Below are 115,343 nucleotides of genomic sequence, written 5' to 3'. Positions count from 1 at the left end.
GAAGTACGTCTGGCCGTTGGCCTTGCGGTCGTCCATGATCTTCGCCGCAGCCGCGCGGGCCTCCTCAGGTGTGCGGTCGCTCTTCTGGGTGAGCCCCGCCGCGACCAGCTCGATCACGTGCTGCCGGTAGTTGGCGCCCGCCTGCAGAACCTGCCGCGGCTCGACAGGCGCGGTGAGGGTGACATCTGCCAGCGGCATCCAGCCTTCGCTCTCTGAAGCGAGCTCCGCCAGCCGCTCCCAGGCCGGCGCGGCAAGGAAGGCATTGAGATCGGGGGCGGCGAGGTCGGTGGCCGAGAGGGGGCGAATGCGCTCGCCCGCAACAAGGCCGAGCTGCACCGCCTCTCCGGTGCGATACCGGGCCAGGGCAAAGGGGGCGGTCAGAGCGTGCGAGGGCAAAGTCATGCCATTGGTCATCGTGTTTCTCAGCGATCTTCGGGGTCTAAAGCGGCTGCGAGAGCAGTTCGGAGACAGTGGTCATCAGCTCGGCCGACTCGCGGTCTTTGCCGGGGGTGCGCCGCCACTCTGCGATCTGGAGTGAGCTCTCCACGACCGCTGTCGCGCGCGGCAGCCGTCGTGCGTAGAACTCGTCCCACATCCCGTCATCGATCACGGAGCGCGACGTGAGCAGCTCGGCCAGCACGACGGCGTCCTCGAGCCCCTGCGCTGCGCCCTGCGCGAGGGTCGGCGGACAGGTGTGCGCGGCATCACCCAGGAGCGCAATCCTGCCGCGGTGCCACTGTCCCGGCAGGGTGAAGAAGCTCATGCGCGTGTAGTTCACGCGCGAGGCGTCGGTGAGGTGTCCGAGAATCTCGTCCCACGGCCCGTGATACTGGGCGGCGAGTTCACGCATCTTCTCGAGCATCTGGTCTGCGGACAGCTCGGAGCGGTCCTCGTAGTCGTCGACGATGTACGCGTACATCGTGTCCGGACCCGTGGGCGAATAGCCGGAGTAGTACGCCGCGCCGCCGTAGATCAGCTCGGTGCAGGTGACTCCGGAGATCAGCGGAACGAATGCCCGCCACACGCCAAAATCGAGCATCTCCGGCTCCGCCTCGATCCCGAGCAGCGACCGCACGGTCGAGCGCAGGCCGTCAGCCCCGATGAGGAAGTCCGCCTCGAAGAGCGTGCCGGATGCGGTCGTGACGATGACGTCGTCCTCGCCCTGCTCCACGGAGACGACCTTCTGACCCTCGTGGACGTGGACGCCGAGCTCATCGGCACGCTCGCGCAGGATGCGTGCCAGGTCCGGGCGGTACATCCCGGCGGCGGCGGGGTATTCGACCCCTCCCGCCCGGTGGGTGTCTACGCGGAACAGCTCGGTGCCCGCATCATCCGGTGCCCGCAGCACAAGCCCGTCGAAGACAGAAGCAGCGCTTCGCACCTGGTCCCAGACCCCGACCCTGTCGAGCATGCGAAGAGCATTTCCCTGAAGACTGATCCCGGACCCGACCGCGTCGGATGTCCGACGCGCTTCGAGGACATCCACGGCGACACCGGCCTCGGCGAGGAGGCACGCGGCGGCGAGGCCGGTGATCCCCCCGCCCGCGACGATGACGTTGTTGACCGCGTTCATCGGCCTTTTCCTTCCCTGCGACGACGCAGATACGTCGAGACGAACACAGCGAGCACGAGCGCCACACCGTTGAAGACGGAGTCGACCCAGGACTGGGACCCGGCCAGCGTGAGCCCACTGACGCTCACTGCGACGAACAGCACACCGAGAACGGTGCCGACGACGTTGAACCGGCCGGGGCGAATGGAGGTCGCACCGAGGAACACCGCCGCAAGCGCGGGGAAGAGGAACTCCGTGCCGGCGCCGGGGTTGGCCCCGCCCGTCCGGGCCGAGAGCAGGATTCCCGCCACTCCGGCCAGGCCACCCGCGATCACGAAGCTCACGAACGTGAGACGGCTGCTGTGGATGCCGACGAGGTCCGCCGCACGCCGATTCGATCCGAGAGCGTAGAGGCGACGGCCGAAGGGGGTCCAGGTGAGGAGATACCACGCGACGACCGCGACGACCACGACGACGTAGACCACGAGGGGAAGCCCGAGGAAGGTTCCGGAGCCGAAGGTGATCATCGAGGCGTCGATGCCGTAGATCGGAAGTCCGCCCGAGTACCACTGCACCAGACCGGCGATCGCAGTGGCGACACCGAGCGTGGTGATGAAGGCATCGAGGTGGAGGCGGGAGACGAGCCAGCCGTTGAGAAGGCCGATGAGCGCGCCGGTTGCGATGGCCGCGCCGATCGCGACGATGACGGGGGCGCCGACATTCGCCTGGAGCGCTGCGCACACCATCGCCGAGGCGACGGTGTTCGCGCCGATCGAGAAGTCGAAGTTGCCGGTGATCAGCGGGAACATCACCGCGATCGCGCAGATCATCACCACGGACTGGTTGGCAAGGACAACAGACAGGTTCGCCGTCGTGAAGAATGCGCCCGAGCTCGCCGGCAGGAGGGAGAAGAACGCGATCATCGCGAGCAGGAGGATCAGCAGTCCGTATCGCTCGCCCAGTGCGCTGAAGTTGCTGCGCTGCACCGGGATGGTTCGTGTTGCGGTTGTGGATGTCATGCGTCGACTGACTCCTCTGCCAACATCGCGTTGGTGATCTCGTCGCGAGTTGCACTCGCAGTGGGTAGAACGGCCGCGACACGTCCGCCGCGGAAGATGGCGATGCGATGAGTGATCGCAAGAAGCTCGTCGACGTCGGACGAGGCAACAAGCACGGTCGCACCGGCTCGTGCGGCGGCGGCGATGCTGGTGTAGATGTCGTGGCGCGCAACGACATCCACCCCCTGCGTCGGCTCGACGAGCAGAAGAAGGCGCGGCGAGCGCTGCAGCCAGCGGCCGAGGATCACCTTCTGCTGATTCCCCCCGGACAGCACTCCAAGGGGTGCCTCCGCGCTCGCCGCGCGGATGGAGAAGCGATCGATCGTGTCCGCGGCAGCCTCGTGCTCCCGACTCCCCGACAGGGCGAAGCCGTTCCAGATCCGGTCGAGGATCGTGACGGACAGATTCTGGGTGATCGAGAGGTTCGCGAATGCGGCATCCGAGTGACGGTCCTGGGGAATGAATGCTGCCCCCTGCGCCATCGCCTGTTCGGGCGAGCGTGGGCGGAAGTCCGCTCCTTCGAGGGTGACCGCGCGGGCGCGTGAGGAGAGTGCGCCGAACAGTCCCGCCAGGGCGTCGCTGTGTCCCGAGCCGTCGAGCCCGGCAAATCCCAGCACTTCGCCCGTGCCGACGTCGAACGACGCGTCGCGGCACGTGCCGACATCCAGCCCGTCGACGGCAAGGGAGATGGGACCGGGGCTGTGCACGAGGTAGGAGGCGGGCATCTCGCGCGCCTCATCGCCGGTCATGAGACTCACGACCTGCGAGAGCGGCATGTCGGCGATCGGACCGCTGCCGGCGTTCCGGCCGTCGCGGAAGACGGTGACGTCGTCGGCGACGGCGGAGATCTCATTGAACCGGTGGCTGACCAGCACGATGGTCTGCCCTTCGTCCGCCCGGCGCCGGATCGCGTGCATGAGATCCTGCGCGTCGTGCTCTCCGAGAGCAGCGGTCGGTTCATCGAGCAGCAGGATGCTGTCGGATGACTCCGCGTCATCGAGGGCTCGAGCGATGGCGAGCATGGCGCGCTGACTCGGCCTGAGGTCCGCAACCCGGGTCGTCGGACGCGCGTCGATCTCGAAGGTGTCGATGAGACGCTGGGCGTGCTGCTGCAGCGCCTTCTCCCGAACAGCGGTCCACCGTGTGGGATAGCCGAGTCCGAGAGCGACGTTCTCGGCGATCGAGAGCTGGGGGAACAGCCCCAGATCCTGGTGCACGAATCGCAGACCGAGCGCATGCGCTGTGTCGGGGCTGACGGCGGCGAGATCGAGGGTCTCGCCCTTGATGGAAAGCTCGCCGGCGTCGGCCCCGTACACGCCGGCGAGGCACTTGATGAACGTGGACTTGCCGGAACCGTTGCCACCGAGCAGCGCGTGAACGGTTCCCCGACGAACCGTCAGGTGTGCACCGACGAGAGCTCGGAAATGTCCGAACGTCTTCGATACGCCGCGCGCGCTGAAGGCGAACTCGCGGGGATCCGTCCCGCGCCGCTCGGTGGTCATCGCTTACTGCTCCCAGACGGCCTGGTAGTCGGCCTGGTAGTCGATCGCCGGTGTGTAGACGAAGGGCTGACCGGGGTCGGGCAGGTTCGTCTCGGCGTCGACAACCTGGAGACCGATGCCGGCGGGAAGCAGCTCCTGCCCTGCAAGGACGCGCAGGGCGGCGTCGATTCCCGCCCAGCCGTTCCACTCGGCGGCACTGGCGACCGTGGCGTCCTGGCCGCCGTTGGAGCGGATGATCTCCCAGTTCGGAATCGATCCGAAGTTGCCGATCACACTGACCTCGTCGCTTCGGCCGGACGCGTTGATCGCCTGGGCGAGGCCCGCGAGGAACCACCCATCGATGGGAATGGCGACCGCGTTCGCGTCGGGGTGCTGGAGCAGAGCCGTCGAGAACTTCTGCGAGAGCGCGCCAGTGGCAAGGTCAGCGTTCGAGAGCTGCACGGACCCGACGATCTCGCAGTCGGCGCAGTCGGCAAGGCGAGCGTTCAGACCCGCGGTGATCAGCGGTCCCCACTGGGTGTCGTTGAACTCGATCGCGAGGAGCTTGACGGCACCGTCCGTCTGGCCGATCAGCCAGTCTGCCTGAAGCTCTCCCACCTTCATCCAGTAGTCGTCATAGGTGTAGCCGTCGAGCATCTGCACATTGCCGGAGAACAGCGGGTCCTCACAGTCGAGGCCACCGACATTGATCGTCGTGATGCCGGCGGTCGCGGCTTCCTGCAGTGCGCCGCTCTCGGCCGCGCAGTCCTGACCGATCGTGATGATCACATCGGCCGCAGCGGCGATACCCTGCCGGATGCACGCCGACCAGCCGTCGGGGTTCAGCTCACCATCGCACACGGACGCTTCCCACCCGATTGCGCTTGCTGCTTCAACGGCGCCGGCCGCGGGAGCGGCACACGTCGTCGAGATCTCACCACACGAGACGACCCAGGCCGTCTGGTCGGCGGCGACGGGCACAGCTTCGGTCGGAGGTGCGCCGACGACTCCGTCATATGCGGCCTGGAGCGCTGCGGCCGCGTCGATGCCGGGAGCGTCAGTGGTGGGGCTCTGATCAGGCGCTGCAGAGGAAGAACAGGCGCTGATAACCAGTGCGAGAGCTGCTGCTCCCGCGGCGAGCAGGAGCGCTCGCGACTTTTTGCGGATCGTGCGATTCACGGAATCTCCTTTGATTTCGATCTACTGCGGTGCGGATCCCCGTCAATCTATGAACGGGGTTGTGGGGGATGGAAACAGTGGTGAGCGATACCGGGCATGTGTGCGCCCGATGGCCTGGACGTCAGCTTGTGAAGCGCGCAGCGATCCAATCGGCCGTAAATTGCGAGACGAGCGGGAAGTTGTCGAGCCCGATGTGTTCGACGCCACCCTCTTCGGGCGTGAAGATCCGAAGCTCGCGGTCGGGGCTGTTGACGGCCTCCGCGTACGAGCGGTGTGCGTCCGCCACGGGAATCTGCCGGTCGGCGATCCCGTGGGTGATCAGGTACGGGACGGCGATCTCCTCGAGCACCCCGTCCAGACTCACGCGCTTCGAGAGGGAGAAGAACTCGTCGAGGTCCTTGGCCCCCCAGACCCACTGGACGTGGTCCCAGTAATGAGGGACGGGATGCTCGCCCTCTCGGCGGCGGCGCCGCTGCTGAGTCTCACCCCAGTCGTAGTTGGCGCCCCACGAGACGACGAGCTTGATGCGCTTCTCATATGCGGCGGCCCGAGGCGCGTAATACCCGCCGAGCGACCATCCGACAAGACCGATCCGCTCCGGATCGAATTCCCCCAGCGCGGTGAGGTAGTCGACGCAGGCCGCGGCCCACACCTCCGTGTCGAACCGGGACCGGAGTCCGCGCAGCCGCAGCGCTTCGCCCGACCCGGGGGTATCGACCATCAGGGTGGAGATGCCCCGCCGGGCCAGCTCCTGCGGGAACCCGGAGTAGTACATCATCTCCTTGGTGCTGTCGAGACCGTTCCACTCGATGATGATCGGGCCGGGCTCGCCGTCCGCGGACGGTGCCCGATACAGATATCCGGGAAGAGAGCCCCCTCCGTACGGCACCTCGACGAGCGCAACCGGCGCACCGGAAAGCTCCATGTGCCGCAGGAGGAGATCGATGGACTTCTGATAGGCGGCATTTCGACCGGACCATCCCGGAGACTGCAGTCTCTCGGCTTGCGAGGTGTACAGGCTGCCGAGGTAGTACCCCTCGCCCGCACCGATGATCTTCCCCTCGACTGCATCCGCTTCCGCGGCCGCGACGACGCGGTCGGCGACGGCCGCCCATGCTTCGTAGAGGCTCTGCGTACCCGCGTCAGCTCCCTGACGTGCCGCTTCGAGAACCGGTCGGCACGCCCGATCGACGTCGTCGATGCGTCCACCGTTGTTCAAGGTCGCAACGACTGCGAGATTCCACACGTAGTTGCCGGGAAAGTACTCGAACACAGGCGCCCTCTCGTCATTGAGCTCGCAGCTCGGGGGCATCCGAGCCGGTCTCCTCGATTAGAGGTGACGGGCCGTATCGAGAGGAAATGGTTGTCCGCGATACGCGGTATCAGCAAGCGACTACCCGCGCAGCTCCGACGTGACGTCCGCGAGCAGGCCACGGAGCCAGGCGAGACCGGCGTCACGGGCGCGTGATGGGTGCCAGAACGCATGTTCCGTGAAGCGCTCGCTGGGGAAGGGCGTCTCTTTCACGATGAACTCGTCGGTGGCGCACGTGACGGCGGCGAGCGAACGGGGCATGAGTGCCCAATAGCGGCTCCCCCGGATCAGGTGGCTCATTCCGAGGTAGGAACTCACGGACACGTACGGGTCGGTGTCGCCGAGGCTGCGATGCGCGTCGAGGCCGGCCAGCGGGCGCAGTTGGTTGCGCGGACCGAGCGCGGCAAGAAGCTGCGGAGACCGCTTCAGATCAGCCACAGTCAGCTCGGCACGCGTCGCGAAGGGGCTGTGCGTAGACATGACAACCACGAAGTCGTCATCGAAGAGCGGCATCGACGAACTCGCGTACGCAGGAAGGTACTCGACGGGCAGGACCATCACGTCGTATTGCATGAGGGCGCCGTCCGGATCGCGCGTGAACGTCGTCGGCAAGCTCTCGAACGCTACCCGCGCTCTCGGTGCGTCTGCTTCGAGCCGCCGCACGAGCGCTGCCCCGACGCGGGTCAGCGTGTAATCCGACAACGCGATGCTGAAGACCCGCTCAGACGTCTGCGGGTCGAACTCGACCCCCGCGGCAAAGAGGACGCCCGCCGCGTCGTACGCGGCCCGGGCGGCTGGCACGAGACTCTCGGCGAACGGGGTGAGCTGAAGTTCGTTTCCGACTCGGACGAGCAGCTCGTCGCCGAAGTACCCCCGCAGGCGACGCAGCACACCACTCATCGCGGACTGCCCGATATGCAGGCGCGCCCCCGCGTTCGTCACGTGACGCTCTTCGAGCAGCGCGTTGAGCGCAACGAGCAGATTGAGATCGATCGACTCCAGCCGGGCAACCACGATGTCCTCCTTGGGGTCCCGGGGAGCGTAACAGTTTGGTGATGGCGACTATCGCCGAGAACCATTTCCACGATAGGCCTCGGGTTCCTAACGTGAAATGACATGCCGCGCCCGACCGCGCGGCAGCGCATCGCGTCGACGGAGACTCCGCTTGCCGTCGCGCGCACAACGGCAGGAGAACATCATGACGCGAATCCATAGCCTCGGATACGTGGGAATCCAGACACCGCGAGTCGACGAGTGGCCCGCGTTCGCAACCGACGTGTTCGGCCTCGAGTGCACACGCGAAGAGTCTGGATCCGTGCGCATTCGGTGGGATGACCGGATGTATCGCATGGAAATCGCGCCGGGGGAGGACGACCGCATCCTCTACCTGGGATGGGAAACAAGCAACCGCACCGACTACGAGGCCGTGATCTCTGAGCTGCGCGAAAAGGGCGTGGAAGTCGTCGAGGAGCCGGCCGAGCTCGCGGATACCAGGTGCGTGACGGAGCTCGCATCGTTCGTGGATCCGTTCGGCATCCGCCAAGAGCTGTTCTACGGGCCCGGGCACCTCGATCGCACGTTCCGCGGTCAGCGCGCGACGTCTTCGTTCATCACCGGCGACCAGGGCCTCGGGCATGCCGTGCTCATCGTCCCCGACATGGCCGTCGCGAGCCACTTCTACGAAGACATCCTCGGATTCAAGTGCAGCGACGTCGTCGATGTCGGAATCGGGCCGATGGCATTCCTGCGGTGCAACCCCCGCCACCACAGCCTCGCCATCTGGGCGATCCCGGGGTCGCTCGGTCTGAATCACATCATGGTCGAGAGCACCGATATCGACGACGTCGGTCGCGCCTACGACCTCGCGCTGGCCAGCGACTACGAAATCAGTGCGACCCTCGGACGGCACGCCGGCGACGAGCAGCTCTCGTTCTATACGCGCACGCCGAGCGGCTTCGATCTGGAGTTCGGCGCAGATTCGCTCGTCATCCACGACGACGACGCGTGGACGATGCGGCGCATTGACCGCAAGTGGGGCAACCGCAGCGAGATCTGGGGACACAAGTTCCGGCCGCTCCCCCCGCAGAGCGCTGTTCACGCCTACCCGGAGGTCTCCGCATGATCGACGTCCACGCGCATCTGTTCTTCGACGAGCTCCTCGGTAAGGCGGCGGACGCGGGGCCGGAGATCCGCAAGGTCGCAGAAGGTCTGCACGAGATCGTCGCCGGAGGCTTCCACTGGCCGATCGGACCCAAGTCGAGCCTCGCCGAGACCCCCGACTACCGAGTCGACTCACTCGATGTCGACGGCATCGATCTGCAAGTGGCGTCCCTCTCTCCGCTGTGGCTGTTCACGCACACACCGGCTGAGGTGGCAGGGCCGTTCCTGCGCTCGGCGAACACACTCATGTCGGAGTGGAGCGCGGGGCGACCGGACCGGCTCCGCGGCTTCGCGGCGCTTCCCACAGTCGATATGAGCGTGGCCATCGCCGAGCTCGAGTACTCGGTTCGTGAGCTCGGCCTCGTCGGGGGATACATCGGCACCGACGCGCGTGCGGCACTCGACCACCCCGACATGGACGACCTCTACCAGACATGCGTCGACTTGGACGTGCCCCTCTTCGTCCACTCGACAGTCCCGGGCGTGGACGGACCCGCCGGAGACCCCCGACTCGACCGCAACGACTGGCACGTCACACTCGGCTACCCGCACGAGGAGACGCTCGCGGTCGCCTCTCTCATCTTCGGGAAGGTGCTGCTGCGCCATCCCGACCTGGATGTCTACGTCAGCCACGGCGGCGGCAGCATCGCCTTCCAGCACGGGCGACTGCGCAAGTTCGCGAGCCTCCCCCGTTCGCCGATCACCGTCGAGGAGTTCGACGAGCAATTCCAGCGGCTGTGGTTCGACACCCACGTGAATTCGCCGACCGCTCTCGATCTCCTGCGATCTGTTGCGAACCCCGAGCGGCTCGTGTTCGGCACGAACTATCGCGGGTGGGACTCGGGCACCACCGAAGAGGTGCAGCCGATCGCCGCCGATGTCGTCCGCAACGCTGAGCGGCTCCTGCGCGTCCCAGCACACCTGAGCACAGCGAAGTAGGAGGAAGCCTCATGCGCATCGCACGATGGCAGCGCCTGGACGGCGTTGTTGAAGCCGGTTTCGTCTATGACGAGCACGTGATCCCGCTTCCGGGCGGAGAGCCGGTGGACGTCCTGATCTATTCCGGGCTCCCCATGACGCTCGCGATGGGACGAGAGCTGATCGAGCGTGACGAGCGCGATAGCTGGCGCCCGCTCGGATCGGTCCGCCTCCTTCCCCCGGTCGTCCCCGGCAGCGTCCGCGACTTCGTGACCTTCGAAGAGCACGTCGAGGGCATGGTGAAGCGTGCGGACCCCGAGGCGCGGGTGTCGGATGCCTGGTACGAGGCCCCGACGTTCTACTTCACGAACCCGCACACCCTGATCGGACCGACTGAAACGCTCGTCCCACCCCACACCGGCGAGCTGGACTTCGAACTGGAGGTCGCCGCCGTCATCGGTGCCGTCCGGGAGAGCGACGGTCGGCACATGTCCGTCGAACGGGCAGCCCAGCAGATCTTCGGCTACACGATCTTCAACGACTGGAGCGCCCGCGATCTCCAAGCTCGTGAGATGCGGGTCTCCCTCGGACCCTGCAAGGGGAAGGACTTCGGGTCGACCCTCGGACCGTGGATCGTGACAGCCGACGAGTTCGCCGACCGGACGACCGAGGACGGGTTCCTGGACCTCAACGTGCGTGTCGACGTGAACGGCGACCTCTACGGACAGGACAACCTTACGCACATGGGCTGGACCTTCCCGGAGATGATCGCCTACGCCTCGCGCGACTCTCGCGTCGCTCCGGGCGACATCCTTGCTTCGGGCACCACCGGCAAGGGATGCCTCGCAGAGATGTGGGGGCGCACAGGAACACTGTCACCCCGGCCGCTGCAGACCGGAGACACCGTACGCATCGAGGTCGAGGGGATCGGCGAAATCGTCAATACCATCGGCGCTCCCCGTGAGACCGAGCCGCCCGTCCCCGCCGCGCGGCGACACCGGAGTCGGGCCGCCGCGTAAAGACACCACCCGATCAATCGCTGATTCGGGTTGCGGGACCCTGAGCGCTGCTCCGGGTCCCGCGACGTACGGTGGGGCACTTGCCCACACGAACCACCCCGCGCAGGTGCGCCACATGCTCCACCCGGTCGGCCCGAACATCCCGATCACCCCGTGATGCCGGGGTTCTCGCGGATCGACCATTCTGCAATGCACTTACACACAGCGGGGGTTGATCGCCACCCTCGCCCCCGAAACCGTGGGCAGGATGTGGGCAGCCAGCGTCCCATCAATGGAAAAACCCCTGATCAACAGGGGTTTTTCTGGCGGTGACGGTGGGATTTGAACCCACGGTAGGGGGTTACCCTACACAACTTTTCGAGAGTTGCACCTTCGGCCGCTCGGACACGTCACCGCCCGCCAGTCTACGACACCTCTGATCTGTGGAGAAATCGGCCCGGATGTGCGGACTTCTCGCGTCCGACCCCAGAGATGGGTACCCTCGACGGGTGGGAGGCGAGGTCTACCGGTTCGGGGAATACACACTCGACTGCGCTCGCCACCAACTGCGTCGCGGCGCAGAGCCCGTCCATCTGGAGCCACGGGTCTACGACCTGCTCTGCTATCTGGTCGCGCGCCACGATCGACTGGTCCCGAAGGAAGAACTGATCGACGCGATCTGGCGCAGCCAGTTCGTCAGCGAGGCCTCCCTCACGACGGCGATGCGCGCGGCTCGTGCAGCGATCGGTGACGACGGCTCTCAGCAGCGCGCCATCCGCACGGTCCACGGCCGTGGATACCAGTTCATCGCCGAGCTCTCCCCGACGCCGCCATCAGCACCGCAGATCCCGTCCCCCGAGGCGCAGAACATCCGCTTTTGTCGGGCGGCCGACGGCGCACGCATCGCGTATGCGACCGTCGGATCGGGACCGGTGCTGATGAAGGCGGCGAACTGGATCAGCCATCTGGATGCCGAATGGCAGACCGCCATCTGGTCGCATTGGATCCTCGGACTGGCCTCCGAGCGCCAGCTCGTCCGCTACGACGAGCGAGGCTGCGGCCTCTCTGACTGGGAGGTCGAGAGCTTCACCTTCGAGGATTGGGTACGCGACCTCGAAACCGTCGTCGACACCCTCGGGCTTGAACGATTCCCCCTCCTCGGCGTCTCACAGGGAGGTGCGGTGGCCATCGCCTACGCCGTGCGCCACCCGGAGCGCGTCAGCGCGCTGGTGCTCGCCGGCGCCTATTCGCAGGGTCGGCTCGTGCGTGCGGCGACAGAGGCGGAGCGCGCGGCCGCGGCGATCGACCTCGAGCTGGCTCGGGTGGGGTGGGCGCAGCAGGACCCCAGTTTCCTGAGGGTGTTCGCGTCGCAGTTCCTCCCCGATGGCACGCCGGACGAGTGGTCGGAGTTCATCGAGTTCCAGCGGCAGACGACCTCCCCCGAGAACGGCGTGCGCTTCCTTGAGGCGTTCGCGACGATCGACGTCGCCGACATCGCCACACGCGTGCAGTGCCCCACCCTGATCCTGCACTCGCGCGGCGATGTCCGCGTTCCGCTGTCGCAGGCGGCCGAACTGGCGACATCCATTCCCGACAGCCGCCTGGTCGTGCTCGACAGCCCGAACCACCTGTTACGAGCGGACGAGCCCGCCTGGCCGAGCTTCCTCGCTCACATCGATGATTTCCTCGCCGATGTCTCGAGCTGACCGGCGCCGGCGCCACTCAGCCCACAGGTGATACCCATTGATGGCGACGAGCACGGCGTTGAGCGCGACCATCGACGGAATGCCGAGCATCGCGTTGAAGACGGTCAAGACGATGCACGCAATCAGGTTCAGCTGTCGTAGCCGGACGACGTTCCGCTGGGTCAACGAGAGGACGATCACGGCGGAGCCGATCCACCCGAGAATCTCGACCATCACTGCACCGCCCGACTCACCGCGCCGTAGGAGAGCATGTCGGCCCGTCCCGCCAGCAGCTCGTCGAACACCGACATCCCCTCGCCGGCACGCCAGGCGGCATCGGCGTGCACCCTCGACGCCCACAGCAGACGCAGCAGTGTGAGCGGCCGCAGCAAGGCTCCGGGGCCCGCGAGCATGTGCTGCACACGGGTCAGCTCGTGGGCCACGACGGCATCGCGCGTCGCCGCTCGGACGGCACGCACCAAGAACCTGGATGCGAGTCCCGTTCCGCGAGGACGCACCCCCGTCGTGCGCGGGTCGGCGAAGTCGCCTGCGGCGGCCAGCCGCCACGGCACGTCGACGATACGCGCGGCCGCGCGATAAAACCGACGCGGCAGTTTCGGGGCGACCACCGATGACCGCTCCAACAGCTCGCTGAGCAGGTGCGCCTCGCGCGCGGCGACCGTCATCCCCTGTCCGTACACCGGATTGAAGCTGCACAGCGCATCGCCCATGGCGATGAAACCCGAGGGAAGTGCGCGCTGGCGCTCCGGCCGCCGCCTGCGGCTGCTGCGCAGCGCGAATCGCGCAACATCGCCCTGCGGCTCGGCTGCGGCGAGGGTCTGCGCGATCTCGTCACTCGGTAGCGTCTGCGCCCACACCGAGAACGCGTCCTCCGACTCGGGGACAGGGTCGCCATGAAAGGACGCCGCCGTCAGCATCCACTGCCCGTGCTCGATCGGCACCATCACGCCGAGACCGGTGCGATGCGACGGCGGTGCGATCGAGACGACGCACCCCTCATCGAACATCGAGGGGTGGCGCCGCATGACCCGCGTGCGGTAGGCGACGTCGATGCGCACCGCGTCGGTGTCGGGCGCGGCAAAACCGGCCTGATCAAGCATCGCCCAGGCCCGCGTCGTCCGGCCCGAGCAGTCGATGACGAGGTCGGCCGGGTAGCGGGTGTCGCCGGCGCGAACGCCCCGCACAGCGCCGCGGTCGCACAGCAGGCCGTCCACGGACGTGGCGTCGACGATCTCGACGTTCTGGAGATCCTCACGCACACGAGAGCGGAGGGCGTCTTCGAGCACCGGGCGCGAGACCGAGAGCACCGGCAGGTCCACCGCACTGGGCAGTCGATACCCACCGCCCTGATGCCAGACGAGCTCGCGCGCCTCAACGGGCACGGCTCCGCGGAGTGTGAGCTCCCCGGTGATTCCGGGGAACCACTTCTCGATGCGCGCCTGTCCGTCGGCGAGCAGGATGTGTGCGTGTACGCCCTGCGGCACACCCCGGCGGGGCATCGCGTCGCTGGGGAGGCTGTCCCGCTCAAGGATCAGCACCTGTTCGGCATGGCGGCTGGCGGCGCGGGCGGCCAAGAGTCCGGCGATCGACGCGCCGATGACGACGACCGTTCCTGTAGGGGTGTTCATGGGTGTTAAAACCTCCGTTGGGGCGCGCCCTTGTGGAGCGCCCCAACGATGGTTCCCGACCAGCGTCGTCGCGTCGTGACGAGCGTCTGAGGAGTCTCTGAGGAAGACTCTCCCGCTGCCACCGGCGAACCTGATGCGGCTTCTCGCGAATGCCATGACCTGACACACTGAGTCCATGCTGATCGTTACGACCAATGATGTTCCCGGGCACACCATCACCGCCGTGCACGGCGAGGTCTTCGGCCTCACCGTGCGCTCCCGTCACATCGGCTCCAATATCGGGGCCTCCTTCAAGGCTCTCGCCGGCGGCGAGCTGAAGGGCATCACCGAGCTCTTGCACGAGACCCGCGTCGAGGCACTGTCACGCCTCCAGAAGGAGGCGGAGGCCAAGGGCGCGAACGCGGTGGTCGCCTTCCGCTTCGAGACCAACGACTACGGCGACAGCGGTGGTGTCGAGGTCTGCGCATACGGCACGGCGGTCACCTACTCCTGACCGTCTCACGACGAGAGCGTCCTACGGTGATGTCGCCCATCGTTCACGCGCACCCGCCATACTGACCTCATGAGCGTGATCGAGAACTCGAAAGTCACCGTCGTCGGCGCGGGCAGCGTCGGCTCGAGCGTCGCGTACGCGGCGCTCATCCGCGGCTCTGCGCGCCACATCGCCCTCTACGACATCAACACGGCCAAGGTTGAGGCCGAGGTGCTCGACCTTGCTCACGGCACGCAGTTCACCGGCACGAGCGACATCATCGGCGGCAGCGACATTTCGGTCGCCGCCGGCTCCCACGTCGTCGTCATCACCGCGGGCGCGAAGCAGAACCCCGGGCAGAGCCGCATCGAACTGGCCGGGGTCAACGCCGGCATCATGCGCAAGATGATGCCGCAGCTGCTCGAAGTGGCCCCGAACGCCGTCTACGTGATCGTGACCAACCCGTGCGACGTGCTCACCGTGCTCTCGACGGAAGAGACTGGACTTCCCCCCGAACGCCTCTTCGCCTCGGGCACCGTGCTCGACACTTCGCGTCTGCGGTGGAAGCTCGGTCAGCGCGCCGGCGTCGCAGCATCCAGCGTGCACGCCTACATCATCGGCGAGCACGGCGACACCGAGTTCCCCCTCTGGTCGCAGACGACGATCGGCACCGTGCCGATCCTCGATTGGGAGACGGAGGGACACCCGAAGATGACCGCCGACGAGCTCGACTCGATCAGCGTCGATGTGCGGGATGCCGCGTACAAGGTCATCCAGGGCAAGGGCGCAACCAACTACGCGATCGGCTTGTCCTCCGCTCGCATCATCGAAGCGATCCTGAACGACGAGAACGCCGTGCTGCCGGTGAGCACGGTGCTGAAGGACTTCCACGGCATCGACGGCGTCGCCCTCTCGGTCCCGTCGATCGTGAACGCGAGCGGCGCCTTCCCCATCCGCGGCACGCAGTTCTCCCCCGGGGAACTGGGGCTCCTGCGGCGCTCCGCAGATGCCCTTCGTGAGGTCGCCGCGTCACTACGCTGAGTCGCGGCGGCGGTGTCGGATGCCGCGACTAGCCTGAACCCATGGCCCGACGCCCCGCATCCGCCGCCGCGTTCACGTGCACCGAGTGCGGGTGGTCCACCGTCAAGTGGGTCGGCCGCTGCGGCGAGTGCCAACAGTGGGGAACCGTCGTTGAGACAGCCACTCAGACCGGAATCGTGCGGTTCGTCGAGTCCGCCGCCCCCACAAGCGAGCGCGCCGCGCAACCGATCACGCGCGCCTCGGCTGCCGAAGCGCCCCGCCGGACGACCGGCATCGGTGAGTTCGACCGTGTTCTGGGCGGGGGTCTCGTCCCCGGAGCAGCGATCCTGCTCTCCGGTGAGCCCGGCGTCGGCAAGTCCACCCTCTTGTTGGATGTCGCGGTCAACTCCGCGCGCGCCGGTCACCGCGTCCTCTACGCCAGCGCCGAGGAGTCGGTGGCGCAGGTGCGTCTGCGCGCCGAACGCACCGGGGCGCTGCACGACGAGCTCTACCTCGCGAGCGAAACCGACCTCGCCACGATCCTCGGCAACGTCGACACCGTCCAACCCGACCTTCTCATCGTCGACTCGGTGCAGACCGTCACCTCGGCCCTCCACGACGGTGCAGCCGGCCAGCCCACACAGGTACGCGAGGTCGCCTCGACGCTCATCCGGGTCGCGAAGGAACGCGGGCTGCCGGTGATCATCGTCGGCCACGTCACCAAAGACGGCTCCATCGCCGGGCCCCGACTCCTCGAGCACCTCGTCGACGTGGTGTGCCATTTCGAAGGCGACCGCCAGACGTCTCTGCGTTTCGTCCGGACACTCAAGAACCGCTTCGGCCCCACCGACGAGGTCGGCTGCTTCGACATGGCCGGGGACGGCATCCGCGAGGTGAGCGATCCCAGCAGCCTGTTCCTCGGCACCGGCGCTCCGGTTGCGGGCACGTGCGTCACGATCGCGATGGAGGGACGACGCGCACTTCCGGTCGAAGTCCAGGCCCTGACGATCAAGACCTCGGCGCCGAACCCGCGTCGGGTCGTGAACGGTGTGGACGCATCGCGAGTCGCGATGGTGCTCGCGGTGCTCGAACGCCGAGCCGGGATCAGTGTCAGCGACCACGACGTGTATGTCTCCACCGTGGGCGGCGTGCGGCTCGCCGAACCGGCGGCTGACCTTGCCATCGCCGTCGCGGTGGCCAACTCCCTGCGCGATCATGCCCTCGCGCCCGGGACGGCGGCGATCGGCGAACTGAGCCTGGCGGGCGAGATCCGCCCCGTCACCCAGGTCGCCCACCGGCGCTCCGAGGCGCAGCGCCTGGGCTATCGTGCGATCGTGGACGACACCGCGCGTACGTTGCGCGCCGCGCTGAACCGCCTCACGCTGGCCGCAGCACCGTCCCACACATCCGGGGAACCTGAGGAAATCCGGACGAATCCGGCATTCTAGGCAGACCTCTCGGCCTGTAAGTTGACTTCGACAGGGCGCACAGCATGCCCTCGAAGGGCCTCCCGTGACCACCTACCTTCCTCTTCCTCGCCCCGCGGGGGACCCCGAGGCGATGCGCGTGTTGCACGGGCTCCTGCGCTTCGTGCGAGAAGCCGCGCTCGCCCACACCCCGCTTCCGGGCGAGCTTGACCTGACCGCACGCCTGTCCTGCACGAGGCAGCAGCTACGCAACGCGATGTCCGAACTCGAGGCGCAGGGCATCGTCCGTCGCCGCCAGGGCTCTGTCACCACCGTGGACCCGATCGCGCTGCGGCTGAGTGTGCGCCTCGAGGAGCAATTCGAGCACGTCGATCTGCTGAACCGCCTGGGCTACCGCGCCGAGGTCGAGGAGCTCAGCTCCGAGACGACGACTCTCGGTCCGACCGTGGCCGCGGTCATGGAGATGCCCGAGAATGCTCCCGCCATCCAGGTCCGGAAGCTCTGGCGCGCCGACGGCGCCGTGTCCCTGGTGGCCACCGACATCGTTCCCCTCCCGGGACCTGCCTCACCCGTGAAGAACGAATCCGTGTTTGCGCTGGCGGCACGCCTGTGGGGCGAGCCGGTCGTGTGGGAGGTCACCACGCCCGGGGTCGCTGTGCTCGACGACGCGTTGGCGGAGTTGTTCGAGCGCCCTGTCGGAACCCCCGTGATGACGCTGGAACTCATCGGGATCGGGGCCAGTGGCCGGCGTCTGCTGCACAGCCTCGAGTACCACGACCCCGATATCGTCACGTACTCACTTGTCCGGACGGTGCGTCCCCCGTGGCACGGAGCCGGCTGAGTCACGCAGCCCACGAGTGCCAGAAGCCCTCGTGGGCGCGAGCGGCCCCGGCAACCCGCATGGCCTCGCGCAGAAACCTCTCGTCGGGTTCCGTCAGATCCACATGAGCCCTCCCCTTGTAGACAAGTCGACGATCCCGCAGTGAGCGCAGCGTGCTCCCATGCCAAAAAGTCAGGCCTCTGTTACCGCGAGGTAACGGGAACCCGCGAGCTTGTCCACAACTTGTCGATAAGTATGGGGGGAGGATTATCGTGAGAAGAGTCATCCCTGGAGGCCCACCGTGAGCATCGCGCCCGCACGCATCGATGAGCAGACGATCCGCGCGCTCCCGAAGGCAGAAGTGCACGTCCATCTCGAGGGCACCTTCTCGCTCATCGACCTGCTCACCCTCGCCAAGGAGAACGGCGTCGCCCTGCCGGGACCGGCCGCAACCCTCTTCGACATCTCCACCCACACGGACTTCGAGACTCCCGAGGTCACCACCGGCGGCGGCACGGGAACCGGCTCGGCGGGACTGTCGGGTTTCCTTCGCTTCCTCGACTGGCAGTGCGGCCTCGTCCGCACGCCGGAGCAGGCTGCCCGCGTGGCCTACGCCTTCGCCGCCCGCCAGAGTGCGTCCGGCGTGCGGTACTCGGATGTCATCGTCAACCCCACCCACTGGAACGCCTGGCGGGGCCGCGACCTCGCGCTGATGGATGCGCTGTCCGCCGGGTTCGACGAAGCCGAACAGGACGGCCTCTGCCGTGTCGGCATCGCATATTCGCTGCTCCGCGGCCAGACAGCGGCCGATGCCGAAGACGCCGTCGCGCGCCTGGCCGACGCATCCCTGCGCCGGGTCGTCGCACTCTCGGTGGACGGCGATGAGAAGACCACCGGCCGCACGGGCGAGAAGTTCCAGAACGCCTTCGCGATCGCGGCGAGCGCGGGACTTCATCGCACGGTCCATGCCGGGGAGTCGAGCGGCCCGGAGGGCGTGTGGGATGCGATCGACCTGCTGCAGGCCGAGCGCATCGACCACGGCGTGCGGGCGATCGAGGACGACGCCCTCATCGCGCGCCTGATCGCGGACGGCGTCAGCCTGGGCGTGTGTCCCCGATCCAACATCACCCTCGGCATCTACGACGGCTGGGCATCGCATCCGCTCCCGCGCCTGCTGGCGGCCGGCGTACGGGTCACGCTCAACACCGACGACCCTGCCCCGATGGGCACCTCGCTCGAGGCCGACTGGGCAGTGGCCGCCGACCAGTTCGGCTTCTCCCACGACGACATGGTGGGGTTCGCCCGTCGTTCTCTCGAGGCCTCCTTCGCCGACGACGACCTGAAGCGTGACCTGCTGACCGAGCTGGAGGCTGTCGTCACAGCATCCACCGCAGCAGAGGTGACCGCATGACGATGCTGACCGACCTCACCCCCACGACCGCGGAGCTCATGCACATCCGCGCCGTCGCCGCCGGGCACACAATGCCCGATGTCATCATCCGCGGCGGTCTTGCGCAGTCCCCCGGCACCGAGGAGTGGCTTGAGCGCGACATCCTGGTCGCCGGACGCCACATCGCGACCCTCACCCCCTGGGGCCACGTCACCGAGGCCGGGGAGGAGATCGACGCCACCGGCTCGTATGTCGTCCCGGGTTTCATCGACGCCCACCTGCACATCGAGTACACGAACCTCACCCCCGGTGCGCTCGCGCGCCTGTCGGTGCCGCGCGGCACCACGACGGTCCTCACCGACCCGAACGGCGCGGCGAACGTCTGGGGTGCGCGCGGTATGGACTTCCTGCTGTCCACCGACACCCCGCTGCACATCTTCCAGCAGGTCTCCCCCACCACCCCGGCCTCCGACATCCTCGAACGTGGTGGCGCCGTGATCCCCGAGGAGACGGTGCGCGCACGCCTGTGGGATGACAACACCGTGACCCTGGGCGAGGGTAACCCGTTCGACTACGGCGAGCGCTCGACCGGCCGATTCCGGGAGGCGCTGGCAGCCGGAAAGCGCGTCACCGGGCACACCGCAGCGCAGACCCACGAGTCGCTCTGGGGGTATCTGGCCGCAGGCGTCGGTGACGACCACAACGCCGCCACGATCGACGAGGTTCTCGAGCGCACGCGCCTGGGCGCGATGGTCACGATCATGGGGTCCTCGCTCGTCGACAACACCGTGCCGCTGTTCGCCGATCTGGATGCCATCGCCCCGGCCCTTCGCAGCCTCAGCTTCTGCGCCGACGACAAGCACGCGTGGGACCTGTCAACGCAGGGCCACATCGACCACCACGTACGCCAGGCGATCCGCTTCGGCGTCGACCCGCAGCTGGCCTACCGGATGGCTACGATCCACCCGGCGCACCATTACCGCCTCGACCAGGTGGTCGGGCTTCTCGCGCCGTCGCGACTCGCCGACATCCAGATCATCCCCGATCTCGCAGACGCACGGCCGAGCACCGTGCTCGTTGCCGGCTCGGTCGTCGCGCGCGACGGCGCCGCGCTGTTCGAGAACACGGACCCGCTGCCGGACTGGGTGCGGGGCACCGTCCACGTCGGCGACATCACCCCTGACATGTTCACCGTTGCCGCGCCCGCAGGCGCCACGCAGGCGTGTGTGCGGGCGATGGAGATGTACAACGGCTACTTCAAGCGCGAGTTCGAGGCGACTCTCGCTGTCGATGGCGGCCTCGTCCAGCCGGATGCCGACACCGATGTCTTGAAGATCGCCGTGGTCGATCGCCACCACGCCTCCGGCGAGGTCGGGATCGGCTTCGTGCGCGGCTTCGGGCTGCGGCAGGGCGCCATCGCCATCACGATGAACTGCCCGAACATGAACATCGCCGTCGTCGGCGCGGACGACGCATCCATGGCCCTCGCGGTGCAGGAGCTGGCGCGCACCGGCGGCGGGTTCGTCACCGTGGCCGACGGCGAGGTCATCGCACGGGTGGATCTCCCTGTCGGCGGGATGATGAGCGCCGCGCCGTGGGAAGAGACCGCCAAAGATCTGGATGCGGCGCACCGCGCGACCCACGCGCTCGGCTGCGCCATCCCCTCGCCGTACATCATCCTGTCGTTCGTGGGTCTGTACGTCGTGCCCGACCTGGGCGTGACCGAGCGGGGCCTGATCGACACCACGACCCAGTCGTTCGTCGATGTGCTGCTGCCGGGACATGCCGGTGTGTGCGGACACGCGCACCGCGCCGGCGACGCCACCCCCGACGCCTGATCCTCGACCGAAAGAGATCCGCAATGTTCACTCGCCCGACACCGTTCACCGTCCCTGCCGCCGAACAGCAATGGGTGGATGCGGTCGCGGGCCTCGCGCCGCAGTTCGCCGCGACCGTCGCCGATGACGATGCCGGCGCGCGACTGCCGATCGAACATCTCCAGGCGCTGCACGCGACCGGACTCGACGCGGCGTTCCTCCCGGTCGAGCACGGTGGAGACGGGCTCTCGTACGTGACGCTGGTCAACATCGTGCGGACGCTCGCGACCGTCCACCCGGCCCTCGCCACGGTCTGGCTCATGCACATCGGTGCGGCCCACGCCCTGGTGACGCTGTCGTCCCCCGAAGAGGGTGCGTTCTTCGCCGCCGAGCTGCGGGCGGGCAAGCGCTTCGCCAACGCCCTGTCGGAGCCCGCGGGAGGAAACCTCTTCCTCGCCTCTCAGCAGGATGCGTCCCCCACCGCCGCCGGCTGGGCGCTCACGGGCCGCAAGCTCTTCATCTCGGGGTCCGAGATTGCCGACTACTTCTTCCTGAACTCGCGCGTCGACGGCAACCCGGCCTTCTTCGGCGTCACCGTCGATGACACCGTCTCCTTCCCGCCGATCCAGGAGACGATGGGGATGCGCGCCACACGCAGCCGCACCGTGGAGTTCGCCGAGACGCCGCTGCTGGCCTCCCGCCTGTGCGGCATCCCGCCGATTGACTACGCCAACCTCATCACGGTGGCCTTCGCGTTCCTCTCACTCGGCATCGCCGAATCGGCGCTCGACCTGCTCACGGCATCCGCGCACACGAAGAAGGGACCCGCGCCCGCTCTCGCCGACGCCCAGTGGGTGAAGATGGAAACGGGCCTGCTCTGGACCGAGACCCAGGCGGTCCTGCTGCTGGCCGAACGGGTCGCGTGGCTGGCAGATCAGCGTTCGACCGAGGCGATGGCGGCGGCGACCGAGTCGAAGATGCTCGCCAACGAGCTCGCCAAGAAGGCGGCCGCAGAAGCCGTTCGGGTCGGCGGCGGCGGCTCGTACCTGGTGACCTCGCCGATCCAACGCGTGTTCCGCGACGCGCAGGCGGGCGCTCTGATGGCGTACTCCGTGCCGTTCTCGCAGGAGGTCATCGGTAACGCGGTGCTGGAGGCATCCGCACCCGCCTGACCGGATTCAGGCGTCGAGCGCGGCGATGAGGTCGGCGGGCGTCGCCTGCATGGGGTGGGGGCCTGCGATATCGAAGAACACCGTGGTGATCTCCTCACCGTGCGTCCCGAGGAACTGCCGCAGGCTCGCGGACGGCATGAGCGCGACCGCCGGCGGCAGCGTCGCCGGCTTGTGCGCGGCATCGCTGAACAGCAGTAGCGCGACCTGTCCGGTGTTCGGGTCGCGGAAGGTCCACACCTCACCGACATCCAACGGATTGTCCCGCTGGCCGGGCTTCATGAGCGGCACGACGGTCGGCCCGTGGCGGAGGGCGAAGGCGACGGCGGCCATGTCCTGGGTCTGCAGCGCATCCCCGAGGGAGGTGTTGCGGAACTCAAGGGGCTTCTTGTCGCGCCTGGCCATCCCCCAAGCGTAGTTCGGGGCGGGACTCGTGCTGCAACTCGGCGAGAGGAGGTGCAACTCGGCGAGGCGAAGTGCAACTCGGCGAGGGGCGGGGCTCAGTAGAGCAGGAACTGCGTGGTGGTGCCCGAGGGCACACCGCCGATCTCGACCGACAGGTGGTACGACGCACCGCCCCCTGACGCAACCGGGCGGCTGTCACTGTCGCAGGTGTCCACGGAAGACCGGGTGCGGTCCCACTCGAGTGGGGTCGCGCTCGTCACCGACTGGCCGGCGGCGAGCGTGACGATCATGTCGCTCGGCTCACTCTGACAGTCGGTGCTGCGCCACCAGGTGTCGTCGCCACTGGTGATCGTGAACACCTGCGTGGTCGTTCCGACGTTGATCGTGCAGTCCGCGTCGCTCGTGTTGGTGAGACGGATCGACAGCTGTGGGTTCTGCCCCGACGCGTAGGTGTCCTGATCGGTGAGCGGTTCGACGACCACATCGCTGCGTGTGCACCCGGGCGCGGCGCTGTCGGTGGCGGTGGGCTCGGCCGCTGCCTCATCCCCCTCGGGTTGGGCGGCGACATCCATCGTGACAGCAGGCGTCGCCGACGACGTCGGAGACGCGGATGCCGAGGCGCTGGGGGCGGGAACGCTCGTCAGGCTCGCGGAACTCGCCCAGGGCTGCGCGATCACAAGCCACACGATGCCGACAATCAGCAAGACGAGACCGAGCAGCACCAGCAGCCGCCGTCGCCGATACACCGCCTTGGAGTGGCGGCGGCGCGGCGACGGTGAGCTCATACCCCCAGCCTATGTCGGCTGGCCTGGATCAGGTGCCGGCTCCACAAGAACCGGTGCGACCAACTCGTCCACCGTGATCCCGCGGCGCGCGGCCGCAGCGGTGAGCTGGGCGGCGAGCGCGGGCGGAAGACCCGCACTCTCTCGCGGGGTGTCCGGCATGAGCAGGGCGAGCACCGGCACGACCACGACTCCAAGGGCCGCGAGGATGCCGAACACCCCGAGGATCCGCGGATAGTCCTCCCACCCGGACAGATCGTCCCACCACACTCCCAGCACGGCGATGAGGGTCATCACAGCGATGACCGCAAGCGTCGCGACCAATCCCCATCGCACGGCGGGACGCTGCCGCGTGACGAGCAGCAGCAGGAGGGATGCCAGCGCCCAGGCCGCCGAGAGAAGGATGCCCGTGACGAGGAGGCGCGACACCGTCTCACCGGCATCGCGGTCCAGCCAGACCAGCGTGATCGCGAGCGCCGCCGACGCAACCGTGACGGCAACCCCGATCGCGCCGAACAGCTGCGCGGCACGTCCCCACAGCGCGACGCAGGCGAGCGTTGCCACGCTGAACGCACCGACGATCGCTGTCGTCGAAAGGATCTTCCAGACGAACTCGCCCTCTGAGCCACCCAGCAACACCAGGATGCCTGCCACGGCGGCAATGGAGTACGACACCACGATGACCACCACCAGCGCGGTCCGCACCCGCGAATAGATGGTCTTCATCGACGCCTCTCAGTCCAGGATCTTGAGCATCCTCGTGTTGCCGAGCGTATTCGGTTTCACATGCGCGAGGTCGAGGAACTCGGCGATGCCTTCGTCAGGCGAGCGGATCAGCTGGGTATAGACGTCCGGATCCACAACCTGCTCGCCGATCGGGGTGAACCCGCGAGCGGTGAAGAAGTCGACCTCGAAGGTGAGACAGAACAGGCGCGTCAGACCGAGTTCGCGAGCGTTGCGCTCCAGCTGCTCGACGATCGCGCGACCGACGCCGCGGTGCAGCCAGCCCTCGGCGACGATCAGCGTGCGCACCTCGCCCAGGTCCTCCCACATGATGTGCAGGGCACCGCATCCGACGAGTTCACCGTCGGCGTTCTCCGCCACGACGAACTGCTGCACCGATTCGAAGAGGACGACAAGGTCCTTGCCGAGCAGGATCCGGCGCTGCACCCACGGCTCGAGCATCGCCTGGATGCCACGCACATCCGCCGTGCGCGCGCCGCGCACCGTGAACTCAGTCATCCCCCCAGCCTAGAACCACCGGTGCCGACAGCAGAGGGGGCGGATGCCGAAGCATCCGCCCCCTCTGGGAACCGCGTGATCAGTCCGAGGTGATCGTGAGGTCGGGGGTTGCGGTGATCTCGCCGCCCGTGACCACGCCCACCGCGACCTTCTCGCCGCGCGGACCGTGCTCGAACAGGAACTCACCGTCGACGGCATCCACCTTCACGTGGTCGCCCGGGTTGAGCTCGCCGTGCAGGATCTTCTCACTGAGGTGATCCTCGATCTCGTGCTGCATCGCGCGACGCAGGGGGCGAGCCCCGAGTGCCGGGTCGAACCCGACCTCGATGAGGCGATCCTTGGCGGCCAGCGACAGCTCGATCGTCATGTCACGGTCGAGCAGACGCTCTCCCAGGCGCTTGGTGAACAGGTCCACGATCTGGCGGAGCTCATCCTTGTCGAGCTGCGGGAACACGATGATGTCGTCGACGCGGTTGAGGAACTCGGGCTTGAAGTGGCGCTTGAGCTCTTCGTTGACCTTGCCCTTCATCCGGTCGTACGTCGTGGAGGTGTCGCCCTCGACCTGGAACCCGACCGGGCCGCCGGCGATGGCCTGCGAACCGAGGTTCGTGGTCATGATGATGACGGTGTTCTTGAAGTCGACGATGCGCCCCTGACCGTCGGTCAGACGGCCCTCTTCAAGAATCTGCAGCAGCGAGTTGAAGATGTCGGGGTGCGCCTTCTCGATCTCATCGAACAGGACCACCGAGAACGGCTTGCGGCGGACCTTCTCGGTGAGCTGGCCGCCCTCTTCGAACCCGACGAAGCCGGGAGGGGCACCGAACAGACGCGAGACGGTGTGCTTCTCGCCGAACTCGCTCATGTCGAGCGAGATCAGCGCACCCTCGTCGTCGAAGAGGAACTCGGCGAGCGCCTTGGCCAGCTCGGTCTTTCCGACACCGGTGGGGCCGGCGAAGATGAACGAGCCCGAGGGGCGCTTCGGGTCCTTGAGGCCCGCACGCTGGCGACGGATCGTCTTGGAGAGGGCGGCGATCGCCTCTTCCTGGCCGATGACGCGCTGGTGCAGCGCCTTCTCCATGAAGACGAGGCGGCTGGACTCTTCCTCGGTGAGCTTGAACACCGGGATGCCGGTCGCCTGAGCGAGGACCTCGGCGATCAGCCCCTCATCCACGACCGCGGGCGAGGAGACCTCGCCGGCACGCCACTGCTTCTCGAGGCGCAGGCGCTCCGCGAGCAGGCTCTTCTCCTCGTCGCGCAGGGCAGCGGCCTTCTCGAAGTCCTGCTCTTCGGACGCGGCTTCCTTCTGCTCGCGCACCTTGGCGATCTTCTCGTCGAACTCGCGCAGCTGTGGCGGGCTCGACAGGATCGACAGGCGCAGGCGGGCGCCGGCCTCGTCGATCAGGTCGATGGCCTTGTCCGGCAAGAACCGGTCGCTGATGTAGCGGTCGGCAAGGTTCGCGGCGGCCACGATCGCGCCATCCGTGATCTGCACCTTGTGGTGCGCCTCGTAGCGGTCGCGCAGCCCCTTCAGGATGTTGATCGCGTGGGGCAGGCTCGGCTCTGCGACCTGAATCGGCTGGAAGCGGCGCTCGAGCGCGGCATCCTTCTCGAAGTGCTTGCGGTACTCATCGAGCGTCGTCGCACCGATCGTCTGCAGCTCACCGCGCGCCAGCAGGGGCTTCAGGATGGATGCGGCGTCGATCGCGCCCTCCGCGGCACCCGCACCGACGAGCGTGTGGATCTCGTCGATGAAGACGATGATGTCACCGCGGGTGCGGATCTCCTTGGTGACCTTCTTCAGACGCTCTTCGAAGTCACCGCGGTAGCGGGAGCCGGCGATCAGCGAGCCGAGGTCGAGCGAGTAGAGCTGCTTGTCCTTCAGCGTCTCGGGCACATCGCCCTTCACGATCGCCTGCGCAAGACCCTCGACGACCGCGGTCTTGCCTACGCCGGGCTCACCGATCAGCACGGGGTTGTTCTTGGAGCGACGCGAGAGGATCTGCATGACCCGCTCGATCTCCTTCTCACGACCGATGACCGGGTCGAGCTTGTTGTCGCGCGCGGCCTGGGTGAGGTTGCGGCCGAACTGATCCAGCACCTGCGAACCGCCCTGGGCGGTGCCCTGGGTTTGCTCGCCCGAACCGCTCGCGACGCCCGCGGGCTCCTTGCCCTGGTAGCCCGAGAGCAACTGGATGACCTGCTGGCGCACCTTGTTGAGGTCGGCGCCGAGCTTGACGAGCACCTGAGCGGCAACGCCCTCGCCCTCGCGGATGAGGCCGAGCAGGATGTGCTCGGTGCCGATGTAGTTGTGGCCGAGCTGCAGCGCCTCGCGCAACGACAGCTCGAGGACCTTCTTCGCGCGCGGCGTGAAGGGAATGTGCCCGGTGGGCTGCTGCTGACCCTGACCGATGATGTCCTGGACCTGCTCGCGGACGGCATCCAGCGAGATGCCGAGCGACTCGAGAGCCTTGGCTGCAACGCCCTCACCCTCGTGGATCAGACCCAGCAGGATGTGCTCGGTGCCGATGTAGTTGTGGTTGAGCATCTTCGCCTCTTCTTGGGCGAGCACAACCACGCGACGGGCACGGTCGGTGAATCTCTCGAACATCGTCTACTCCTTCGGCCGGCGCGGGTCCTCCCGGAGGAGCACGAAACGCATGACGGGCGCTGTACATCGAGAGTAACGACGGCGCGAGAGCCGTATGCCCGTGTTCGCCAGGGGCATACGGCAGGGCAGACATCCGACCTCGCGGATGTCGCGGCGCGGCATCCACGCCGCTCTTCACGCGATGCCACCTCCGCAACTCCTCTCGCGAAGGGAGGAGAAATCGCCGCGGTAGGACAACACGCCCACCATCCATCCTGTTGTGGCGATATCTCCTACGCCCGCGAGATTCCCGCCCAACGGGACCCGGGCGAGATGGATGCTACGAGCTGGCGCCGTTGATGGTGATGGTGGTGTCGAACGAGTCGCCGGTGAGGATCAGCTGCACGCCCGTTTCGCCGGACAGGCCGTCGGCGAAGGCGGTCGTGGTACGCGGGGCCATGTCCATCGTGCAGGCCTGGTCGGCGGGCGGGTCGACGAACGTGACCGTCACCTCGCCGGGCGCGGTCACCTCCGCGGTGTCGACCGTGGGCGGGCATCCCGATGAACCCCAGGTGAGGATGCCGAACTGCCCCTGCTGCTGGAACCAGCCCGCACTCGGCTGGTAGTCGGTCTCCGTCCCGGGTCCTGCCAAACCGTCGACACCCGCAAGCAGGACGTTGCCGTAGTAGCCGTCGTTCGTGACCCAGATCTCCAGGTCCTGTGACGGGTCGACGCCGTCGGGCACTGTGACCAGCGTGATACGGGTGACGAGGTCGGCGGTGCAGGGGGTCGACTCGTCCGGCTCCACGAAGGTGACGGCGAGATCCCCGGCGTCGTTGATCTCGGCGCTGTCTGCGGTGGGGATGCAGGTGCTACTGCCCGAGGTGGCGACCCCGATCAGGCGCCCGTCATCGAGCCAGGTCGCTTCGATGTCGATCTGTTGGCCGGACGGCGCATCCGAACCGCTGATGCAGCCGGTCAGGCCGAGGGCGAGCACGCCGGCGGCAGCGAGAGAGGTAAGGATTCGGCGAGACATGGGCGGCTCCTTTGCGGCGTGGCTGTGCCGGATGCGACTACTGCAGTGCGGATGTCAGACGGGCGAGGTTGTCGAGGACGGTTGAGCGCAGCGGCTGCTTCTCCCACTCCTCGAGCGTGAGCTGGCGGCTGAGGCTGCGGTACTGAGCCTCGACGGCGCGCATGTCGTCGACGAATTCCTCACCGCGCACCATCATCGAGACCTCGAGGTTCAGGCCGAAGGATCGCATGTCCATGTTGCTCGAGCCGATCACGGCGACGTCATCGTCGATCGTCAGACTCTTGGAGTGCAGGATGAACGGCTTCTTGTACATCCAGATCGTCACGCCCGCCCGCAGCAGCGCCTCGTAGTAGCTGCGCTGCGCGTGATAGACCATCGCCTGGTCGCCCTCCTCGGAGACGAACAGCTCGACGTGGACGCCCCGTTGGCAGGCCGTGGTCAGCGCGACAAGCAGCGACTCCTCGGGAACAAAGTAGGGACTGACGATGATGATCTTCTCCTGCGCCGCGAACAGGAGGCTCATGAACAGCTTGAGATTGTTCTGGTACTCGAACCCGGGCCCGGATGGGACGATCTGGCAGTCGAGATTCCCGTCCAGGGACGCGACGTTCTCAAGATCCACCTGATCGGCGAGGATCTCGCCGGTCTCGCTGTACCAATCCGAGATGAAGACCAGGTCCACCGACGACACCACAGGCCCCTCGACCCGCGCCATCAGATCGACCCAATGCAGGCCGCGCTTGATGTTCTTTTTGAGGTTGTACGTCGAGTCGGTGACGTTCTGGGAGCCCACGAACGCGACGTTGCCGTCCACAACCAGCAGCTTGCGGTGATTGCGCAGATCGGGTCGCTGCCACTTGCCCTTGAGCGGCAGCACAGGGAGCATGAGCCGCCACTGCGCGCCCATCGCGTCCAGTCTGTGCAGGGTCTTCTTGTAGAAGGGCTTCCCCCGGTTGGCCCAGTGATCCAGCAGCACACGCACGGTCACTCCCCGCGCCGCGACTTCCTCGAGTGCGCGGAAGAAGTTGTCGGTGGACGCATCCGTCTGCAGGATGTAGAACTCGACGTGCACGTAGTTCTTGGCCTCGCGGATCGCGTCGGCCATGGCATCCAAGCTCTGCTGGTACTCCGAGATCAGTGTCGCCTGGTTGTCCCCGGTCAGCGGCATCGCGCCGAGGTTGGTGTTCAGCGCCACCAGACCGTCGAACCAGCTGGGAGCATCCGGCCGCAGCGTCCCGACCGACACGGTCGCACCGTTCTCACGCAACGCCTGGTTGATCTGCTCCTGATGATCGCGGCGCTTTTTGGGGAGGCGCGGTGTTCCGATGAGCCAGAACAGCAATACACCCACCAGAGGGATGAAGTAGATCGCGAGCAGCCACGCCATCGCTGCTGTGGGACGACGGTTGCGCGGCACGATGATGACCGCCGCGACACGCACCGTGATGTCGAAGACGAAGACCGCCAGCAGCCACCAGCCGGCTGCATCCGGGAAATCGACGTTGACATCCACCGCGCCCGACGTCGACAACGAAACCAGATCCATCGACTCCCCCGCCCACTACGTCTGAAGCCAGCGTAGTGGGAACCACGAGCTCTACTCGGACGCGGCGGTGGCCGGAGGCATCCCGCGCTTCGCGCGCTCTTCGGCCTCGATCTTGGCGTAGGCGCGGCGCTCGTTGCGGTCCGCGCGGACAGCACTGCGCAGCACGTAGAAGAAGAGGCCGAGAACGACGATGGTCGGCAGAATCGCCCACAGCGCCGAGACCCACCATTCGTCCATGCCTCCAGGATACGCGGCGATTCCTTCCTCCCGAAGTCGACCGCGAGCGCGGTTGTCCCGGCGCGGAGGATCGGCTCGCGATCGGATACCGCGCGCTGCCGAACCTCGATGCATGACCACCGTCGTGAAAGCACAGTCAAGCGCCGACTTCCTCTCGCTCGTTCCACGGATGCTCGGGTTCGTCCCGCGCGAGAGCATCGTGCTGGTCCCGTTCCGCCGCGGCCGCAGTCGTGGCGCCCTGCGGCTCGACCTTCCCCGGGACGATGCTCCGATCGATGAGATCGCGGCGACGATGTTGGGGCTCGTGTGTCGCATCCCCGAGGCGGACGGGTGCGCGATCGTGATCTACGCGGAGTCGGATCTTCCCTCTCCGACGCTCATCGAGAGGATCGAGCAGCGTGCGGACGCCTGCGGCGTGCGCGTCGTCGTCACGCTCTGGGTGCACGGCGACCGGTGGGGGTCGTATGCGCAGCCCGGCGCCGTGCGCGCGGTCGCATCGACCGACGACCTGCCCGGCGTTCCCGCGCTTGCGGCGGGGGACCAGGCGTCGGGCGCGGATCTCCCGCCGGCATCGGCGGAGCTGCGCACCACTGTCGCTCAGGCCATCGAGGCGCTGCGCGAAGCCATCGACCTCCTGCGCGCGAAGACGCCGTCGATCGCCGGTGCCGAACGCATCGACCCCCGCGCACTCGCCGCCGCGTGCTTCCTCCAGGACGTGCCGTCGTTCTTCGACCGTCTGCTCAGCGCCGAACCGGACACGCTGGACCCGTTCGAGATCGCGACCGCCGCATGGGCACTCGGCCGCCCGTCGCTGCGGGATATCGCGCTCATCTGCTGGCTGGACGGGCTCGACGCGGGAGACGTCGCCGCCGAGGCGCAGCTCGCGTGGGAGGGCGGCGACGACTATCCGGCCGAAATCGCGATGCGGATGTGGGGCGAGGGGCCGCAGCCGGCACCGGACCGGTTGGCCCGCGCGCTCGCGCTGGTCCGCACCATCGCCTCCCTCGCTCCCGACGAATCCCGCCCCGGTCCGATGGCGGTCTGCGGATGGCTCTCGTGGGCCCTGGGCAGTTCCACGCACGCCGGGATCTACGCGACGAAGGCGATCGAGATCGAACCCGAGCACGGTCTCTCGGAGATCGTGCTCAGCTTTGTGCAGGCCGGGCACCTTCCCGACTGGGCGTTCCAGGTGGGCAATGCTACAGAAGGGGTCGAGACCGGTCGCACCGACACCGACGACGACCCCGCGGCCGCGTGACTATTTGACGAGCGGGAAGAGGATCGTCTCGCGGATGCCGAGCCCGGTGATCGCCATGAGCAGGCGGTCGATCCCCATGCCCATGCCGCCCGTGGGGGGCATGCCGTGCTCGAGCGCCCGCAGGAACTCCTCGTCGATGCGCATCGCTTCGTCATCGCCGCGCGCGGCGAGCTTGGCCTGCTCGACGAAGCGCTCACGCTGGATGACGGGGTCGACGAGCTCGGAGTAGCCGGTGGCCAGCTCGAACCCGCGCACATACAGGTCCCACTTCTCGACGACGCCGGGAATTGTGCGGTGCTCGCGCACGAGCGGGCTCGTGTCCACCGGAAAGTCCATGACGAAGGTGGGACGGTCCAGGCCCGGCTTGACGTAGTGCTCCCACAGCTCCTCCACGAGCTTGCCGTGGGTGGCGACCTTGTTCGGCACATCGACCCCGACTTCGGCGGCGTGCGCCAGGAGCTCGTCCAGCGACGTCTCCGGCGTGATGGTGCGCCCGGATGCCGCCGACAGCGAGACGTACATCGACAGCCGCTCCCACTGGCCGCCGAGCTCGTAGACCGTACCGTCGGCCCAGGTGACGGTCGTGGAGCCGGCGACCGCGATCGCCGCGTTCTGGATGAGCTCCTGGGTCAGGTCGGCGATGCCGTGGTAGTCCGAGTACGCCTGGTAGGCCTCGAGCATCGCGAACTCGGGGCTGTGGGTGGAGTCGGCGCCCTCGTTGCGGAAGTTGCGGTTGATCTCGAACAGCCGGTCGATGCCACCGACGACGGCACGCTTGAGGAAGAGCTCGGGCGCGATGCGCAGGTACAGCTCGGTGTCGAAGGCGTTCGAGTGCGTGACGAAGGGCCGCGCGGATGCCCCACCGTGCTGCACCTGCAGCATCGGGGTCTCCACCTCGATGAAGTCGTGGGCCGCGAAGGTGTCGCGCAGACTCCGGTTGACGGTGGCGCGGGCGACGACCGTCTCGCGTGCCTGGTCGCGGACGATGAGGTCGAGGTAGCGGCTGCGCACGCGACTCTCCTCCGAGAGCTCGGCATACATGTTCGGCAGCGGCAGCAGGGCCTTGGCTGCGATCTGCCAGTCCGAGACCATGATCGAGAGTTCACCGCGGCGGCTGGAGATGACCGTACCGCTCACAAAGACGTGGTCGCCGAGGTCGACGAGATCCTTCCAGCGCTGCAGCGAGTCCTCGCCGACCGCGGCGAGGGACACCATCGCCTGGATGCGGCTGCCATCGCCTGCCTGCAGCGAAGCGAAGCAGAGCTTGCCGGTGTTGCGGCTGAACACCACGCGACCGGCGACAGCGGCCACATCCTCGGTTTCCTCGCCCGACTCGAGGTGCGCATAGCGCTCTCGCAGCGCACCGATGGTGTCGGTGACCGGGACACTGACCGGATAGGCGCCGCCGGCGGCATCCGTCCGCTCGGCCAACAGCCGCTCGCGCTTGCCCAGGCGCACCGCCTTCTGCTCGAAGATGTCTTCTTCGGCGGTGTCGGCGGGGGCTCCCTGCGGCGCGGGGGTCTCAGTCATGTGTGGGGCTCCTAAAAATCGTCGCCCAGTCTATCGGCGGGCGCCTGCGAGCCCGCCGGGCCTCACCCGGCCGGCGGCGTCTCTCCACCCGCGGCGAGCGCCTGGTCGACGGTCGTGTGCACGAGCGCCTCGAGGTAGCGCCCCGGCTCGGCGACACCGGCGGCACGCAGCAGCTCGGTGGACTGCTCGATGATCGAGCGCGAGAACTCGGTGGCGGTCGAGATCGCCTCGGCGTAGCGCGGGCGCTCGGCCTCTGCCACGATGACAGGCTCACACCCGATCTCGACCGCGAGCGCCTGCGCGATGGGCATGACCGGGACGGGTGCGGTCACCGCCGCGAAGGCTCCGGCGAGCGCCCGCAGGTCGATGGAGGCGCCCGTGAAGGTGATCGCCGGGTGGATGGCGAGGGGGATCGCGCCCTTCATCAACGCCGGCGTGAGCACCTCCACGCCGAACGCGGGATCGGTGTGCAGGACGAGCTGCCCCGGCATCCACGCCCCGACTTCGGCCAGTCCCGAAACGAGCCCCTCGAGCTGGTCGTGCGGCACGGCGATGACGATGAGCTGGCTGCGTGCGACGACGTCGGTCGCCTCGCACACCTCGACGCCCGGCAGGATCGCCTCGAGTCTGTCGTCGTCGGAGCCACGTGTGATGCCGACGACCTCGTGGCCGGCACCGGCGAGAGCGGCGCCGAGAACCGGCCCCACCCGGCCCGCGCCGATGATCCCGACCTTCAGGCGATCACTCATGCGTCGCCCGCCCAGCGGTGACTGTGGTCGGATGCCGCGGCCACCAATGCAGCCGCCTCGGTCTTCGCGAAGAGATCCAGCGCGCCATCCCGGTCCAGAGCCCGGAGCGACCCGGACACACGACCGACGACGGTGTGCGCGCGGATGTTCGCCAGTCGCAGCGAGCGGGCCAGCGGCCCCTGCGAGATGCCGATGCTCTGCAGACGCGCAAGGGGCAGGATCGCCAGCGACCGCCAGATGCGCCCGCGGCGCAGCAGCAGCGCGCCCTCACCCAGCACGTACCCGTTGCGCTGCCACGACAGCGGTCGCAGCAGCCGCGCGCGGCGCGGGGTGTTCGTGTAGGGGTCATCGGATGTCGGCCCCAGCGCCCCCTGGTCGAAGATGAGCTCCCCCTCGGCGTCGGCGATGCCCGGCAACACCAGGCCGAGGACCCGCGCGACGTCCGCGCGGTCCCCCACGGGCAGGACGGTGCCGAACTGATCGTTCGAGCCGTCGGAGGAGCTGCGACCCGACATCCGGTTGATGCGGATCGACCACCACCCGAACGGGCGCCACATCAGCGGCTGGCGCACCTCGACCGCGTGGATGCGACCGGGCGGGATGATCTCGGTGACGGTCGTGAGCAGCCCGTAGGTGATGCGCACGCCACTGGGCGTCGGGGCGATGGAGTAGCGAAGCGACCGGGTGACGGTGCGCACCCAGAACGCGCCGAAACCGATGATGGTCGGCAAGATGACGAACAGCAGCCAGCCGGTCGTCGTGACCGCGCCCGTGATGATCGCGGCGATCGCCACGAGCAGCACGATCGTCGTGCCGCTGAGCGCGTTGGATGCCACGAGCCGACCGACCGGGATGTGGACGACCGACTCCGGCTCATCCACCGGAGCCTCGGGCCCGGCGATGAGTCCCGTGATGCCGGCACTCACCGCGGCGGTGCGGGTCTCCGGCGCGGCGGCCTGCTTCTGCGCAAGACGCCTGCCCGAGGCCAGGCGCAGAATGTCCGCACGTACCTCTTCGGCGCGGGCGGTGGCGAGGTACTCGAGCTTGACGTTGCCGTCGTTGCCCGCACCGACCACCTCGAGTTTGGCAAGGCCGACCAGCCGCGCGATGAACGGGCGGGTGAGGTTCACCCCCTGCACGCGGTCCAGCGGCGCGCGCCGGTGCGTGCGGAACACGACGCCGCTGCGCACCTCGACGTCCTCCCCCGTGATGCGGAAGGTGTGGAAGCGCCAGCTGAGGGAGAACACCACCACAAGTAGGGCCAGCACGCCGATCACCACCAGGAGGGCGATGGCGACCAGATTGTGGGAGAGCACATAGTCGATCGGATCTTCAGGGGCAGGGCCCGACCAGTCCGGCGAGAGCCACGGGACGAGGACCTCGACGAGTCGTTCCCGCAGGTTGGCGATCAGGATGCCGCCCACGATGACGAGCACCAGCCCTCCGCGCAGGAGCGGGGTGAGCGGGTGCAGGCGGTGCCACTCCCCGTCACTCAGCGACGCCACCGCCCGTGGCGGGGATGCCGCGGCGCTCGAGGACGTGTCGTCGGTCACAGCCCGGTCCGGCGGGATTCGGCGACGGCGATGAGCGTGTCGCGCAGCGTCTCGGCCGCGGCCTGTGGGAGGCCGGGGATGACCACCCCGGTCGCCGCGGCGGCGGTGACGAGCTTGAGCTGGGCGATGCCGAATCCGCGATCCAGCGGTCCGTGGGTGATGTCGACCAGCTGCATGCGGCCGTAGGGGACGGCGACGACCCGCTGCCACAGGATGCCCTTGCGGAAGACGAGGTCGTCCTCACGCAGCTGGTAGCCGTAGGCGCGCGCCTGGCGCGGAGTGATCGCCATGGTGATCCCGATCAGCACGATGACGATGCCGGCAGGAATCCACGACAGCGCGAACCCGGCGAAGACGGCGAGCACGACCGCCGCGACCGCAACCAGCACGATCAGGACGCCGGACGAGATCAGCTGCACCCAGACATACTGGCGTGCCAGCTGATGCCACGTGTCGTCTCCGAGCGGGAGGCGGTTGGGTGAACGCGGCTCGAGAACGCGGCTGAACGTCGGGTCGGTGCGCTCAGTGTCCTCGGGCGCCGAGTCCGGAATCGGCGTCTCCGGGGGGAGTGTCATCATCGTCCTTCCGGATGGTGCAGAGGTACTCGGCGACAAGGCCCGCCGCCACCAGGATGAGACCTGCGACAAGGGTGGTCACCTGCGTTGCCATCGAGCCTAGTGAGGGGATGACCGGGCGGGTCAGCAAGAAGACAACCAGTCCCAGCGAGAAGCCGGTCGCCCCCGCGCCGAGCATGCTCGAGGCCTTGGCCAGCATCGCGATCTGCACGGCACGGAACGGATTGACGCGCGCGCCGTGCACGCCCCGGGCGGCGCGGCGGATCGGGATGGCGAGGACGATGACGATGGCACCGAGGGCCACCAACAGCACGGGGAGCGTGATCAGCGGTGTGAAGGACGGATACCCCGTCACGACCAAGAGCTGATCGGTGAAGAATCCGATGATCGCCGCCAGCAACGCGATCGTCAGCAAGATGCCGGCGCTCGTGCGTTTCACGATGCCGCCCGGATTTCGGCCAGCAAGTCCGCGACGGCACCTCGCCCGGGCAATACGGCCGCGGGATCCACCTCGAGCCACGGCGCAAGGACGAAGTCCCGCTCGGCCGCCCGGGGGTGCGGCAGGGTCAGCTCGGGTGCATCGCTTGTGACATCTGCGTACGAGATGAGGTCCAGATCGAGGGTGCGGTCCCCCCACCGCTCTCGGCGGACCCTGCCGTGGCGCTCCTCGATGTCGTGCAAGAACGAAAGGAGCACGCTCGGCGCCAGACGCGTGTGGACGATCGCGACGGCGTTGAGGTAGGCGGGAGCAGCCGGGTCGGGCCCGCTGGGCTTCACCGCGACCGAGTCGATCGGGGTCGACATCCGCACCTCGGACACCAGCGGCAGTCGGCGCAGGTCGGCGACCGCAGCCGCCATCGTCTCGGCACGGTCGCCCAGGTTGGCACCCAGTGCCACCACTGCAGCGATGTCGTCGGCGCGCACGCGCGCACCGGCGTCAGGGAAGCCGTCGGCCAGTCGTCTACTCATCGGGCGCTGCGGTGGACCGTGACGGACACGTCCTTGAAGCTCTGGGCGATCGGGGCGTGCGGCTTGTGGACGGTCACGCTGACGGCGCGCACGCCATCGAAAGCGAGCACGACGTCGGCGATGCGGTGCGCGAGCGCCTCGATGAGGTTGACCGGCTCGCCGGCGACGACGACGGCGACCGAGTCGGCCACCTCGCCGTAGTGGATGGTGTCCTCGAGCGCGTCCGTGCGGCCGGCGCGACGGGTGTTGGTCGACATCGCCAGGTCGATCACGAACTCCTGGCCGGTCAGACGCTCGTGCTCCATCGCGCCGTGGTACCCGTACACCCGCAGTCCGGTGAGGCGGATCTCATCACTCAGCGGCATCCTGCCCGCCCTTCTTCCAGAGTTCGGCGACGCGCAGCGCGTCCCGGGTGGTCGCGACATCGTGCACGCGCACCCCCCACACGCCGGCCTGCGCGGCGAGCGCGCTGGTGACGGCGGTGGCGAGGTCCCGACGGGACTCGGTCACCTCGCCCGCGCCTTCGAGGGCAGCGGCGAGGAACTTCTTTCGGCTGGTGCCGAGCAGCACCGGGACACCCTGCTGCACGAGCACGGGCAGGGAGGCCAGGACCGCCCAGTTCTGCGCGGGGACCTTGCCGAACCCGATGCCGGGATCCACGACGATCCGCTCCCGCGGGATGCCCGCAGCGGCGGCCGCACTCACGCGCGCGGCGAGCTCGTCGACGACCTCGGCCCCGACATCCGTGTATTCGGCGCGCGCGTACATGTCGGACGAGGGCCCGCGCCAGTGGCCGAGGATGATCGTCGCCTCGGTCTGCGCGACCGCGGTGAGCATGGCGGGATCGGCCAGCCCACCTGACACGTCGTTGACGATCGATGCCCCCGATTCGACGGCGGCCAGCGCCGTCGAGGCGTTCAGCGTGTCGATGCTGATCCGCGCTCCCTCATGGGCGAGCGCCCGGATGACGGGCACCACCCGGTCGCGTTCGGTGCTGGCAGAGACGCGCTCGGCTCCCGGACGGGTGGACTCGCCGCCGATGTCGAGGATGTCGGCCCCGTCCGTCCGCAGCTGCCTGCCCTGCGCGATGGCGGCGTCGGGATCGAGGTAGCGTCCACCGTCGCTGAAAGAGTCGGGGGTCACATTGACGATCCCCATGATGAGGGTGTTCATTGCCCACCGGCCCCGATCAGTGCGACGAGCTCCGCGCGCGCGGTGGGCTCGGCGAGCTCGCCGCGGGCGGCGACGGTGAGAGTCGAGGCGCTGGGCTGACGACCTCCGCGGGCGGTGACGCACTCGTGCGAGGCATCCATGACCACCAGCACCCCGCGCGGGTCAAGGGCCTCGGCGATCGCGTCGGCGATCTGCTCGGTCAGACGTTCCTGCACCTGTGGGCGAGCCGCGAGGATGTCGATCACCTTGGGGAGCGCCCCGAGTCCCACGACCTTCTCGTTCGGGAGATATGCGACGTGCGCGAAGCCTCGGAACGGGAGCAGGTGGTGCTCGCAGATCGAGCGGAAGTGGATGTCTCGCAGCATGACCGCACCGGAGGGAAGCGTGTCGGGTGCCGGACCGCGCGTCACCGAGATGGTGTGGGCGAGAGGGGCCCCGGGGTCCTGATCGATGCCGTCGAAGAACTCCGCATAGGCATCCGCGACCCGCTGCGGGGTGAGCTTGACACCGGGACGATCGGGGTCCTCCCCGATCGCCACCAACAGTTCGCGCACCAGCTCTGCTACGCGTGTTCGATCAACGGCCACGCGCCGAGCCTACGCGGTCGCGGGCCGTGCCTGAGAGCCGGGCTGCCGCGTCGGAGCCGTTGCCGCGGCGGACGTGTCCTCGGTGGCCGCGGCGACACCTGCGGGAGCGGGACGACGAGGCACATCGACGGGGGGAAGCGGTGACACGGGTCGCTGCTCGCTCGAGAGCCACTGCGGGCGCTCGGGCAGCTTCTTGACGTCCCTAAAGATCTCTTCGAGCTGGAGGTGGTCGAGGGTTTCCTCTTCCAGAAGCGTTCGGGCGAGCGTGTCGAGGATGTCGCGGTTGTTGTTGATGACCTCGTAGGCCTCGTTGTGCGCCTGCTCGATGAGCGAGCGCACTTCGTTGTCGACGCGGTCGGCGACGCGCTCGCTGTAGTCGCGGCCGTGACCCATGTCGCGCCCCATGAAGACCTCGCCCGAGCCCTGACCGAGCTTGACGGGGCCGACATCGGTGGTCATGCCGTACTCGGTGACCATCTTTCGAGCGATGTTGGTGGCCTTCTCGATGTCGTTCGAGGCGCCGGTGGTCGGGTCGTGGAACACGATCTCCTCGGCGACACGACCACCCATCGCGTAGGTGAGCTGATCCTGCAGCTCGTTGCGGGTGACCGAGTACTTGTCATCCAGCGGGAGCACCATCGTGTAGCCGAGGGCGCGGCCGCGCGGCAGGATCGTCACCTTGGTGACGGGGTCGGTGTAGTTCATCGCCGCAGCGGCGAGGGCATGGCCGCCCTCGTGGTAGGCGGTGATGAGCTTCTCCTTGTCCTTCATCACGCGGGTACGGCGCTGGGGTCCGGCCATGACCCGGTCGATGGCCTCATCGAGGGCGCGGTTGTCGATCAGCTGCGCGTTGGAGCGTGCGGTCAGCAACGCCGCCTCGTTCAGCACGTTGGCGAGATCGGCACCGGTGAAACCGGGGGTCTTGCGGGCGACGACCTCGAGGTCGACACCGTCCGCCAGCGGCTTGCCACGGCCGTGCACCTCGAGGATCCGCTTGCGTCCCTGCAGGTCGGGTGCGTCAACGCCGATCTGACGGTCGAAGCGACCCGGACGAAGCAGGGCCGGGTCCAGGATGTCGGGGCGGTTGGTCGCCGCGATGACGATGACGTTCGCCTTGGGGTCGAACCCGTCCATCTCGACGAGCATCTGGTTCAGTGTCTGCTCGCGCTCGTCGTGGCCGCCGCCCATACCGGCGCCGCGGTGACGACCGACCGCGTCGATCTCATCGATGAAGATGATCGCCGGGGCGCTCTCCTTGGCCTGGTTGAACAGGTCACGCACCCGGCTCGCGCCGACGCCGACGAACATCTCGACGAAGTCCGAACCCGAGATCGAGTAGAAGGGGACGCCCGCCTCGCCGGCGACGGCGCGCGCGAGCAGCGTCTTACCGGTTCCGGGAGGACCGTAGAGCAGCACGCCCTTCGGGATGCGGGCACCGACGGCCTGGAACTTGGCCGGGTCTTTCAGGAAGTCCTTGATCTCCTGCAGCTCTTCGATCGCCTCATCCGAGCCTGCGACGTCTTCGAAGGTGACGGTCGGGGTCTCCTTGGTGACGAGTTTGGCGCGCGAGCGGCCGAACTGCATGACCTTGCTGCCGCCGCCTTGGGCGGAGGAGAGCAGGAACCAGAAGAGCAGACCCAGCAGCAGGATCGGAAGGAAGAGGGAAAGGAAGCCGTCGAACCACGTCGCGCGGGGCACGACGTCGTTGTAGCCATCCGCGGGGTTGGCCGCGTTGATGGCATCCACGACCTCGCCAGCGCGCGCCGCCACGTAGTAGAACTGCACGTCAGTCGAGCCGTCGTAGGCGGTCGACAGCGTCATGTCGACGCGCTGTTCGCCATCGGTGTTCGTCACCTGAGTGACGGTGTTGCCGGCCAGCAGGTTCAGACCCTCTTCGGTGGTGATCTGCTTGGCCCCACCCAGGCTCGATACGAGCGTGAACCCGATGATCAGCAGCACCGCGACAAGCGCGATGTAGAGCAGGGGGTTACGGGTGAGCTTCTTCACATCCATGGTCGTCTCAGGCTACCCCGGCCCGGCTATGCGACTTCTGTGCATTCGCCCACGGCGTACCGAGGGCCGCCCGGCGATCAGCTGTAGACGTGCGGGGCGAGGATCGCCACGTCCCGCAAGTTGCGGTACTTCTCGGCGTAGTCCAGGCCATAGCCGACGACGAACTCGTTCGGGATGTCGAAGCCGACGTACTTGCAGTCGATCACGACGCGCGCCGCCTCAGGCTTGCGGAACAGGGCGAAGATCTCGATCGACTCGGCACCGCGCGAGGCGAAGTTCGACAGCAACCAGCTGAGGGTGAGGCCCGAGTCGATGATGTCCTCCACGATGAGCACGTGCTTGCCGTGCAGATCGACGTCCAGGTCTTTGCGGATCTGGACGACGCCGCTGGATTTGGTGCCCGCACCGTAGGAGGAGACGGCCATCCAGTCCATCGTCGAGTGGATGGGGAGCGCACGGGCGAAGTCGGCCATCACCATCACGGCGCCCTTGAGGACGCCGACCAGCAGCAGATCCTTGCCCGCGTAGTCGACGGCGACCTGTGTCGCAATCTCGTCGAGCTTGGCGCGGATCTCCTCCTCGGTCACCAGGACGCGGGTGAGATCTGCTTCAACATCGGCGGCACGCATGGGTTCCACTGTAGGCGGCGCGATCGCGTGTCCGCGAGGTCGGCTGTCAGCGCGCGGTGAAGACGATGAGGCCCGCGGTGCGAGCGGCGCGACACGATGGCAGGTCGATCGGACCCTGGCCGTGCCAGTCGGTGACCAGGCGCGCGACCTCGAGGGTCTGGGTGCGGGTGAGGCTCTCGCCGAACTCGGCGGCCACGACGTGCCGGATGATCCGGTGGCGCAACGCCGGTGGGTTGGCGGCGAGCGCCGGAACCGACACCGCGATGCCGGCCTCGGCAGGCTCGACGATGTCCTCGATCGTCTCGTCGATCATTTCGGCGAAGGCCTCGGCATCCTCGCGCACCTGGGCCGCGGTGCGCGCGAGGGCCTCCGCGACGCCGGGGCCGAGCTCGCGCTCGAGCGTGGGCAACACCGATGCGCGCACGCGGACGCGCGTGAACCGGGGGTCGGTGTTGTGCGGGTCGTCCCACGGGGTGAGATCTTGCGCGGCGCACGCGGCGCGCGTGGTGCGTCGACGAACGTCGAGCAGGGGGCGCAGCATCCGGGAGCCGTCTCCGCGCGTGCTCTCGGGAGCGATGCCCTGCAGACTGCCGCTGCCCGAACCACGCGCGAGGCCCAGCAGCACGGTTTCTGCCTGATCGTCGAGGGTATGGGCGGTGAGGATCACGACGGCACCGTGCTCGTGGGCGGCCGCGGCCAGGGCGGTATAGCGGGCCTCGCGCGCGGCGGCCTCCGGGCCACCGTCCGCGGCGACCTCCACCCGCACGACCTCGGCCTCGAGCCCCAGCGCCTCGACCTGGGCGCAGGCGACGGCCCCGACATCCGCGGACCCCTCCTGCAGCCCGTGGTCGACGATCACCGCCACCGCGCGGATCCCGCGCTTGGGCGCTTCGAACGCTGCGGCGGCGGCAAGGGCGAGGGAGTCCGCTCCACCCGAGACCCCGAGCACGACCGTCGTGCCGTCGGCGACGGTCCGCAGACCCTCACGCACAGCTCGCCGCACCTCGGCGACGGCCGGATCCAGGCCGGGTCTGACATCCACGCCCATACGCTACCCGGCCACGTCCGCTCCGTCCCCGCACCGCCGCCGTACTCAGGCTGGCAGCGACGCGGAGCACCCGCCACGCCCAGAAAGCCACGGGTTCTGTCCGCACCGGCGCGCACCTAGCCTGAGTACGGCAGGGGGATGCGCCGATACTGGGGCGACTAGGCTGGTGCGCGGCATTCTCACCGATCAAGGAGCACACAGCATGGGCGCGTACGACGCCGTCATCGAGATTCCGCGCGGCAGCCGCGTGAAGTACGAGGTCGACCACGGCACCGGCCGGGTCTTCCTCGACCGCATCCTCTACACCGTGTTCGGTTACCCCGCGAACTACGGCTTCTTCGAGAACACCCTCGGCGAAGACGGCGACCCGCTCGACGTGCTCGTGCTGCTCGATCGCGACCTCTACCCCGGGATCGTCGCTTCGGTACGCCCGGTCGGCGTGCTCAAGATGAGCGATGAAGCCGGCGGCGACGACAAGGTGGTGGCCGTTTTGGCCAAGGACCCCCGTTGGGCGCACATCCAGGATGTCGAGGACATCGCCGAGTACACGAAGAAGGAGATCGCGCACTTCTTCGAGCACTACAAGGACCTCGAGCCGAACAAGTGGGTCAAGGTCGACGAGTGGGCCAACGCCGCCGAGGCCGAGCGCCTGGTCGCCGAAGCTTTCACGCGCTTCGAGGAGCACGAGGGCCAGACCGCCACGCAGGGCGAGGGCGCGTCCCCCAGCACCCGCTGATCAGACGCAGAGAAGCCGCGGTATCCCGAAAGGATGCCGCGGCTTCATCGTTTCGGCAGTGACAGGTCAGACGGAGACGCCGCGCGCGGCGAGGTAGTCGATCGGGTTGATCGGGTACCCGTTCTGGTAGACCTCGAAGTGCAGGTGGTAGCCGGTGCTGGCGCCGGTCGTTCCGACCCCGGCGATCACCTGACCGGCCCCCACCCATGACCCGTAGCCGACGTACAGAGCGCCGTTGTCGATGTGGGCGTAGCCCGTGCCGATACCGCCACCATGGTCGATGCGGATGTAGTTGCCGTAGCTGCCGTTCCAGCCGGCGTAGGTGACCTGGCCGGTCTGCGCAGCATAGATCGGAGTGCGCCACCCACTGGCGAGGTCGACGCCGTAGTGGAAGGGGTTGGTGCAGTACCCGCCCGAGCAGATGACCGTGCGCGGCCCGTAGCCGGCCGAGCGCCATCCGCCCGAGGGTCGGCACCATCCGGAGCTGCTGACGACGCCGCCGCCGTTGTTGGCTGCTTCCTCAGCGGCCTTCGCTGCCGCCGCCGCCGCCGCGGCTGCCGCCGCCTCTGCCGCCTTGCGTCGCGCTTCGACACCCGCCTCGTAGCCGGCGACGGTTGCCGCAGTGTCGTCCTTGAGCGCAGCGAGCTGGGCTTCGAGATCGTCGAGGTGTGCGTTCTGGTTGTCGAGCGCCGTCTGCGCGGCGACGGCCGCTTCCTGCGCCGCGACCATCTTGGCCTCGGCCTCTTGCTGCAGTCGGTCCCGCTCGGCGCGCGCGGCCTCTGCCTGATCGCTGAGGCTCTGGGCGGTGTCGCGGGCGGTGACCGCCTCCGCGTACACGGTCTGGTTGCGCTCGAGCAGCTTGTCCATCGTGCCCAGGCGCGCGAGCAGATCGTCGGCTGTGGCCGCGGAACCTGAGAAGAACAGTTCCAAAGCGGTGTCGTCTCCGCCGTCGCGGTAGAGCTGGGCGGCGATACGCCCCGCCTTCTGCGCAGACTCCAGGGCAAGCGCCGCCTGCTCATCGGCTTGGGCCTGCAGGTCGTCTGCCCGCTTGGCGGCATCGAAGAAGGCCTGCTGCGCCTCGTAGAACTCGTCGGAGGTGCGCTGAGCCTCTGCCTGTGCGGCCGCGACCTCGGCGGTGAGGGTGTTGATGAGGCCCTCGATCTTGGTGACTTCGGCGGCTTTCGCCGCCTCGCTGGCCTTCGCCGCCTCGACGTCTTCCCAACTCGGGTAGCTCTCTGCGAACGCCGGAGCAACGGCGAACGTCGTCGCTCCGCCCGCCAGCAACAGCCCGCCGAGGGCACCGAAACCGAGTGCGCGGCGGCGCGAGATCTCGGGAAGGACCAGCCGGCGCTCTCGCTCGATCAGCTTCTTCTCCCGCTCGGAGGGTGCACAGTCACACTCTTCGGGGTTCGAATGAGAGTCCACCGGCACCTCCTTCACACACGGACTGCACCAGGCTAACCCCGAACCTCGGGATGAAGGTTGATGTACGTGCGGGGTGTCGGTTCCTCAACCGAGCCAAGGGTCCCCCGCTGCGGCATCCTCGCCGGGTGTGGGCCGCGTGAGCACGCGCAACAGCGCAGGGTTGTCGGGACCGGTGTGGATGACGGCAGCGCCGCGGCGCTGCGCGCGGTAGCCCGCCGGGAACTGGCCCGTGAAGGGGTTGCGGCTGTGGTGCCACTTCCCGCGCACCACGAGGCGCAGCTCGTCGCCGGCACGCATCCGGGTCGCGTGCTCGCGCAACTCGATGTCGACGGGAACGACATCCCCGGGGCTCAGTCGCGTGAGGTCGTCGAAGCGGTGGACCGGGAGCAGCGGCGTCGCCAGGTTGGGGTCCGGCGCGCGGTAGCCCGCACGCTGCCACCCGTAGGACATCCACGCTCGATCGAACCCGAACGAGCCCTCGAAAGGAACGACCTGTCCGGCGCTGATCTTGCGCAGGCCCACGAAAAGACTGAGGTCCGGGCACCCCTCCACACTGAGGAACAGTCGCAGGGCAGCGGGCCCGATGATGTCGGTGTCCTCCGCGAGCCTCCAGCGCCACTCCAGTCCGGGCCCGCGCAACCTGAGTCGCGACGCGGCGGGGGTGAGGACGGATCCTTCCGACAGGGTGCCGCTCGCGACATCCAAGCACAGCTCGCGCACGGTGAGCCCCGCCGGCGGCCAGGAGGCCTCACCGCTCACGGCGGCCGGCGCGGCCCCCGTCTCGTGCACGGCCAGCCGTACCGACGGCAGCGCGTCCCATCCGTTGTCGAGGCCGCGCAGGGTGTGATCGAAGAACCGTGCACGCACCTGCGCGGCCTCCTGCCCGTAGTAGGTGGACCACTTGCCCCCGCGGTGCGTGTACAGCCACTTCGGTGCGGGATCGGCCGCCGCCTCACCTACCCGGCGGAAAGCCTCGAACGACCCGCGCGAGTGCAGGTTGTGATCCGAGAAGCTGCCGCACACCAACATCGGCACCGCGATCTTCTCGATCTCGGGCGTGCGCTCGCGGTACCACGCATCACGCGTCGGGTGAGCGGCGAGCGCGCGACGAAGGGGCGGTGTGAGCCGTGCCGCGCGCGAGGTGAGCACCGCCCACATCACCGAGAAGCCGTTCTCCCGCACCCCGCCAGGCCACACGAAGTCGCGGTACAGGTCGGTGAAGCCTTCCCACGGGCAGATCGCCGCCAGGTGCTCCGGATTGCGGGAGGCGACGCCATACTGCGAGAGCGCGAGGTAGGAGACCCCCTCCAGGCCGACTTTGCCTGTCGACCATGGCTGCGTTCCCGCCCACGAGATCAGGTCCTCGTAGTCGTCGGCCTCCTGGGCGCTGAACAGCTCCCCCGTGCCGTCGGAGGCTCCGGCGCCACGGGCATCGGCGTTGATGACGGCGTACCCCCGCGGCACCCAGAACGCGGGGTCGGGAGCCTCCCATCCGGTCCAGGCCGAACAATGCACCGTCTCGGGCTGCGGCATGATGCGGTACTGGCGGTTGATCCCCCGCCCGCTGCGCGTGTTCGCCGGGATGGCGTCCTTCCCATACGGGTGGGCAGAGAGGATCACCGGTACCGGCTCGGTCCCGGTGGGGCGATAGACGTTCACCCGCAGATTCGCGCCGTCTCGCGTGGGGACCGCAACGTTGTTCTCGACGACCCACTCGGGTGCAGCATTCGAAACCACGACACGCGGATGCCGCAACAATCGCATCCGCCGCGCGACCCGCCCCCACACCCATGACGGTGACGCGCGAAAACGCTCCGGGCTGGGGGTCGGCATGGTCCGAAGGTAGCGAGAGCTGAGTGGATCCGCGAGGCAATTCGTGTCGACTGACGGTGGGCGCTCCCGGGGTCCAGCGTCGATTGGCGTATCCGCCAGGGATTGCGTATGCTTGAGCGTCGGTAAGCGTGAGCGCCGGAGTCCTCTGGACACTGGAGTTTCGACATCCGGCCCCATCGTTTAGTGGCCTAGGACGCCGCCCTTTCACGGCGGTAGCACGGGTTCGAATCCCGTTGGGGTCACCACACAACTAAATACTCATGTGGAAACACACACATGGCCCTGTAGCGCAGTTGGTTAGCGTGCCGCCCTGTCACGGCGGAGGTCGCGGGTTCAAGTCCCGTCAGGGTCGCTCCGAGCGACAAGCCCTTCTCGGAGGGCTTTTCGTTTTCGGGCGTGGCATTCTCGGATGCCACGCGGCTCTGTAGCTCAGTTGGTAGAGCGTTCGACTGAAAATCGAAAGGTCACCGGATCGATGCCGGTCGGAGCCACAAGGGTGATCGTTACAGTCACCCCAGGAACCCTCGCGTAGCTTCTACATCGCGGGGGTTTCGTTTTGCCCACGGGCAACACTCGCGGGCCCACGGTGAGCAAGACCAGCGCCCACCGCGCGCTAGCGTTCAAGAGAGCAGCGGCACACAGCGAGGAGAAGAACCGGATGGCGCGCACACCTCGACTCCTCGACCGCATCCGCGGTGCGTTGAGCGCCTTCCGCCGCCCCGCCCAACCGGTGGTACCTCCCACTGCCGAGGGGCTGCCAGAGATGCTCGGAGAGGTCGGTGCCGCGCTCCTCGCCGCGTCGCAGGCCACGAGTGATGTGCGCGATACGCTGCTCGACCTGGCGGGCAGATATGGCCGAACCGACCTGCGGGTGATCGTCCTGCCCACTCTCGTGATGATCGAGGACACGAGCACAGTGCCCTCGCACATGTCGACGTTCGCCGTCTCGCGCGATCCGCTCCGACTTGATCAGGCGGGAGCGCTCGAGCAGATCGTCCGCCGCGCGTACGAGGAGCGCCCCTCGCCCGCCGAGGTCCTGGCGCAGGTCACGGAAGGGGGTACGACCCCGCCGCGTTTCGGGGCGGCTGTACGGGTGCTCGGCTATGCCCTCCTGACGGTTGGATTCGGCCTCGTCCTCAATCCCACGCTCGAGGCGATCCCGGTGTACGTCATTCTGGGGATCGCGGTCGGAATCATCGCGCGCATCGGCACGCGCTTCCCCACCCTGGCTCTCATCCTTCCGGTGGCCACAGCCTTCGCCGTCACGGTGGCGGTCTCGCTGCTTGCCACCCCACTCGTTCCCGACGATGTGCTGCGTCTGGTCGCCCCGGCTCTGGTCTCCTTCCTGCCGGGCCTCACCCTGACGATCGCCGCCGTCGAGCTGACCGCCGGAGAAGTCATCGCCGGCGCCAGCCGCATGGTCTACGGGATCGCTCGACTGGGCCTTCTTGCCTTCGGGGTCTTCGCCGGACTCACCGTCGCCGACAGCTCGGGAACGACCGCCGCGAACCCAGCCCACCTGGGGGCGTGGGCGCCATGGCTGGGAATCGCATTCGTGAGCATCGGCTACTACCTCTACGCGGTCGCGCCCCGCCGGTCACTCCTGTGGATCGCCTACGCGCTGGTCGTCGCCTACGCCGCACAGCTGCTCGGCAATCTGCTCCTCGGCGCAGAGCTCTCGGGACTGGTCGGGGCGCTGCTCGTCATCCCCGCCGTGCAACTGGCAGGTCGCCTGCGCTCCGCGCCACCCCGCGCCGTGATGCTCACGTGTGCGTATTGGCTGCTCGTTCCCGGCGCAATGGGTTTCATCGGCGTCGGCGAAGCGACAGCGGGTGCGTCGGGAGCGGCCGACACGCTGGTGCAGACGTTCGTCTCGCTCGCGGCGATTGCGATCGGCATGATGCTCGGCGCCGGTCTCACCAAGGATGCCGCCGCCGTCGCCCGCGGGTGGAAAACCGGGTCGTCGACCTGAGCGTCCTCGGCGCCGGTGGAATACCGGTTCCCGCGAGGGGGTTGGAACGGGAGTGACTGAGACTTCCCCCACCCCGTCCCATGCCGCCCCCGTCAAGGTCGATGTCTGGTCCGATGTGCAGTGCCCGTGGTGCTACATCGGCAAGCGCCGCTTCGAGAAGGCCGTCGCCGCCTCCGGCATCCCGGTCGAGATCGAGTACCACTCCTTCGAGCTCGCACCCGACACCCCGGTCGACTACGAGGGAACCCCGGTGCAGTACCTCGCCGAGCGCAAGGGCATCTCGCCCGCGCAGGTAGCCGAGATGCTCGCGAATATCACCGACATCGCCGCCGATGAGGGCCTGTCCTACGATTACGACCACATCCACCAGACCAACACCATCAAGGCGCACGAGCTGCTGCACTTTGCGAAGGCGAAGGGCCGCCAGGCCGAAATGAAGGAAGCGCTACTCAAGGCCTACTTCGTCGACGGAGAGCACGTCGGCCGGGTCGCCGACCTCGCCGACCTCGCCTCGGGGCTCGGCTTCGATCGCGCAGAGGTGACCCGCGCACTCGAGTCGGGCGAATACACCGCCGCCGTCAAAGCGGATGTCGCGCAGGCGGCCGCGTACGGCATCCAAGGTGTGCCCTTCTACGTCTTCGAGGACAAATACGGGGTCTCAGGCGCCCAGCCGAGCGAGACCTTCGTCCAGGTGCTGGAGCAGGTCGCCGGCGAAAAGGTCCCGGCATGAGCACACCTGAACCGACCGGCACGACACCGGCGCTCACGCTGATCGGCGGCGCCGCGATGGCGTGCGAGGGCGACGCGTGCCTCCTCCCGCAACCGACAGACGAGGATGTCTGACTCCAACGTTCACGCGAACGAAACAGGTGGGTGATAACTTCTACTAATCACTCACCCGGAGGAGACCCCGTGCCGAAGCAGATCGTCCTCGGAGCTTTCGAGATCATGGCCCCCACGTTCCTGACGAACGCCTGGAGTCACCCCGACGCTCATCCTGAGCGCTTCACCGACCTCGCCAGCTGGCAACAGCTCGCCCGCGAGCTCGAAGACGGCGGATTCGACTTCCTCTTCTTCGCCGAGGCGCTGGGATACCCGATGGACGACAACGGCGTGGCCAGCCCCACCGCGATCCGCGAGGGCGTGCAGTTCCCCGTCATGGAGCCGCTCTCGATCGTCACGGGCCTTGCCGCGGTGACCGATCGCTTGGGCTACGTCGTCACGACATCCACCACTGCCGAGCGCCCCTTCACGAACGCTCGCCGCTTCTCCACGGTCGACCATCTCACGAACGGCCGCATCGGCTGGAACATCGTGACCTCCGACAACGCACAGGCGACGATGAAGCTGCTCGGTGGCAACGGTGTCATCCCCCACGACGAGCGCTATGCCCGCGCCGACGAGTTCGTCGATCTGTCCATGAAGCTCTGGGAGGGCTCGTGGGAGGACGGCGCGCTGGTGATGGACAAGGCCACGCGCACCATGGTCGACCAAGACCGCCTCCACGAGGTGCACTATCAGGGCGAGTACTTCGCTCTCGACGGCTACTACCCGATCCCCCCGTCGCCGCAGCGCACCCCCACCCTGTTCCAGGCCGGCGCCTCGCCCCGTGGGCGCAACTTCGCCGCGCGCATCGCGGAGTGCATCTTCATCCAGGAGCGCACGATCGAGGCGGGAGCCGCGCTCGTCGCCGACCTGCGCGAGCGCGCGCGCCTGGCAGGACGCGACGGCGGCGACGTGAACATCGTGAACAACCTCTCGGTGATCGTCGCCGACACCGCCGAGGAAGCCCAGGAGAAGCGCCGGGCCCTCACCACCACCCCCACTCGCGAGGCGATGGCAGCCCTGTTCCTCGGCTGGAGTGGTGTGGATCTGCTGCAGTTCGACCCGGCGATCTCGCTGGCCGAGGTGAAAACCGAGGTCGGGCAGTCGCTGCTCAAGCAGTACCAGGACCCGAACCTCACCGTCGGCGAGGTGATGGACCACCTCCGCGACACGATGGGCGGATACAAGGTCACCGGCACCCCCGAGCAGGTCGCCGACGAGATCGTCGAGATCGTCGAGGGCACCGACGTGGACGGATTCCTCTTCGACCACGGCGCCGGCGGTGTCGAAGCCTACCGGCCGTTCCTGCACGAGGTGATGCCGCTGCTGCGCGAGCGCGGCATCCTCCCCGAGGAACCGCGTCGCGGCACTCTGCGAGAAATGCTCACCGGCGGCGGCTCTCGCCTTCCCGATTCGCACCCGGGCGCCACGTTCCGCGTACCCTCGGCCACGTGAGCACACCGACCCCGGAGAAGGACGCGGCACTGTCGGAAGACCTCGGCGCGCGTCTGCGGGAGGCACGTGAGGCGGCTGGCATGTCCATGCGCGCCCTCGCGCGCTCGAGCGGGGTCAGCCAGCCGTTCCTGAGCCTCGTGGAGCGGGGGCAGTCGGCTCCGTCACTGTCCACGCTGTACCGCATCGCCGGTGCGCTGGGCGTCGCCCCGACGACCCTCATGCCCGCCGAGGATGCTGCCCGGCACCCCGCGACCGGCACGGTTTCGTACCTCCGACACGGGGAAGGCCGACGACTTCCGGTGGCGGACTCCGCAAACTCCGCCACCGGAGTGGTTCTCAGCGCCCATCCGCACCTCGAAGTGGTCGAGTACGACGTCAGTCCGGGTGAAGACCTCGGGGAGTGGTTCTCCTCACCGGGAATTCTCACTCTCACCGTCCTGAGCGGTCAGCTCACCGTCGAGGTCGACGGCGAGGGCGCCTGGGATCTGGCCGCCGGGGATGCCCTCACACATCCCTCGCACATTCCTCACAAGTGGACGGCGAACCCGACCACCGGCGCCCACATGGTCCTCTCGATCGCGCGCTGAGCCATGACCGACCGTCCCGATCGCATGGATGCCGGCACCCTCGGCGACCTGAGCGCCGCCGTTCACGCGGGCAAGACCATGGACAGCACTCGGGCGCTGCGCACCCCGCTGGTCATGGCGAACTCGTTCGAGCTGCCGGAAGACCCCAGCGACATCAGCTGGTCGGCGACGGCGCCCGGACTGTACACGCGCAACTCCGGCGTGAACCAGGTCGCCCTCGAGGAGAAGCTCGCGGCACTCGAGGACGGTGAGGAGGCCGTGACCCTGGCCAGCGGTGTCGCCGCCCTCCACGCTGTCTTCTTCACCCACGTACGGCGTGGCGATCACGTCCTCGTGAGCGATGTCACCTACGAGGCGACGTGGCGCCTGTGGTCGGAGCTGTTGCCCGCGCGCTACGGGCTCGCGGCCACATTCGTCGACATGTCGAATCTGGATGCCGTCCGTGCCGCCCTGAGGCCTGAGACGCGCCTACTCTGCGTGGAACCCATCGCCAATCCCACCACCAAGGTCGCCGACATCGCGGCGCTGGCCGCGCTCGCACACGAGGCGGACGCGCTGCTGATGGTCGACTCGACGTTCACACCACCCCCGTTCTACCGCCCCCTCTCCGACGGTGCCGACCTCGTGGTCCACTCTCTGACGAAGTACATCAACGGACACGGCGACGCGATGGGCGGTGCGGTGATCGGCCGCTCCGAGCTGATCGGGCCGATCAAAGCAGACGCCATGGTGGATGTCGGCGGCGTGATCTCGCCGTTCAATGCGTGGCAGATCGTCCGCGGCTCGGTGACCCTGCCGTTGCGCCTTCGCCAGCATCTGACCTCCGCACACGCCGTCGCCGCTGCGCTCGAGGGCGACCCGCGGGTCGCCTATCTCTTCTACCCGGGCCTGCCGTCGCATCCGCAGCACGAGCTCGCCGCGACGCAGTTCGCCGGGAGGGGCTTCGGCGCGATGATGGCGCTCGCCGTCGACGGCGACCCCGACACGCAGAACCGGTTCGTCGCGAACCTGCGCCTGATCACCTCGGGGTTCTCCCTCGGCCACGACGACTCGCTCATCGTCCATACGGGAACGGACGGCCCCCGGGTGGCGACCTATCCGGAACCGTTCCGGCGGCTCGGCCACCTGCGCCTGTCCGTCGGACTCGAAGACACCGACGATCTCATCGCCGACCTGCGCGCCGCGCTGGACGCGACGTTCTCGTAGCCGGATCAGTCCCGCGCTAGCCTCTCGAAGGGGCACGCGAGCGGAGGGTCCGTGGGAATCGAGTTCGGTACGGCGGCCGCGGCCGGCCGTGGGGACGCCGCATCACGGCATCTGCTCGTCGACCTTGCGCACAGGGTCACCCTCGATCACGGTGCACCCATCGTCGTCCGTAGCGCGCCCTGCACCGACTGCGGACGGGCGCACGGCGCACCGCTGGTCACCGGGGCCTCCCGTCCCCTGTGGGCGAGCCTCACCCACGCCGCAGGGTTGGCGATTGCCGTCGTCAGCGACGAACGGCCGGTCGGCATCGACGCCGAGCCACGCAGCCAGCCCGCGACGCGCACGCGGGACATCGCTCGGCTCCTCGGCACCGGACAGGATGTCGCGATCGAGCGATGGACACAGATCGAGGCGGTCCTCAAAGCCGACGGGCGGGGCCTGCGCGTCGACCCTGGACGGGTCCGGGTTGAGGGCACCGCCGCCGAGCTGGAGGGCGTGGACTACGCCCTGACCTCCCCGTGCATCGCCGGAGTACCGGACGATGTGATCGTCACGTGCGCGGAAGGCGGGGCAGCGGCGGCAGCGTCAGCTCCGTAAGCCACGCGTCGAAGAGCGTCGCGAGCGAGCACCCCGAGACCTCTTCGGCGAGTGCAATGAAATCAGCCGTCGTCGCGGTGCTCTCCCGGTATTCGTGCGTCCAGGCGTGCAGCAGCGCGAAGAAGTCCCGATCACCGATCGTGGCCCGGAGCGCGTGCAGCGTGATGGCGCCGCGCTTGTACACCCAGTCATCGAACATCTGGGCACGTCCGGGGTCAGCGAGCGGGTGCGAGACCTCCTTTAGCGCGCTGTAGTGGTCGCGGACGGATTCGTCGACGGGTTGACGCCCGCGATGATCGGCCCACAGCCACTCGGCGTAGCACGCGAACCCCTCGTTGAGCCAAATGTCCTTCCAGTCCGCCACACCTACGCTGTTGCCGAACCACTGGTGGGCAAGCTCGTGGGCGATGAGCCGCTCCCACGCCGGATCGGTGTGATTGACGCCGAAGGTCGCCATCCCCTGCGCCTCGAGCGGGATCTCGAGGTGGTCGGGTGTCACCACCACCGTGTACGACCCGAACGGGTACGCACCGAAGCTTTCGGCGAACAGGGCCATCATCGCGCCCATCCCCCCGAACGCCCTGCGCACCGCACGTCCCTCCTGCGCGGGATGGAAGATCGTCCCCGGCACCCCGGCGAGCGAGACGCGTGTCGACGCGTAGCGCCCGATGTGCAGTGCGGTGAGGTAGGTGGGGGTCGGATGCTGCTCGACGAATCGCCAGCGTTGCTGGGAGCCGACCTTCTTCTGCTCGACACGTCGACCGGTGGCGATCACCTCGTAGTCGGCATCCGTGGTGACGGTGATGTCGTAGCGTGCCTTGTCGGAGGGGCGGTCGTTGCACGGATACCACGTCGGCGCCCCCGTGGGCTGTGCTGCGACAGCGATGCCGTCGCCGAGTTCCTCCCACCCGACCGGCCCGAAGGGGCTTCGCCGCGGTCCGGGCTTTCCGGAGTACTCGACCCGCACTCGAAACTCAGCCCCGTCTGAGATCGGGCTGGTCGGCGTGATGGTGAGGACGGCGCCACGGTGCGTGTACTTGGCGGGCTTGGCCCCGTCGACCCGCACCCGGGAGACCTGCAGACCTGCCAGATCGAGACGGATCTTCTTCAGCGGCGCGTGGGCGACCGCATCGATCTTCGCGACGCCATCGAGCCGATTCGTCGCCACCCGGTAGGCGATGTCGAGCGTGTAGCGGGTGACCCCGTAGGACTCGTCTCCGCTGTCGGGGAAATACGAGTCGGGCATCAGTGACCCGCCCCCGCGCGTGCCTGATAGCGCCGCGTCTTCACCGCGCGCCACGGGCCGATCGGATTGCCACTCCACCGCGTCCCCTCGGGCACCGTCTCTCCGCGCATGACGAGGGATGCCGGTCCCACAGTGGAGTGGGCGCCGATGGATGCCGCCGGGAGGACGACGCTGTGGGGGCCGAGCGTTGCTCCGGCAGCGAGGTGGACCTGGTCGAGACGCATGATCCGATCATGGAACAGATGCGTCTGAACCACACATCCGCGATTGACCGTGGCGCCGTCATCGAGCCGGGCGAGGTCGGCCTCCGGCAGCCAGTACGTCTCGATCCACACGCCGTGTCCGATCTTCGCCCCGAGGCTGCGCAGCCAGAGGGCCAGGGCGGGGGTGCCGGCGGCGGAATTGGCGAACCAGGGAGCGGCGACCATCTCGACGAACGTGTCCGACACCTCGGTCCGCCACACGAAAGACGACCACAGCGGGTGCTCTCCGACACGGATGCGCCCCACGAGCGCCCACTTCGCCGCGGTGCTCACGCCGGCGGCGAGGGCACCGGCGATCACCAGCACCGGCCCGGAGAGCACCCAGGTCCATCCCGGGCCGACCGCGACGAGCAGGCCCGACAGAGCTGCGACGACGCCGACGCCGAGGGCGGCGCCGACCAGCACCGGAACGAACCGGCACAGCTCCCACAGCGCCCGGGCGACCTTCAGGCCGGCTCTGGGCTGATAGGTGCGCTCGAGCTCTGCCTCGTCGACCGTGCGCTGCAGCCGCATCGCGGGTGAACCCAACCACGATGAGCCCGGCTTCGACTTGCGTGGAGCCGCCGAGAGCACCGCCACCAATGCATCGCGGGGCACGCCGTGGCCGGCCACGGCCATGCCGGAATTGCCGAGGAAGGCGCGTCGCCCGATCTCGACCTCGGCCAAGCGCATCCAGCCACCACCGAGCTCGTACCCGGCCACGAGCGTGTCATCCGCGAGGAAGGCTCCGTCGCGAATGGTGGTCATCTTCGGCAGCAATAACACCGTGGATGCCTCGACGTTGCGTCCGACCGTGGCACCCAGCATCCGCAGCCAGACCGGGGTGAACAGGCTCGAGTACAGCGGGAAGAGCAGGGTGCGCGACAGGTCCAGAACGCGTTCCGTGCTCCACGCCTGCCAGCCGACACGGCTGCGCACGGCGTAGGTGCCGGGCGTCATCCCGATCGCGAGAAGTCTGACCGCACCCACCACGAGCCCCGCGATGGCCACGCCCGCCACGATCGTCGCAGGTAGCAGAGTCAGCATCGCGATGCCGAACGCCGTGCCGAGCGTGGGCGCGCCCCGGATCGCGCTCAACACGATGAGCACGCCGATGCCGACACCGAGCACGGGCAGGAGCGAGAGTCCGATCGAGGACGCGGCGAACGCCCAAACCCACCCACGGCTGGACTCCGGGCGTGTCTGCGGCCACCAGCCGCGCGCCCGGCCGACCCGCACGGCGGGCGAACCCGCCCAGAGCTGCCCGGCGGGCACGCGGCCGAAGACAGAAGAGCCGGGGGCGATCTCCGCGCCCTTCCCGACCCGCGCTCCCGGGGCGAGGGTGCTGCGGGCACCGACCGTGGCGCCGGCACCGATGCGCACCCCGCCCAGGCGCAGGATGTCACCGTCGATCCACCACCCCGACAGGTCGACCTCGGGCTCGATGGCAGCGCCCTTGCCGATGGTGAGCATGCCGGTGATGGGAGGCAGCGTGTGCAGTTCGACGCCGCGGGCGATGCGCGCACCCAGGGCCCGCGCGTAGAGACCGATCCAGGGTGCCCCCGCGAGGCTCGCGGCGCCGACCTGGTGGGCTGCCTGCTCAGCAAGCCAGAGTCGCAGGTGCACCCCACCGCCGCGCGGATGGTCCCCGGCCTCCACACCGGTCAGCAGCGCCCGGGCGATGATCACCGCGATCGCCATCCGCCCGAAGGGCGTGGCGAACAGCACGAGCGCGATGACCACGAACCACAGCGGCGCGGTCGGGAGGACATCGAAGCCGGGGACCAGGTGCGCGAGCCATCCGACCGCGAGGATCGCAGCGATCCACCGGGCACCTCCGAGGATCGCCAGCGGCACTCCGAGGATGCTCTGCCAGATCTGCATCCGGCGCGGGGTGGGGACGGCACGGTGGAACTCGCGCGGGGTCTCGTCGGCGCGCTGATCCCACCCCCGCTCGGCGACGAACTCCGCCATCGCCCCCAGCCGCGGGTGCTCGTAGACGTCGGCAACGGTGAATTCGGGGACACGCTCGCGGATGCCGCTGACCAGCTGCGCGGCGGTGAGCGAGCCGCCCCCGAGGTCGAAGAAGTTGGCGTCTTCGTCGTCGATCGGGGTACCGAGCACCCGAGTCCACAGTTCGGCGAGTTCGCGCACGGACGGGTCGAGCGCGGATGCCGCGACTCCGGTGCCGTCGAGCGGCAACGGCCACGGCAGGGCGGCCTTGTCGACTTTGCCCGAGACCCGCACGGGCAGCTCGTCCATGATCGCGAGCATCGGCACCAGGGCGGCGGGGAGCTCTTCACGCAGGCGCACCAGCGCCATCGCGCGATCGAAGTCATCCGTGACCGTCAGATACCCGACGAGGACTGCGACCCCGGCATCGGTCTCGCGTACGGCGACCGCCGCCGCGGAGACGGCATCCAGCCCCTGCAGTGCGGCCTCGATCTCCCCCAGCTCGATGCGGCGACCGCCGACCTTGACCTGATCGTCCGCGCGCCCCTGAAAGACGAGTCCCTCCGAGTCGGCACGCACAAGATCACCGCTGCGATAGGCCCGCTCCCAGCCGAGACCGGCGTGGGGCGCGTATTTCTGCGCATCCTTCTCAGCATCGAGGTAGCGCGCGAGTCCGACGCCACCGATCACGAGCTCACCGACCTCACCCTCACCGACCTCGTGGCCGTCGGCATCCACGACCGCCAGGTCCCAGCCGTCCAACGGCAGGCCGATCCGGATCGGCGGGGTGCCGTCCATGAGCGCTGCACACGCGACCACGGTCGCCTCGGTCGGGCCGTAGGTGTTCCAGACTTCGCGCCCAGGCTGGGCCAGACGCGCGGCCAGCTCGGGCGGACAGGCTTCGCCGCCGAAGATCAGGAGGCGCACGTTCTCGACGGTGTCTGCCGGCCACAGCGCGGCGAGGGTCGGAACGGTGGAGACCACGGTGATTCCTCGAGCGACGAGCCACGGGCCGAGATCCATCCCGGTGCGAACGAGAGCGCGTGGAGCGGGCACGAGGCAGGCCCCCGACCTCCAGGCCAGCCACATCTCCTCGCATGAGGCATCGAACGCGACCGACAGCCCCGCGAGCACGCGGTCGCCGGGGCCGAGGGGCTCATCCTGCAAGAACAGTCGGGCCTCGGCATCCACGAACGCGGCGGCCGATCGGTGTTGCACGGCAACGCCTTTCGGCGTCCCGGTCGATCCGGACGTGAAGATGATCCAGGCGTCGTCGTCGAGACGGGGCGCCTCGATGATCGGCAGCGACGCGGTGTTGGGATGCGGGGTGTCTTCGCTGAGCACAGGCGCCGGCTCGGTACCGTCCGCTCGCCGGAAGCCTGCGTCGGTCAGAACTCCGACCACGCCCGCCTCGCCGAACACCAGCGCGGCACGCTCTTCGGGGTCGTCGGCATCGACCGGCACGTAGGCGGCGCCGGCGGTGAGGATACCGAGGATGCCGAGGTAGAGCGCGCGCGTGCCGGAGGTCATGCGGATGCCGACCCGGTCGCCGCGTCGCACGCCCGCCTCGCGCAGACGCGCCGCCAGCTCGATCGCGTGCGCGAGGGTCTCGCGGTAGCTGAGAGCCCCGTCGGCGTCCTCGAGCGCAGACGCATCCGGGTTCGCCGCCGTCGTCGCGCGCAACACATCCAGCAGTGTGCGGGCAGGGGGTGCGGCGTGGCCCCGGCGCAAGGGCGATGCGTCGGTCATGGTTCCTCCCCGATCGGCTCCGCATTCTTCCAGAGCGAGGTGAACGGGTGGGAGCGGCGCGGCGACGCCTTCGGATCGAGTGCGGCTACGCCTTCAGATCGGGGAAATCCGCCTCACGGAACTCCGTGTCGATGCGCGCGTCCGCGAGCTCCACCTCCCGCTCACGCAGCTCGACCCGGCGGATCTTCCCGGAGATCGTCTTCGGCAACTCGGCGAACTCCACCCGGCGCACGCGCATGTACGGCGGCATGTGCTCGCGGGCGTGCGCGAGGATACTGCGCGCGGTCTCCGCGTCGGAGGCCACCCCGCTCGCGAGGTGCACGTACGCCTTCACGACGTTCAGCCGCAGCGGGTCGGGCGCGCCGACGACGCCCGCCTCGGCGACAGCCGGGTGCTCGAGCAGGATCGATTCCACCTCGAAGGGCGAGACCTTGAAGTCACTCGCCTTGAACACGTCGTCGGTACGTCCGACGAAGGTCAGATAGCCGTCCGCATCCCGCACGGCGACATCACTCGTGTGGTAAAACCCGTCGTGCTCGACCTTCGCGGTGCGGTCCGGCTCGCCGATGTACCCGGGCGTGAGGTTCAGGGGGCGCACGGGGGTGGTCGGCAGGCAGATCTCGCCCTCCTCGGCGACCTCGCCGGTGACCGGGTCGATCAGCACGACCTCGACGCCGGGCAGAGGGTGCCCCATGGAGCCGGCCTTGATGGCGGTGCCGGGCGCGTTGCCGATGACGGCGGTCAGCTCGGTCTGGCCATAGCCGTCGCGGATCGGCAGTCCCCACCACCGCTGGATGGTCGAAATGACCTCGGGGTTCAGGGGCTCACCTGCGCCGAGCAGTTCCCGCATGCCCCGGGGCTTGCGCTCAAGGTCCGCCTGGATCAGCATCCGCCACACGGTCGGCGGCGCGCAGAAGGTGTTCACGCCGGCCTGGTCGAGCTGATCGACGAGCGCGACCGCGTCGAAGCGGCGGTAGTTGTAGACGAAGACCGTGGCCTCGGCGATCCACGGCGCGAAGAACAGGCTCCACGCGTGCTTGCCCCATCCCGGCGCCGAGATGGTCATGTGCACGTCTCCGGGCCGCACACCGATCCAGTACATCGTCGAGAGATGCCCGACCGGATACGAGAGATGGGTGTGCTCGACCATCTTGGGGCGGGAGGTCGTCCCGGAGGTGAAGTAGATGATCGACGCGTCGGTCGAATCGACCACGACGCCGGGGAGGGCATCCGATGCGGCATCCGCGTCACCGAACCGGTGCCAGCCGGCAGGGGCGTCGCCGACGCCGATGCGGATGAGGTCGACGCCGATCTCATCGAACTTTGCGGCATCGGCAGGGTCTGCGATGACGGCGCGAACCTCGGCGCGATCGAGACGCTCGGCGAGGTCCTCGGCGCTGAGCACGACGGAGGTCGGCAGGATGACCGCGCCGATCTTCATGATCGCGAGCATCGCCTCCCAGAGCTCGACGCGGTTGTCGATCATGAGCATGACGGCGTCACCCCGGCCGACGCCGATCGAACTCATCCAGTTCGCAACCTGGTTGGAGCGCACCCGCATCTGCTCATAGGTGCGGGAGGCCTCGGTGCCGTCTTCCTCGACGACACGCAGCGCGAGGGTGTCGTTGCCCTCGGCGATCGCGTCGAACCAGTCCACGGCCCAGTTGAAGTGGTCGCCGACATCCGGCCAGGTGAAGCCGGCGTGCGCGGCATCCAGATCGTGGGAGTTCTCGAGCAGGAAATCGCGCGCCTCGCGGTAGGCGAGGCCTGCGGCGGAATAGGGCATGAGGCCTTCGTTCTTCTGATGCGGCAGCAGCGCACGCCACCGCGGACAACCGCGCCAGTCTACGTCGCGCACCATACGACGCCCGGAATGACCGAGCCCGCCGACTAGGCTTCGGGCATGGATCCCACACAGGAACCCTGGGTCGAAGAAGCGGCCGAGATGCTCGAGAAGTTCACGCGCGACCCGCTGGCCGACGCGATCCCGGGACATGTGGTGATCGTCGAGGCGGCCGATCCCGAGCGACGAGGGCGCTACCAGGAGTGCGCACTCACCGTCGTCACCGACACCCCCGGCATCCCCGACACGCGCGTCGAGACCGCGGTGGTCACGAGCAAGAAGTACTGGCCCCGGGTCGGTACGCGCCTGTCGGCCCGCATCTCCCGCCACGATCCTTCGCACCTCGAGGTGGACTGGGACGGGCTGGCCCACCAGCCCAAGAAGTAAGACACTCGCACCGGACTCTCCCGCGTTCGGGGCGCCCCGCCGCCCACCCTCGTCGAGGAACGTGAGCGGCGTTCATCTGCTCGGAACCGTGCTCGACCGCCCGGCGGAACCACGGCACTGGAGAGGAGCGGACGGCGTAACAGCGCCCTGACCTGCGCCAACCGCGCGTAATTCTCCACACCCAGGGCTCGCGCGGCGACGGCGTAACGGTCCCGCAATACGGCGCAACCTCCTCAGCGAGTCGGCACAGCTAACTTCCTCGTCACGACTTCATGGACCCCACGGCGGGCCAAGACACACAGGGAAGGTGCTTCGCATGAACGGACTCAACAGCAGCAGATGGCGGCGGCCGGTGGCCGCCGGGTTGGCGGTCGTCGGCGCGATCGCGCTCGCCGGCTGCAGCGGCACCACGGCAGAGACCGACGCGAGCCAGTGTGAGGAGATGACACCGGCACACCTCGTCATCGGAACTGCGGACCTCGATGTCTCGTACATTCCCTACGGGATTCTCGCTGACGAACTCGGCTACTTCGCTGATGAGTGCATCGACATGACGGTCGATGCCGCAGCGGAGGGACTGTTCCAATCTCTGCTCAGCGGGCAGGCAGACTTCATCATGTCCTCGCCGTCCGAGTCCCTGTTCGCCGGCAACGGGGACGCTGTCGGCACCAAGATCATCTACAACCTGATCCCCGACCTCAACATCGCGCTCGCCGTCCTCGAAGAGTCCGACCTGACGTCGGTGGGCGAGCTCGAGGGTGCCGTCATCGGCACCTGGGGTATCGGCCCCTATGCCGACGCCTACGTCGCCCGCTCCCTCGAGCCCTATGGGCTGACACTGGACGACGTCTCATTCATTGCGACCGGCTATGGTTCGACGCCCATGCAGGCATTGGAGACCGGCGAGGTCGACGCTGTGCTGTACTGGCCCGGTCTCTACACCTCGTGGGCGCTGGCTGGCTATCCGACGCGCATCCTCGAGGGGAACGAGTGGGCGTCGACCATGGATGGAATCGGCATCATGACCACCGACGCCATCGTCGACGAAAACCCCGAGCTCATCGAGGGTGTCTCCCGCGCACTGGCCAAGTCGACGGTGTACCTCAAGCGCTACCCGGAGAGTGCCGTTCAGATCTTCTGGGATGCGTACCCCGAGCGCGCCCCGCTCCCCGGCGCCGACACCGAGACGGCGATGGCGGATGATCTCGCGATCCTCGAGACCACGCTGATCTCGATGGACGTCCCCGACCACGACGACGACTACCTCTGGGGCATCCAGACCGCTGGCCGCTGGGAAAACCAGATCGACTACTTCATCGAAACCGGCATGATCGCCCCCACCGGCGAAGTGTTGCCCGAATGGTTCTTCGTCACCGACCAGATCGAGGCCGCCAACGACTTCGACCACGACGCCATCGTGGAGCAGCAGTGAGCCTGACCTATGCACCGGCGGGTGACACGACGGCCGATGAGTTCGCGGGATCGATCGAGCTGACAGACGTCAGCATGGAGTTCGCCACCCGGGACAAGACATCGATCCGCGCAGTGGACCCCACCTCGCTGTACATCCCGACGGGCCAGTTCGTCTCTGTGCTCGGCCCGTCGGGATGCGGAAAATCCACCCTCCTGCGGATCATCGCGGGCCTGGTCGCACCGAGCACCGGCTCGGTGACGATCGGCGGAGACGAAGTCAAGGGACCGAGTCGAAAGGTCGGGATCGCCTTCCAGACCCCGTCTCTGCTGGAGTGGTACACCGTCGCCAAGAACATCGCGCTCCCCGCGCTCATGGGACGACGTCACGCACGCAAAACGGACATCGACCGTCGCGTCGAGGAACTGCTGAACACAGTGAAGCTGGCAAGCCTCGGAGAGAAGTATCCGAGTGAGCTCTCTGGCGGAATGAGGCAGCGCGTTGCCATCGCCCGGTCGCTGATCACCGAGCCGGCCGTCATCCTGATGGACGAGCCGTTCGGCGCTCTGGATGCCATCACCCGCGAACACATGCACGACGAGCTCCTCTCGATCTGGCGCGACACCGGGGCGACGGTGTTGTTCATCACCCACGACATCGCCGAGGCGGTGTACCTCTCCGACCGTGTGCTCGTGATGTCACCGCGCCCGGGACGGATCGTTGCCGACATCACGAATGAGCTGCCTCGTCCGCGCGGCACATCTACGCGCTCGCTGCCGGAGTTCACAAGACTCACCAGCGAACTCCGCGTCCACATCAACCACTGAGCACGAAAGGATCCGAAATGGCAGACGTCATCGAGCGGAGCGCCTCACTCCCTCTCGCCCTCGCCCGCCCGGCGGCTTCGTTCGCGCGTGGAACGCTGATCGTGCTGCGCCGCGTCGGCATCGCACTTGCCTACATCCTGGTCGCGTTGCTGCTGTGGCAGGGGTTCATCGTCGTCTCCGGCGTCGATCCGCTGCTGGTGCCGGCACCTCTCCCGGTGCTCGAGGCCCTCGCTGTGCAGATCAGTTCCCCGGTCGTGTGGGCCGCCACGTGGGTGACCTTCCAGGAAGCGATATACGGCTTCGCGATCGGCGCGGCGATCGGCATCGCGATCGCCGTCGTCCTCTCAGAGTCGAAGCTGCTCTATCGCCTCGTCAATCCGTACGTCGTCGCATTCCAGGCCATCCCCAAGGTCGCTCTCACGCCGCTGTTCATCGTCTGGTTCGGCTTCGGCATCTGGTCGAAGGTCGTTCTCATCGCGACGTTCACCTTCTTCCCCGTCATGGTGAACATGTACCAGGGTCTTCGCAGCACGACGAGCGAAGAAGAAGAGCTCATGCGCGTGTCCCACGCCACCAGGTGGCAGCGTTTCCGACACCTGCGCCTGTACCGATCACTGCCTTACCTGTTCGCGGCCTTCGAAGCCAGCTTCGTCCTGTGTCTGACCGGCGCCGTCCTCGCGGAGCTGCTCGGCTCGGGAACGAGCGTCGGTCTCGGCACGCTCGTCCAGATGTACACGTCCACGTACGACATGGCGGGGCTCTTCGGCATCATCACCCTGCTTTCCCTGTTCGGCGTCGTCTTCGACCTCGTCGTCAAACTCGTCGCCCACTTCGTCCTGCGCTGGAACCGCAAGCACGAACACTGATCCACCCACGAAATCGGAGCCTCCTGTGTCCTCGGAACAAAAGCACATCCGCCTGATCTGCGACCTCTCCCTCATCCACTCCAACGCCAAGTGGCGTTACCCGGGCTCGTGGTCCGGCTACGCGAAGTACGGTGACCCGGCCCTCTACCTCGACATCGCGCGCATTCTCGAGCGCGGTCTGTTCGATGGCGGGTTCTTCGCGGACGTGGCGGGAACCCCCATGGTCAATGGGTCGATGAAGGACACCGTCGAGCTCGGTGTCGCATGGCCTCGCCATGATCCGATCCCGATGGTCGCTGCCATGTCGACCGTCACCGAGAGACTCGGCTTCGTCACGACGATGTCGATGACCTACAACCACCCGTTCCACACCGCGAGGATGATGGCCAGCCTCGACCACGTCACCCGCGGCCGAGTGGCGTTCAATGCCGTCGTCAGCGGATTCCCGCAGGAGGGCCAGAACTACGGGTACGACTCGATCCCCGACCACGAGTGGCGCTACGAACGAGCCGATGAGTTCCAGCAGGTGCTCAGCAAACTGTTCGACTCGGTCGAGCCGGACGCGATGGTGTGGGATCAGGAAACGGGAATCGTCGCCGACGCGTCCAAGGTCCATCGCATCGACCACGAGGGCGAGCACTTCAAGGTGATGGGACCGCTTCCCGTCGCGCCGTCCCCGCAGGGGCGCCCCATGCAGGTGATGGCCGGACAGTCCGACTCGGGGATGCGTTTGGCCGCCACCTACGCCGACCTCCAATTCGCCGGCGCCAATGGTCACGACGGCAAGGCGAAGCACCGCGCGCGCCTCGACGAGAAGTGCCGCGAAGTCGGGCGCGACCCGAGGGATGTCGGAATCGTCTGGGCGGGATCGTTCGACGTCGTGTCAGGTCCTGCCGAGGAGAAGGAGATTCGCGAGAAGCTGCGCGAGCAGTACTCCGATCGGCTCCTGCACGTCTTCCTCAGCCAGTGGTGGGGGCTTGACGGCTACCCGATCGACCCCGACGCCTACGTCCACGACGTGATCGCCGAAGTGCGGGGGGCCGGTGTCGCACCCAACTGGGGCTACTTGGACATGGCGATGACGAACTCGACTCCGACGACGACGATTCGCGAGTACGCGCGCGAATGGCTGGTGTACGGTGCGGAATACATCGGGACACCCGAGCAGATCGCCGACTACATGGAAGAGGCGTTCCACGCCAGCGGGGCGAACGGTGGGTTCATGATCGCGCCGCGGTCGGGCGTACCGGCGGGGATCGAACGGTTCGTCGACGAGGTCATTCCGGTGCTGCAGCGCCGTGGCCTGTTCCGCACGGAGTACACCGGCAAGACCATGCGCGAGAACTTCAAGGGCGCATGACGGCCCGGGCGTTGCAGCCCGGAACCATGAGATCCTCGCAGCACCCGAGCCACATCGACGCGAGCTCTGCGCCCCGCAGGCGCTGGCCGGCGATGACCGCGCTGCTGCTCTCGCTGTTCTTCGCGATGGCGTCGAACACGATGGTTCTCACCGGCCTGCCCCAGATCATCGCCGACCTCCACGGCACCGCCACGCAATACACCTGGATCGTCACGACCTCGCTGCTGCTGCTGGCTGTGACGACACCGGTATGGGGTCGCCTGGCCGAACGCTATTCGCCGACGCGACTCCTCATGATCTCGCTGACGGTGTATTTTTTCGGGTCGGTGGGCGCGGGAGCGGCGTTCGATCCGTGGATGATCGTGGCCTGTCGCGCCCTCATCGGCGCCGGCGCGGGAGGAATCGTCACGCTGGTGCAGCTGATCGTGACGCGAATGACCACTCCTCAGGAGCGTCCCAAGTATTTCGGGGCGATCGGGTCTGTCATGTCCGTCGCGGCGGTGATCGCGCCTGCTCTGGGAGGAGTGGTCGTCGACCTTGGCGGATGGCGCTGGGTGTTCTTCTCGACCGCGCCCCTCGCGATCGTCGCGTTCCTCATGGTCTGGCTCTGGGCTCCGCCGGTCCATCTCGACGCCCACCGTCGAGGACCGTTCGACGTCCTCGGGACCGTGATGATTGCCGTCGCGGTGACTGCGATCATGGTCTGGCTCACGTTCCTGCATCCGCCTGTCGGCGCTGCGGGGATCATCACGGGGATCATTGCGGTCGCGCTCATCGCGGGTGCAGTCATCGCAGAGAGACGGGCCTCCGCTCCGTTGGTCCCTCCCGCACTGCTGAAGAACCGCAACCTCGTGAAGGTTCTCATCTGCTCGGGGGTCGCCGGGGTGGCCGCGTTCGGTACGTCGGTGTATCTCGCGATGTACCTGCAGGACGTGCGCGGACTCACGGCCGGCGAGACCGGACTGCTCCTGATTCCGCTGTCGGCCGCGACCTTCACCTCGTCGCTCGCGGTGGGGTGGCTTGTCTCGCGCACCGGCCGCGACAAGGGCCTGCTCCTCTTCGGCGTCCTGGCGATCGTGGTGGGCTACGCGGTGCTCACGCTGATTCAGGAGGACACTCCTCTGGTCCTGGTCGTCTGTGCCGGAGCGACGGTCAGCCTGGGGGTCGGCGCGGTCACCCAACAGATCGTCGCGACCGGCCAGCGCTACCTGCGCCCCGAGGATCTGTCCGTGGGATCGGCCCTCATCCTGTTCCTCCGCAGCGTCATCACCGTCATCTGCCTTTCCGCGTTCGGAGTCGTCCTCGCTTTTGCAAGCGCCGGCGAAAGCGGAGAACTGGGAGGAATCCGCGCGGTGTTCGCCGCGTGCCTGGTGGTCGGCGTGGCGGGCCTGATCGCCGTCGCCGCTCTGCCCAACCCGCTCACACGGCGGAGCTGAGAATGCACAGGGGCCCGAAATCTTGTCACGCCCCCGCTGTCACCCGCCCGAAATCCGCGCGTGATTGGCTGAATGGACGGCCGAAAGGGTAGGGATGAACGCGTCGATCAGTGTCGCGGCGGCGGACGATGAACACATCTCGAGTCTGCTGGGCGACAGGCTCCGCAATGGACACGCCCTCCAGCAGTCGCCCCGTCGCGTGTACACGCTACTGCGCTCCGCGATCCGTTCGGGGGCCCTGCCCGCCCACAGCAGGCTCGATGAGCTCCAACTGATCGACGACTTGAAGACCAGTCGCAACGCCGTCCGCCTCGCCCTGCAGCAGCTCGGCGCCGATGGCCTGGTCGAGCGCCGTCCCGGCGTGGGCACCGTCGTCGTCTCCCAGATTCAGTCGTTCCCCGTGTTCGAGTGCATCGGGCCCGGCATCGGAATCGCCGGCGCACTTCTGCTCATCGAGAACCGACGCGTCCCCCCCACGCCCTACCTTTCGGCGCGCCTGGGCGGATCGACCGAACCCCTGCACATGTCGGAGTTCCTGGTGCGCGTCGGCGGTCGCACGGTCGGCCTCTTCTGCCGGTACGGTCACCAGCGCGCGGAGGCGCTCGAGCAGGACCGACCTCTCCTGTCACCCGACGACATCAGCTGGTACCGCCGGATACACGGAGAAGCGCCGGGCGACATCCGCGTCGTCATCGAGGCCACCAACGTCGACACGCGCACCGCGCGACTCCTGGACATCGACGAAGCGACACCCCTTCTCGTACGCGAGACCCTGTACTTCAACCAGCAGCATCAGCCGGTCGACCTGCACCTCACATACCTGGACAGTCGCCGCATCTCGTTGGCGGCGGTCGTTACCGACGGCGCGCTGCAACACGGGCAGCTCCACCAGTAATACGCGGCTACGCTCGCGCGCGCAGCAGCGCGATCACCGGGATATCGGGTTCGGCCCAGCGGCGGTCATCCAGCTCGTTCTCCCGCAGCCACTCGAGCGCATCGTGGTCGGTGCTGCCCGTCGGGTGCGAACCGATCAACACAGCCTCGTAGCAGGCCAGACGAATGATCCGATCCCCGACGTGGGTGTCGTCGGTGGTGATGTGTCCGGTGACGCGGATGTCGACATCCAGCTCTTCGCGGATCTCACGCACGAGCGCCTCGACGGGGTCCTCCTCGTGCTCGACCTTGCCCCCCGGAAACTCCCACCGACCGGACTGACCGATGTGCGGGGCGCGACGGCACACCAGCACCCGCTCACCGTCCCGGATGACGGCGGCCACAACTTCCACCGTCGGGACGACCTGCATGCATACAATCCTGCTCTCTGGCGCGAAGAAGCGCGGTCACCTCGGCGCGCGCCGGGAAAGGTGACCTCCTCTCAGCACGCCCGGGGCAGGATCATCAACGGCCAGCGGGTGGATGCGTATCGGTGAGCCCCTGCGGCGCCCGACTCAGAGCTCGCCCGGCGCCATGATCTGCTCGTCGATTTTGTCCAGCAGGTCGCGATTGGCTGCGCTGACCTTGCGGCGACGCGGCGCATAGACGACGAGGGCGTGGAAGAGGAAGCGGGCGATGAAGGCGAGCGCCAGAGTCAGAGCGGTGGCGATGACGACCGATATGTGCCACGTCGAGACCAGCATCGCCGTCAGCGGGATGCGTACCAACGCCTCGGCGTTGTTGAAGGCGAAAGACTTCGCAAACCGACTCCACACCCCGGACGCCTCCTGCTTGACGTCCTGGAACACGAAGCGTTCCTGCAGCAGGAAGTTGCCGATGATGGTCGTCTCGGCAGCGATGACCATCGCCGGGATGTCGTCCATCCCCAGGCGGGTGAGTGCCCACACGATGACGATGTTGGCGACGGCGCCGAGGGCACCGATGACGGCGAACAGCGACATCTTTCCGAATCGCAGCAGCGCCAGGTGCCACAGGAACCAGACCCCCTGGCGCGCCGAGGCCTTCGACTCCCCCGCGTGACGTCCCGCGAACTGGAACGGCACCTCCGCGACCCTGGCGTTCGATCGGGCGAGGATCTCGAGCAGGATCTTGAATCCGCGGGGGTTCAGACGGGGGATGTCGAGCACACGACGGTCGACGAGGAAGAAGCCGGTCATCGGGTCGCTGACCCCGCGTAGCTTGCCGGGGAACATCGCCTTGGTGAGAGCCGTCGCCGTGCGCGAAACGGCGACGCGCGAGACCCCGGACAGGCCCCCGTTGCTTCCTTCGCCGTCGTAGCGCGAGGCGACGACGACGTCGACATCCCCCCGCGAATACCGGTCCCACAGCCGCGGGATGTCCTCGGGCGGATGCTGCAGGTCACCGTCCATCACGATGCAGACATCTGCCGTCGCCGCATCGAATCCGACGACGACCGCGCCACCCAGGCCCCCCGTCGCAATGTCGCGATGAACGAGACGAACCGGAAGCGAGGCTGTGCGCGCGACTTCCGTGATCACCTCGGGTGTCGCGTCGGTGCTGTCATCGACGAACACGATCTCCGCCTGAATGTCGCGCGTCGCCTCGGAGATGCGCGCGACCAGCTCGGCGACGTTCGGCGCCTCGTTGTACGTCGGCACGATGACGGAGAGCTGCATACGCATCATGTTGGCAGGATCGGACCCCGGGGCAACAGCGATCGATCCAAACACATAGCGCTTACACAGTGCCCACCGACGGCCCGCACGGCCTCGCGCGCGACTTACGCTGGGCGTATGACTTCTGAGACTCCCGCCACCCTGACGATGTTCGGCGCGCAGTGGTGCCGCGACTGCCGGCGCACCAAGTCCCAGCTCGACGAGCTCGGCGTCGCGTACGAGTACGTCGATTTGGAGGCCGACCCGGCGGCAGCCGATGTCGCCCGCGACATCTCGGGGCGCTCCAACATCCCTGTCGTTCTGTATCCGGATGCGACGCACCACGTCGAGCCGTCGAACGCCGACGTCGAGGCGAAGCTGCGCGAACTCTCACTCATCCCGTAGCCCGCTGCCTGGCGGGCAGCGCTCCGATTGCGGGCCTCGAGCGCTACGCTCGGGGCCATGGGCAGTGACACTCCCGCACCCTTGAGCGCGGGTGCACCGCAGCAGGCCTCGACGGTCACCGTCACCGGCGCGGGTGGGCAGATCGCCTACTCCCTGCTGTTCCGGATCGCCGCCGGCGACATGCTGGGCCCCGATCAACCGGTCCGGCTGCGGTTGCTCGAGATCCCCCAGGGAATGCGAGCCGCCGAAGGCGTCGCGCTCGAGCTGAGCGACTGCGCCTTCCCGCTGCTGCGCGCGGTCGATGTGACCGACGACCCACGCACCGGGTTCGACGGGAGCCGGTTCGCGCTTCTGGTCGGCGCACGCCCGCGCGGCCCCGGCATGGAGCGCGCTGACCTGCTCAGCGCCAACGCCTCGATCTTCGGCCCGCAGGGGGCGGCGATCGCGGCATCCGCAGCCCCCGATGTGCGCGCTGTCGTCGTGGGAAATCCCGCCAACACCAACGCGTGGATCGCGTCATCCGCGGCTCACGGCGTCCCGGCCGACCGCTTCAGCGCCCTCACCCGCCTCGACCACAATCGCGCTCTCGCTCAGCTGGCGGCACGGCTCCCACGCCCGGTCGACGAGTTCGCGGGCGTCACCGTCTGGGGCAATCACTCGGCGACCCAGTTCCCCGACATCGATCACGCGACCGTGGGCGGACGACCTGTCCGTGACGCGCTCGAGGAGACGCTCGGCGGGGTCGAAGCCGCGCAGCGGTGGCTCGACGAGGACTTCATCCCCCGCGTCGCCGGGCGCGGAGCGGAGATCATCACGGTGCGCGGATCGTCGTCGGCCGCCTCAGCCGCCGACGCGATCATCGCGCACGTCCGCGACGATGTCAGCGGCACGACCTGGACCTCGGCCGCCGTCGCCTCCCACGGGGAGTACGGCGTACCCGAGGGTCTGGTCTGTTCGTTCCCGGTGCGCTCCGACGGCACGGGGTACCGCGTCATCGAGGGGCTGGCGCTCGCCCCTCGGGCACGGAGCCGCATCGACGCCTCGGTCGCCGAGCTGGTCGCCGAGCGTGACGCGGTGACAGAGCTGGGGGTGTGATGTCGGCCTTCGAGGGGATCCTGTTCGGCATCCTCGGCGTGCTCATCATCGCCGCGACGGCCACGATCGCGCCCCGTCTCAAGGTCGCGGGCCCGCTCATCCTCGTCGGCATCGGGATCCTGGCCAGCTATCTCCCCTTCATCCCGACCGTCGCCGTCAACCCCGAATGGATCCTCGCCGGCGTCCTGCCGCCCCTGCTGTACTCGGCGGCCGTGTCCCTGCCCGCCGTGGAGTTCCGCCGCGACTTCGTGCCCATTGCGGGTCTGGCCGTGGTCCTCGTGTTCGTGAGCTCGATCACGCTCGGGGGCTTCTTCCTGATCGTCATTCCGGGTCTCGGACTTCCGCTGGCGATCGCACTCGGTGCCATCCTGAGCCCCACCGATGCAGTGGCGACCGCCGTCGCCAAACGGCTCGGTGTCTCCCGCCGCGTGACCACAATGCTCGAGGGAGAGAGCCTGCTCAACGATGCCAGTTCGCTCGTGATCCTCAAGACGGCGGTAGCAGCGTTCTCCCTCTCGGCCGCGGGTACGTCGACGGCATTCAGCGCGGTCGGCGAGTTCGCGTGGGCGGTCATCGCCGCGATCATCGTCGGCGGTCTCGCCGGCTTCCTGAATCTCCGGGTGCGATCGTGGCTGCGAGGCTCGGCGACCTCGACCGCGGTCGGGTTCGTGGTCCCGTTCGTCGCCTACATCCCCACCGAGGCCATCGGCGGCTCCGGGCTGGTCGCCGCCGTGGTCGCCGGCATCGTGACCGGGCAGGGGGCAGCGCGATGGTTCACGCCCGAGCAGCGGATGTCCGACCACGCCACCTGGCGCACGGTCGAACTGCTGCTCGAAGGCGGGGTCTTCCTGGTCATGGGCCTGGAGATGAGCGAGATCGTCACGGGGACGGCGACGGGGCAGTTCGGCCTGGCACACGGTCTCGCCGTCGCGGCAGCTGCCCTCGGGATTCTGCTGCTGGTGAGGACTGGCTTCGTGACGCTCCTGCTGCGCGTGCAGAGCCTGCGCGCGCATCCTCGCCGCCGACATCGACTCAACGAGTTCGCCGAACGCATCGACGCACACGAGCACACCGGCAGCCGCCGCACGGGCGTTCTGCGGCGGCGGCTCGCGCGCATGTTCGCCGATCTGGACTACTACCGCGCGTCGCACCTCGGCTGGAAGCACGGCACGGTGATCGTCTGGGGCGGCATGCGCGGGGTCGTGACCCTCGCGGCAGCACAAACACTCCCGGAGGACGCCCCGTTCCGGCACTTCCTGATCTTCGTCGCCTTCGTGGTCGCGCTCTCGAGCCTCATGTTGCAGGGGCTCACGCTTCCCGTGGTGGTGCGTATGCTCAACCTCCGCGACGGTGAGGACAGCCACCTCGTTGGGTCGGAACACGAACAGATCGAGCGCGAACTGGATCGCAGCGTGGAGCACGCGCTCGCGCTCGGATCATTGTCGCGCCGGGATGGAACACCGTTCGCCGCCGAGTTCGCTCGCCGAGTCGCCCCCCGCTACCTGCGTCTGTCGGACATGGATGATGACGAGGCCAACGACATCATCGAGTTGCGACTGGCCCTGGTGCGCACCCGTCGAGCCCGGTTGATCTCCTTGAGCTCCGATGGCACGTTCGGCAGCGCTTCCCTGCGGCGGGCCCTCACCGAGCTGGATGCCACACAGCTGAGCCTGGAGATCCGACTCGAAGGCTCCGATTGAACGCCCTGTCAACCTCGCAGCGCCGGTAATATTCACGTGACGGAATCAGCGCGGGGGATCAGGCATGACACAGCAGGACGACCAGTGGTGGCGCGCCCGCCCGACGGACGCCCGGCTCGTGGGAATCGTCGTCTCGCGTGACGACATGCCCTCGGTCGTCGAACAGCGTTCCGTGCTCGCACGCTTCGGTGTCCCCATCGACGGATTTCGGCATCCCTCACCCGAGACCCTCGAGTCGTGGGAGGCCCGTTTGACGCGTCTGTTCGGTCACCTCGAGCGCGGCGATGTCGTGGCGGTCGCCACCGTCCACGCGCTCGGCCGCGACATCCCCGAAGAGGTGCGCACACTTGCCGAGCTTCGCCGACGGGGAGTGATCGTGAAGGTGGTCGACCACGAGGTCGGCACACTCACTGACGCCGGTCACACAGGCCTCATCGATCAGGCCTGAATCGCGCGCACACACCCGACGACGTGGTCATCGACCATGCCGCTGGATTGCATCAGGGCGTACATCGTCGTCGGTCCCACGAACCGGAATCCACACTTTCGGAGGGTCTTGCTGAGGGCTTCCGACTCGGCGGTGACCGCGGGGACGGCGGACAGCGAGGACAACCGGTCAGAACGCGGCGGCGGCGCGAAAGACCACAGCAGCGCGTCGAGCTCACCGTCCGCCATCTCCGACACCAGCGCGGCATTGGAGATCGTCGCCTCGATCTTGGCGCGGTTGCGGACGATGCCGGCATCGCGCATCAGCCGCTCGACGTCGTCCGGTCCGAAGGCCGCGACCCTCTGGGGAACGAAGCCATCGAACGCCTCGCGGAAGCGCGGCCGCTTGCGCAGGATCGTGATCCACGACAGACCCGCCTGAAAGCCCTCGAGACTCAGCTTCTCGAACAGTGCCCGATCGCCGTGGAGCGGCCGACCCCACTCCTCGTCGTGGTACCGGCAGTACTCGAGGTCGGCTCCGACCCACCCGCATCGCAGAAGGTCGTCATCGCCGCGGACGAGGTCGGTGGTCACAGCCTCACACTAGGCGCGACCACCGACATCGTCCGCATCACTTCTTCTTGGCGACCTTCTCCGAGATCGGGGCCTCGCCGGAGGCGGCGAGCGCAGCGTAGTGCGCGGCGGCTTCGTCCTGCCGAGCCTGCTCTGCCCCCGAGGCGATCGGGGCACGCACATGCTCGGGCGCGTGGCCGAACGCATCGACGAGGTCCTGGGCATGGGGGCGCAGACGCTTCACGAGGCGGTCGATGTAGCGCGAGACGGCGGCGGCGCGCTGTGTCGACAGACGCCCGTTGATGAGATACCACGACAGATGCTTCTCGATCAGGGTGAGCCCGAACAGGTCGCGCAGCCACGTCAGGACCTGTCGTGTGCCCTCATCCTCGGCACGGCCGACGGCATCTGTGAACGCCTCCCACTGCAGCAGCTCGGCGTGCGCACGAGCGGCCTCGATGAGCTCGGCCTGGTTGTCGTTGAAACGCTCGGCACCCTCAGCCTTGGACATCTTGGATGCCGCGCGCAGGCGCCCGGCGACATCGGCGACCATCTGCTGCACGCGCCCGGCGAGCAGTTCGTGCTGCTGGTCCGCGCGAAGGCCCCGCTCGACCGCCCGGGCGGTCGAGCCGAGATCGGTCACGACCTGACCGATCTGACGAAGGCCGGCACCATGGAAGACATTGCCGGCGGTCTGTCCCACCGCGTAGCGGGCAAGGGCCGCGGCGTCCTTGCCCTTGAACTGCTTCGCGTAGTCCGACAGCAGGCGCTTGCCGACCAGCTGCAGCAGCACATTGTTGTCGCCCTCGAAGGTGACGTAGATGTCGAGGTCGGACCGCAGGCCGGTAAGACGGTTTTCGGCGAGGAAACCCGAACCTCCGCACGCTTCACGCGCCTCCTGGATGATGTCCAGGGCATTCCAGGTCGACAGCGACTTCAGGGCGGCGGCGAGGGTCTCGAGATCCTCGCGCTCCTCGGGGGTGTCGGTGGTCCCGCCGAAGACGCCATCGAACTTCTTGAGCAGCTCGTCGTGCGCGAACGCCTGGGCGTACACCTGGGCGAGACGAGGCAGCAGTCGCCGCTGATGCTTGCCGTAGTCCAGCAGCACGACCTCGCCGGCGCCGTTGTCGAACTGGCGGCGCTGGTTGGCATAGGTGACCGCGATGTTCAGGGCGAGGGCCGATGCCCACGTCGCAGCGCCGTCGAGCGAGACACGGCCCTGCACGAGCGCACCGAGCATCGTGAAGAACCGGCGGCCGGGGCTGTCGATCGGACTCGTGTACGTGCCGTCGGCGGCCACGTCTCCGTAACGGTTGAGCAGGTTCTCACGGGGAACGCGGACGTTCGTGAAGTGCAGGCGCCCGTTGTCGATGCCGTTGAGGCCACCCTTGACGCCGTCGTCCTCGCCGCCGATGCCGGGGAGGAACTCGCCGTTCTCGTCGCGCAGCGGCACGAAAAAGCAGTGCACGCCGTAGTTGACGCCGCCGGTGATCAGCTGCGCGAACACGGTCGCAGCCTTGCCGTGCAGCGCGGCGTTGCCGAGGTAATCCTTCCAGGCCCCCCGGAACGGGGTGTGGATGACGAACTCTTCGGTCGCAGGGTCATAGGTCGCGGTCGTGCCGATGGCCGCGACATCCGAGCCGTGGCCGGTCTCGGTCATCGCGAAGGCACCCGGCAGATCGAGGGAGATGACGGCGGGAAGCCACTTGTCATGGTGCTTCTCGGTGCCGAGCTGATAGATCGCGGAACCGAACAGGCCCCACTGCACACCGGACTTGATCTGCAGGCTCGGGTCGGCGAGCACGAGCTCCTCGAAGCCGGCGAGGTTCGCGCCGTTGTCTTCGAACCCGCCGTACTTCTTGGGGAAAGCGCGACGAGAGCCGTTGTTCTCGACGAGCAGGTGCATCTGGGTCAGCACTCGCTCACGGTGCTCAGCGACGGTGAGTCCGTTGACCTGCCAGAACGCGGGATCCTTGATCACCTCTCGCGCCTCCAGACGCGTGGTGGCCCACGTCCCCAGCAGCAGGCTGGTGACAGCGGGCACATCGACACGGGGTGCGGAGCTTTCCGCTTCAACGGGACGGACAGCAGCGTCGACCATGGAATGACCTCACAGAGGGAACCGAATTACGTCACCCATACCGTAGGAGTGCCACAAACCTCGGCCAACTCGGTTGGGCGGCATCCACAATCTCACGGGCCGACGTCGACGCAGCCGGTTGTCGCCTATCGACAGGCCGAGTTCGACGAAGCATCGCGACGGCCGAACCATTCGGCTGCGGCGCGGGCGAGTGTGGGCGGGTCAGCGGAGACATCCAGGCGGATGCCGAGCTCGTCGGTGCCCAGCGGCTCATAGATCGCGAGTTGGGATTCCAGCAGCGACGCCGGCATGAAGTGATCGGCACGCGCCGCGGCACGTGCCGCCAGGAGGTGGGGCTCTCCCCAGAGATCGATGAACGCGGTCTGCGGCGCGCCGTCGCGAATGCGGTCTCGATAGGCACGCGTCAAGGCTGAGCACGCCATCACGAGGTCACCGTCGTCTCGAAGACACTCCGCCACGGCGCCCAACCACGGCCATCGGTCCGCGTCCGTCAGCGCGATCCCCGCCGACATCTTGGCGACATTGGCGGGCGGGTGCAGGTCGTCGCCGTCGACGAAAGGCATGCCGAGCAGCGCCGCCAACGCAACGCCGACCGACGACTTGCCGACGGCGGAGACCCCCATCACGACGATCGACACGTCGCTCAGGCTCCCGGCGCACCGGCGGCGATGACGGCGAGAACCGCGGCGCCGTAGGCGCCCTTCTTCTTCGCTCCGATGCCGGTGATGCCATCGAGCTGCTCGGCGGATGCCGGACGCAGCTCGGCGAGCGCGCGCAGGGTGGTATCGCCGAAGACGACGTAGGCGGGGACGCCCTGCTCCCGAGCAGCCTCGGCGCGCCAGGCGCGCAGAGCCTCGAACATCTCGCGATCTCCCTCGGCGACGGCATCCGAGGTCGCGGTGCGGCGAGTGCGTGACGAGCCGCCGGTGCGGCCGATCACGTCCTTGCGCAGCGGCACGGCGGCCTCTCCGCGCAGCACCTCCCCGGCGGGCTCCCCGAGCGCGAGGGTGCCGTATTCCCCCTGGGCGACGAGGATGCCGCGCGCGAGGAGCTGACGGATCACGCTGCGCCAATCCTGGTCCGACAAGTCGGCACCGATCCCGTAGGTCGCGAGGGTGTCGTGCCCGAGCTGCCGGATGCGGTCGGTCTGCGCTCCGCGCAGGATGTCGATGAGTTGCCCGGCTCCGTAGGCCTGGTTGCGCTCACGCTTGAGCCGCACGATCGTCGACAGCAACTTCTGTGAGGCCACCAATCCGTCCCAGGTCTCGGGCGGGGTGAGACAGGTGTCGCAGTTGCCGCAGGCGCCGGATGCCTCACCGAAGTACTCGAGCAGATTCTGCCGACGACACGACACCGTCTCGCACAGAGCGAGCATGGCATCCAGGTGCGCATGCTGGCGCCTCCTGTGGGCGAGGTCTCCCTCGCCGCCGTCGATGAGGCGCCGCTGCTGCACGACATCCGAGAGCCCGTAGGCCATCCACGCGACCGCGGGCTCGCCGTCCCGCCCGGCGCGCCCGGTCTCCTGGTAGTAGCCCTCGACCGACTTCGGCAGATCGATATGGGCGACGAAACGCACGTCGGGCTTGTCGATCCCCATGCCGAACGCGATCGTCGCAACCATGACGATCCCGTCCTCGCGGAGGAACCGCTGCTGGTGGTCCGCGCGCATGCCCGCCTCGAGGCCCGCGTGGTACGGCAAGGCGTCGAAGCCCTGGGCGCGCAGATACTCCGCCGTCTGCTCGACGCTCTTACGGCTGAGGGCGTAAACGATGCCCGAGGATCCCGAAGGCTGCTGCCGCAGGAACGCGACGAGCTGGCGCCGTGCGTCGGCCTTCGGCTCGATCCGGTACTGGATGTTCGGGCGGTCGAAACTGGCGACGAAGTGGCGGGCCGCGGGCATCCGCAGGCGGTCGGTGATTTCGCGATGGGTCGCCCGCGTCGCAGTCGCCGTGAGCGCCATGCGCGGCACCCCGGGGAAGCGCTCGACCAGGTCACCGAGGGCGAGGTAGTCGGGTCGGAAGTCGTGCCCCCACTGAGAGACGCAGTGGGCCTCGTCGATCGCGATCACGCTCAGTCGCCCACGCTGCAGCAATCCGGTCACGGCCGGATTCGAGAGACGCTCGGGGGCGATGTAGATGAGGTCGAGCTCACCGGCGACGTAGGCGCGCTCGACCTCCGCGCGCTCGGGGGCGGACAGCGTCGAGTTGAGGTACGCGGCCCGCACGCCGTTGGCACGCAGCGCCTGCACCTGGTCATGCATGAGGGCGATCAGCGGCGAGACCACCAGCCCCGTCCCCCCGCGCACGAGCGCCGGGACCTGATAGGTGACGCTCTTGCCGCCGCCGGTGGGCATCAGCACGATCGCGTCGCCGCCGGCCACGACATGGTCGACGATCGCCGCCTGGTCGCCGCGGAACGCGTCGTACCCGTAGACCTCGCGCAGTACATCCAGGGGGCGAGAGTCCATGCCGCCACGCTACCGGCACCCTCCGACAGACCGTGGCGGAACAGAACCGCGCGCGCCTACGTTGGGACCTGCGACGAGAGGACTGCGATGACCGCCACCGACACCACCCCCGAAGTCGTGCGCAACGACGCCGACAGCCGCTACGAGATCCACGTGGGAGGTGCGCTCGCCGGCTTCACCGAGTTCGTTGCAGATGACGAGGGCCGCTTCGTCTACCCGCACACCGAAATCGACAAGGCCTTCGGTGGACAAGGCCTCGGCTCGATCCTCGTGCGCGGCGCGATGACCGATGCCGCAGCCCGCGGCGAGACCGTCGTGCCCACGTGCTCGTTCGTGGTGCGCTACCTCCAGTCCCATGAGATCCCGGGGCTCGACATCCACTGGGCCGACGCGGCCGCAACCGAGTGATGACGCGTCTGGACGCGGGGGACGAAGAGCGCGGGAACGCCGCGCTCTCTCCCGGCCCGCGCCTGGACGCTCTCGAACTGCGCGAGGTGCCCCTGGGCGGCATCCGAGCGATGCCGGTGCGTCGCGCGCTACCCCAGCGCGACCTGCCGATGGTCGGCGCGTGGTGCTTCCTGGACCGGTTCGGCCCGCAGGTCACGACGATGCGCGTCGACCCGCATCCGCATATCGGGCTGCAGACGGTGACCTGGCCGTTCGCCGGTGAGGTCCGCCACCGCGACACTCTCGGCAGCGACATCGTCGTCCGCCGCGGCACGCTCAACCTCATGACCGCCGGTGCCGGGATCGCGCACTCGGAGTACTCGGTCGGGGAGGCGGACATCCCCCTGGACGCCCTGCAGCTGTGGGTCGCGCTCCCCGAGGCGCGGCGGCACGGCAACCCCGCGTTCGAGCAGGTCACCGCCCTGCCCGAACTCGCGCTCGATCACGGCGCGCGGGCCACCGTCGTTCTGGGCGAGCTCGACGGCGTCGCCTCTCCGGCGACCGTCTACACCCCGATCGTCGGCGCCGAGCTCACTCTCGAGGCCGGTGCGCAGGCCACGGTCCCGCTGCGCGCCGAGTGGGAGCATGCCCTGCTCCTCGTTGCGGGGACCGCGGAGGTGGCATCCACCCCGCTGGATGCCGAGCATCTCCTCTACCTCGGACGCGGACGCGAGCACGTGACGCTCTCGAGCACGGCGGGGGCGACCGTGTTCCTCCTCGGCGGCGAGCCGTTCGGGGAAGACATCATCATGTGGTGGAACTTCGTGGGCCGTTCGCACGAAGAGATCGTCACGGCCCGCGACGCCTGGGAGGCGGCTGCCGAGCGCTTCGGGCACATCGTCGGGCACGGTCCCGAGCGGATCCCGGCCCCTCCTCTGCCGGCGGTTCGCCTGACTCGCCGGCGACGGCGCCTGTGACGGACCGCGCACCCGACGATTTCCTCCGGCGCCCCCGGCCGCGACATTCCGCATCGCCACTACGCTGAGTGGGTGACCCGATCGGCCGTGCTCTCGACGCGTGTTCTGCTGACCTGCGCCGCGATCGGCGTCGCAGCCGGCGTCCTCGGTGGCATCGAGGGATGGCTCGCGATTCCGGTGCTCGCGACGCTGCCGATCGTCTACGGATTCATGCTCGGTGTCCATGTGCTGCCCGGCATCATCGCCCAAGAGGCACTCCGTCTGCCGTGGGTCGCTCTGATGACCCACCTCATCGCAGCGCTCGTCTCGGCCGCGATCGCACCGCCGTACCTGCTGCAGTTCTTCGGCACCGCGCTGCTGTTCGGCGGCATCCAGGAGGTCGTCGCCGCCCTCACGCGCTATCGCGTCTGGCAGGCGTGGCGCTTCTTCATCTCGGCCGCCGTCATCGGCGTCCTCGTTGCGGTGGCGGTTTTTTTCGCCGCGCACCTGTCCTCACTCCCGGTGTGGGCGCAGATCACGTACCTGGCCCTCTCCTTCCTCGGACCGATCGCCTGGACGGCCGTCGGCCTTGCGATCGGCGCGGGGCTCCGACGAGCGGGTGTCGCCCGGCGCTGACAAGTCGTTTAGGTTAGGGAAGACTAACTTCCCGAGGATCCATGACTCTGCCCGCCCCTGACGCCGGCCACGCACACGATGCGTCGGCGGCACCCCTGTTGCGCCTGCACGAGGTCGGCATCATGCACGAGGGTGAAGACACCCGAGTTCCCGCCCACGTGTCGTTCACGGTCACCGCGGGCGATGTCGTGCTGCTGCTGGGCCCCAGCGGGTCTGGCAAGTCGACCCTCTCGCTCGCGATGAACGGACTCATCCCCCATGCCATCCCCGCGACACTGGACGGGAGGATCGAGGTGGGCGGGCGCGACACCGCTACCCACACCGTGGCACAGCTGTCCACGGGCGTCGGCATGGTCTTCCAGGATCCCGACGCGCAGCTCGTCACCGGGACGCTGTTGGATGAGGTCGCGTTCGGTCCCGAGAACCTGCGACTGCCGGTCGAGACGGTCTTGCGCCGCAGCGAAGACGCCCTGCGACGCGTCGGGTTGTGGGAACGACGCGGCGAGAACCCCGACCGACTCTCGGGCGGCGGGCGCCAGCGCCTCGCGATCGCGTGCGCCCTCGCGATGGGTTCGCCGGTCCTCGTGTTGGATGAGCCGACCGCGAACCTGGACCCCGCAGGAATCGAGGATGTCTACGCCGCGCTGGACGATCTGGTCGCTGCGGGTGATCGGGCCATCGTGCTCATCGAGCACAATCTCGATGCCGCGATCGGCTTCGTCAACCGCGTCGTCGTCCTCGATCATGACGGCGTCGTCATCGCCGACGGCGGTGTGGACGACATCCTCCGAGGTCGCGCGGGAGAGTTGCACGAGCTGGGCGTGTGGTTGCCGGTGTCGACCCTGGCCGCGCTCCGACTGCGCGGCGCCGGCTACGCACTCGACCCGCTCCCTCTGACACCCGACGAGTTGCGAGACGCCCTCGCGCGCGAAGCGCCGGGTCAGACATCCTCCCCTGACCCGGCGCCCGCCGCAGCCGCCACCGGCACGGCACCTCGCGAAGGTAGGAGATATCGCGAGGGTAGGACCGACACGCCGCTCCAGAGTCCTACCCCGGCGATTTCTCCTACGCTCCCGCGGGGCGCCGGTGCCGGTCGCGCCGCCGGCCTCGAAGCGCCGCTCATCGACATCCGCCATCTCAGCCTTCGCCGCAAGAAGACGACCGTCCTGCAGGATGTGTCGCTCGAGGTTGCCCGCGGGGAGTTCGTCGCGATCGTCGGCGCGAACGGCGCGGGCAAGACCACGCTCCTGCAGTCGATGGCCGGGGTGCTTCGACCGCCGAAAGGCGCCGTGCACGTGGGTGGCATGGATGTCGCGCGCGCCGACGACCGGCAGCTGTCTGCCCACATCGGCTTCGTGTTCCAGAACCCCGAACATCAGTTCATCGCACACACGGTCTTCGACGAGGTCGCACACGGATTGCGCCGGCAGGGGCTGGACGACGAGCAGGTGCGCGGGCGAGCGGGCGCGATCCTCGCACGGTTCGGTCTCGCGGATCGCCAACACGTCCATCCCTACCTGCTGTCGGGCGGTCAGAAGCGGCGCCTCTCGGTCGGGACGGCGCTCGTCGCCGGGGCTCCTGTGCTGGCGCTCGACGAGCCCACCTTCGGACAGGACCACGCACGCGCCGAAGAACTGCTCACCTTGCTCAGCGAGCTGAACGACGAGGGAACCACGATCATCGTGGTCACCCACGACATGCAGCTGGTCGCCGATCACGCCCGTCGCGTGGTCGTGGTCGACGACGGGCGGATCGTCGGCGACGGACCGACAGCGGAGGTCTTCGCCGATGCGGAACTCCTCGCGCGCGGCGCGTTGCGCACCCCGCCGCTGACCAGCGCTCTGTCCGGCCTGACCGAGCACCCCGGGCTGGCTGGTATCGCGCGCTTGTCCGACCTGCCGGGAGGGACCGCGTGAGCACGACAGTCCTCGACCCGTACCTCGATCGCGTGGATGCCGCCCCCTGGCGCTTCCTGCACCGCCTGAACCCGCTCGCCAAGATCGCCGCCCCTGTACCGGCGATCGTGCTCCTCGTCTTCGCCCGTGACCTGGCGACGCCGCTCGCGTTCCTCGCCCTGGCCTATCTCGTCCTCATCGTCGGGGTCGCGGCATCCGCTCGCCTGGCGATGCTGCTCGGGCTCCTCGTCCCCGGCGTCGCGCTCGTGCTGGGCCTCGGGTTCTCACTGTGGACGGATGCCGACCTCGTCGACACCACCGCCCCGGTGTTCTCGGTTGGCGGGTACACCCTCTACTCCGGTGCCCTGCTGGTCGGGTTCGCCACCGGCCTGCGTCTGGCCGCGATCCTCGCTCTGTCGCTGATCGCTGGGCTCAGCACCACGGGTCCCGACCTCGCGCGCTCGTTGGTCCAGCAACTCCGCGTGCCCTACCGTGTCGGCTACACGGCGCTCGCGGCGTTCCGGTTCGTGCCCCGTTTCGGGTACGAGCTGGAGATCATCCGACAGGCTCACCGCGTGCGTGGCGCCCATCGAGGTCGCGGCCCGATCGCCGCGCTCCGGCGCTGGTTCGGGTACGTCGTCCCGCTCCTGGCGGGCGCCATCCGTCACGCCGAGCGCGTCGCCCTGGCCATGGATGCCCGCGCCTTCGGCGCACACCGCGAGCGCACGGAGCGCCATCTGGTGCCGTTCCGTGCGCGCGACATCGTTTTCGTTCTCGCATTCTGGGCCGTCTCCGCGACCCTGTTCACTCTGCTGTTCCCCTGGGGTCTCGGCTGACCCGTTCTCCCTCACGAAAGGATCCCGATGGCCCGCGCCGGCGCACTTGTGAAACCGCAGATCCAAGACCTCATCCACCTCCGCGTGCTCCGCACTGAACGCGTGAGCCCCCACTGGCAGCGCATCACGCTGGGGGGTGCGGAGATCGAGAAGTTCCGTCCCCTCGGGTACGACCAGTGGTTCCGGATCTTCCTGCCCCTGGGCGGCGATGACGGACTCGACCGCATTCCCGCAAAGGCCAACAAGCTGTTCGGCTACCTCACGTACCTCCGCATTCCGGACGGCGTGCGCCCGGTCATGCGCAACTACACGGTGCGCGCCTACCGAGCCGCGGGTCCCTCCGGAGGGCCGGAGATCGATGTGGATTTCGTGCTGCACGGTTCCGTCGCCGACGGAACCGCGGGTCCTGCTTCGCGATGGGCCGAGACCTGCGAGGTCGGCGATAGCGTCGTCATCATCGACGAGGGGCTCGGTTTCAACCCGGCGCGCGGCGTCGAACGGGTTCTGCTCGTGGCCGACGAGTCCGGGCTCCCCGCGCTCGCAGGGGTGTGCGCGTCACTGCCGGATTCCGCCATCGGGACCGCACTCATCGAGGTGGCCGACCCCGCGGATGCGCTCGAGTTCGACCATCCCGCTGGTGTCGAGGTGCGCTGGGTCGTTCGCGCAGCCCGTGCGCATCCCGGAACAGCGGTGCTGGCCGCGCTCGCCGAGTCGCCACCGAGCCTGGTCGATATCCACGCGTTCATCGTGGGCGAGCAGTCTCTTCCCACCGCCGCGCGCCGCTGGCTCGTCGAGCGCGGCGTCGACAAGAACGCGATCAGCTTCATCGGGTACTGGCGCGTCGGGTCGGCTTCACCCACCCCGAAGTCCCAGCGACCCGAGGCATCACGATCCGTCGCCGCCGAGGACGGTGACCGCTCGTGAGCCGCGTCTCCACGATCTACCTGCTGACGTGTGCGGCAATCGGGGTGGCAGGCGGCGTGCTCTTCTGGAGCGCGGCGTGGGTGTCATCCCTGCTGTTCGCGACGACGCAGTTCTACTCCGTCGCGCTGGCCGGCCTATGGCTGACGCCCGCCGTGATCGGGCTGCGCCTGCTGGAACGCCCCCTCGCAGGGCTCCTCGTCGGCCTGATGGCCGGATTGGTCGCCTTCGCCTACCTCGGCACCAGCTTGTGGTGGTCGTTCTTCGCCGAGCTTCCGTTCCTCGTGGTCCTCTACCGCCACTGGCGCACATGGCAGTACTACGCCGGCGCCGTGGTGGTCGCGGTTGTGTACCCGGTCCTTTCGGCGGCGTACTTCAACCTGTGGACGATTCCCCTCGCGGCCCAGATCGGGTTCTTCGCGCTCACTCTCGTCAGCTGCCTCGCCGGTGTCGCCCTCGGCATCCTCATCGCCGACCGACTCCGCCACGCGGGCGTCGCGCGGCTGGCGAGGCGGGCGCCGGGGCCACGGGACACGGCACCGGAAGAACGGTAGCGAGAAGAACCGTCAGCGCTTGCCGGCGATCTGGCGACCGACGATCTCGCGCATGATCTCGTTGGTGCCGCCGTAGATGCGGTGGACGCGGGCATCCAGGAACGCGCGGGCGATCGGATACTCGGTGATGTAGCCGTACCCGCCATGCAGTTGTACGCAGGTGTCGAGCACCTCCCACTCGCGCTCGGTGGCCCAGAACTTGACCTTCGCAGCCTCTTCGGCCGAGAGCTTTCCGTCCTTGTAGGCCAGCAGCGCCCGGTCGATGTACGCCCACAGCGCGTCGACGGTGGTGGCGACATCCGCGAGCTGGAAGCGAGTGTTCTGGAAGTCGATGATCCGCTCGCCGAAGGCCTCGCGGTCCTTCGTGTAGGCGACCGTCCACTCCAGCGCAGCAGCAGCGGCCGCAGCGCCGGCAACGCCGATCGAGAGGCGCTCGAGGGGCAGGTTCATCATGAGCTGGATGAAGCCGAGGCCTTCCTTGCCGCCGATGAGGTTGCCCTCGGGCACGAACACGTCGCTGAAGCTGAGCTCGGCGGTGTCGTGCCCCTGGAAGCCCATCTTGTGCAGCTTCTTGCCGTGGTCGAAGCCCTCCATGCCGTTCTCGATGATCAGCAGGCTGAAGGCATCCGGGCGGTTGCCTTCACCGGTCTTGACGAAGGTGACGATGATGTCGGCGGTCTTGCCGCTGGAGATGAAGGTCTTCGCGCCATTGACGATGTAGCCTCCGTCGACCTTCTTGGCGGTCGTCTTGACACCGCGCAGGTCGCTGCCGGCGCCGGGCTCGGTCATCGCGAGGGCGCCGAGGATCTCACCGGTCGCCATGCCCGGGAGCCACTTCTCCTTCTGCTCCTGCGTGCCCATGTGCACGAGGTAGGGAACGGCCAGGTCATCCTGGATGCCGAATGCGCCCGCGAGGGAACCGGCTCCCGCGGCGATGACCTCTTCGTTGACGACGGCCCGGAAGCGGTAGTCCTGCAGCATCCCGGCTCCGCCGAACTCCTCGGGAACCGAGAGTCCGATGAGGCCCGACTCGCCGGCTGCGAGCATCGTCGCACGGTCGACCTCACCCTCGGCATCCCACTTCTCGCGGGCCTCGTTCGTCACGTACCGCTTGACGAACTCCTTGACCACGTCGCGGAATGCCTCGTGGTCCTCGTCGTAGATGTCGCGTTCCATTGCGCGTCCTCCCTTGCCTCGTTGCCGCCGTGATTCTATGCCCGCTCATCGACCGACGCGAGCACCGCATGTGGGATTGAGCGTCATCGATGGCGAGACGCGGTGCCAAGGTTGTGGGATGCCTCCATCTACGTCTCTTCGTTCTATTTTTGCCACTCTGTATTGACTTAACATTCGTTTTTCTGTTCGACTAGCGTGCATGAGATGGAACGGGCAGGCGCTGGGTGCGACCGATGACTCCACCCTCCCGGGGATGGAGCACCTCGGCGGATTCGTCCGCTCCGTGACCACCCCCGAGTTCGCCGGCATGACCTTCCACGAGGTGCTCTGCAAGAGCGCCCTCAACCAGGTCCCCGGCGCCTCCGCGATGCCGTTCGACTGGACGATCAACCCCTATCGGGGCTGCAGCCATGCGTGCACATACTGTTTCGCCAGAGGGACTCACGAGTATCTCGATCTGGATACCGGGCGCGACTTCGACTCGCAGATCGTCGTCAAGGTCAACGTCGCCGAGGTGCTTCGAACCGAGCTGGCTCGGCCGTCCTGGGTTGCCGACCCGGTCATGCTCGGCACCAACACCGACCCGTACCAGCGGGCGGAGGGCCGCTACCGTCTGATGCCGGGAATCATCCAGACGCTGGCCGATGCCGGCACCCCGTTCTCGATCCTCACGAAGGGAACGCTGCTGCGCCGCGATCTCCCGCTGCTGCGTGAGGCCGCAGGGCAAGTGGACGTCTCTCTCGCGATGTCGGTGGCGATCTTCGATGACGCCCTGCAGCGTTCCCTCGAGCCCGGCACTCCGAGCGCTGCGGCGCGGCTCGAGACGGTGCGGGCGGCATCCGAGGCCGGATTCTCGGTCACCGTGTTCCTGATGCCGATCCTTCCGCACCTCACAGACTCGGTCGCGGCCATCGACCACGCGCTCGGCGCGATCAAGGTCGCAGGTGCGACCCGCGTCGTGTTCGGCGCACTCCATCTGCGGCCGGGCGCGAAGCAGTGGTTCCTCCACTGGCTCGAGCGCGAGCATCCGGAGCTCGTGGGGGCGTATCGCGGGCTCTACCCGGGCGCATCCTCCTACACCCCGAAACCGTATCGCTCGTGGCTCGCGAAGCGGGTTCGTCCCTTGCTGCGCGTGCACGGCCTCGACGGACACGCCGAGACCGAGGCGCCTCCGCGCGAGCCCGTTCCTGGCCTTGCCGCGCGAAAAGCCGCGGCATCCGTCGTCACCACTTCCCGGGGGAGAGCGGCGCGAGCGGATGCCGCGGCGATGCTGTTCTGAGCGTCAGGCGTCGGTGTCGTCTCAGGCGTCGACGTCGGCGAGCTGGCGACCGGCGAGCTCTTCGAGCAGATCGTCGCCCAGGCGCACCTCGTCGAACGGAGCCTCGATCTCGGCACGGTCCAGCAGCTCGGTCATGCGACGGCGGCGCTGGCGCGTGATGAGGGTCACCACGGTGCCCGAACGACCGGCGCGGCCGGTGCGGCCCGAGCGGTGCAGGTACGTCTTGTACTCGTCGGGGGCGTCAGCCTGGATGACCAGGTCGATCTCGTCGACGTGGATGCCGCGCGCGGCGACATCCGTGGCGACGAGCACGCGGACGCGGCCCGAGGTGAGCTTCTCGAGGTTGCGCGTGCGCTTGGCCTGGTTGAGGTCACCGTGCAGGGCGAGCGCCGGGATGCCGGCGTCATCGAACTGCTCGGAGAGCATCTCGGCGTAGGCGCGGGTGCGGGCGAAGACGAGCGTCTTGCCCCCGCGGTCGACGAGCGACTCGAGGATCTCGGCCTTGTCGCGGTGGTCGATCACGAGCACGCGGTGATCGATCGTGCCCGAGTCTTGGTCTTCGCCGGCGACCTCGTAGACGGCGGGCTCGACGAGGAATTCATCCACCAACGCTGCGACCTCGCGGTCGAGGGTGGCCGAGAAGAGGAGCTTCTGGCTACCGTCCGCGGTGAGGCGCAGGATCCGCTGGACAGGCTCGAGGAATCCGAGCTCACACATGTGGTCGGCCTCATCCAGCACGGCGATGCGCACCTCAGAGAGGTCGAGCTTGCCCTGCTCCACGAGGTCCTCGATACGGCCCGGGGTGCCGATGATGATGTCGACGCCCTTCTTGAGCGCACCGACCTGGCGAGCCTGGGGCACGCCGCCGTAGATCTGGGTGGTGAACAGGCCCACGCTGCGGGCGATCGGCTGGATCGTGCGGTCGATCTGGAGAGCGAGCTCACGGGTCGGAGCCAGAACGAGCGCCTTCGGCGAACGCCCGTACTCGCGCTTGGTGCCGGCCTGCAGGCGCAGGATGCTCTCGACGAGCGGGGCGCCGAAGGCGATGGTCTTGCCGGAGCCCGTGCGACCGCGGGCGAGGACGTCGCGACCCTCGAGGATCGGCGCGACCGTGGCGGCCTGGATCGGGAACGGGGTGGCCGCACCCATGTCGGCGAGCGCACGGACGATGTTCTGACCGAGCCCCAGGTCGGCGAAGGTCACGTCGGCGACGACGTCGGCCTGGACGGCCTCTGCCTGCAGGCGCTCGTGGACGACATCCACCTGCGCCTCCTGCGCAGCCGAGCGCGCGGGCGCGGCGTTCCAGTCGGAGCGCCCCGGACGGTCGTCGCGGTCGTTGCGGCGCGGGCGGTCATCGCGGTTGTAGCCACCCGCCCGGTCGTCGCGACGAGGACGGTCATCACGGTTGTAGCCGCCACGGGGGCGATCGTCGCGGTTGTACCCACCGGCACGGTCATCACGACGGGGACGGTCGTCCCGAGAGAAGCTGCGGTCGCGGTCATCACGACGAGGACGGTCGTCACGGTTGTACCCACCGGCACGGTCATCACGGCGGGCAGGACGGTCCTCCCACGAGCGGGCGCCACGGTCGGCATCCCGGCGCGGGCGGTCGTCACGGTTGTACCCGCCAGCGCGGTCATCACGACGAGGACGGTCGTCACGGTTGTACCCGCCGGCACGGTCGTCACGGCGTGCGCCGCCGTACGACGGGCGGTCACCCCGCGGGGCGCGGTCGTCCCAGGCGCGAGCGCGACGGTCCTCGTCACGACCCGAGCGGGGAGTGCGGTCATCGCGACGGCGATCGTTGTAGGCGGGGCGGTCGTCGCGCGCCGGGCGGTCATCACGACGAGGACGGTCGCCGTACGAGGGGCGCTCGCTGCGGGCCGGACGGTCCTCCCAGCGACGCTCGTCGCGGGCCGGACGGTCATCGCGGCGGTCGGTGCGGGCGTGCGTGCGGATGCCGCGCGCCTCATCACGACCGGCCTTCTCCTGCGCGGTCCAGCGACGCTTGGGGGCTCCCTCGGCGGCATCCGCGCGGTATCCGCGGTGGCTCGGGCTCTTGCTGCCGGGCTTGCCGGCCGAGGCCTCGCCCGGACGGCGCTTGCGGTCCTGGAACGAGGTCTTGGCGCCGTAGCGCGGCTCGAAGTTCTTCGCGGCGCGACCGCCGGCGGGCTTCTTGTTCTTGGGCATGGGTATGTCCTTCTGGGTTCTCTGCGCACGAGAACAGCGACCGCGATCAGTGCGCGCGGTCCAACCCGGACTACCGTCGGCCGGGGCCATTCATGTGATGGGAATGTGCGCCGATCGGCGCTCACCATCGGCCCCTAGGACTCACAAACCCATCCGCCACACATGGCGGTGTCCCGAGCCGACCTTCCCACTGTACAGGCCTCACCTGTGAATCCGCCCCTCACGGCATCCGCCCGCGCGCCCCCACCCCGCCGAACCCACACACTCGTTGCGAATCCACACGTTCATGACGTCAGCAACGTGTGGGTTCGCACGCAACGTGTGGGTTCGGCGCGCGGCCTAGGGTGGAGACGGGTCACGAGCGAGGAGAGTCATGGTGCACGAGCCGACGGGCGAGCAGTACTACCTGACGAGCGCGGACGGTCGGGTGAGCGCGCACCTCACGCAGGTGGGGGCGACGATCCGCGGTCTGACGGTCGACGGTGTGGATGCGATCGCGCCCTACCCGCTCGGGATGCCCGCACCGGCGGCATCCGGCACCGTACTGGTCCCCTGGCCGAACCGCATCCGCGACGGCAAGTGGTCGCACGACGGCAAGAGCTACCAGCTGTGGATCACGGATCCCGCCTACACCTCCGCCTCGCACGGCCTGCTGCGCTTCATGCCCTACACGGTCGCCGAGAAGGCTTCTGACCGGCTCACCCTCGCGGCCACGGTGTTCCCACAATCCGGCTACCCGTTCCAGCTCGACACCACGGTGACCTACGCGCTGACATCCGACGGCATCGAGGTGACGCACGTCATCACGAACGTCGGTGCGGATGCCGCACCCGTCGCCGTGGGGACCCACCCGTACTTCACCGTCGGCGACGTGCCGACCGAAGACCTCGTCCTCACCTCTCCGGGGGCGCGCGTGATCACGATCGACGACCAGTTACTCCCTGTCGGCGAGGTGCCGGTGGATGCGTCCACGGACCTCCGTCGGGGCGCGCGTCTGGGCGACGTCGATCTCAACACGACCTACACCGACCTGGAGCGCGACGCCGACGGCATCCTGCGCCACCACTTGCGCGCACCGGATGGCCGCACCGTCACGCTGTGGCAGGGCGAGGGGATGGACTACGCGCAGGTCTTCACGACCGACCGCTACCCCAACCGCCCGCTCGCCGTGGCGATCGAGCCGATGAGCGCCGTCCCCGACGCCTTCAACTCGGGCCGGGGACTGCGCTGGCTCGCCCCCGGCGAGAGCTGGACGGTGAGCTGGGGCGTCACTTACTCAGGCTGAACGCGCGTCGTCGCCACAGCGCGCCCGCGTGTAATGGCCGCGCTACCACCGGCGCACGCGGCACTTACTCAGGCTGCCGGGTCTCGCCGTCGCCGTTTTGTGCGGAATCCTCGCTGGATTCCTCCAGCTCAGCCTGAGTACGGTCGGATTCAGCCGCCAGCCCCGCGTCCTGCGTCGAGTTCGCGTCACTCGCCGCCTCACTCTCAGCCTGAGTAAGGGCGGTCTCCGGCTCCGACTCCGACTCCGACTCGGGCTCAGACGCGGGCTCAGACTCCGACTCAGGCTCAGGCTCAGACGCGACCGGCGGGATGACCGCGACCGGCCCGGTCGCCGCCTCGCGGATCTGGCGGCGGGTCAGCGGCTGGCCGCTCTCGTCGACGACCGCGCTCACGGCGGCGTTGCCGGCTCCCGCGCCTGCAATCGCGAGCGCGGGTTCCGCCGTCACCGCGCCGCCCCCGCGCGCTGCGCGCTTCGCAGCCCGGCGCTCCTTCGCACCCTCGACGAGGTTGTAGAGGGTGGGGAGCACCAGCAGGGTCAGCACGGTCGACGAGATGAGGCCTCCGATCACGACGATCGCCAACGGCTGCGAGATGAATCCACCGTGTCCGGTGATCCCGAGGCCCATCGGCGTCAGCGCGAAGATCGTCGCCAGCGCCGTCATGAGGATCGGCCGCAGACGTCGAGCGCCACCGGTCAGGGTCGCGTCGTGGGCGCTGAGGCCCTTCTCGCGGTACTGGTTCACGAGGTCCACCAGGACGATCGCGTTGGTGACCACGATGCCGATGAGCATCAGCACACCGATGAGGGATGCCACACCCAGCGGCACACCGGTGACCACCTGCAGCAGGATCGCGCCGGTCGCCGCGAACGGCACCGAGATCAGCAGCAGCAGCGGTTGACGCAGCGATTTGAAGGTCGCGACCATGACGACGTAGACGATCAGAATGGCGGCGAGCATCGCAAGCCCGAGCTGCGAGAACGCCTCGGTCTGATCTGCGGACACGCCCCCGAGGCTCGCGTCCGCGGCGGCCGGGATCGTGGTGTCGTCGATGGCCTGGGTGACGGCGGCGGTGGCGGCGGTGAGGTCGTCGGTCGCGGGGGTCACCGTGATCGTCGACGTGCGCTGCCCGCGCTCGGTGGTGATGGATGTCGGGCCCTCGGTCTCTGCGACGGTCGCGAGATCCTCGAGCGGCATCGGGCCCTGCGCAGTGATGATGGGCAGCTGGCGGAGCTCGTCGATCGTGGCAGGCGGGTCGGATGCCGCGAGATAGACCGTGAGCCCGGTCCCCTCGACCTCGACCGTGCCGATGCTCTGCGGCTGCATCGTGTTGTAGACCAGCGCGCCGACGGCGACTTCGGACAGACCGACGGAAGCGGCCTTGTCGCGGTCGACGACGATCTCGATATAGGGCAGCGAGGCGGAGAGGTTGTTCGTGACCTGACTGACCTCGTCCAGACCCGACAGACTCGCGGTCAGGTCGTCGGTTGCCTCCCGCAACGTCGCAGCATCGGGCGCGGTGACGCTCACCTCGATGTCGGAGGAGCCGAACCCGCCGTTGCCGGAGGAGATCGTGATCTCCCCGGCATCGCCGAGGTCGTCGATCACGGTCTGCACCTCGGCACGCAGCTCGACCTGGTCGACATCCGGGTCGGTCGTGACCGAGTACGTGATGCCGCCGCCACCGCCGGAGAAGGCATCCTGCAGCGCATTGCCGCTCGTACCGATCGAGACCTGCACCGTCTCGATGCCCTCGATTCCGAGCAGCGCCTGTTCGACGGGCTCGGCTGCGGCGGACTCGGCCGCCAGGCTCGGCGCCTCGCCGATCGACTGCGTCATCGTGAACGTGTTCTGACCGGAGTCGCCGAGGAAGTTGGTCTTCATCAGCGGTGCGACAGCGACAGTGCCCACCAGAACGAGGACCGCGAGTCCGAGCGTGGCCCAGGAGTGCTTGAGGGTCCAGCGCAGGATGGGGACGTAGCCGCGCTGCAGCGCCGAGAGAGGCGCCTCGGGGTCTTCGGGGTCGATCTCGCGACCGGCATCGTCGAGCACGGGCTTGCCGGGCTTGAGGAACCAGTAGGCCAGCACCGGCACGATCGTGAGGGCCACGAACAGCGACGCGAGCATGGCGATCGTCACCGTCAGCGCGAAGGGGCGGAACAGCTCGCCCGTGACATCCCCGACGAAGGCGATCGGCAGGAAGACCGCGACCGTCGTGATCGTCGAGGACGAAATCGCGGTCCCGACCTCTTTGACCGCGCGGATGATGGAGCTCATCTTGTCGGCGTTGCCGACATAGTGGCGCCTGATGTTCTCGATGACCACGATCGAGTCATCAACGACGCGCCCGATCGAGATCGTGAGGGCACCGAGGGTCAGGATGTTCAGCGAGTAGCCGAACGCCTGCAGTCCGATGAAGGTGATCAGAACGCTCGTCGGGATCGAAATCGCGGTGACCAGGGTCGCCCGCACCGACAGCAGGAAGACCAGGATGACGAGCACGGCGAACATCAGGCCGAAACCGCCTTCCACCGCGAGGGTCTCGATCGACTGCTCGATGTAGGGGGCCTGGTCGAACACGACCGTGAACGTGACACCGGGCATGCTCTCCTCGAGCGAGGGCAAGAGGTCCACGACCGCGCGGGAGACATCGACGGTGTTGGCCGCCGGGAGCTTGGTGATCGCGATCGTGATCGCGGGGTCGCCGTTGACGCGCGACTCGCTCGCGACCGGGTCCTGCCCCTGCTCCACCGTGGCGACGTCGCCCACGGTGACGGTGCCCGCCTGGAACTGCGTCGCATCGCTCGGCACGAGCGGTAGGTTCGCCACCTCCTCGACGGAGGTCAGCTTGACGCCGGTCTGCACCGTGAGTGTCTGATCGTTCTCGGTGATCGAGCCGCCCGGGAAGAGCACGCCGTTCTGCTCGAGGGCGTCCGTGATCGCCTGCTGCGAGTAACCGTTCGCGGCGAGCGCCTCCTGGTCGGGGGTGATGGTGATGCGCTGGCCCGCGCCGCCGACGATCTCGGCGGCGTTGACCCCGTCGACGTCCTCGATGTCGGGAATGACGGTGGACTCCAGCTGAGCCTGGATCGCCTCCGGGTCGTCGTAGCCGGTGACGGCGATCTGGATGACGGGGAAGTCGTCGATGCTCGCGGCGATGATGGTCGGTTCGACCCCGTCAGGCAGGTCGCTGAGGCGGTTGATCGCCTGCGTCATCTTCTGTTCGGCGGTGGCGAGGTCGGTGCCGTAGGCGAAGGATGCCTGCACGATCGACGCATTCGTGGTGCTCGTCGCCGTGGTCGACTCGAGCCCGGGAACCGCCTGAATAGCGCTCTCGATCGGCGTCGACACGTCGTTGCTGACGACCTCGGGCGAGGCGCCGGGATACGTGGACACCACGATGAGCGCGGGGAACTCGATCGAGGGGATGAGCTCCTGCTTGAGTGAACTGAAGGCGAGCGACCCGAAGAGTGCTGCGACGATCGTCACGAGGGCGATCAGCGCGCGGTTCTTCAGACTCAGGACGGCGAGATTCGACACGGGGACCCTTGCTGTGAGCGGTGCGGCCGGACGATACGCGAACGTATCGGTCCCATCCTCGCACGGTCACTGCGGGGGATATCCCGACGATCTGCGCTCAGACGATCGCCTGGCCGAGCGCGAGCCCGCCCCACGCGGCACCCACGGCGACGATGAAGGTACCCAGCACGTTCATGAGCGCCAGGCCTGTGCGCTGTTCCTCCGAGAGGAGTACCGAGGTCACCGATACCGCGCTAAAGGTCGTGAAACCGCCCAGGAGACCCGCCCCGACAACGAGCGCAACCCCCTCCCCCACCTGAAAGCCGGTGAGCACCCCGAGCAGGAATGATCCGCAGACGTTGATGACGAAGATGCCCCAGGGCGCACGGACCACACGGGTGAGCAGGTTGTCGAGGACGTAGCGCACCGCCGCGCCGACACCTCCCGCGACAGCGGCGAGCACGAACAGGCCGACGTTCATGCGCGCGCTTTCCGGGGACGCGCGAGCATCAGGCCCGCGACCGCTGCCCCGAGTCCCGCGACGACCGTGAGCGCGGACACCGGCAGCGCGGCCGGGTCGAGGGAGAAGACCGCGAGCGCGGAATAGGTGGTGAACCCGCCCATCATGCCCGTGCCCCAGAACGCACTCATGACAGCCGCGCGCTCGGGCACACGCTTCGAGGCGAGCGCGACGGTCACGCCGAGGAGGAACGACCCGAGGACATTGACGAGCGGGAGGGCAAGCCAGGGCACGACCGGGTCGATGAGTGCCTGCAGTGCAATGCGCACGGCGGATCCGACCGTCCCGCCCGCGAACACGAGCAGCACGCGAGTCCCAGACAGACCTGTACCCGACACCGGTTCAGGCTACCGCTCCACCTCCGACGCCCCCTTGCCGACCACGACCCGCACAATCAGAGGTTCTCGTCGGCGAACCACCTCAGCGCAGCGGCGACGAACTCGGCCCCGCCGCTGCCACCGGCAGCCGTCGCATAGGTCGCGGCGAAGCGCGGATCGGCTACATACATCTCGGCGAGGCCTCGCACATAGGCGGCGAGCGCCTCCGGCCCCTGCTGCGCCGGAGTCCCCGGGATGCCGCGCAGCCATGCCACCTGCCGTCGGGCGAGGTCCTGGGCCTCTTCGGAAGCGGGCTCGGTGCCGCGTTCGGCGGCGGCGACCCAGTCGGCGATGAGGCGCGTCGAATCTGCCTCCCACTTCGACCGCTCATCGGCGCCCATCTCGCGCCACCAGCGGTCGGATTGCGCATAGGCGTTCTTCCCCCAGCGCTGCTCGACCTCATCCTTGTGCACGGTGTGGTCGAATCCGTCAAACATGTCCTGATGCATTTCTCTTCCTTCTTCCCATCTCGTGATGGTGGACTCGACGGCGGCGATCTGCCGGTCGAGGCGCTCTCTTTCCCGCAGGAGCCATCCCACGTGGGTGCGCAGTGCCCCGACCTGATCGAGCTGCGCGTCGAGAATGTCGGCGATCATGGGCAACCCGATGCCGAGCTCTCTGAGCAGAAGAATCCGCTGGAAGCGCACGAGGGCGGCGTCGTCGTAGAACCGCACACCTCCGGCGCCCGTCCGAGTCGGCGAGAGGATGCCGATCGCGTCGTAGTGGCGCAGCGTGCGGGATGTCGTCCCCGCCCGCCTCACCACCTCATGGATCGTCCACTCGGCCATAGCGCCTCCTGTGTCTGTGTTGTGAGTCCACGGTAAAAGTTGACGTCGCGTCAATGTCAAGAACCACAGCCGACCTCGATTGCAGATCGCGTTATATCGCGTTACACTGAACTCGCGTTATATCGCGTTCGACTCACGAGAGGGACTCCCATGACCCCGGAGAAGTGGCTGATCCACCCCGGTGAAACCCGCGTCATCGATCTGGACGACGTGGCTTCGCTCAAAATCGGACTGATCGGCGGGCAGATAGATGTCGTCGCTCGCGACGAACCCGGGATCCGCATCGAGGTGCACGAGGTGACCGGCAAGGATCTGCGGATCGAGGCTTTCGGTGGCGCCGTCGATATCAACCACCCACAGTTTCGCTGGGACAACTTCCTGCAGGTGTTCAGCAACTTCGGCAGCGGCGGCCCGAAGGCCGAGATCAGCGTGGCGATCCCCCGCACGCTCGCGCTGACCCTCGGCGTCGTGAGCGCAGGCGCCCTGATCAGCGGCCTCGTGGCCGACGCGCGCCTGAACACCGTCTCGGGTGACATCATCGTCGACGGCATGGTCGGCGACCTGTCGGTGAACGCCGTGTCGGGGGACGTACAAGTGCGCGATCTCACCGGCGCACTGTCGGTGAACAGCGTCTCGGGCGACATCGCTGCGACGGGGACGATCTCGACCGCGTCCATCGACACCGTGTCGGGGGCGATGCTCGTCGACACAGCCGGCACCCCCCACACGCTCTCGACCAACACGGTGAGCGGTGACTCGACGATCCGTATCGAAGAAGGCCTTCCGGCCAACTTCGTGATGCGCAGCGTCGGCGGGAGGGTGACGGTCGACGGCTTCGACCGGACCGGATCGGGCACCACGAACTTCGCCGGGTCCTCGGGCGTCCTCAACGGCTCGTTCGTCGACGTCCGGGTGAACTCCGTCTCGGGAGATGCGACGGTGCTACGCCGTGAAGCAGTGCACACGGTCCCGACCACCGCCGGCGATGCGGAGTGGGAATGAGCCCCGTCTTCTCGCACGGTGATCTGCGGCTCTACCTGCTGCACCTGCTGGCCGAGGAACCGCGACACGGCTACGACATCATGCAGGCGCTGTCCGACCGCACCGGTGGGACGTACACCCCGAGCGCCGGGACGATCTACCCGCGACTGGCCAAGCTCGAAGAGGAGGGTCTGGTGTCCAAGTCCGTGGACGGGCGCAAGACGGTCTACGCGATCACCGACGCGGGCCGAGACGAGCTGGCGCGTCGCGCCGACGACCTGGTGGGAATCGAGGCGGGTCTGACCGACTCCATCCGCCTGATCGCCGAGGAAGTGCGCGGATCTGTCGCCGAGGCGATGAGAAGTCTGCGCGCCGACCTCGCGGCGGCCGGCACCACGCGCACCGCGCCCACGTCGGCGGAGCCTCCGCCGGATGACGAGAAGGCGCGGTCGCGGGAGCAACTGCGCCGTGCCGATGTCGTCATCAACGACTTCCGCGGTCGCGTCCGCGCGGACCTTCGCACATACGTCGCCCGCGGCGGCTCGCTGACCGCGGATGTCGTCGCCGACCTCGAACGGCAGCTGGAGGATGCGACGCGCACACTGTCGCTCAGCCTCCGCGGCTGACGCACCCGGAGCGACGTCGACTGAGGCTCAGGCGGGCCAGAGCTCTTCCTCGTCACCGGCTGGTTCTCCCAGCGGCACGACGAGAACGGAGCGCGCCTGCCGATGCGCAAGGCGCGCGGCAACGGACCCGGTGAAGAATTCGCGGATCGACTCGCCGAGGCCGCGCTTGCGGGTGCCGACGACCAGCAGCGGAGCATCCACCTGATCCGCCAAGTGCTTGATCGCGAGCGCGGGGTCGCCGACCAGCTCGTGCACCTGCCAGGTGAGTCCGGAGCCATCGAGCATCCGGGCCACGCCCGCTTCGATCGCCTCGAAGTCCGTCTCCCCCGGGGCGATATTCACGTCGATCGGAGCGGTGTGGACGTAGCCGTCGGGGTCCTCGTACGTGACGAAGCGCGTGACATCGACGTGCGCGACAACCAGCGGGGCTTTCAGCAGCCCGGCATACTTGGCGGCTTCCTTGAGCACGCGCGAACTCTGGTCGGGGATGACGCCGACGATCACAGCCCCCTGCATCGCTTCGATGTCCAACGGGGGGTTGGTGGTGTTCGGCCGTTCGTCGGGCATGTGCTCCGCCTCCTCGCTGTGCGGACCCCAGGCTACACAACCGCCGGGGCGTGAGGGGGCTCCGTGGTAGTCTGAATGCTACTCTTCCCGGCGATAGGCCGGATACGTGAAAGCACGGGCCTCACGGTGCGCATTGCCCGTCGGTCCGCGGGTCAGAAATGAGGGGGTCTCGCATGGGGCGTGGCCGTCAGAAGGCGAAGCACACGAAGATCGCCCGTGAACTCAAGTCGTACAGCCCGAGCGTCAACTACGCCGCGCTCGAGCGTGAGCTTGGGCACCCGTCGGACGAGGACCTCTACGTCGACAAGTGGGCGGACGAGTTCGACGACGACGAAGAACTCGACGAATCCGCCTGATCGGATCCTTCGCTGCGAGCCCGGCCGAGGCGGTCACCACGCGCCATGGCGCGCCTCCCACTGATCCTCGATCTTCTGCGGTCCTCTGACGAGGAAGAATCCCACGATTCCGAAGCTCACGCCGACGGCCAACAGGATCAGGGCGATGTCCCACGAGCGGGTGCCTTCGTGCAGAATGCCGATCGTCAGCGGGAACAACGCCGCGACCCCGTAGCCGACACTCTGCACGAACCCGCTGAGAGCAACGCTCGTCGACGACGTCCGCGTGCGCAGGCTGAGCAGCACGAACGTCAGCGGGAAGAAGAGCGGAGCAGCCCCCAGCAGCCCGACCCAGAGCCAGGGCGCTGCACTCGGCGCGAACCCGAGCCCGGCCAGCCCGAGAAAGCCGGAGACGATCCCCACAACGTACAGCGCAGGCAGGGATCGCGAACCGAACCGCGCGACCACCATCGGCACGAGTACCGCGGTGGGGAATCCCATCACGGCAAAGAGCGAGAGCATCGCGCCCGCTTCGACGGCCCTCACCCCGGCCAGATCGACGAGGATCTGCGGCAGCCACGCGAACACGGTGTACGCGAGAGAGCTGGTCGCGGTGAAGGTCGCCACCAAGCCCCACGCCAGCGGCAGTCGGAACATCCGCCCGAGTGCCGCGGGGCTGGCGGCCTGCACACCGGCGTGGGCGGCTTTCGCGCGCGCCGCGAGAACGATCCACGGCACAAGTGCGACAGCTGCCGCGCCGGCCCACAGCGCGAGTGACAGACGCCAGGTCGCGGCGTCCGAGACCGGAACCGCGATCAGCGGAGGGATGAACGAGGAGATGGACATCACGGTCGTGGACACCGCCGTCATCATCCCGATGCGGTCCGAGAAGTACGTCTTCACAATCGGAGGCAGAAGCACGTTGGCCACACCGACCCCCGCGAACGTGACGATCGTCCCGAGCAGCAGCATGAGCGCGGACGGTGAGATCACGCGAACGACCTGCCCAAGCGTCATGATCACCAGGGCCAGCATCAGCAGTCGCTCGAGACCGACTTTCCGCTCCATGAGCGGGGTGAGGATGCCGAACACGGCGTAGCACACGGGCGGCACCGTGCCGATCAGACCCACGACGGCCGCAGGCAGGCCGATGTCGCCGTCGATGTGGGTGACGATCGGTGAGAGCGCGGCGACAGCGCTGCGCAACGAGAAGGCGACGGCGATGACGCCTACCACCGCGAGGGTGCGCCCCTGCCACAGCGGGCGGGCAGGGGGATGACTCACTGATCCAGCGTACGTGCCCCCGGAGGAGAGGGGATGTTCAGGACTCCTGCGACCCCTCGACCCACGCGAGGTACTCGTCCGAGACGGTGCCGGTGACGTAACGCCCGTCGAAGCAGCTCATGTCGAGGTCCTCGACGTCCGAGCCCTCCAGGATCGCGGCCTTGAGATCTTCGACCTCTTGGTAGACGACGTAGTCGGCTCCCAGTTCCTCGGCGATCTCGGGGATGCTGCGGTCATGCGCGACGAGCTCGTGACGGGTGGGCATGTTGATGCCGTACACGTGCGGGAAGCGGACGGGCGGGGCCGCCGAGGCGAAAGTGACGCTCTTGGCACCGGCATCCCGTGCCATCTGGATGATCTGCTTCGAGGTGGTGCCGCGCACGATCGAGTCGTCGATGAGCAGGACGTTCTTGCCCTTGAATTCACTCGACATCGCGTTGAGCTTCTGGCGCACGCTCTTCTTGCGCGCCGCCTGTCCCGGCATGATGAAGGTCCGCCCGACATAGCGGTTCTTGTAGAAACCTTCGCGGTATTCGACACCGAGGACGCGCGCGACTTCCATGGCAGAGGGACGGGCCGAGTCCGGAATCGGCATGACGACGTCGATCGAGTCCTCGGGCGTGTACTTCGCGATCGTGCGGGCGAGGCGCTCACCCATCCGCAGCCGCGCCTCGTAGACCGAGATGCCGTTCATGATCGAGTCGGGCCGTGCGAGGTAGACGTACTCGAACGAGCAGGGCACCAACTTCGGGTCGGTGGCGCACTGTCGGGTATGGAGCCTCCCGTCCAGATCGATGAAGACGGCCTCACCGGGCATGACCTCGCGGACGACCTCGAACTCGCCGTTCTCGAGAACCAGGGACTCGGAGGCGACGATCCACTCGTAGCTGCCGTCCGCCGCCTTTCGCGTACCGAGGATCAGCGGGCGGATGCCGAACGGGTCGCGGAACGCGAGCAGCCCGTGACCGGCGATCAAGGCGATTGCCGCATACGAGCCCTCGACCCGCTCATGGACGCGGGCGACCGCATCGAAGAGCTCGTCGGGGGTGAGATCCAGCCCCGACACCGTGGCCTGGAGCTCGTTGGCGAGGACGTTCACCAGCAGTTCGGTGTCGGAACTCGTGTTGAGGTGGCGGCGGTCCTTGTGGAAGAGCTCACTGGTCAATTCGCGCGTGTTGGTGAGGTTGCCGTTGTGCACCAGGACGATGCCGTACGGCGCGTTCACGTAGAACGGCTGCGCCTCTTCCTCGCTGGATGCCGTGCCCTTGGTCGCATACCGGACGTGCCCGAGACCGATGTTGCCGAGCAGCGCGCGCATGTCGCGGGTGCGGAAGGCCTCTCGCACCTGCCCCCGCGCCTTCGCGATGTGGAAGACGCCGGTGGGCTCTGCCGTCGCGATGCCCGTGGAGTCCTGCCCGCGATGCTGCAGCAGCAGCAGCGCGTCGTAGATCTCCTGGTTCGCGAGTCCCTGCCCGACCACGCCGACGATTCCGCACATGGGTGCTACCGAACTCCGTTCCGGGCGCAGCGCCCGCTCATCGTGCCCCGTCGGCATAGGAGCCGACCAGTCGCACAGCACCGCCGTCGACGCCCTTGGCGCCCTGCGAGAACTCGCCGGCGGGGAGTGGGCCGTCACCGACGACGCCGACCTGCCAAGTGGGAATGCCGCCGGCCCTCAGTGCGGCCGTCGCATCGTGCGCCTGCGCGGCATCGACGACCGCGAGGAAGCCGATGCCGAGGTTCCACGTGCCCTCGGTGTCGGTCAGCGCCAGTCCGCCGCGCTCCGCGAGCGACTGGAACACCGCGGGCGGCATCCAGGTAGAACGGTCCACCTCGACCCACGTGCCAGCGGGGAGGACGCGCGCCAGATTCGCTGCGATACCGCCGCCGGTGACGTGGCTCAGCGAGTGCACGCCGCCGTCGAGCCGGTCGATCAGACGCAGCAGCGGCTGGGTGTACAAGCGCGTCGGCTCGAGGAGAGCCTCGCCCCAGGAGGAGCCGAGCTCGGGGGCGTCATCGCGGTAGCCGATGCCCGCCTCGGAGAGGATGTGGCGCACGAGCGAGTAGCCGTTGGAGTGCAGGCCGCTCGAGGCGAGGGCGAGGACGACATCGCCGGTGCGGACACGATCGGCACCGAGCACCGCACCGGCCTCGACGACCCCAGTGGCCGCGCCCGCGACGTCATAGTCGTCGACGCCGAGCAAGCCCGGGTGCTCGGCGGTCTCGCCGCCGACGAGCGCCGTGCCCGTCTCGGCGCAGCCGTGAGCGATGCCGGCGACGATGTCGGCGATGCGCTGGGGTACGACCTTCCCGCAGGCGATGTAGTCCGTCATGAACAGCGGGCGCGCACCCACCACGACGATGTCGTCCACGACCATGCCGACGAGGTCTTGGCCGATCGTGTCGTGCTTGTCGATCGCCTGCGCGATCGCGACCTTCGTGCCCACGCCGTCGGTGCTGGTCGCCAGCAACGGGTGCGCGTAGTCGCGCAGGGCCGAGGCATCGAACAGACCGGCGAACCCGCCCACCCCGCCGATCACCTCGGGACCGTGGGTACGCCCCACCGCCGCCTTCATCAGTTCGACGGCGAGGTCGCCGGCTTCGGTGTCGACGCCCGCGACCGCATATGGATTGGGTGATTCCACCGGACCAGCCTACCGGCGCGGGGTCAGTCGGCGGTGTGGATGCGCGCGTGATCGGCATCCACAGTGTGCGTGCGGTGAGAGTAGTAGCGGTCGAAGATGAGCGCGACCGCGCCGCCCAGCGCGATGCCGGCGGGCGCGCAAATCAGCAACAGGAAACCGAACACCTGCATCTGCGAGTAGACGAGACCCGTATTGGCGCTCACCTGGTCGGTGCCGTTGAACAAGAAGGTGAGGACCATCGCCACAACCAGCCCCAGGGCTGCTCCCAGGACGAGGAACACGCCGTACTTGGGGCTGCGACGCACCGTCACCTGCTCGATGTGGTCTGCGCTTTCGGGGGCCATGGGTTCTATTGTCCCATCCCCGCGCCGATGAACTCGCTGAACGAGCTTCGGGGCCCCGGCGTGAGCCGGGGCCCCGAAGGGCGATCACCCGTATCAGCGCGTCGCGGAGCCCTCCACGTACTCCGGCTGACGGCGTCGGATGATCAGGGCTGCGCCAAGAACCACCATGAGCGCAGCCACGATCAAGCCGCCGATCGGGGCGGTACCGCCGGTGCTCGAGAGCACAGACACGGTGCCGTCCGCTTCGACGGTGATGGCCAGCGTCCCGATCAGCGCACCGCTGGAATCCACCACCACGATCCGGTGATCGCCGACCTCAAGATCGGCAGGGATCGTCACCGAGATCGCGCCGGAGGCGTCCACCAGGAACCAGCCCAGATTCTGCGGCGTCGAGTGCACCCACACACCGACGTACTGTCCGGCGTACTGCTCGCCGACCTGGATCTTGTAGGTTCCCTCCGCTGTCTCGGTCCCGCTCACACCACCGGGCTCACCGAGCTCGCTGTCAGGAACATCCGTCGGTTCGCCGGACGGGGCTGCCAGGGCCACGAGGACCGTCGCCGAAACGACATCCTCGACGGCTCCACTGGGGATCTGCGGAATCGGACCCGACACGACCAGGCGATAAGCCTGCCCGTTGCGGACATCCGCTGCGGCGACCTCGAGTGTCGTCGCATCGGCTCCGACGATGTCCTGCCACTGCGTCTCACCCGGCGCCCGCACCTGCCACTGCAACACGGTCGCGGTGCCCGAGACGTCGGCATCGATCGTGAGGGCTTTGCCCTGCACGATGGACGACGGCGCGGTCACCGTGACCTGGGGACGCTCCCCGACGGTCAGGACCGCGGCATCAGATGTCGCCGAGCCAAGACCGTTGGATGCCACGGCACGGAACTGCGCTCCATCGTCCGCCGCGCTGTACGAGACTGCCAGCGTGTTCGCCGTCTCGTCCGTGATGTCGGTCCACTCACCATCGACGAGACGCTGCCACTGCACCGAGGGCATCGGCTCACCAGTCGCGGCGATCGAGAATTGCGCGACCGCATCACCCGTCGCCGGGCTCACCGGTGCGACCACATCGCTCGGCTGCGTCGAGACCGACGGGGCGCTCTCGACGATCGTGACGGGCGTCGCCGTCTCGAACGGTGCGTAGACGGCGCCGCCGGCGGCGTACGTGTAGATGCCGTAGGAGCCGTCCTTGTCGACGGCGCCGGACGCGACCTCGATCTGAACCTCGAACGAACCGTCGGGGTTGATCGCGACAGCACCTGCGGCGGCGCCGCCGATCGTGTCGACGTCAGCCGCGTCGACGACCCACTTCGAGGCGAGGACGGTGCGCCCGGAACCGCCGGTGCTCGGCTGCCAGTTCTCGGCGAACGTGCCGAACACGACGTACACGCCACCGAAGCTGCCCGCGAGCGGGGGTCGCGTCGCGGTCGTCGCGGACGGGTTCGCGAGGAATCCGGTTCCGGTGACGGTCACGATCTCGCCGTCGGCATCCAGGTTCTGCGTCTTCGACACGGTGACCTGCGGCTGCGGCAGCGACGTCACCGTGGCGACCTCGCTCTCCGCGGTGCCCAACGCACTCGTCGCAACCAGTCGGTACGAGAGGGTCGCGGACACATCCGAGATCTCCAGGCTTGCGCCCGTCTCGCCGTCGATGTCCGACCAGCTCACTCCATCGGAGCTCTGCTGCCACTGCAGCGTCGGCACGGGGTATCCCGTGACCTCCGCAGCGAGCGCGACGTCCGTGCCCTCGATCACACCGACGGATGCCGGCTGCGTTGTGAACGCGGGGGCCGACTGACCTGCGACATCCAGGATGATCGCGTTGTCAGCATCGAGGTTCGCGCTGATCAGCCCGTTCGCATCGATGTACATGGACGCGAGCACATAGACGGTATCGGTGTCGATGTCATCCTCGTTCAGGTTGATCGCCGCCTTGCCGTACCCGCCAGCTGCCGTGAGGTCGACCGGCCCGAGCACGTTGTACTCGCCCAGCGCGCGGTAGTCCTGGCCGATAAGCCCATCGCGGGCTTGCCACACGTCCAGTGGCAGCACCATGAAGGCAATCGCTCGGAGAGTACTGAGTCCCTGGTAGCCCCCGACGGCGAACTGCAGGTAGGCGCTGCTCGCAGTCAGCGAAGCAGGGTCGGTGACAGCCGTCAGGGTCAGGCCGTCCAGCGTGGCGACCGAGAGGGTGACAGTGCCGGTAACGGCCGGCTCGGTCGAGGAGTGCCCGATCGCCAGAACCCGGAAGGTTGCGCCGTCGTCGTCAACGGATACCGACGAGAGACCCGGGTTCGACGACACTGGCTCGCCGACCGCTGTCCACTCGCCGCCGGCGCCCAGCCGCTCAAGCTGGTAGACGGGAGCCGGGTAGCCGCTCGCGTACGTCGTGAAGGTGACCGGTCCGCCTTCCACCGCGACCTGGTCGGTCGGGTTCTCGGTGATGGTGGGCGCAACGGCCTCCTGCACGTACACGTACCGCGACGTGGACGTGATGGAGCCTGCCGTGTTACTCACCACCACGCGGAACCGACGGTTGTTGTCATCGAGCACGACATCGGTGAGAGTCAGCGACGGTGAATCACTGTCAGCCACGTCGTTCCAGGTCCGTGCCGAGGCGTCGTACTCCTGCCACACATAGGTCACCTCGAGCCCACTGAATGCTTCGACGAACAACGTCGCGTCATCTCCCGGGACCGCCTGGGTGTTGACCGGCTGAGTACGGATGACTGGTCGCGCGTCACGGCCGACCGTGGCGGCGTCGCTCACCACGTCCCCGGCGGTGATTCGCACGAGTGTGCTGTACGACGCTTCGTCCACCACGGTGGTGTACTCCGTGCCCGTGGCACCCTCGATGTCGGTCCATGTGAGACCGTCATCGACGCTCCGCTGCCACTGGACAGCAGGGTTCGGGTTTCCGGCGACCGCAGCCTCGAACGTGACCTCAGTGCCCGGCACGGCGTTCGTGGAGGAGGGGTTCGACACGATCGCCGGCGCGGTCGCGACGGTCGTCACCACGACCTGCAGCGGAGGCTTGCGCAGATTCAATCCCGAGCAGCTGGTCGTGTAGTAATGGGCCATCACGGTACCGGGAACGAAATCGAGCCATTCCTGCGGCCACGAGCCGCCGACGCCGTCGCACGAGTTCCAGGGACTCAGTCCCTCGGGGATGACAGGTTCGCGGCCCGTGAAGTCGGGAGCGATGGTGATCACCCCGTCGACGACCGAGACGTTCGAGAACGTTGCGATCACGACGCGCTCGGGGGCGGTCTCAGGGATGATGTCGTACGTCCCGGACATGAAGTCGATGTGCTCACCGAGGTAGGCATCCACCGTCAGCGTTCCGGTGCCGTCCTCGGCGATCGTGAGAACGGGGTTGGAGATGACCTCGTCCGGCGCGAAATCGTACGCCGGCTTGTAGGCGTTCAACGTCCACGTTCCGGTCGACCAGGTGATGGTTCCTGCTCCCGTCACGGGGTTGATCTCACCCACCCCGCCGTCGAAGCGGACCCCGGTGTAGACCGTTCCCGCCAGAGTCGGGTCCCCCGTTGCCTGGGCGGCGTCGATGGCAGCTAGAGCAACGTTGGCTCCCGAGACCTCCTGCCACCAGGCGCCGAACACACCCGATTGTGCGTACTGGCTGTACGCCCACTCGAGCTGCGCGCCGGTCACCTGCTGCGGCTCGACGACTGCGACCGTCGCCTCGTCCGAGACGACCTCTCCCAGGCCATTGGCGACGACGACCCGGTAGGTCGCCGATGCACTGGCCTCCGACAGAGTGAGCGTCGAAGACGTCGCGTCGGCAACATCCGTCCACTCTTCGCCGTCGAGGACCTGCCACCGATAGCTGACCGCGGGTGTTCCGGACGCGACGACGGACAGTTCCGCACTGGCGCCCGAGTACACCCCGGTCGATGTCGGCTGCTCGTCGATCGCGGGGAGCGACTGTCCCTCGATCATGAGCGGCACGATGAGGTCCAGATCACGCACGGACTCGTCGTCGGCGTAGATGGCAAGGACATAGGCCTTCTCGGGGTCGAACGCGCTGAGCGGAGTGACGAAGGACCCTGAGAACGACCCCTCGCCGATACGCACGATGGTCGCGCTCGTGCCGCTGACCGTCGACACGGCCAGGGCCGGGTCGGGCCGCACGCCCGCTGTCACATCGTCGGCTTCGAACACCGCAAAGTCCAGGGAAAGCCACGCGTCATCCACCATGGGGAAGTTCGCCCCGGTGATGTACAGGCGCTCCGCATCCGTCGTGATCGGATCGGGGAAGACCATCGCGGCAATCCCGTCGGCAACCACCGTCGTCAGCTCGACGACATCGGAGAAGACCTCCCCCTCGTCGTTGTACACCTTCGCGCGGTACAGCGAACCGTTCTGCTCTGCCGTCGGGTTGGTGACTGTGAGGGTCGTGAAGACCTGTCCTTCGACGTCGGTCCAGTTCCCGCCGCCATCGGTCGACACCTGCCACTGATACGACACCGCCGGGAGGCCCTTGGCGGCCAGCGTCGCGTAGGCGAACTGGCGCAGCTCATCGGCGAAGACCGTCATGCGCGTGTCATCGGGCTGGGTCGTGATGGTCGGCACGCCGACCTCTGCGACCGTCACCACGAACACGAACGTCCGCGCGGTCGAGTAGGGCTCGCCGTCGTCGACGATCTCCGACGCGGGCACGCCGTTGTCTGCGCGCACTTCGAAGCGCACTCCGTCGTCGTCGAGCGTCGGCGTGAAGGTCAGCGCGGTACCGGTTTCGCCCACGACCTCGGTCCAGGTCTCACCGTCGTCGTCGCTGCGGAACCACTGGTAGCTCGGCTCGGGAGTCGGGCTGTTGAGGAGCGTCGTCTCCAGTGTCGCCTCGACACCCGCCTCGAGCGTCGGGTAGGTGGTGCCGTTCAGCCGGGGAGCAAGTCCCTCGATGATCGTCAGGGTGACCTCGTTGCTCGTGACACTCGATTCACCACGCGAGACCGTCACCCGCAAGCGGGCACCGTTGTTCTCAGGCTCGTCCGTATCGAGCGAGTAGTAGTACCGCCGTCCCGCGGACCCACTGATGTCGTCCCACTCGCTGGTCGAGGCATTGAAACGCTGCCACTGGTAGGTGAAGGTTGGCGTGACGCCCTCGACTTCCCGCTCGAGCCCAGCTTCCACTTGGAATCGAACACTGTCGGATCCGGAGACCTTGTCTGAGGGAGCGACGAAGCTCGTGGGCTGCTCGGTGATCACCACGTTGTTCTCGGCAACGACGAGCGCTGCCGAAGACTCGGTGACAACGGGGTCACCCACACCGTTGTCCGCAACGACCCGGAAGATCGCACCGTTGTCTGCCAGCGCCGCGGCGAACGTGAATCGCCACTCGGTCGCATCAGGAACATCGATCCAGGTCTCGCCGTTGTCGTCGCTGCGCTGCCACTGGAGGGCCGGAGTCGGCTTTCCGGTCGGCGTCGTGCGCAGGTCGACGGTCTCACCGGGCGCGTATTCGACACTCGATACCGTCGGCGTCGTGACCGTCGGCGCCTCTGCGTCCACCTCGATCGTGAACGTCTCGGAGATGACAGAGGTGGAACCACCGGTCAAGACGACGCGGTAGGTGCCGATGTCATCGATCGTTGCCGCCGCGATGTCCCACGTCGATGCCGTCAGACCCTCGATCGTCGTCCACTGCTCACCGTCCTGCTTCTGCCAGGCGATGGCGGGGGAAGGGTTGCCGTCGAAGGCGACCTGGACAGTACCAGCCGCACCGGCGTCGAGCGCGAGCCCGGTGGGCTGCTGCGTGATGGTGACGTCGCTGGCCACCGTCGACACCGTGAACGCGTAGGGAGGCTTGGTCATGTTCAGCCCCAAGCATGACGTCGTGTAGTAGTGCGCCTTGACCGAGTCGGTCACGAAGTTGATCCACGAGGCAGGCCACGATCCGCCCGCACCGTCACACGTCTGCCAGGCGCCGAGGTTGTCGGGGGCGTCGTACTCGCGTCCGGCGAAGTCAGGAGTCACGTGAAGGACACCGTCGACGAACGACACGGACGAGAAGGTCGCCACGACCACGCGGTCCGGCCCCACATCGGGCATGGGCTCATCGCCGTGCATGTAGTCGAGGTGCTCAGGGATGAAGGCCACGAAGCTTAGCGTCCCGGACCCGTCCTCGTTGATCGTGAGGATCGGCGCAGACAGCGTCTCATCGGGTGCGCCGAACCCGTCGGGGTAGGCGTTGATCACCCATGCGCCGGTGTCGGGCCACGTGATGGTCCCCGCGCCGGTCTCGGCGTCGAGTGTTCCCACTCCACCGTCGAAGCGTGCTCCGGTGACCATCGTCGTCGCGTCTGCCTCATTGCCCGTGACGTGATCGAGACCGAAGTCGGCGATCGTCACTCCGGTTCCTTCGGTCCACATGCGCCAGGGGCCAAAGACGCCCGTCTGCGCGTATCCGCTGTAGGCCCACTCGAGCTGAGCGCCCTCGACTTCGATCTCGGTCGGCTCCTCGACGACGGGCACCACCCAGTCGACGGTAAGCGGGGCGGCAACCTTCTTCGCGTCCGCAGCACCGCCCGACGAATACCAGTACGAGGACTGTCCCGTAAGCACCTGGAAGTCGACGAAGCTCTGAGGGAACGATCCCCAGTTGTCACCTGTCGTAACTTGCGCGCCCGCCGTCGTCTCGATGCTGACGCCCACGTAGTCGGGAGAGATGGTGAACCCGTCCTCATCGATCTCGACGCCAGACAGCGTCGCGAGCGTGATGGTGCGCGGCTCGAGCGTCAGCCACTTACTGGTGTCGTTCATGTCTGCGCCATAACCGGATGCCGTCGCCGTCAGCGTTCCCGACCCATCGCTGTTCACTGTCAGCACCGGATTCGACGCGCTCCAATAGGTCATACCGCCGTAGAAGGCGACGGTGAAGGCGCCCTCCCACTCGATCTGCGCCGTGCCTGCCGCGACATCGACAGAGCCTGCACCGTTCGCGATCTGCACGCGCGTCTCGGAGGTGCTGCCCGCAGACGTCGTCACCGCGGTTCCCGACGGCGTCTGGCACTTCGTCGCCCACGTAGGCTGCGCCAGATCTGTTCCGTCTGCGGTCGGCTTCACGATCGTCGTGTTGCCCACATGGGTCTGGTAGAAGCCGTCTGCCTCGGCCCACACCCGTGAACTGCCGGTGTCACCGGCGATGCCGGCAGACAAGAAGTTGCAGCCGCCGAAGTACGCTCCGCCACCGGTTTCAGCGTTGAGAGCCCAATCGAGGGTCACTCCGTCGACGGCGGTCGGTTCTGCGGCGGTGGTCGTCACAGCGGGCTCGGTCGCAGCAGTAGCCGCCGGCGCGAGCGCCGCTCCGGCGGCGGTCAGCGCGAGAGACGTGGCTGCGGCAACGAGTGCGCGCCAGCGATTTCGCTTCGGTGAGTCGGGGTTCACTGTGTCTCCTGAGGACGGAACGCGGCCGTACGGGCGCCACGATCATGTGCGTATCCCCAGCAGACTAAGGGTTGCCTATCCTTACTTGTCAAGATAGAAATTAGGTAAGCCTTAACTAATTTACAGCTTGACCTCCCTCACGCCCATGCACACATCACTTCGCCTCTCCAGCGCTCTCGCTGTCCTTCTCACGTCGGTGCTCGTCCTCTCTGGGTGCACGTTGTCGGCGGACGAATCGTCTACCGAGGGCATGTGCAAGAACACCGATCTCGCACTGTCGGAGCTCGCCACACTCACGGATCCACGCTCGTACGACGGGCCGTCGACGGCGTGCCTCGCATCCCAGACCGTCACGCCGGTGGCCTCCGAGGCCGCGTCGACGCTTCCCGTCACCGTCACCGACAACCAGGGGACGGAAGTCACGGTGACAGACACAAGTCGGATCCTTGCCCTCGACATCTATGGTTCGCTCGCGGCGACGGTCTACGGTCTCGGGCTGGGCGAGAATCTCGTCGGGCGGGACACGTCCACCGGTTTCGCCGAGGCTGCGGATCTGCCCCTCGTGACACAGAACGGCCATGAGTTGAATGCCGAGGCGATCCTCGAGCTTGACCCCTCGGTCATCATCACCGATACCTCCATCGGTCCGTGGGATGTCGTCTTGCAGATGCGCGAGATCGGCATCCCGGTCGTGATCGTGACGCCCGAACGCAGCCTTGAGAACAGTCGCGACATCATCACTGACGTGGCCGCCGCGCTGGGGGTACCCGCCCAGGGCGAGGAGCTCGCCGATCGCGTCGAAGCGGATCTGGCCGAGGTGGAGTCCCAGATCGCGGCGATCACCCCCGCCGATGCAACCGATCGAGTTCGCATCATGTTCTTCTACGTGCGCGGCGGAGCCGGGGTCTACTACCTCTTCGGCGAGGGCACGGGCGTCGACTCTCTCATCACGAGCCTCGGCGGCATCGACGTCGCGACGGAGATCGGGTGGCAGGGCATGCGCCCGATGACGGCCGAAGCCATCGTGGCAGCGGAGCCCGATCTCCTCCTCATGATGACGAAGGGCCTCGAATCGGTCGGCGGGATCGACGGGCTGTTGGAGTCGATCCCCGCCATTGCACAGACTCCCGCCGGCGAGCACCGCCGCATCGTCGACATGAGCGACTACGAGATCTTGAGCTTCGGACCACGCTCGGCGGATGTCGTCGAAGCCCTCGCTCGTGCCATCTACGCCCCCGAACAGAGCGGATTCGAATGAGACGTTCCCTGACCCGCACGTGGGGCGCGCTCGCCCTTGGCCTTGCCGTGACGATCGGACTCGTTTCGCCAGCCTCTCCCGCCTACGCCGCGGCGTCGGTGTCCGTGAGTGTCGAGGGTTATCCCGAGCTGACGTACGTGGCAGATCCGACGTACCTCACCCAGCTGCGGGTTTCAGGGTCGGGCTTCCAGTCGATCCAGAACGGGTTCGGCGGGATTTACGTCATGTTCGGATGGGTTGCGGGGTCCGGATGGGCGCCGAGCCAGGGCGGCTCAACGGGGACGACCTACCGCTATGTGCCCGACGACGAGACCAACCCGACCGGCTACGTGGCGTTCGTCTCTTTCCCGGGCAGTTCGACGGAGTATGCGGCCAACGGAGGCACCCTCTCTTCTGACGGCAGCTGGTCGACGGTGCTCAGCATCCCCGGCGCACAGTTCACCGCACTCGACCGAGACGGCAACGCCACGCAGGTGGACTGCCTGCAGGTGCAGTGCGGGATCATCACCGTCGGTGCGCACGGTGTCGTCAACGCGAACAACGAAACCTTCACCCCCATCACGTTCCAAGACCTGTACGGAGAAGACGAAGAAGCGGTCGAAGCAGCGCCCGTGGCGACACCCGAGCCCGCGCAGACGACGATCGTCGTCGAAGAGGAAACGGTCGAGGCGACCGCGGCAGCCGAAGAGGATCCGCTGGTACCCATCCTGCTCTGGAGCGCGGGGGGTATCGGCATTCTCGCCATCGCATCCATGGCGTTCTTAGTGTGGGCGGTGCTCTCGAGCAGGCGACGATCTCGCCGCGCGACCGACTCGACTCCGCCGCCGGCCGCATGAGGTCGGCTCCAGGGCGGTGGGGCACGCTCACCGCGACTCTCATCGCGACCCTCCTGCTCTCAGGAGCGCCCGGCGCTTCCGCTGCCGACCCCGTCGATGTGGGTGTGGTGGATGCTTCGGGGGCAGTGTTCGACTGGGGCATCAACAACGAGTCCAACGGCGGTGCCTACTTCGGTGGCTGCAACTTTCTCTCCGCCGGGATCGCCGGCGACACCGGCTCCGCACGCGTCTGGACCCACGCAGACGGTTTCTACCGAACCCAAGACGGCAACACCACCATCGTGCGCCCCACCGCCGACGGCACCGACCTGACAACCCCCACCTGGGACACCCGCTGCACCACCCCCGACGGCACCTCCGTCAACGGCAAAACCACCAGCGCCACCGACAGCTACACCCAAACCCGCATCCGCATCACCGGCGGCACCGGCACCCTCGACCCCACCACAGGAACCGCCGACATCACCTGGGACGGCTCCTTCACCGTCGCCTACTACGGCGGCATGACCTACTGGTCCGCCTCCAACCCACACCTCATCGTCAACCCCGACGGCACCGGAACCGTCACCGTCACCGCAACCGGCTACGCCGCCGACATGAACGACACCTCCGTCTGGGGCGCCCTCACCCCCCGCGAGATCACCATCGCCACCCTCACCGACGTCACCGTCACCGCCGCCGGCCTCACCGTCACCCCCGACTACCTCGGCATCACCGTCCCCGACACCATCGACGGACGAAACCCCCAACCCGAACCCACCACCGACAACGAACCCTGGTGGGGTGCCTTCCCCGAAAGCTTCCTCACCTTCCAACTCGACACCGGCCAAAGCTCCTACTGGTACACCACCGCAGGAACCGCCGGCAGCATCCAACCCCGCAAACCACCCCTCCCCCTCACCATCTCCTTCTCGGACGACGACCCCATCGAGGTCGCGCCGAGCATCGTCACCTCACCGCAGTCCACAGAAATCCCCGCAGGAGAGACTGCCTCGTTCACGGTTGCCGCAACGGGCACCGATCTGCACTACCGGTGGGAGTACGCGGTGCCCGCGGATTCGATGGATGAGGTCTGGCTCCTGGTCGAGGAGGCAGCAGCTGGCCCGCAGCTCGTCCTCGACGTCACTGCCGACCTCGATCAACGGCGTTACCGGGTCGTTGTGTCCAACACGCTCGGAGAAGTCACATCAGAATCGGCAACACTCACGGTGACCGGTTCCTCTCCGAGCGGCACAGTGGATCCTCCCGTCGATGTGGGTGTGGTGGATGCTTCGGGGGCAGTGTTCGACTGGGGCATCAACAACGAGTCCAACGGCGGTGCCTACTTCGGTGGCTGCAACTTTCTCTCCGCCGGGATCGCCGGCGACACCGGCTCCGCACGCGTCTGGACCCACGCAGACGGTTTCTACCGAACCCAAGACGGCAACACCACCATCGTGCGCCCCACCGCCGACGGCACCGACCTGACAACCCCCACCTGGGACACCCGCTGCACCACCCCCGACGGCACCTCCGTCAACGGCAAAACCACCAGCGCCACCGACAGCTACACCCAAACCCGCATCCGCATCACCGGCGGCACCGGCACCCTCGACCCCACCACAGGAACCGCCGACATCACCTGGGACGGCTCCTTCACCGTCGCCTACTACGGCGGCATGACCTACTGGTCCGCCTCCAACCCACACCTCATCGTCAACCCCGACGGCACCGGAACCGTCACCGTCACCGCAACCGGCTACGCCGCCGACATGAACGACACCTCCGTCTGGGGCGCCCTCACCCCCCGCGAGATCACCATCGCCACCCTCACCGACGTCACCGTCACCGCCGCCGGCCTCACCGTCACCCCCGACTACCTCGGCATCACCGTCCCCGACACCATCGACGGACGAAACCCCCAACCCGAACCCACCACCGACAACGAACCCTGGTGGGGTGCCTTCCCCGAAAGCTTCCTCACCTTCCAACTCGACACCGGCCAAAGCTCCTACTGGTACACCACCGCAGGAACCGCCGGCAGCATCCAACCCCGCAAACCACCCCTCCCCCTCACCATCTGCGCGAACGAAGACTGCGCGGTCCCCAGCCAGGCGGGATCCGGCGACGCATCCTCAGCGGTCACCGTCAGCCAGAACGTGGTGTTGCCCCCGGGTCCGATCCTGCTCAGCGCGGATGTTGCGCTCGTGCCGAGCGCCGCCGCGCCCGATGAAGTGATCATCGTCCGGCGCCTCTCTCGCGTCGTGACGACAGCGGCAGACAACCGCCACCTCGTCCTGTCGGCCGGGGCCCTCGTGGCTTCGCTCGGGATGTTGACGCTCGTGTGCGCGGGCGGAGCGACGCTCTTCGCGAGCGGACTCCTCGGCCGCCGGCGCTGACCTCCTCACTCGCCCACAACCGCTGCGTCACTCCCCACGGCAACCCGTCGTGCGTGCTAACGGCGCACGGCAGGCCACGCGCCCGACTTCGCTGAGCCACAGCGCAGAACCGAGGATCAGGCGTTCACGATCGCGGGAATGCCTGCCACCTCGACCGCTGTAGGGGTCTCGGGCATTCGCCCGAGACCCCTACAGCGTCAGCAACCGTGTTCAGCGGCTACCGGCGGACTCAGTCCTCCGAGCCGGTCCCGCGGCGGCGGGAGAGCAACATCCAGACCAGGATGATCGCAGCCAGCAGAACCAGGCCACCGATGATCCACCACCAGATCGACGCATCCGAAGAGGCAGGTTGCCCGGCGTCCTCGGTGGGTGTCGCCTCAGGGGTCGCGATGACCTCGGCGTCGTCCTCAGCCGTGACACAGTCCGTCGGCAACGGAATCGAGAACGACACGGGGTCGAGCGCTTCGCCCGCTTCGTAGGTACCGAACGCTGCCGCCCCCGCATCCGTCAGCACCGACTCGGCGCCGTCGAGCACGAGTACGCCGTCTACGGTCTGCAGGGCCTCGAGCGAGAACTGTGCGAATCGCACATTGGTGTCGGCGACCGCGTCACCGTCCTGCGTCTCGCCCGTGACATCGACGACCACGTATCCGACGTCTCCGGCCAACTCGATCTGCGCGTTCGAGATCGTCGTGTCGAGTGCGCCCTCGTGACCAGTGAAGCGAATCGTGCCGCCATAGGTGACCAGGCCCGTCATCGTCTCGGTGTCGACCGCTCCGGTGCCGTCAGTCCAGACGTAGTCCGGGTAGACGTACTCGACATCGGTCAGCTCCCAGCCGCCGGCGGCGATGCCTTCGATGTAGACGCGGAAGGACTCTTTGAAGCCCCAGGACAGGGTCGCACCCTCGACGGTGCAGCCCCCGCTCACGACGGCGCGGGTGAGGGTGAACTCGATACCCCGGTCGACCGAGCCCTGGAAGGTGAGCGTGTGCGCACCATCCTCGAGGGTCGCGGGCAGCGCTCCCGTCCACGTCACGACTCCGTCGGCATCGGCCGTGGCCTCGCCGAGCAGGATCGGGGTCGAATACACGACGACCTGCACGCCCTGCTCGTTCGGCTGGAAGCCACTCGCCTGCGCCGTGAAGGTGCCGCCGCTTTCGAGCGCCTCGTCGTCGTCGACCTCGATTCCCGTGGTCGCCGGCGGTGTCGCGGGCAGCTCTTCTGTCGTCGTTGTCGTCGTGGATGCCGCGGCCACGGTTCCCGTCGATCCCGACGGCGCGGCAGTTGCGGTCGAGCCGATCGTGAACGTGATCGGGTCGAGCGCAGTGCCCGTCGAGTAGAACCCACCGAAGGCCGCCGCCCCCGCCGAGGTGAGAGTCACCGGGGCGTTCGCATAGGTGACTGCCCCGTTCGACTCCGACTTCTGACCGGACGAGAGCGAGATGACACCCAGCTGCACACGGCTGCCGTTCGAGGTCACCCACAACTGCGCCGAGTTCGCGGACGTGATGCGCACCTCGGGGTTCGCAAACGTCAGGTTCAGCTCACCCGCGTGACCCCAGAACTGCACCGACCCGGTGTAGCTCGTGTTACCCAGGCCCGTCGCCGAGTCGTAGGTCGATCCTGATGCCTGACCGAACTGGAAGACACCGTTCGCGTACGTCGCGCCGCTGCGCAAAGTGATGCTGCCATCGGCAATCGGCCCGGTGACATAGCTCACGAACGAGGACTTGACGCCCCACGACATCGACCCGGCAGCGACATCGTCATCGGTCGATGAGCCGCCGCCGTCGATCACGGCGACGTTCGGCCAGGTGAAGTTCACGCCGAGCGGCGAGGCCGGCTTGTTCGCGTCCCCGCTCGCACCCGACGAGTAGTAGAACGCCTGGATGGAGGACGGCACGAGCCACACGAACGCGTTCGACCACGCGTCGTCGTACGTGCCCGACCACGTCCCCGCGGCGGTCGTGTCGGTGTAGTCGAAGTCGATGTCCGTGTCGACCGTTGTGCCCGCACCTTCGACATCCGCGCCGGAGA

98 protein-coding genes and 4 tRNA genes (2 of these 102 running past the window's edge) are annotated in these 115,343 nt (G+C 67.8%); 48 read left to right on the top strand and 54 right to left on the bottom strand.

Annotated features, from left to right (window positions below; all coding sequences use genetic code 11):
- The 7 genes from ABD206_RS12300 to ABD206_RS12270 form a co-directional block, all read right to left on the bottom strand.
- Positions 1 to 402: the start of a fumarylacetoacetate hydrolase family protein gene (locus ABD206_RS12300; protein ID WP_344072984.1), read on the bottom strand. 570 nt of this gene lie to the left of the window's left edge; the window shows 402 of its 972 coding nt (coding positions 1–402); its start codon is at positions 400 to 402; the stop codon falls past the left edge of the window.
- 37 nt (positions 403 to 439) lie between these two features.
- Positions 440 to 1,573, bottom strand: coding sequence for an FAD-dependent monooxygenase (locus ABD206_RS12295; protein WP_344072982.1), 1,134 nt, complete (start codon positions 1,571 to 1,573; stop codon positions 440 to 442).
- Complete coding sequence (locus tag ABD206_RS12290; RefSeq protein ID WP_344072978.1) at positions 1,570 to 2,571, bottom strand: ABC transporter permease; 1,002 nt, start codon at positions 2,569 to 2,571, stop codon at positions 1,570 to 1,572. Before ABD206_RS12290 ends, ABD206_RS12295 begins: the two co-directional genes overlap by 4 nt.
- On the bottom strand, positions 2,568 to 4,112 hold the full coding sequence (locus ABD206_RS12285; RefSeq protein WP_344072976.1) for a sugar ABC transporter ATP-binding protein: 1,545 nt from the start codon (positions 4,110 to 4,112) through the stop codon (positions 2,568 to 2,570). Before ABD206_RS12285 ends, ABD206_RS12290 begins: the two co-directional genes overlap by 4 nt.
- A gap of 3 nt (positions 4,113 to 4,115) precedes the next feature.
- Positions 4,116 to 5,270 (bottom strand): sugar ABC transporter substrate-binding protein, encoded by a 1,155-nt coding sequence (locus tag ABD206_RS12280; protein WP_344072974.1) that lies wholly within the window; start codon positions 5,268 to 5,270, stop codon positions 4,116 to 4,118.
- A 121-nt stretch (positions 5,271 to 5,391) separates the two neighbouring features.
- Positions 5,392 to 6,543, bottom strand: coding sequence for an alpha/beta hydrolase family protein (locus tag ABD206_RS12275; RefSeq protein ID WP_344072971.1), 1,152 nt, complete (start codon positions 6,541 to 6,543; stop codon positions 5,392 to 5,394).
- A 120-nt stretch (positions 6,544 to 6,663) separates the two neighbouring features.
- A complete protein-coding gene (locus ABD206_RS12270; RefSeq protein ID WP_344072969.1) occupies positions 6,664 to 7,596 on the bottom strand; it encodes a LysR family transcriptional regulator in 933 nt (310 codons plus the stop codon).
- A gap of 184 nt (positions 7,597 to 7,780) precedes the next feature.
- Between ABD206_RS12270 and ABD206_RS12265 the strand changes: the two genes are divergently transcribed.
- The 3 genes from ABD206_RS12265 to ABD206_RS12255 are packed head-to-tail and all read left to right on the top strand — an operon-like array spanning position 7,781 to position 10,679.
- Positions 7,781 to 8,704, top strand: coding sequence for a VOC family protein (locus ABD206_RS12265; RefSeq protein WP_344072967.1), 924 nt, complete (start codon positions 7,781 to 7,783; stop codon positions 8,702 to 8,704).
- Positions 8,701 to 9,681 carry an amidohydrolase family protein gene (locus ABD206_RS12260; protein WP_344072965.1) on the top strand — a complete coding sequence of 327 codons (981 nt, stop codon included), beginning with the start codon at positions 8,701 to 8,703 and terminating at the stop codon, positions 9,679 to 9,681. Before ABD206_RS12265 ends, ABD206_RS12260 begins: the two co-directional genes overlap by 4 nt.
- An 11-nt stretch (positions 9,682 to 9,692) precedes the next feature.
- Positions 9,693 to 10,679: a fumarylacetoacetate hydrolase family protein gene (locus ABD206_RS12255; protein WP_344072963.1), complete on the top strand. Its 987-nt coding sequence runs from the start codon at positions 9,693 to 9,695 to the stop codon at positions 10,677 to 10,679.
- 303 nt (positions 10,680 to 10,982) lie between these two features.
- Here the strand turns inward: ABD206_RS12255 and ABD206_RS12250 are convergent.
- Positions 10,983 to 11,073 (bottom strand) — tRNA-Ser (locus ABD206_RS12250).
- Between the two features lie 94 nt (positions 11,074 to 11,167).
- Between ABD206_RS12250 and ABD206_RS12245 the strand changes: the two genes are divergently transcribed.
- Positions 11,168 to 12,364 (top strand): alpha/beta hydrolase, encoded by a 1,197-nt coding sequence (locus ABD206_RS12245; protein ID WP_344072961.1) that lies wholly within the window; start codon positions 11,168 to 11,170, stop codon positions 12,362 to 12,364.
- Here the strand turns inward: ABD206_RS12245 and ABD206_RS12240 are convergent.
- Both ABD206_RS12240 and ABD206_RS12235 read right to left on the bottom strand, forming a co-directional pair.
- A complete protein-coding gene (locus tag ABD206_RS12240; protein WP_344072959.1) occupies positions 12,290 to 12,577 on the bottom strand; it encodes a hypothetical protein in 288 nt (95 codons plus the stop codon). The two genes, ABD206_RS12245 and ABD206_RS12240, sit on opposite strands and share 75 nt — an antisense overlap.
- Positions 12,577 to 13,992 carry an NAD(P)/FAD-dependent oxidoreductase gene (locus tag ABD206_RS12235; protein ID WP_344072957.1) on the bottom strand — a complete coding sequence of 472 codons (1,416 nt, stop codon included), beginning with the start codon at positions 13,990 to 13,992 and terminating at the stop codon, positions 12,577 to 12,579. The genes ABD206_RS12240 and ABD206_RS12235 overlap by 1 nt, the downstream gene beginning before the upstream one ends.
- Before the next feature lie 175 nt (positions 13,993 to 14,167).
- Here ABD206_RS12235 and ABD206_RS12230 point away from each other — a divergent pair, with 175 nt between their 5' ends.
- The 7 genes from ABD206_RS12230 to ABD206_RS12200 all read left to right on the top strand — a co-directional run bounded on the left by ABD206_RS12230 (position 14,168) and on the right by ABD206_RS12200 (position 22,110).
- Positions 14,168 to 14,485 carry a YbjQ family protein gene (locus ABD206_RS12230; RefSeq protein WP_344072955.1) on the top strand — a complete coding sequence of 106 codons (318 nt, stop codon included), beginning with the start codon at positions 14,168 to 14,170 and terminating at the stop codon, positions 14,483 to 14,485.
- A 69-nt stretch (positions 14,486 to 14,554) separates the two neighbouring features.
- Positions 14,555 to 15,505 (top strand): L-lactate dehydrogenase, encoded by a 951-nt coding sequence (locus tag ABD206_RS12225; RefSeq protein ID WP_344072953.1) that lies wholly within the window; start codon positions 14,555 to 14,557, stop codon positions 15,503 to 15,505.
- A gap of 41 nt (positions 15,506 to 15,546) precedes the next feature.
- A complete protein-coding gene (gene radA / locus ABD206_RS12220) occupies positions 15,547 to 16,932 on the top strand; it encodes a DNA repair protein RadA (protein WP_344072951.1) in 1,386 nt (461 codons plus the stop codon).
- 64 nt (positions 16,933 to 16,996) lie between these two features.
- Positions 16,997 to 17,752: a GntR family transcriptional regulator gene (locus ABD206_RS12215; protein ID WP_344072949.1), complete on the top strand. Its 756-nt coding sequence runs from the start codon at positions 16,997 to 16,999 to the stop codon at positions 17,750 to 17,752.
- A gap of 280 nt (positions 17,753 to 18,032) precedes the next feature.
- Positions 18,033 to 19,142 (top strand): adenosine deaminase, encoded by a 1,110-nt coding sequence (gene add, locus ABD206_RS12210; RefSeq protein ID WP_344072946.1) that lies wholly within the window; start codon positions 18,033 to 18,035, stop codon positions 19,140 to 19,142.
- Positions 19,139 to 20,959, top strand: coding sequence for an adenine deaminase C-terminal domain-containing protein (locus ABD206_RS12205; RefSeq protein WP_344072944.1), 1,821 nt, complete (start codon positions 19,139 to 19,141; stop codon positions 20,957 to 20,959). The genes add and ABD206_RS12205 overlap by 4 nt, the downstream gene beginning before the upstream one ends.
- Before the next feature lie 23 nt (positions 20,960 to 20,982).
- Positions 20,983 to 22,110: an acyl-CoA dehydrogenase family protein gene (locus ABD206_RS12200; protein WP_344072942.1), complete on the top strand. Its 1,128-nt coding sequence runs from the start codon at positions 20,983 to 20,985 to the stop codon at positions 22,108 to 22,110.
- Between the two features lie 6 nt (positions 22,111 to 22,116).
- On the opposite strand, the gene ABD206_RS12195 is transcribed toward ABD206_RS12200, so the two are convergent.
- The 8 genes from ABD206_RS12195 to ABD206_RS12160 form a co-directional block, all read right to left on the bottom strand.
- Positions 22,117 to 22,512, bottom strand: a complete 396-nt coding sequence (locus ABD206_RS12195; RefSeq protein ID WP_344072940.1) for a dehydrogenase — start codon at positions 22,510 to 22,512, stop codon at positions 22,117 to 22,119.
- A gap of 95 nt (positions 22,513 to 22,607) precedes the next feature.
- Positions 22,608 to 23,297: a hypothetical protein gene (locus tag ABD206_RS12190; RefSeq protein ID WP_344072938.1), complete on the bottom strand. Its 690-nt coding sequence runs from the start codon at positions 23,295 to 23,297 to the stop codon at positions 22,608 to 22,610.
- A 9-nt stretch (positions 23,298 to 23,306) separates the two neighbouring features.
- Positions 23,307 to 24,020, bottom strand: a complete 714-nt coding sequence (locus ABD206_RS12185) for a hypothetical protein (protein WP_344072935.1) — start codon at positions 24,018 to 24,020, stop codon at positions 23,307 to 23,309.
- A 9-nt stretch (positions 24,021 to 24,029) separates the two neighbouring features.
- A complete protein-coding gene (locus ABD206_RS12180; RefSeq protein ID WP_344072933.1) occupies positions 24,030 to 24,536 on the bottom strand; it encodes an amino-acid N-acetyltransferase in 507 nt (168 codons plus the stop codon).
- A 79-nt stretch (positions 24,537 to 24,615) separates the two neighbouring features.
- Positions 24,616 to 27,144 carry an ATP-dependent Clp protease ATP-binding subunit gene (locus ABD206_RS12175; RefSeq protein ID WP_344072931.1) on the bottom strand — a complete coding sequence of 843 codons (2,529 nt, stop codon included), beginning with the start codon at positions 27,142 to 27,144 and terminating at the stop codon, positions 24,616 to 24,618.
- A 319-nt stretch (positions 27,145 to 27,463) separates the two neighbouring features.
- A complete protein-coding gene (locus ABD206_RS12170; protein ID WP_344072929.1) occupies positions 27,464 to 28,159 on the bottom strand; it encodes a hypothetical protein in 696 nt (231 codons plus the stop codon).
- A gap of 37 nt (positions 28,160 to 28,196) precedes the next feature.
- The gene (gene cls, locus ABD206_RS12165) at positions 28,197 to 29,705 is read right to left on the bottom strand and encodes a cardiolipin synthase (protein WP_344072926.1); all 1,509 of its coding nucleotides are present in this window, start codon (positions 29,703 to 29,705) and stop codon (positions 28,197 to 28,199) included.
- Positions 29,706 to 29,756: 51 nt separating this feature from the next.
- On the bottom strand, positions 29,757 to 29,942 hold the full coding sequence (locus tag ABD206_RS12160; protein WP_344072924.1) for a hypothetical protein: 186 nt from the start codon (positions 29,940 to 29,942) through the stop codon (positions 29,757 to 29,759).
- A gap of 112 nt (positions 29,943 to 30,054) precedes the next feature.
- Here ABD206_RS12160 and ABD206_RS12155 point away from each other — a divergent pair, with 112 nt between their 5' ends.
- Entirely contained in the window at positions 30,055 to 31,200 is a 1,146-nt protein-coding gene (locus ABD206_RS12155; protein WP_344072922.1) for a DUF4192 domain-containing protein, read from the top strand.
- Here ABD206_RS12155 and lysS read toward each other — a convergent pair whose 3' ends face one another.
- The 12 genes from lysS to tilS all read right to left on the bottom strand — a co-directional run bounded on the left by lysS (position 31,201) and on the right by tilS (position 42,020).
- Positions 31,201 to 32,730, bottom strand: coding sequence for a lysine--tRNA ligase (gene lysS / locus ABD206_RS12150; RefSeq protein WP_344072920.1), 1,530 nt, complete (start codon positions 32,728 to 32,730; stop codon positions 31,201 to 31,203).
- A gap of 62 nt (positions 32,731 to 32,792) precedes the next feature.
- On the bottom strand, positions 32,793 to 33,479 hold the full coding sequence (locus tag ABD206_RS12145; protein ID WP_344072918.1) for a Rossmann-like and DUF2520 domain-containing protein: 687 nt from the start codon (positions 33,477 to 33,479) through the stop codon (positions 32,793 to 32,795).
- Positions 33,476 to 35,032, bottom strand: a complete 1,557-nt coding sequence (locus ABD206_RS12140; RefSeq protein ID WP_344072916.1) for a PH domain-containing protein — start codon at positions 35,030 to 35,032, stop codon at positions 33,476 to 33,478. Before ABD206_RS12140 ends, ABD206_RS12145 begins: the two co-directional genes overlap by 4 nt.
- On the bottom strand, positions 35,029 to 35,607 hold the full coding sequence (locus ABD206_RS12135; protein ID WP_344072914.1) for a PH domain-containing protein: 579 nt from the start codon (positions 35,605 to 35,607) through the stop codon (positions 35,029 to 35,031). Before ABD206_RS12135 ends, ABD206_RS12140 begins: the two co-directional genes overlap by 4 nt.
- Positions 35,555 to 36,046: a DUF3180 domain-containing protein gene (locus tag ABD206_RS12130; RefSeq protein WP_344072912.1), complete on the bottom strand. Its 492-nt coding sequence runs from the start codon at positions 36,044 to 36,046 to the stop codon at positions 35,555 to 35,557. Before ABD206_RS12130 ends, ABD206_RS12135 begins: the two co-directional genes overlap by 53 nt.
- Positions 36,043 to 36,576, bottom strand: coding sequence for a 2-amino-4-hydroxy-6-hydroxymethyldihydropteridine diphosphokinase (gene folK, locus ABD206_RS12125; protein WP_344072910.1), 534 nt, complete (start codon positions 36,574 to 36,576; stop codon positions 36,043 to 36,045). The genes ABD206_RS12130 and folK overlap by 4 nt, the downstream gene beginning before the upstream one ends.
- A complete protein-coding gene (folB, locus tag ABD206_RS12120; RefSeq protein ID WP_344072908.1) occupies positions 36,573 to 36,941 on the bottom strand; it encodes a dihydroneopterin aldolase in 369 nt (122 codons plus the stop codon). The genes folK and folB overlap by 4 nt, the downstream gene beginning before the upstream one ends.
- Positions 36,928 to 37,749: a dihydropteroate synthase gene (gene folP / locus ABD206_RS12115; RefSeq protein ID WP_344072906.1), complete on the bottom strand. Its 822-nt coding sequence runs from the start codon at positions 37,747 to 37,749 to the stop codon at positions 36,928 to 36,930. Before folP ends, folB begins: the two co-directional genes overlap by 14 nt.
- A complete protein-coding gene (gene folE / locus ABD206_RS12110) occupies positions 37,746 to 38,336 on the bottom strand; it encodes a GTP cyclohydrolase I (RefSeq protein ID WP_344072904.1) in 591 nt (196 codons plus the stop codon). The genes folP and folE overlap by 4 nt, the downstream gene beginning before the upstream one ends.
- A 9-nt stretch (positions 38,337 to 38,345) precedes the next feature.
- Positions 38,346 to 40,349 (bottom strand): ATP-dependent zinc metalloprotease FtsH, encoded by a 2,004-nt coding sequence (ftsH, locus tag ABD206_RS12105; protein ID WP_344072902.1) that lies wholly within the window; start codon positions 40,347 to 40,349, stop codon positions 38,346 to 38,348.
- Between the two features lie 77 nt (positions 40,350 to 40,426).
- A complete protein-coding gene (hpt, locus tag ABD206_RS12100; RefSeq protein WP_344072900.1) occupies positions 40,427 to 40,978 on the bottom strand; it encodes a hypoxanthine phosphoribosyltransferase in 552 nt (183 codons plus the stop codon).
- Between the two features lie 46 nt (positions 40,979 to 41,024).
- Positions 41,025 to 42,020, bottom strand: a complete 996-nt coding sequence (gene tilS / locus ABD206_RS12095) for a tRNA lysidine(34) synthetase TilS (protein WP_344072898.1) — start codon at positions 42,018 to 42,020, stop codon at positions 41,025 to 41,027.
- Positions 42,021 to 42,228: 208 nt separating this feature from the next.
- Between tilS and ABD206_RS12090 the strand changes: the two genes are divergently transcribed.
- A complete protein-coding gene (locus ABD206_RS12090) occupies positions 42,229 to 42,762 on the top strand; it encodes an inorganic diphosphatase (protein ID WP_344072896.1) in 534 nt (177 codons plus the stop codon).
- Positions 42,763 to 42,828: 66 nt separating this feature from the next.
- Here the strand turns inward: ABD206_RS12090 and ABD206_RS12085 are convergent, their stop codons facing one another.
- Positions 42,829 to 44,193, bottom strand: coding sequence for a peptidoglycan DD-metalloendopeptidase family protein (locus tag ABD206_RS12085; protein ID WP_425561203.1), 1,365 nt, complete (start codon positions 44,191 to 44,193; stop codon positions 42,829 to 42,831).
- Positions 44,194 to 44,271: 78 nt separating this feature from the next.
- On the bottom strand, positions 44,272 to 46,020 hold the full coding sequence (locus tag ABD206_RS12080; protein ID WP_344072892.1) for a CocE/NonD family hydrolase: 1,749 nt from the start codon (positions 46,018 to 46,020) through the stop codon (positions 44,272 to 44,274).
- Positions 46,021 to 46,189: 169 nt separating this feature from the next.
- Between ABD206_RS12080 and ABD206_RS12075 the strand changes: the two genes are divergently transcribed.
- From ABD206_RS12075 to ABD206_RS12035, 9 genes are all read left to right on the top strand, one after another.
- Positions 46,190 to 46,265: transfer RNA gene (locus ABD206_RS12075), tRNA-Glu, on the top strand.
- Positions 46,266 to 46,298: 33 nt separating this feature from the next.
- Positions 46,299 to 46,372: transfer RNA gene (locus ABD206_RS12070), tRNA-Asp, on the top strand.
- Between the two features lie 66 nt (positions 46,373 to 46,438).
- Positions 46,439 to 46,511 (top strand) — tRNA-Phe (locus ABD206_RS12065).
- A gap of 167 nt (positions 46,512 to 46,678) precedes the next feature.
- The gene (locus ABD206_RS12060) at positions 46,679 to 47,992 is read left to right on the top strand and encodes a threonine/serine exporter family protein (RefSeq protein ID WP_344072890.1); all 1,314 of its coding nucleotides are present in this window, start codon (positions 46,679 to 46,681) and stop codon (positions 47,990 to 47,992) included.
- A gap of 52 nt (positions 47,993 to 48,044) precedes the next feature.
- Positions 48,045 to 48,722, top strand: a complete 678-nt coding sequence (locus tag ABD206_RS12055) for a DsbA family oxidoreductase (RefSeq protein WP_344072888.1) — start codon at positions 48,045 to 48,047, stop codon at positions 48,720 to 48,722.
- 182 nt (positions 48,723 to 48,904) lie between these two features.
- Positions 48,905 to 50,272, top strand: a complete 1,368-nt coding sequence (locus ABD206_RS12050; protein ID WP_344072886.1) for an NtaA/DmoA family FMN-dependent monooxygenase — start codon at positions 48,905 to 48,907, stop codon at positions 50,270 to 50,272.
- The gene (locus ABD206_RS12045) at positions 50,269 to 50,859 is read left to right on the top strand and encodes a helix-turn-helix domain-containing protein (protein ID WP_344072884.1); all 591 of its coding nucleotides are present in this window, start codon (positions 50,269 to 50,271) and stop codon (positions 50,857 to 50,859) included. Before ABD206_RS12050 ends, ABD206_RS12045 begins: the two co-directional genes overlap by 4 nt.
- Before the next feature lie 3 nt (positions 50,860 to 50,862).
- Positions 50,863 to 52,065 carry a trans-sulfuration enzyme family protein gene (locus ABD206_RS12040; RefSeq protein WP_344072882.1) on the top strand — a complete coding sequence of 401 codons (1,203 nt, stop codon included), beginning with the start codon at positions 50,863 to 50,865 and terminating at the stop codon, positions 52,063 to 52,065.
- Between the two features lie 51 nt (positions 52,066 to 52,116).
- Positions 52,117 to 52,662, top strand: a complete 546-nt coding sequence (locus tag ABD206_RS12035) for a 4'-phosphopantetheinyl transferase family protein (protein ID WP_344072880.1) — start codon at positions 52,117 to 52,119, stop codon at positions 52,660 to 52,662.
- Here ABD206_RS12035 and ABD206_RS12030 read toward each other — a convergent pair.
- The 3 genes from ABD206_RS12030 to ABD206_RS12020 all read right to left on the bottom strand — a co-directional run bounded on the left by ABD206_RS12030 (position 52,616) and on the right by ABD206_RS12020 (position 59,638).
- Entirely contained in the window at positions 52,616 to 53,908 is a 1,293-nt protein-coding gene (locus ABD206_RS12030) for a M1 family metallopeptidase (protein WP_344072878.1), read from the bottom strand. The two genes, ABD206_RS12035 and ABD206_RS12030, sit on opposite strands and share 47 nt — an antisense overlap.
- Positions 53,908 to 57,852, bottom strand: a complete 3,945-nt coding sequence (locus tag ABD206_RS12025; RefSeq protein WP_344072876.1) for a Pls/PosA family non-ribosomal peptide synthetase — start codon at positions 57,850 to 57,852, stop codon at positions 53,908 to 53,910. Before ABD206_RS12025 ends, ABD206_RS12030 begins: the two co-directional genes overlap by 1 nt.
- A gap of 85 nt (positions 57,853 to 57,937) precedes the next feature.
- Complete coding sequence (locus tag ABD206_RS12020) at positions 57,938 to 59,638, bottom strand: AMP-binding protein (RefSeq protein ID WP_344072874.1); 1,701 nt, start codon at positions 59,636 to 59,638, stop codon at positions 57,938 to 57,940.
- 117 nt (positions 59,639 to 59,755) lie between these two features.
- On the opposite strand from ABD206_RS12020, the gene ABD206_RS12015 reads away from it, so the two are divergent.
- The 7 genes from ABD206_RS12015 to ABD206_RS11985 all read left to right on the top strand — a co-directional run bounded on the left by ABD206_RS12015 (position 59,756) and on the right by ABD206_RS11985 (position 66,877).
- Positions 59,756 to 60,082, top strand: a complete 327-nt coding sequence (locus ABD206_RS12015; protein WP_344072872.1) for a hypothetical protein — start codon at positions 59,756 to 59,758, stop codon at positions 60,080 to 60,082.
- 316 nt (positions 60,083 to 60,398) lie between these two features.
- Entirely contained in the window at positions 60,399 to 61,514 is a 1,116-nt protein-coding gene (locus ABD206_RS12010; RefSeq protein WP_344072870.1) for an ABC transporter substrate-binding protein, read from the top strand.
- Positions 61,511 to 62,320, top strand: coding sequence for an ABC transporter ATP-binding protein (locus tag ABD206_RS12005; protein WP_344072868.1), 810 nt, complete (start codon positions 61,511 to 61,513; stop codon positions 62,318 to 62,320). The genes ABD206_RS12010 and ABD206_RS12005 overlap by 4 nt, the downstream gene beginning before the upstream one ends.
- Positions 62,321 to 62,337: 17 nt before the next feature.
- A complete protein-coding gene (locus ABD206_RS12000; RefSeq protein WP_344072866.1) occupies positions 62,338 to 63,186 on the top strand; it encodes an ABC transporter permease in 849 nt (282 codons plus the stop codon).
- Between the two features lie 25 nt (positions 63,187 to 63,211).
- On the top strand, positions 63,212 to 64,546 hold the full coding sequence (locus tag ABD206_RS11995) for an NtaA/DmoA family FMN-dependent monooxygenase (RefSeq protein ID WP_344072864.1): 1,335 nt from the start codon (positions 63,212 to 63,214) through the stop codon (positions 64,544 to 64,546).
- A gap of 26 nt (positions 64,547 to 64,572) precedes the next feature.
- Positions 64,573 to 65,982 carry an MFS transporter gene (locus ABD206_RS11990; protein ID WP_344072862.1) on the top strand — a complete coding sequence of 470 codons (1,410 nt, stop codon included), beginning with the start codon at positions 64,573 to 64,575 and terminating at the stop codon, positions 65,980 to 65,982.
- Between the two features lie 94 nt (positions 65,983 to 66,076).
- Positions 66,077 to 66,877 (top strand): GntR family transcriptional regulator, encoded by an 801-nt coding sequence (locus tag ABD206_RS11985; protein WP_344072860.1) that lies wholly within the window; start codon positions 66,077 to 66,079, stop codon positions 66,875 to 66,877.
- Positions 66,878 to 66,884: 7 nt separating this feature from the next.
- On the opposite strand, the gene ABD206_RS11980 is transcribed toward ABD206_RS11985, so the two are convergent.
- Entirely contained in the window at positions 66,885 to 67,286 is a 402-nt protein-coding gene (locus tag ABD206_RS11980) for a (deoxy)nucleoside triphosphate pyrophosphohydrolase (protein ID WP_344072858.1), read from the bottom strand.
- A 144-nt stretch (positions 67,287 to 67,430) separates the two neighbouring features.
- Positions 67,431 to 68,573, bottom strand: a complete 1,143-nt coding sequence (locus tag ABD206_RS11975; RefSeq protein ID WP_344073557.1) for a glycosyltransferase — start codon at positions 68,571 to 68,573, stop codon at positions 67,431 to 67,433.
- 117 nt (positions 68,574 to 68,690) lie between these two features.
- Here ABD206_RS11975 and ABD206_RS11970 point away from each other — a divergent pair, with 117 nt between their 5' ends.
- The 4 genes from ABD206_RS11970 to ABD206_RS11955 all read left to right on the top strand — a co-directional run bounded on the left by ABD206_RS11970 (position 68,691) and on the right by ABD206_RS11955 (position 72,200).
- Positions 68,691 to 68,957: a glutaredoxin family protein gene (locus ABD206_RS11970; RefSeq protein WP_344072856.1), complete on the top strand. Its 267-nt coding sequence runs from the start codon at positions 68,691 to 68,693 to the stop codon at positions 68,955 to 68,957.
- A gap of 57 nt (positions 68,958 to 69,014) precedes the next feature.
- Entirely contained in the window at positions 69,015 to 70,052 is a 1,038-nt protein-coding gene (locus tag ABD206_RS11965) for a malate dehydrogenase (RefSeq protein ID WP_344072854.1), read from the top strand.
- On the top strand, positions 70,052 to 71,752 hold the full coding sequence (locus ABD206_RS11960; RefSeq protein WP_344072852.1) for a cation:proton antiporter: 1,701 nt from the start codon (positions 70,052 to 70,054) through the stop codon (positions 71,750 to 71,752). Before ABD206_RS11965 ends, ABD206_RS11960 begins: the two co-directional genes overlap by 1 nt.
- A 64-nt stretch (positions 71,753 to 71,816) precedes the next feature.
- Positions 71,817 to 72,200, top strand: a complete 384-nt coding sequence (locus tag ABD206_RS11955; protein WP_344072850.1) for a recombinase family protein — start codon at positions 71,817 to 71,819, stop codon at positions 72,198 to 72,200.
- Here the strand turns inward: ABD206_RS11955 and ABD206_RS11950 are convergent.
- From ABD206_RS11950 to recQ, 4 genes are all read right to left on the bottom strand, one after another.
- Entirely contained in the window at positions 72,191 to 72,772 is a 582-nt protein-coding gene (locus tag ABD206_RS11950) for a DNA-3-methyladenine glycosylase I (protein WP_344072848.1), read from the bottom strand. The genes ABD206_RS11955 and ABD206_RS11950 overlap by 10 nt on opposite strands.
- A 37-nt stretch (positions 72,773 to 72,809) precedes the next feature.
- Positions 72,810 to 74,852 carry an acyl-CoA dehydrogenase family protein gene (locus ABD206_RS11945; protein ID WP_344072846.1) on the bottom strand — a complete coding sequence of 681 codons (2,043 nt, stop codon included), beginning with the start codon at positions 74,850 to 74,852 and terminating at the stop codon, positions 72,810 to 72,812.
- A 125-nt stretch (positions 74,853 to 74,977) separates the two neighbouring features.
- Positions 74,978 to 75,490, bottom strand: a complete 513-nt coding sequence (locus ABD206_RS11940; protein ID WP_344072844.1) for a gluconokinase — start codon at positions 75,488 to 75,490, stop codon at positions 74,978 to 74,980.
- A gap of 5 nt (positions 75,491 to 75,495) precedes the next feature.
- Positions 75,496 to 77,319, bottom strand: a complete 1,824-nt coding sequence (recQ, locus tag ABD206_RS11935; protein ID WP_344072842.1) for a DNA helicase RecQ — start codon at positions 77,317 to 77,319, stop codon at positions 75,496 to 75,498.
- Positions 77,320 to 77,406: 87 nt separating this feature from the next.
- Here recQ and ABD206_RS11930 point away from each other — a divergent pair, with 87 nt between their 5' ends.
- From ABD206_RS11930 to ABD206_RS11900, 7 genes are all read left to right on the top strand, one after another.
- Positions 77,407 to 77,727: a GNAT family N-acetyltransferase gene (locus ABD206_RS11930; protein WP_344072840.1), complete on the top strand. Its 321-nt coding sequence runs from the start codon at positions 77,407 to 77,409 to the stop codon at positions 77,725 to 77,727.
- Positions 77,727 to 78,683 carry a pirin family protein gene (locus ABD206_RS11925; protein WP_344072838.1) on the top strand — a complete coding sequence of 319 codons (957 nt, stop codon included), beginning with the start codon at positions 77,727 to 77,729 and terminating at the stop codon, positions 78,681 to 78,683. The genes ABD206_RS11930 and ABD206_RS11925 overlap by 1 nt, the downstream gene beginning before the upstream one ends.
- A 72-nt stretch (positions 78,684 to 78,755) precedes the next feature.
- Positions 78,756 to 79,298, top strand: a complete 543-nt coding sequence (locus tag ABD206_RS11920; protein ID WP_344072836.1) for an ECF transporter S component — start codon at positions 78,756 to 78,758, stop codon at positions 79,296 to 79,298.
- A 41-nt stretch (positions 79,299 to 79,339) separates the two neighbouring features.
- Positions 79,340 to 81,214, top strand: coding sequence for an ABC transporter ATP-binding protein (locus ABD206_RS11915; RefSeq protein WP_344072833.1), 1,875 nt, complete (start codon positions 79,340 to 79,342; stop codon positions 81,212 to 81,214).
- The gene (locus ABD206_RS11910) at positions 81,211 to 82,029 is read left to right on the top strand and encodes an energy-coupling factor transporter transmembrane component T (RefSeq protein WP_344072831.1); all 819 of its coding nucleotides are present in this window, start codon (positions 81,211 to 81,213) and stop codon (positions 82,027 to 82,029) included. The genes ABD206_RS11915 and ABD206_RS11910 overlap by 4 nt, the downstream gene beginning before the upstream one ends.
- 27 nt (positions 82,030 to 82,056) lie before the next feature.
- Positions 82,057 to 82,953, top strand: coding sequence for a siderophore-interacting protein (locus tag ABD206_RS11905; protein ID WP_344072829.1), 897 nt, complete (start codon positions 82,057 to 82,059; stop codon positions 82,951 to 82,953).
- Positions 82,950 to 83,504 (top strand): ECF transporter S component, encoded by a 555-nt coding sequence (locus tag ABD206_RS11900; RefSeq protein ID WP_344072827.1) that lies wholly within the window; start codon positions 82,950 to 82,952, stop codon positions 83,502 to 83,504. The genes ABD206_RS11905 and ABD206_RS11900 overlap by 4 nt, the downstream gene beginning before the upstream one ends.
- 12 nt (positions 83,505 to 83,516) lie before the next feature.
- Here ABD206_RS11900 and ABD206_RS11895 read toward each other — a convergent pair whose 3' ends face one another.
- Complete coding sequence (locus ABD206_RS11895) at positions 83,517 to 84,680, bottom strand: acyl-CoA dehydrogenase family protein (protein WP_344072825.1); 1,164 nt, start codon at positions 84,678 to 84,680, stop codon at positions 83,517 to 83,519.
- A 199-nt stretch (positions 84,681 to 84,879) separates the two neighbouring features.
- Between ABD206_RS11895 and ABD206_RS11890 the strand changes: the two genes are divergently transcribed.
- On the top strand, positions 84,880 to 85,959 hold the full coding sequence (locus ABD206_RS11890) for an Rv2578c family radical SAM protein (RefSeq protein WP_344072823.1): 1,080 nt from the start codon (positions 84,880 to 84,882) through the stop codon (positions 85,957 to 85,959).
- 21 nt (positions 85,960 to 85,980) lie between these two features.
- Here ABD206_RS11890 and ABD206_RS11885 read toward each other — a convergent pair whose 3' ends face one another.
- Positions 85,981 to 88,149, bottom strand: a complete 2,169-nt coding sequence (locus tag ABD206_RS11885) for a DEAD/DEAH box helicase (protein WP_344072822.1) — start codon at positions 88,147 to 88,149, stop codon at positions 85,981 to 85,983.
- A gap of 373 nt (positions 88,150 to 88,522) precedes the next feature.
- Between ABD206_RS11885 and ABD206_RS11880 the strand changes: the two genes are divergently transcribed.
- Positions 88,523 to 89,434, top strand: coding sequence for an aldose 1-epimerase family protein (locus tag ABD206_RS11880; RefSeq protein WP_344072820.1), 912 nt, complete (start codon positions 88,523 to 88,525; stop codon positions 89,432 to 89,434).
- Positions 89,435 to 89,498: 64 nt separating this feature from the next.
- Here the strand turns inward: ABD206_RS11880 and ABD206_RS11875 are convergent, their stop codons facing one another.
- The 4 genes from ABD206_RS11875 to ABD206_RS11860 all read right to left on the bottom strand — a co-directional run bounded on the left by ABD206_RS11875 (position 89,499) and on the right by ABD206_RS11860 (position 94,636).
- Positions 89,499 to 92,972 (bottom strand): efflux RND transporter permease subunit, encoded by a 3,474-nt coding sequence (locus tag ABD206_RS11875; RefSeq protein ID WP_344072818.1) that lies wholly within the window; start codon positions 92,970 to 92,972, stop codon positions 89,499 to 89,501.
- Between the two features lie 97 nt (positions 92,973 to 93,069).
- Complete coding sequence (locus tag ABD206_RS11870; protein WP_344072816.1) at positions 93,070 to 93,432, bottom strand: fluoride efflux transporter FluC; 363 nt, start codon at positions 93,430 to 93,432, stop codon at positions 93,070 to 93,072.
- Positions 93,429 to 93,809, bottom strand: coding sequence for a fluoride efflux transporter FluC (locus ABD206_RS11865; protein ID WP_344072813.1), 381 nt, complete (start codon positions 93,807 to 93,809; stop codon positions 93,429 to 93,431). The genes ABD206_RS11870 and ABD206_RS11865 overlap by 4 nt, the downstream gene beginning before the upstream one ends.
- A gap of 56 nt (positions 93,810 to 93,865) precedes the next feature.
- Positions 93,866 to 94,636 (bottom strand): MerR family transcriptional regulator, encoded by a 771-nt coding sequence (locus ABD206_RS11860; RefSeq protein WP_344072810.1) that lies wholly within the window; start codon positions 94,634 to 94,636, stop codon positions 93,866 to 93,868.
- 150 nt (positions 94,637 to 94,786) lie between these two features.
- On the opposite strand from ABD206_RS11860, the gene ABD206_RS11855 reads away from it, so the two are divergent.
- The gene (locus ABD206_RS11855) at positions 94,787 to 95,638 is read left to right on the top strand and encodes a DUF4097 family beta strand repeat-containing protein (protein WP_344072808.1); all 852 of its coding nucleotides are present in this window, start codon (positions 94,787 to 94,789) and stop codon (positions 95,636 to 95,638) included.
- Positions 95,635 to 96,243 (top strand): PadR family transcriptional regulator, encoded by a 609-nt coding sequence (locus ABD206_RS11850; protein ID WP_344072806.1) that lies wholly within the window; start codon positions 95,635 to 95,637, stop codon positions 96,241 to 96,243. Before ABD206_RS11855 ends, ABD206_RS11850 begins: the two co-directional genes overlap by 4 nt.
- Before the next feature lie 27 nt (positions 96,244 to 96,270).
- Here the strand turns inward: ABD206_RS11850 and ABD206_RS11845 are convergent, their stop codons facing one another.
- A complete protein-coding gene (locus ABD206_RS11845) occupies positions 96,271 to 96,810 on the bottom strand; it encodes a universal stress protein (protein WP_344072804.1) in 540 nt (179 codons plus the stop codon).
- A 173-nt stretch (positions 96,811 to 96,983) separates the two neighbouring features.
- Between ABD206_RS11845 and ABD206_RS11840 the strand changes: the two genes are divergently transcribed.
- Positions 96,984 to 97,166: a DUF3073 domain-containing protein gene (locus ABD206_RS11840; protein WP_344072801.1), complete on the top strand. Its 183-nt coding sequence runs from the start codon at positions 96,984 to 96,986 to the stop codon at positions 97,164 to 97,166.
- A 33-nt stretch (positions 97,167 to 97,199) separates the two neighbouring features.
- Here ABD206_RS11840 and ABD206_RS11835 read toward each other — a convergent pair whose 3' ends face one another.
- From ABD206_RS11835 to ABD206_RS11815, 5 genes are all read right to left on the bottom strand, one after another.
- Positions 97,200 to 98,429, bottom strand: coding sequence for an MFS transporter (locus ABD206_RS11835; protein ID WP_344072799.1), 1,230 nt, complete (start codon positions 98,427 to 98,429; stop codon positions 97,200 to 97,202).
- A 37-nt stretch (positions 98,430 to 98,466) separates the two neighbouring features.
- Positions 98,467 to 99,927 (bottom strand): amidophosphoribosyltransferase, encoded by a 1,461-nt coding sequence (purF, locus tag ABD206_RS11830; RefSeq protein WP_344072797.1) that lies wholly within the window; start codon positions 99,925 to 99,927, stop codon positions 98,467 to 98,469.
- 37 nt (positions 99,928 to 99,964) lie between these two features.
- On the bottom strand, positions 99,965 to 101,074 hold the full coding sequence (purM, locus tag ABD206_RS11825; protein ID WP_344072794.1) for a phosphoribosylformylglycinamidine cyclo-ligase: 1,110 nt from the start codon (positions 101,072 to 101,074) through the stop codon (positions 99,965 to 99,967).
- Positions 101,075 to 101,097: 23 nt separating this feature from the next.
- On the bottom strand, positions 101,098 to 101,418 hold the full coding sequence (locus ABD206_RS11820) for a potassium transporter Trk (RefSeq protein ID WP_344072792.1): 321 nt from the start codon (positions 101,416 to 101,418) through the stop codon (positions 101,098 to 101,100).
- A gap of 93 nt (positions 101,419 to 101,511) precedes the next feature.
- Entirely contained in the window at positions 101,512 to 108,834 is a 7,323-nt protein-coding gene (locus ABD206_RS11815) for an immunoglobulin domain-containing protein (protein WP_344072790.1), read from the bottom strand.
- Between the two features lie 145 nt (positions 108,835 to 108,979).
- Between ABD206_RS11815 and ABD206_RS11810 the strand changes: the two genes are divergently transcribed.
- Genes ABD206_RS11810 through ABD206_RS11800 form a run of 3 tightly spaced genes read left to right on the top strand, consistent with a single transcriptional unit; the run spans position 108,980 to position 113,306 of the window.
- Positions 108,980 to 110,092 carry a heme/hemin ABC transporter substrate-binding protein gene (locus tag ABD206_RS11810; RefSeq protein WP_344072788.1) on the top strand — a complete coding sequence of 371 codons (1,113 nt, stop codon included), beginning with the start codon at positions 108,980 to 108,982 and terminating at the stop codon, positions 110,090 to 110,092.
- Positions 110,089 to 110,928, top strand: coding sequence for a hypothetical protein (locus ABD206_RS11805; protein WP_344072786.1), 840 nt, complete (start codon positions 110,089 to 110,091; stop codon positions 110,926 to 110,928). The genes ABD206_RS11810 and ABD206_RS11805 overlap by 4 nt, the downstream gene beginning before the upstream one ends.
- Positions 110,859 to 113,306, top strand: a complete 2,448-nt coding sequence (locus ABD206_RS11800; protein ID WP_344072783.1) for an immunoglobulin domain-containing protein — start codon at positions 110,859 to 110,861, stop codon at positions 113,304 to 113,306. Before ABD206_RS11805 ends, ABD206_RS11800 begins: the two co-directional genes overlap by 70 nt.
- A 229-nt stretch (positions 113,307 to 113,535) precedes the next feature.
- Here ABD206_RS11800 and ABD206_RS13640 read toward each other — a convergent pair whose 3' ends face one another.
- A protein-coding gene (locus ABD206_RS13640; RefSeq protein WP_486348068.1) for an HtaA domain-containing protein crosses the window boundary here: on the bottom strand, positions 113,536 to 115,343 show its end. It continues 2,785 nt past the right edge of the window; the window shows 1,808 of its 4,593 coding nt (coding positions 2,786–4,593); the start codon falls outside the window, past its right edge; the stop codon is at positions 113,536 to 113,538.

It is taken from the genome of Microbacterium sediminicola (assembly GCF_039531125.1).
GTDB classification, from domain to species: Bacteria; Actinomycetota; Actinomycetes; order Actinomycetales; family Microbacteriaceae; genus Microbacterium; species Microbacterium sediminicola.
Note: the sequence above shows the minus strand (reverse complement) of the source record. Positions and strands in the feature narration are given on the sequence as shown.

Coding starts and splice junctions, on each gene's coding strand:
- ABD206_RS12295 (WP_344072982.1), bottom strand. CDS start 1,573: ATGAACGCGGTCAACAACGTCATCGTCGCGGGCGGGGGGATCACCGGC.
- ABD206_RS12290 (WP_344072978.1), bottom strand. CDS start 2,571: ATGACATCCACAACCGCAACACGAACCATCCCGGTGCAGCGCAGCAAC.
- ABD206_RS12285 (WP_344072976.1), bottom strand. CDS start 4,112: ATGACCACCGAGCGGCGCGGGACGGATCCCCGCGAGTTCGCCTTCAGC.
- ABD206_RS12265 (WP_344072967.1), top strand. CDS start 7,781: ATGACGCGAATCCATAGCCTCGGATACGTGGGAATCCAGACACCGCGA.
- ABD206_RS12260 (WP_344072965.1), top strand. CDS start 8,701: ATGATCGACGTCCACGCGCATCTGTTCTTCGACGAGCTCCTCGGTAAG.
- ABD206_RS12255 (WP_344072963.1), top strand. CDS start 9,693: ATGCGCATCGCACGATGGCAGCGCCTGGACGGCGTTGTTGAAGCCGGT.
- ABD206_RS12240 (WP_344072959.1), bottom strand. CDS start 12,577: ATGGTCGAGATTCTCGGGTGGATCGGCTCCGCCGTGATCGTCCTCTCG.
- ABD206_RS12235 (WP_344072957.1), bottom strand. CDS start 13,992: ATGAACACCCCTACAGGAACGGTCGTCGTCATCGGCGCGTCGATCGCC.
- ABD206_RS12230 (WP_344072955.1), top strand. CDS start 14,168: ATGCTGATCGTTACGACCAATGATGTTCCCGGGCACACCATCACCGCC.
- ABD206_RS12225 (WP_344072953.1), top strand. CDS start 14,555: ATGAGCGTGATCGAGAACTCGAAAGTCACCGTCGTCGGCGCGGGCAGC.
- radA (WP_344072951.1), top strand. CDS start 15,547: ATGGCCCGACGCCCCGCATCCGCCGCCGCGTTCACGTGCACCGAGTGC.
- ABD206_RS12205 (WP_344072944.1), top strand. CDS start 19,139: ATGACGATGCTGACCGACCTCACCCCCACGACCGCGGAGCTCATGCAC.
- ABD206_RS12200 (WP_344072942.1), top strand. CDS start 20,983: ATGTTCACTCGCCCGACACCGTTCACCGTCCCTGCCGCCGAACAGCAA.
- ABD206_RS12195 (WP_344072940.1), bottom strand. CDS start 22,512: ATGGCCAGGCGCGACAAGAAGCCCCTTGAGTTCCGCAACACCTCCCTC.
- ABD206_RS12190 (WP_344072938.1), bottom strand. CDS start 23,297: ATGAGCTCACCGTCGCCGCGCCGCCGCCACTCCAAGGCGGTGTATCGG.
- ABD206_RS12185 (WP_344072935.1), bottom strand. CDS start 24,020: ATGAAGACCATCTATTCGCGGGTGCGGACCGCGCTGGTGGTGGTCATC.
- ABD206_RS12180 (WP_344072933.1), bottom strand. CDS start 24,536: ATGACTGAGTTCACGGTGCGCGGCGCGCGCACGGCGGATGTGCGTGGC.
- ABD206_RS12175 (WP_344072931.1), bottom strand. CDS start 27,144: ATGTTCGAGAGATTCACCGACCGTGCCCGTCGCGTGGTTGTGCTCGCC.
- ABD206_RS12170 (WP_344072929.1), bottom strand. CDS start 28,159: ATGTCTCGCCGAATCCTTACCTCTCTCGCTGCCGCCGGCGTGCTCGCC.
- cls (WP_344072926.1), bottom strand. CDS start 29,705: ATGGATCTGGTTTCGTTGTCGACGTCGGGCGCGGTGGATGTCAACGTC.
- ABD206_RS12160 (WP_344072924.1), bottom strand. CDS start 29,942: ATGGACGAATGGTGGGTCTCGGCGCTGTGGGCGATTCTGCCGACCATC.
- ABD206_RS12155 (WP_344072922.1), top strand. CDS start 30,055: ATGACCACCGTCGTGAAAGCACAGTCAAGCGCCGACTTCCTCTCGCTC.
- lysS (WP_344072920.1), bottom strand. CDS start 32,730: ATGACTGAGACCCCCGCGCCGCAGGGAGCCCCCGCCGACACCGCCGAA.
- ABD206_RS12145 (WP_344072918.1), bottom strand. CDS start 33,479: ATGAGTGATCGCCTGAAGGTCGGGATCATCGGCGCGGGCCGGGTGGGG.
- ABD206_RS12135 (WP_344072914.1), bottom strand. CDS start 35,607: ATGACACTCCCCCCGGAGACGCCGATTCCGGACTCGGCGCCCGAGGAC.
- folK (WP_344072910.1), bottom strand. CDS start 36,576: ATGAGTAGACGACTGGCCGACGGCTTCCCTGACGCCGGTGCGCGCGTG.
- folB (WP_344072908.1), bottom strand. CDS start 36,941: ATGCCGCTGAGTGATGAGATCCGCCTCACCGGACTGCGGGTGTACGGG.
- folP (WP_344072906.1), bottom strand. CDS start 37,749: ATGAACACCCTCATCATGGGGATCGTCAATGTGACCCCCGACTCTTTC.
- ftsH (WP_344072902.1), bottom strand. CDS start 40,349: ATGGATGTGAAGAAGCTCACCCGTAACCCCCTGCTCTACATCGCGCTT.
- hpt (WP_344072900.1), bottom strand. CDS start 40,978: ATGCGTGCCGCCGATGTTGAAGCAGATCTCACCCGCGTCCTGGTGACC.
- ABD206_RS12090 (WP_344072896.1), top strand. CDS start 42,229: ATGGGCGCGTACGACGCCGTCATCGAGATTCCGCGCGGCAGCCGCGTG.
- ABD206_RS12080 (WP_344072892.1), bottom strand. CDS start 46,020: ATGCCGACCCCCAGCCCGGAGCGTTTTCGCGCGTCACCGTCATGGGTG.
- ABD206_RS12060 (WP_344072890.1), top strand. CDS start 46,679: ATGGCGCGCACACCTCGACTCCTCGACCGCATCCGCGGTGCGTTGAGC.
- ABD206_RS12040 (WP_344072882.1), top strand. CDS start 50,863: ATGACCGACCGTCCCGATCGCATGGATGCCGGCACCCTCGGCGACCTG.
- ABD206_RS12030 (WP_344072878.1), bottom strand. CDS start 53,908: ATGCCCGACTCGTATTTCCCCGACAGCGGAGACGAGTCCTACGGGGTC.
- ABD206_RS12025 (WP_344072876.1), bottom strand. CDS start 57,852: ATGACCGACGCATCGCCCTTGCGCCGGGGCCACGCCGCACCCCCTGCC.
- ABD206_RS12020 (WP_344072874.1), bottom strand. CDS start 59,638: ATGCCCTATTCCGCCGCAGGCCTCGCCTACCGCGAGGCGCGCGATTTC.
- ABD206_RS12015 (WP_344072872.1), top strand. CDS start 59,756: ATGGATCCCACACAGGAACCCTGGGTCGAAGAAGCGGCCGAGATGCTC.
- ABD206_RS12010 (WP_344072870.1), top strand. CDS start 60,399: ATGAACGGACTCAACAGCAGCAGATGGCGGCGGCCGGTGGCCGCCGGG.
- ABD206_RS12000 (WP_344072866.1), top strand. CDS start 62,338: ATGGCAGACGTCATCGAGCGGAGCGCCTCACTCCCTCTCGCCCTCGCC.
- ABD206_RS11990 (WP_344072862.1), top strand. CDS start 64,573: ATGAGATCCTCGCAGCACCCGAGCCACATCGACGCGAGCTCTGCGCCC.
- ABD206_RS11985 (WP_344072860.1), top strand. CDS start 66,077: ATGAACGCGTCGATCAGTGTCGCGGCGGCGGACGATGAACACATCTCG.
- ABD206_RS11980 (WP_344072858.1), bottom strand. CDS start 67,286: ATGCAGGTCGTCCCGACGGTGGAAGTTGTGGCCGCCGTCATCCGGGAC.
- ABD206_RS11975 (WP_344073557.1), bottom strand. CDS start 68,573: ATGCAGCTCTCCGTCATCGTGCCGACGTACAACGAGGCGCCGAACGTC.
- ABD206_RS11970 (WP_344072856.1), top strand. CDS start 68,691: ATGACTTCTGAGACTCCCGCCACCCTGACGATGTTCGGCGCGCAGTGG.
- ABD206_RS11965 (WP_344072854.1), top strand. CDS start 69,015: ATGGGCAGTGACACTCCCGCACCCTTGAGCGCGGGTGCACCGCAGCAG.
- ABD206_RS11960 (WP_344072852.1), top strand. CDS start 70,052: ATGTCGGCCTTCGAGGGGATCCTGTTCGGCATCCTCGGCGTGCTCATC.
- ABD206_RS11955 (WP_344072850.1), top strand. CDS start 71,817: ATGACACAGCAGGACGACCAGTGGTGGCGCGCCCGCCCGACGGACGCC.
- ABD206_RS11945 (WP_344072846.1), bottom strand. CDS start 74,852: ATGGTCGACGCTGCTGTCCGTCCCGTTGAAGCGGAAAGCTCCGCACCC.
- recQ (WP_344072842.1), bottom strand. CDS start 77,319: ATGGACTCTCGCCCCCTGGATGTACTGCGCGAGGTCTACGGGTACGAC.
- ABD206_RS11930 (WP_344072840.1), top strand. CDS start 77,407: ATGACCGCCACCGACACCACCCCCGAAGTCGTGCGCAACGACGCCGAC.
- ABD206_RS11925 (WP_344072838.1), top strand. CDS start 77,727: ATGACGCGTCTGGACGCGGGGGACGAAGAGCGCGGGAACGCCGCGCTC.
- ABD206_RS11915 (WP_344072833.1), top strand. CDS start 79,340: ATGACTCTGCCCGCCCCTGACGCCGGCCACGCACACGATGCGTCGGCG.
- ABD206_RS11905 (WP_344072829.1), top strand. CDS start 82,057: ATGGCCCGCGCCGGCGCACTTGTGAAACCGCAGATCCAAGACCTCATC.
- ABD206_RS11895 (WP_344072825.1), bottom strand. CDS start 84,680: ATGGAACGCGACATCTACGACGAGGACCACGAGGCATTCCGCGACGTG.
- ABD206_RS11890 (WP_344072823.1), top strand. CDS start 84,880: ATGAGATGGAACGGGCAGGCGCTGGGTGCGACCGATGACTCCACCCTC.
- ABD206_RS11885 (WP_344072822.1), bottom strand. CDS start 88,149: ATGCCCAAGAACAAGAAGCCCGCCGGCGGTCGCGCCGCGAAGAACTTC.
- ABD206_RS11880 (WP_344072820.1), top strand. CDS start 88,523: ATGGTGCACGAGCCGACGGGCGAGCAGTACTACCTGACGAGCGCGGAC.
- ABD206_RS11870 (WP_344072816.1), bottom strand. CDS start 93,432: ATGAACGTCGGCCTGTTCGTGCTCGCCGCTGTCGCGGGAGGTGTCGGC.
- ABD206_RS11860 (WP_344072810.1), bottom strand. CDS start 94,636: ATGGCCGAGTGGACGATCCATGAGGTGGTGAGGCGGGCGGGGACGACA.
- ABD206_RS11855 (WP_344072808.1), top strand. CDS start 94,787: ATGACCCCGGAGAAGTGGCTGATCCACCCCGGTGAAACCCGCGTCATC.
- ABD206_RS11850 (WP_344072806.1), top strand. CDS start 95,635: ATGAGCCCCGTCTTCTCGCACGGTGATCTGCGGCTCTACCTGCTGCAC.
- ABD206_RS11845 (WP_344072804.1), bottom strand. CDS start 96,810: ATGCCCGACGAACGGCCGAACACCACCAACCCCCCGTTGGACATCGAA.
- ABD206_RS11840 (WP_344072801.1), top strand. CDS start 96,984: ATGGGGCGTGGCCGTCAGAAGGCGAAGCACACGAAGATCGCCCGTGAA.
- purF (WP_344072797.1), bottom strand. CDS start 99,927: ATGTGCGGAATCGTCGGCGTGGTCGGGCAGGGACTCGCGAACCAGGAG.
- ABD206_RS11820 (WP_344072792.1), bottom strand. CDS start 101,418: ATGGCCCCCGAAAGCGCAGACCACATCGAGCAGGTGACGGTGCGTCGC.
- ABD206_RS11810 (WP_344072788.1), top strand. CDS start 108,980: ATGCACACATCACTTCGCCTCTCCAGCGCTCTCGCTGTCCTTCTCACG.
- ABD206_RS11805 (WP_344072786.1), top strand. CDS start 110,089: ATGAGACGTTCCCTGACCCGCACGTGGGGCGCGCTCGCCCTTGGCCTT.